Origin of the sequence: Pseudocitrobacter cyperus (assembly GCF_039889165.1) — a bacterium.
In the GTDB taxonomy this organism is placed as follows: Bacteria; Pseudomonadota; Gammaproteobacteria; order Enterobacterales; family Enterobacteriaceae; genus Pseudocitrobacter; species Pseudocitrobacter cyperus.
Map to the genome: position 1 here is coordinate 1,430,829 of NZ_JAYMYY010000001.1, position 115,343 is coordinate 1,546,171.

General features: G+C 54.2%; 99 protein-coding genes, 1 tRNA gene, 2 pseudogenes and 1 riboswitch (2 of these 103 cut by a window edge). Of the genes and pseudogenes, 55 read left to right on the forward strand and 47 right to left on the reverse strand.

What is annotated here, in order from left to right:
* From rna to uspG, 3 genes are all read left to right on the forward strand, one after another.
* Positions 1-46: the end of a ribonuclease I gene (gene rna, locus VSR74_RS07055; RefSeq protein WP_347794014.1), read on the forward strand. The gene continues 761 nt to the left of window position 1, outside the view; the window shows 46 of its 807 coding nt (coding positions 762-807); the start codon falls outside the window, past its left edge; it ends in the stop codon at positions 44-46.
* Positions 47-194: 148 nt separating this feature from the next.
* Positions 195-605: a nucleoside diphosphate kinase regulator gene (rnk, locus tag VSR74_RS07060; RefSeq protein WP_015965401.1), complete on the forward strand. Its 411-nt coding sequence runs from the start codon at positions 195-197 to the stop codon at positions 603-605.
* 168 nt (positions 606-773) lie between these two features.
* A complete protein-coding gene (gene uspG, locus VSR74_RS07065; RefSeq protein ID WP_347794015.1) occupies positions 774-1,202 on the forward strand; it encodes a universal stress protein UspG in 429 nt (142 codons plus the stop codon).
* Positions 1,203-1,262: 60 nt separating this feature from the next.
* On the opposite strand, the gene ahpF is transcribed toward uspG, so the two are convergent.
* Complete coding sequence (gene ahpF, locus VSR74_RS07070; RefSeq protein ID WP_015965403.1) at positions 1,263-2,828, reverse strand: alkyl hydroperoxide reductase subunit F; 1,566 nt, start codon at positions 2,826-2,828, stop codon at positions 1,263-1,265.
* Positions 2,829-3,018: 190 nt separating this feature from the next.
* A complete protein-coding gene (gene ahpC / locus VSR74_RS07075) occupies positions 3,019-3,582 on the reverse strand; it encodes an alkyl hydroperoxide reductase subunit C (protein ID WP_052284784.1) in 564 nt (187 codons plus the stop codon).
* A gap of 411 nt (positions 3,583-3,993) precedes the next feature.
* Between ahpC and dsbG the strand changes: the two genes are divergently transcribed.
* The 4 genes and pseudogenes from dsbG (at position 3,994) to VSR74_RS07095 (ending at position 7,836) form a co-directional block, all read left to right on the forward strand.
* Positions 3,994-4,740, forward strand: a complete 747-nt coding sequence (gene dsbG, locus VSR74_RS07080) for a thiol:disulfide interchange protein DsbG (protein ID WP_347794016.1) — start codon at positions 3,994-3,996, stop codon at positions 4,738-4,740.
* Positions 4,741-4,943: 203 nt separating this feature from the next.
* Positions 4,944-5,858: pseudogene (citR, locus tag VSR74_RS07085) on the forward strand (DNA-binding transcriptional repressor CitR).
* Between the two features lie 143 nt (positions 5,859-6,001).
* A complete protein-coding gene (locus VSR74_RS07090; RefSeq protein WP_347794017.1) occupies positions 6,002-7,225 on the forward strand; it encodes a phosphoadenosine phosphosulfate reductase in 1,224 nt (407 codons plus the stop codon).
* On the forward strand, positions 7,210-7,836 hold the full coding sequence (locus VSR74_RS07095) for an IbrB-like domain-containing protein (RefSeq protein ID WP_347794018.1): 627 nt from the start codon (positions 7,210-7,212) through the stop codon (positions 7,834-7,836). The genes VSR74_RS07090 and VSR74_RS07095 overlap by 16 nt, the downstream gene beginning before the upstream one ends.
* On the opposite strand, the gene VSR74_RS07100 is transcribed toward VSR74_RS07095, so the two are convergent.
* Entirely contained in the window at positions 7,837-8,997 is a 1,161-nt protein-coding gene (locus tag VSR74_RS07100; protein WP_347794019.1) for a pyridoxal phosphate-dependent aminotransferase, read from the reverse strand.
* A gap of 127 nt (positions 8,998-9,124) precedes the next feature.
* On the opposite strand from VSR74_RS07100, the gene VSR74_RS07105 reads away from it, so the two are divergent.
* Positions 9,125-10,213 (forward strand): oxidoreductase, encoded by a 1,089-nt coding sequence (locus VSR74_RS07105; RefSeq protein ID WP_347794020.1) that lies wholly within the window; start codon positions 9,125-9,127, stop codon positions 10,211-10,213.
* A gap of 146 nt (positions 10,214-10,359) precedes the next feature.
* On the opposite strand, the gene VSR74_RS07110 is transcribed toward VSR74_RS07105, so the two are convergent.
* From VSR74_RS07110 to entC, 7 genes are all read right to left on the reverse strand, one after another.
* The gene (locus VSR74_RS07110; RefSeq protein ID WP_108473961.1) at positions 10,360-10,557 is read right to left on the reverse strand and encodes a YbdD/YjiX family protein; all 198 of its coding nucleotides are present in this window, start codon (positions 10,555-10,557) and stop codon (positions 10,360-10,362) included.
* Between the two features lie 119 nt (positions 10,558-10,676).
* Positions 10,677-12,782, reverse strand: coding sequence for a pyruvate/proton symporter CstA (cstA, locus tag VSR74_RS07115; RefSeq protein ID WP_347794021.1), 2,106 nt, complete (start codon positions 12,780-12,782; stop codon positions 10,677-10,679).
* A 281-nt stretch (positions 12,783-13,063) separates the two neighbouring features.
* Positions 13,064-13,477, reverse strand: a complete 414-nt coding sequence (entH, locus tag VSR74_RS07120; RefSeq protein ID WP_347794022.1) for a proofreading thioesterase EntH — start codon at positions 13,475-13,477, stop codon at positions 13,064-13,066.
* A 1-nt stretch (position 13,478) separates the two neighbouring features.
* A complete protein-coding gene (entA, locus tag VSR74_RS07125; protein WP_347794023.1) occupies positions 13,479-14,234 on the reverse strand; it encodes a 2,3-dihydro-2,3-dihydroxybenzoate dehydrogenase EntA in 756 nt (251 codons plus the stop codon).
* Complete coding sequence (locus tag VSR74_RS07130) at positions 14,234-15,088, reverse strand: isochorismatase (protein WP_347794024.1); 855 nt, start codon at positions 15,086-15,088, stop codon at positions 14,234-14,236. The genes entA and VSR74_RS07130 overlap by 1 nt, the downstream gene beginning before the upstream one ends.
* Positions 15,089-15,101: 13 nt before the next feature.
* Positions 15,102-16,712: a (2,3-dihydroxybenzoyl)adenylate synthase EntE gene (gene entE / locus VSR74_RS07135; protein ID WP_347794371.1), complete on the reverse strand. Its 1,611-nt coding sequence runs from the start codon at positions 16,710-16,712 to the stop codon at positions 15,102-15,104.
* A 9-nt stretch (positions 16,713-16,721) separates the two neighbouring features.
* Positions 16,722-17,897, reverse strand: coding sequence for an isochorismate synthase EntC (gene entC, locus VSR74_RS07140; RefSeq protein ID WP_347794025.1), 1,176 nt, complete (start codon positions 17,895-17,897; stop codon positions 16,722-16,724).
* Between the two features lie 245 nt (positions 17,898-18,142).
* Between entC and fepB the strand changes: the two genes are divergently transcribed.
* Complete coding sequence (fepB, locus tag VSR74_RS07145; RefSeq protein WP_411914229.1) at positions 18,143-19,108, forward strand: Fe2+-enterobactin ABC transporter substrate-binding protein; 966 nt, start codon at positions 18,143-18,145, stop codon at positions 19,106-19,108.
* A gap of 47 nt (positions 19,109-19,155) precedes the next feature.
* Here fepB and entS read toward each other — a convergent pair whose 3' ends face one another.
* The gene (gene entS, locus VSR74_RS07150) at positions 19,156-20,397 is read right to left on the reverse strand and encodes an enterobactin transporter EntS (RefSeq protein ID WP_347794026.1); all 1,242 of its coding nucleotides are present in this window, start codon (positions 20,395-20,397) and stop codon (positions 19,156-19,158) included.
* A gap of 112 nt (positions 20,398-20,509) precedes the next feature.
* Here entS and fepD point away from each other — a divergent pair, with 112 nt between their 5' ends.
* The 3 genes from fepD to fepC are packed head-to-tail and all read left to right on the forward strand — an operon-like array spanning position 20,510 to position 23,303.
* A complete protein-coding gene (fepD, locus tag VSR74_RS07155; RefSeq protein ID WP_347794027.1) occupies positions 20,510-21,517 on the forward strand; it encodes a Fe(3+)-siderophore ABC transporter permease in 1,008 nt (335 codons plus the stop codon).
* Positions 21,514-22,506, forward strand: a complete 993-nt coding sequence (fepG, locus tag VSR74_RS07160; RefSeq protein ID WP_347794028.1) for an iron-enterobactin ABC transporter permease — start codon at positions 21,514-21,516, stop codon at positions 22,504-22,506. Before fepD ends, fepG begins: the two co-directional genes overlap by 4 nt.
* Positions 22,503-23,303, forward strand: coding sequence for an iron-enterobactin ABC transporter ATP-binding protein (gene fepC / locus VSR74_RS07165; RefSeq protein ID WP_347794029.1), 801 nt, complete (start codon positions 22,503-22,505; stop codon positions 23,301-23,303). The genes fepG and fepC overlap by 4 nt, the downstream gene beginning before the upstream one ends.
* A 30-nt stretch (positions 23,304-23,333) precedes the next feature.
* Here fepC and wzz(fepE) read toward each other — a convergent pair whose 3' ends face one another.
* Complete coding sequence (gene wzz(fepE) / locus VSR74_RS07170) at positions 23,334-24,470, reverse strand: LPS O-antigen length regulator Wzz(fepE) (protein WP_347794030.1); 1,137 nt, start codon at positions 24,468-24,470, stop codon at positions 23,334-23,336.
* Between the two features lie 405 nt (positions 24,471-24,875).
* On the opposite strand from wzz(fepE), the gene waaB reads away from it, so the two are divergent.
* Positions 24,876-25,991, forward strand: coding sequence for a lipopolysaccharide 1,6-galactosyltransferase (waaB, locus tag VSR74_RS07175; protein WP_347794031.1), 1,116 nt, complete (start codon positions 24,876-24,878; stop codon positions 25,989-25,991).
* Here waaB and entF read toward each other — a convergent pair.
* From entF to fes, 3 genes are read right to left on the reverse strand one after another with little or no spacing between them, the layout of a single operon-like run.
* On the reverse strand, positions 25,951-29,820 hold the full coding sequence (entF, locus tag VSR74_RS07180) for an enterobactin non-ribosomal peptide synthetase EntF (protein ID WP_347794032.1): 3,870 nt from the start codon (positions 29,818-29,820) through the stop codon (positions 25,951-25,953). The two genes, waaB and entF, sit on opposite strands and share 41 nt — an antisense overlap.
* On the reverse strand, positions 29,817-30,035 hold the full coding sequence (locus tag VSR74_RS07185; RefSeq protein WP_347794033.1) for an MbtH family protein: 219 nt from the start codon (positions 30,033-30,035) through the stop codon (positions 29,817-29,819). Before VSR74_RS07185 ends, entF begins: the two co-directional genes overlap by 4 nt.
* Positions 30,036-30,064: 29 nt before the next feature.
* Positions 30,065-31,297 carry an enterochelin esterase gene (gene fes, locus VSR74_RS07190; RefSeq protein ID WP_347794034.1) on the reverse strand — a complete coding sequence of 411 codons (1,233 nt, stop codon included), beginning with the start codon at positions 31,295-31,297 and terminating at the stop codon, positions 30,065-30,067.
* A 235-nt stretch (positions 31,298-31,532) separates the two neighbouring features.
* On the opposite strand from fes, the gene VSR74_RS07195 reads away from it, so the two are divergent.
* From VSR74_RS07195 to VSR74_RS07215, 5 genes are all read left to right on the forward strand, one after another.
* On the forward strand, positions 31,533-33,755 hold the full coding sequence (locus VSR74_RS07195; RefSeq protein ID WP_347794035.1) for a TonB-dependent siderophore receptor: 2,223 nt from the start codon (positions 31,533-31,535) through the stop codon (positions 33,753-33,755).
* 55 nt (positions 33,756-33,810) lie between these two features.
* Positions 33,811-34,455, forward strand: coding sequence for an enterobactin synthase subunit EntD (gene entD, locus VSR74_RS07200; RefSeq protein ID WP_347794036.1), 645 nt, complete (start codon positions 33,811-33,813; stop codon positions 34,453-34,455).
* 183 nt (positions 34,456-34,638) lie between these two features.
* On the forward strand, positions 34,639-36,204 hold the full coding sequence (locus VSR74_RS07205) for an AbgT family transporter (protein WP_347794037.1): 1,566 nt from the start codon (positions 34,639-34,641) through the stop codon (positions 36,202-36,204).
* 99 nt (positions 36,205-36,303) lie between these two features.
* Positions 36,304-37,419 (forward strand): YbdK family carboxylate-amine ligase, encoded by a 1,116-nt coding sequence (locus VSR74_RS07210; RefSeq protein WP_347794038.1) that lies wholly within the window; start codon positions 36,304-36,306, stop codon positions 37,417-37,419.
* A 73-nt stretch (positions 37,420-37,492) separates the two neighbouring features.
* A complete protein-coding gene (locus VSR74_RS07215; RefSeq protein WP_347794039.1) occupies positions 37,493-38,221 on the forward strand; it encodes a phosphodiester glycosidase family protein in 729 nt (242 codons plus the stop codon).
* Between the two features lie 42 nt (positions 38,222-38,263).
* On the opposite strand, the gene VSR74_RS07220 is transcribed toward VSR74_RS07215, so the two are convergent.
* Entirely contained in the window at positions 38,264-40,978 is a 2,715-nt protein-coding gene (locus VSR74_RS07220) for a cation-transporting P-type ATPase (protein ID WP_347794373.1), read from the reverse strand.
* Between the two features lie 507 nt (positions 40,979-41,485).
* On the opposite strand from VSR74_RS07220, the gene VSR74_RS07225 reads away from it, so the two are divergent.
* Positions 41,486-41,731 carry a DUF1158 domain-containing protein gene (locus tag VSR74_RS07225; protein WP_347794040.1) on the forward strand — a complete coding sequence of 82 codons (246 nt, stop codon included), beginning with the start codon at positions 41,486-41,488 and terminating at the stop codon, positions 41,729-41,731.
* Here VSR74_RS07225 and VSR74_RS07230 read toward each other — a convergent pair.
* The 3 genes from VSR74_RS07230 to VSR74_RS07240 all read right to left on the reverse strand — a co-directional run bounded on the left by VSR74_RS07230 (position 41,663) and on the right by VSR74_RS07240 (position 44,974).
* Positions 41,663-43,285 carry an alpha/beta hydrolase-fold protein gene (locus VSR74_RS07230; RefSeq protein ID WP_347794041.1) on the reverse strand — a complete coding sequence of 541 codons (1,623 nt, stop codon included), beginning with the start codon at positions 43,283-43,285 and terminating at the stop codon, positions 41,663-41,665. The genes VSR74_RS07225 and VSR74_RS07230 overlap by 69 nt on opposite strands.
* 210 nt (positions 43,286-43,495) lie before the next feature.
* Complete coding sequence (locus tag VSR74_RS07235; RefSeq protein ID WP_015965440.1) at positions 43,496-43,840, reverse strand: RamA family antibiotic efflux transcriptional regulator; 345 nt, start codon at positions 43,838-43,840, stop codon at positions 43,496-43,498.
* A gap of 33 nt (positions 43,841-43,873) precedes the next feature.
* Positions 43,874-44,974 (reverse strand): MBL fold metallo-hydrolase, encoded by a 1,101-nt coding sequence (locus VSR74_RS07240; RefSeq protein WP_347794042.1) that lies wholly within the window; start codon positions 44,972-44,974, stop codon positions 43,874-43,876.
* 188 nt (positions 44,975-45,162) lie between these two features.
* Here VSR74_RS07240 and VSR74_RS07245 point away from each other — a divergent pair, with 188 nt between their 5' ends.
* From VSR74_RS07245 to VSR74_RS07265, 5 genes are all read left to right on the forward strand, one after another.
* Positions 45,163-45,741, forward strand: coding sequence for a TetR/AcrR family transcriptional regulator (locus VSR74_RS07245; protein ID WP_347794043.1), 579 nt, complete (start codon positions 45,163-45,165; stop codon positions 45,739-45,741).
* A 131-nt stretch (positions 45,742-45,872) separates the two neighbouring features.
* Positions 45,873-47,054 (forward strand): aminotransferase-like domain-containing protein, encoded by a 1,182-nt coding sequence (locus VSR74_RS07250; protein WP_347794044.1) that lies wholly within the window; start codon positions 45,873-45,875, stop codon positions 47,052-47,054.
* A gap of 53 nt (positions 47,055-47,107) precedes the next feature.
* Positions 47,108-47,476: an MmcQ/YjbR family DNA-binding protein gene (locus VSR74_RS07255; RefSeq protein WP_347794045.1), complete on the forward strand. Its 369-nt coding sequence runs from the start codon at positions 47,108-47,110 to the stop codon at positions 47,474-47,476.
* Positions 47,477-47,599: 123 nt separating this feature from the next.
* Entirely contained in the window at positions 47,600-48,253 is a 654-nt protein-coding gene (gene nfsB, locus VSR74_RS07260; protein ID WP_015965445.1) for an oxygen-insensitive NAD(P)H nitroreductase, read from the forward strand.
* Positions 48,254-48,549: 296 nt separating this feature from the next.
* The gene (locus tag VSR74_RS07265) at positions 48,550-49,797 is read left to right on the forward strand and encodes a mechanosensitive ion channel family protein (protein WP_347794046.1); all 1,248 of its coding nucleotides are present in this window, start codon (positions 48,550-48,552) and stop codon (positions 49,795-49,797) included.
* Here the strand turns inward: VSR74_RS07265 and VSR74_RS07270 are convergent, their stop codons facing one another.
* The 5 genes from VSR74_RS07270 to pheP form a co-directional block, all read right to left on the reverse strand.
* Positions 49,798-50,778, reverse strand: coding sequence for a LacI family DNA-binding transcriptional regulator (locus VSR74_RS07270; protein ID WP_347794047.1), 981 nt, complete (start codon positions 50,776-50,778; stop codon positions 49,798-49,800).
* A 78-nt stretch (positions 50,779-50,856) separates the two neighbouring features.
* Positions 50,857-52,008, reverse strand: a complete 1,152-nt coding sequence (locus tag VSR74_RS07275; RefSeq protein ID WP_347794048.1) for a Gfo/Idh/MocA family protein — start codon at positions 52,006-52,008, stop codon at positions 50,857-50,859.
* Positions 52,005-53,033 (reverse strand): sugar phosphate isomerase/epimerase family protein, encoded by a 1,029-nt coding sequence (locus VSR74_RS07280; RefSeq protein WP_347794049.1) that lies wholly within the window; start codon positions 53,031-53,033, stop codon positions 52,005-52,007. The genes VSR74_RS07275 and VSR74_RS07280 overlap by 4 nt, the downstream gene beginning before the upstream one ends.
* Positions 53,034-53,049: 16 nt before the next feature.
* Complete coding sequence (locus tag VSR74_RS07285; RefSeq protein WP_347794050.1) at positions 53,050-54,291, reverse strand: MFS transporter; 1,242 nt, start codon at positions 54,289-54,291, stop codon at positions 53,050-53,052.
* Between the two features lie 194 nt (positions 54,292-54,485).
* Positions 54,486-55,874, reverse strand: coding sequence for a phenylalanine transporter (pheP, locus tag VSR74_RS07290; RefSeq protein WP_347794051.1), 1,389 nt, complete (start codon positions 55,872-55,874; stop codon positions 54,486-54,488).
* Between the two features lie 205 nt (positions 55,875-56,079).
* Here pheP and VSR74_RS07295 point away from each other — a divergent pair, with 205 nt between their 5' ends.
* Positions 56,080-56,913 (forward strand): DMT family transporter, encoded by an 834-nt coding sequence (locus VSR74_RS07295; RefSeq protein WP_347794052.1) that lies wholly within the window; start codon positions 56,080-56,082, stop codon positions 56,911-56,913.
* On the opposite strand, the gene VSR74_RS07300 is transcribed toward VSR74_RS07295, so the two are convergent.
* Positions 56,910-58,130, reverse strand: coding sequence for an HD domain-containing phosphohydrolase (locus VSR74_RS07300; protein ID WP_347794374.1), 1,221 nt, complete (start codon positions 58,128-58,130; stop codon positions 56,910-56,912). The genes VSR74_RS07295 and VSR74_RS07300 overlap by 4 nt on opposite strands.
* Positions 58,131-58,514: 384 nt before the next feature.
* Between VSR74_RS07300 and VSR74_RS07305 the strand changes: the two genes are divergently transcribed.
* From VSR74_RS07305 to VSR74_RS07325, 5 genes are all read left to right on the forward strand, one after another.
* Positions 58,515-59,861: an LLM class flavin-dependent oxidoreductase gene (locus VSR74_RS07305; protein ID WP_347794053.1), complete on the forward strand. Its 1,347-nt coding sequence runs from the start codon at positions 58,515-58,517 to the stop codon at positions 59,859-59,861.
* 9 nt (positions 59,862-59,870) lie between these two features.
* Entirely contained in the window at positions 59,871-60,707 is an 837-nt protein-coding gene (locus VSR74_RS07310; protein ID WP_347794054.1) for an ABC transporter permease, read from the forward strand.
* A 38-nt stretch (positions 60,708-60,745) separates the two neighbouring features.
* A complete protein-coding gene (locus VSR74_RS07315) occupies positions 60,746-61,708 on the forward strand; it encodes an ABC transporter substrate-binding protein (RefSeq protein WP_347794055.1) in 963 nt (320 codons plus the stop codon).
* A gap of 10 nt (positions 61,709-61,718) precedes the next feature.
* The gene (locus VSR74_RS07320; RefSeq protein WP_347794056.1) at positions 61,719-62,492 is read left to right on the forward strand and encodes an ABC transporter ATP-binding protein; all 774 of its coding nucleotides are present in this window, start codon (positions 61,719-61,721) and stop codon (positions 62,490-62,492) included.
* 198 nt (positions 62,493-62,690) lie between these two features.
* Positions 62,691-63,509 carry an SDR family NAD(P)-dependent oxidoreductase gene (locus VSR74_RS07325; protein WP_347794057.1) on the forward strand — a complete coding sequence of 273 codons (819 nt, stop codon included), beginning with the start codon at positions 62,691-62,693 and terminating at the stop codon, positions 63,507-63,509.
* A 114-nt stretch (positions 63,510-63,623) separates the two neighbouring features.
* On the opposite strand, the gene VSR74_RS07330 is transcribed toward VSR74_RS07325, so the two are convergent.
* From VSR74_RS07330 to VSR74_RS07355, 6 genes are all read right to left on the reverse strand, one after another.
* Entirely contained in the window at positions 63,624-64,520 is an 897-nt protein-coding gene (locus tag VSR74_RS07330) for a helix-turn-helix domain-containing protein (protein ID WP_347794058.1), read from the reverse strand.
* Positions 64,521-64,550: 30 nt separating this feature from the next.
* Positions 64,551-64,880 carry an NIPSNAP family protein gene (locus VSR74_RS07335; RefSeq protein WP_347794059.1) on the reverse strand — a complete coding sequence of 110 codons (330 nt, stop codon included), beginning with the start codon at positions 64,878-64,880 and terminating at the stop codon, positions 64,551-64,553.
* Positions 64,877-65,992: an NADH:flavin oxidoreductase/NADH oxidase gene (locus VSR74_RS07340; RefSeq protein WP_347794060.1), complete on the reverse strand. Its 1,116-nt coding sequence runs from the start codon at positions 65,990-65,992 to the stop codon at positions 64,877-64,879. Before VSR74_RS07340 ends, VSR74_RS07335 begins: the two co-directional genes overlap by 4 nt.
* A gap of 14 nt (positions 65,993-66,006) precedes the next feature.
* Complete coding sequence (locus VSR74_RS07345; protein WP_347794061.1) at positions 66,007-67,743, reverse strand: FAD-dependent oxidoreductase; 1,737 nt, start codon at positions 67,741-67,743, stop codon at positions 66,007-66,009.
* A 274-nt stretch (positions 67,744-68,017) separates the two neighbouring features.
* Positions 68,018-72,682 (reverse strand): autotransporter outer membrane beta-barrel domain-containing protein, encoded by a 4,665-nt coding sequence (locus VSR74_RS07350; protein WP_347794062.1) that lies wholly within the window; start codon positions 72,680-72,682, stop codon positions 68,018-68,020.
* A gap of 232 nt (positions 72,683-72,914) precedes the next feature.
* On the reverse strand, positions 72,915-73,541 hold the full coding sequence (locus VSR74_RS07355) for a helix-turn-helix transcriptional regulator (protein ID WP_347794063.1): 627 nt from the start codon (positions 73,539-73,541) through the stop codon (positions 72,915-72,917).
* 495 nt (positions 73,542-74,036) lie between these two features.
* Here VSR74_RS07355 and VSR74_RS07360 point away from each other — a divergent pair, with 495 nt between their 5' ends.
* From VSR74_RS07360 to VSR74_RS07380, 5 genes are all read left to right on the forward strand, one after another.
* Positions 74,037-75,251, forward strand: a complete 1,215-nt coding sequence (locus tag VSR74_RS07360) for an OmpP1/FadL family transporter (RefSeq protein WP_347794064.1) — start codon at positions 74,037-74,039, stop codon at positions 75,249-75,251.
* A gap of 81 nt (positions 75,252-75,332) precedes the next feature.
* Complete coding sequence (locus VSR74_RS07365) at positions 75,333-75,962, forward strand: winged helix-turn-helix transcriptional regulator (protein WP_347794065.1); 630 nt, start codon at positions 75,333-75,335, stop codon at positions 75,960-75,962.
* Positions 75,963-76,097: 135 nt separating this feature from the next.
* On the forward strand, positions 76,098-77,129 hold the full coding sequence (ompA, locus tag VSR74_RS07370) for a porin OmpA (RefSeq protein WP_347794066.1): 1,032 nt from the start codon (positions 76,098-76,100) through the stop codon (positions 77,127-77,129).
* A 159-nt stretch (positions 77,130-77,288) separates the two neighbouring features.
* On the forward strand, positions 77,289-79,271 hold the full coding sequence (locus VSR74_RS07375) for an alkyl/aryl-sulfatase (RefSeq protein WP_347794067.1): 1,983 nt from the start codon (positions 77,289-77,291) through the stop codon (positions 79,269-79,271).
* A 47-nt stretch (positions 79,272-79,318) separates the two neighbouring features.
* Positions 79,319-79,388, forward strand: a riboswitch (Fluoride riboswitch).
* Positions 79,389-79,463: 75 nt separating this feature from the next.
* Positions 79,464-80,363 (forward strand): DHHA2 domain-containing protein, encoded by a 900-nt coding sequence (locus VSR74_RS07380; protein ID WP_347794068.1) that lies wholly within the window; start codon positions 79,464-79,466, stop codon positions 80,361-80,363.
* 39 nt (positions 80,364-80,402) lie between these two features.
* On the opposite strand, the gene VSR74_RS07385 is transcribed toward VSR74_RS07380, so the two are convergent.
* The gene (locus VSR74_RS07385; RefSeq protein ID WP_347794069.1) at positions 80,403-82,016 is read right to left on the reverse strand and encodes a mechanosensitive ion channel family protein; all 1,614 of its coding nucleotides are present in this window, start codon (positions 82,014-82,016) and stop codon (positions 80,403-80,405) included.
* A 262-nt stretch (positions 82,017-82,278) separates the two neighbouring features.
* On the opposite strand from VSR74_RS07385, the gene VSR74_RS07390 reads away from it, so the two are divergent.
* Positions 82,279-84,255 carry an alkyl/aryl-sulfatase gene (locus VSR74_RS07390; RefSeq protein ID WP_347794070.1) on the forward strand — a complete coding sequence of 659 codons (1,977 nt, stop codon included), beginning with the start codon at positions 82,279-82,281 and terminating at the stop codon, positions 84,253-84,255.
* Between the two features lie 250 nt (positions 84,256-84,505).
* Here VSR74_RS07390 and VSR74_RS07395 read toward each other — a convergent pair.
* Positions 84,506-84,582 (reverse strand) — tRNA-Arg (locus tag VSR74_RS07395).
* A 301-nt stretch (positions 84,583-84,883) separates the two neighbouring features.
* Here VSR74_RS07395 and VSR74_RS07400 point away from each other — a divergent pair.
* On the forward strand, positions 84,884-85,600 hold the full coding sequence (locus VSR74_RS07400) for a helix-turn-helix transcriptional regulator (protein ID WP_347794071.1): 717 nt from the start codon (positions 84,884-84,886) through the stop codon (positions 85,598-85,600).
* Positions 85,601-86,403: 803 nt separating this feature from the next.
* Positions 86,404-87,036 carry a fimbria biosynthesis transcriptional regulator FimZ gene (gene fimZ, locus VSR74_RS07405; protein ID WP_347794072.1) on the forward strand — a complete coding sequence of 211 codons (633 nt, stop codon included), beginning with the start codon at positions 86,404-86,406 and terminating at the stop codon, positions 87,034-87,036.
* Positions 87,037-87,074: 38 nt separating this feature from the next.
* On the opposite strand, the gene sfmF is transcribed toward fimZ, so the two are convergent.
* The 6 genes from sfmF to fimA all read right to left on the reverse strand — a co-directional run bounded on the left by sfmF (position 87,075) and on the right by fimA (position 93,075).
* Positions 87,075-87,593 carry a fimbria assembly protein gene (gene sfmF, locus VSR74_RS07410; RefSeq protein WP_347794073.1) on the reverse strand — a complete coding sequence of 173 codons (519 nt, stop codon included), beginning with the start codon at positions 87,591-87,593 and terminating at the stop codon, positions 87,075-87,077.
* A gap of 10 nt (positions 87,594-87,603) precedes the next feature.
* Positions 87,604-88,599, reverse strand: a complete 996-nt coding sequence (gene fimH / locus VSR74_RS07415; protein WP_347794375.1) for a type 1 fimbria D-mannose specific adhesin FimH — start codon at positions 88,597-88,599, stop codon at positions 87,604-87,606.
* Between the two features lie 7 nt (positions 88,600-88,606).
* On the reverse strand, positions 88,607-91,171 hold the full coding sequence (locus tag VSR74_RS07420) for a fimbrial biogenesis usher protein (RefSeq protein WP_347794074.1): 2,565 nt from the start codon (positions 91,169-91,171) through the stop codon (positions 88,607-88,609).
* Between the two features lie 23 nt (positions 91,172-91,194).
* On the reverse strand, positions 91,195-91,878 hold the full coding sequence (gene fimC / locus VSR74_RS07425; RefSeq protein WP_411914239.1) for a type 1 fimbria chaperone FimC: 684 nt from the start codon (positions 91,876-91,878) through the stop codon (positions 91,195-91,197).
* Between the two features lie 38 nt (positions 91,879-91,916).
* Positions 91,917-92,459, reverse strand: coding sequence for a type 1 fimbrial protein subunit FimI (gene fimI, locus VSR74_RS07430; RefSeq protein WP_347794075.1), 543 nt, complete (start codon positions 92,457-92,459; stop codon positions 91,917-91,919).
* 64 nt (positions 92,460-92,523) lie between these two features.
* The gene (gene fimA, locus VSR74_RS07435; protein WP_347794076.1) at positions 92,524-93,075 is read right to left on the reverse strand and encodes a type 1 fimbrial major subunit FimA; all 552 of its coding nucleotides are present in this window, start codon (positions 93,073-93,075) and stop codon (positions 92,524-92,526) included.
* A 408-nt stretch (positions 93,076-93,483) separates the two neighbouring features.
* Here fimA and folD point away from each other — a divergent pair, with 408 nt between their 5' ends.
* From folD to VSR74_RS07450, 3 genes are all read left to right on the forward strand, one after another.
* Positions 93,484-94,350 (forward strand): bifunctional methylenetetrahydrofolate dehydrogenase/methenyltetrahydrofolate cyclohydrolase FolD, encoded by an 867-nt coding sequence (folD, locus tag VSR74_RS07440; protein ID WP_347794077.1) that lies wholly within the window; start codon positions 93,484-93,486, stop codon positions 94,348-94,350.
* Entirely contained in the window at positions 94,350-94,562 is a 213-nt protein-coding gene (ybcJ, locus tag VSR74_RS07445) for a ribosome-associated protein YbcJ (RefSeq protein ID WP_347794078.1), read from the forward strand. Before folD ends, ybcJ begins: the two co-directional genes overlap by 1 nt.
* Positions 94,563-94,699: 137 nt before the next feature.
* Entirely contained in the window at positions 94,700-95,221 is a 522-nt protein-coding gene (locus tag VSR74_RS07450) for a metal-dependent hydrolase (protein ID WP_347794377.1), read from the forward strand.
* 123 nt (positions 95,222-95,344) lie between these two features.
* Here the strand turns inward: VSR74_RS07450 and cysS are convergent, their stop codons facing one another.
* Positions 95,345-96,736, reverse strand: coding sequence for a cysteine--tRNA ligase (gene cysS, locus VSR74_RS07455; RefSeq protein ID WP_347794079.1), 1,392 nt, complete (start codon positions 96,734-96,736; stop codon positions 95,345-95,347).
* Between the two features lie 184 nt (positions 96,737-96,920).
* On the opposite strand from cysS, the gene ppiB reads away from it, so the two are divergent.
* The 5 genes from ppiB (at position 96,921) to mnmH (ending at position 101,022) form a co-directional block, all read left to right on the forward strand.
* Positions 96,921-97,415 (forward strand): peptidylprolyl isomerase B, encoded by a 495-nt coding sequence (gene ppiB, locus VSR74_RS07460; protein WP_347794080.1) that lies wholly within the window; start codon positions 96,921-96,923, stop codon positions 97,413-97,415.
* A gap of 2 nt (positions 97,416-97,417) precedes the next feature.
* A complete protein-coding gene (gene lpxH, locus VSR74_RS07465; RefSeq protein ID WP_347794081.1) occupies positions 97,418-98,140 on the forward strand; it encodes a UDP-2,3-diacylglucosamine diphosphatase in 723 nt (240 codons plus the stop codon).
* Positions 98,141-98,258: 118 nt separating this feature from the next.
* Positions 98,259-98,768 carry a 5-(carboxyamino)imidazole ribonucleotide mutase gene (gene purE / locus VSR74_RS07470; RefSeq protein WP_347794082.1) on the forward strand — a complete coding sequence of 170 codons (510 nt, stop codon included), beginning with the start codon at positions 98,259-98,261 and terminating at the stop codon, positions 98,766-98,768.
* Complete coding sequence (purK, locus tag VSR74_RS07475) at positions 98,765-99,832, forward strand: 5-(carboxyamino)imidazole ribonucleotide synthase (RefSeq protein ID WP_347794083.1); 1,068 nt, start codon at positions 98,765-98,767, stop codon at positions 99,830-99,832. The genes purE and purK overlap by 4 nt, the downstream gene beginning before the upstream one ends.
* A gap of 104 nt (positions 99,833-99,936) precedes the next feature.
* The gene (gene mnmH / locus VSR74_RS07480) at positions 99,937-101,022 is read left to right on the forward strand and encodes a tRNA 2-selenouridine(34) synthase MnmH (RefSeq protein ID WP_347794084.1); all 1,086 of its coding nucleotides are present in this window, start codon (positions 99,937-99,939) and stop codon (positions 101,020-101,022) included.
* A gap of 76 nt (positions 101,023-101,098) precedes the next feature.
* On the opposite strand, the gene VSR74_RS07485 is transcribed toward mnmH, so the two are convergent.
* The 3 genes from VSR74_RS07485 to ybbA form a co-directional block, all read right to left on the reverse strand.
* The gene (locus VSR74_RS07485; RefSeq protein ID WP_347794085.1) at positions 101,099-102,238 is read right to left on the reverse strand and encodes a porin; all 1,140 of its coding nucleotides are present in this window, start codon (positions 102,236-102,238) and stop codon (positions 101,099-101,101) included.
* Positions 102,239-102,519: 281 nt separating this feature from the next.
* Positions 102,520-104,934, reverse strand: coding sequence for a putative ABC transporter permease subunit YbbP (gene ybbP, locus VSR74_RS07490; protein WP_347794086.1), 2,415 nt, complete (start codon positions 104,932-104,934; stop codon positions 102,520-102,522).
* Complete coding sequence (gene ybbA, locus VSR74_RS07495) at positions 104,931-105,617, reverse strand: putative ABC transporter ATP-binding protein YbbA (protein WP_347794087.1); 687 nt, start codon at positions 105,615-105,617, stop codon at positions 104,931-104,933. The genes ybbP and ybbA overlap by 4 nt, the downstream gene beginning before the upstream one ends.
* Between ybbA and tesA the strand changes: the two genes are divergently transcribed.
* From tesA to VSR74_RS07510, 3 genes are read left to right on the forward strand one after another with little or no spacing between them, the layout of a single operon-like run.
* Positions 105,585-106,211 (forward strand): multifunctional acyl-CoA thioesterase I/protease I/lysophospholipase L1, encoded by a 627-nt coding sequence (gene tesA, locus VSR74_RS07500; RefSeq protein ID WP_347794088.1) that lies wholly within the window; start codon positions 105,585-105,587, stop codon positions 106,209-106,211. The genes ybbA and tesA overlap by 33 nt on opposite strands.
* Before the next feature lie 28 nt (positions 106,212-106,239).
* On the forward strand, positions 106,240-107,010 hold the full coding sequence (locus VSR74_RS07505) for an SDR family oxidoreductase (protein ID WP_347794089.1): 771 nt from the start codon (positions 106,240-106,242) through the stop codon (positions 107,008-107,010).
* A 58-nt stretch (positions 107,011-107,068) separates the two neighbouring features.
* On the forward strand, positions 107,069-107,923 hold the full coding sequence (locus VSR74_RS07510) for a co-chaperone YbbN (RefSeq protein WP_347794090.1): 855 nt from the start codon (positions 107,069-107,071) through the stop codon (positions 107,921-107,923).
* 82 nt (positions 107,924-108,005) lie between these two features.
* Here the strand turns inward: VSR74_RS07510 and fetB are convergent, their stop codons facing one another.
* From fetB to VSR74_RS07525, 3 genes are all read right to left on the reverse strand, one after another.
* Positions 108,006-108,785 (reverse strand): iron efflux ABC transporter permease subunit FetB, encoded by a 780-nt coding sequence (fetB, locus tag VSR74_RS07515; RefSeq protein ID WP_347794091.1) that lies wholly within the window; start codon positions 108,783-108,785, stop codon positions 108,006-108,008.
* Positions 108,778-109,449, reverse strand: coding sequence for an iron efflux ABC transporter ATP-binding subunit FetA (gene fetA, locus VSR74_RS07520; protein ID WP_347794092.1), 672 nt, complete (start codon positions 109,447-109,449; stop codon positions 108,778-108,780). The genes fetB and fetA overlap by 8 nt, the downstream gene beginning before the upstream one ends.
* Before the next feature lie 155 nt (positions 109,450-109,604).
* Entirely contained in the window at positions 109,605-109,940 is a 336-nt protein-coding gene (locus VSR74_RS07525) for a hypothetical protein (RefSeq protein WP_015965501.1), read from the reverse strand.
* Between the two features lie 370 nt (positions 109,941-110,310).
* Between VSR74_RS07525 and VSR74_RS07530 the strand changes: the two genes are divergently transcribed.
* The 5 genes and pseudogenes from VSR74_RS07530 to VSR74_RS07550 all read left to right on the forward strand — a co-directional run bounded on the left by VSR74_RS07530 (position 110,311) and on the right by VSR74_RS07550 (position 113,802).
* Entirely contained in the window at positions 110,311-111,483 is a 1,173-nt protein-coding gene (locus VSR74_RS07530; RefSeq protein WP_347794093.1) for a YadA C-terminal domain-containing protein, read from the forward strand.
* Positions 111,484-111,556: 73 nt separating this feature from the next.
* Positions 111,557-112,019, forward strand: a pseudogene (locus tag VSR74_RS07535) (hypothetical protein).
* Positions 112,016-112,222, forward strand: a complete 207-nt coding sequence (locus VSR74_RS07540; protein ID WP_347794094.1) for a hypothetical protein — start codon at positions 112,016-112,018, stop codon at positions 112,220-112,222. Before VSR74_RS07535 ends, VSR74_RS07540 begins: the two are co-directional and overlap by 4 nt.
* Positions 112,223-112,420: 198 nt before the next feature.
* Positions 112,421-113,338: an SPFH domain-containing protein gene (locus VSR74_RS07545; protein ID WP_347794095.1), complete on the forward strand. Its 918-nt coding sequence runs from the start codon at positions 112,421-112,423 to the stop codon at positions 113,336-113,338.
* Positions 113,335-113,802, forward strand: a complete 468-nt coding sequence (locus VSR74_RS07550; protein ID WP_347794096.1) for an NfeD family protein — start codon at positions 113,335-113,337, stop codon at positions 113,800-113,802. The genes VSR74_RS07545 and VSR74_RS07550 overlap by 4 nt, the downstream gene beginning before the upstream one ends.
* Here VSR74_RS07550 and cueR read toward each other — a convergent pair.
* Positions 113,799-114,209, reverse strand: a complete 411-nt coding sequence (cueR, locus tag VSR74_RS07555) for a Cu(I)-responsive transcriptional regulator (protein ID WP_347794097.1) — start codon at positions 114,207-114,209, stop codon at positions 113,799-113,801. The two genes, VSR74_RS07550 and cueR, sit on opposite strands and share 4 nt — an antisense overlap.
* A 162-nt stretch (positions 114,210-114,371) precedes the next feature.
* Between cueR and copA the strand changes: the two genes are divergently transcribed.
* On the forward strand, positions 114,372-115,343 hold the beginning of the coding sequence (gene copA / locus VSR74_RS07560; protein ID WP_347794098.1) for a copper-exporting P-type ATPase CopA. Its footprint extends 1,530 nt past the window's final position; 972 of the gene's 2,502 nt are visible here — the first part of the coding sequence; the start codon lies at positions 114,372-114,374; the stop codon falls past the right edge of the window.

Sequence of the window (115,343 nt, forward strand, 5' to 3'; positions counted from 1 at the left end):
CGGCAACTGCGGCAAACAGTTTGTGCTGGATAAAGTGGGATACTGAGAAAATCAATAATTGTCAGTGATTGAATGTGCGTTGTATCACTTCAAACCTGACGCCGGTATGAGTATGATGGGACGAGATGAACCCTTGCCGCTGGCGGTGAGGGTTTTCTTTTGGATAGACGTTTCTGGAACGACATGGAGTAATTATGACCAGACCTGCCATCATCATTAATGAGTTCGATGCGGAGCGTATCGACAGACTGCTGGAACTGCCTGCTTACGCAAACTCTCCGGTGGCTGGCGCGCTGAATGACGAACTGGATCGTGCGCAAATGTGCCCGCCGGAACAGGTTCCGCCTGACGTCGTAAGCATGAACAGCCAGGTGAGATTTCGCGATCTGACCAGCGGCGAAGAGCGCGTGCGAACGCTGGTATTTCCTGCGCAAATGACAGACAGCAACACGCAGCTTTCCGTACTGGCTCCTGTAGGCGCGGCGTTGATTGGCCTGCGCGTCGGCAGCACCATTCACTGGGAGCTTCCCGGCGGCACATCCACACACCTCGAAGTACTGGAGCTGCTCTACCAGCCGGAAGCCGCAGGCGATTACCAACGCTAAACGCGAAAATTAAGAGGATGCCCCGGCATCCTCTTTCTGTATGCGCACCCCATACTGAAAAAACTTTACACCCTTCACTCCAGCGATCGATAAATTTGCGATATCAATGACAAACTAAAATGCCAGAATATGCTTTGATATCAACTACCGAGACAAGGAGGAATGCATATGTATAAAACAATCATTATGCCCGTTGACGTATTCGAGATGGAGTTGAGTGATAAAGCTATCGCCCACGCTGAATTTCTGGCGCAACAGGATGGCATTATCCATCTTCTGCACGTACTGCCTGGCTCCGCCAGCTACACCATGAGCCGCTTCGCCGCTGATGTTCGCCGCTTTGAAGAACACCTTCACCAGGAAGCGATCAACCGTTTAGAAACGATGAAAAGCCACTTCAGCATCGACCCCGAGCGCCTCAAACTGCATGTCCGCGTGGGTAACGTGCGTGATGTGGTAAACGAGCTTGCAGAGGAACTGAAAGCCGACGTCGTGGTTATCGGTTCGCGTAACCCGTCCATCTCCACTCACCTGCTGGGCTCCAATGCCTCCAGCGTGATCCGCCATGCTCACGTCCCCGTGATGGTGGTGAGGTAAAAAAAAGAGGCTACCTTTCGGTAGCCTCTTACTTTTGCAGGTGTAGTCTTACTTCTTTTTTTATGCCGTTTTAGTACGAATCAGATAATCAAAGGCGCTCAGTGACGCTTTCGCGCCTTCACCGGCAGCGATGATAATCTGTTTGTACGGAACGGTAGTGCAGTCACCCGCGGCAAAGACGCCTTTGACGCTGGTTTCACATTTCGCATCGATGATGATTTCACCCATCCGGTTGCGCTCAATCGCGCCTTCCAGCCAGGTGGTGTTCGGCAGCAGGCCGATCTGAACGAAGATCCCCGCCAGTTCAACCTGGTGCGTATCACCGCTCACGCGGTCACGGTACTCCAGGCCGGTCACTTTGCTACCGTCGCCTTTTACTTCCGTCGTTTGCGCATTCAGAATGATATCGACGTTTTTCAGGCTGCGGACTTTATCCTGCAGCACCTGATCCGCTTTCATTTCCGGAGCAAACTCCAGCAGAGTAACGTGTTCAACCACACCCGCCAGGTCAATGGCCGCTTCCACGCCGGAGTTACCGCCACCGATGACCGCGACGCGTTTACCTTTAAACAGCGGGCCGTCACAGTGCGGGCAATAGGTCACGCCTTTGGTACGATACTGATCTTCACCCGGTACGTTCATATTGCGCCATTTAGCACCGGTCGCAATGATGATGCTACGCGCTTTCAGCACTGCGCCAGACGCGGTTTCAATCTGGTGTAAGCCACCTTCCTGCGCCGCCGGAATCAGTTTCGATGCGCTCTGGCTATCAATGACGTCAACGTCATATTCGCTGACGTGAGCTTTCAGTGCGCCAGCCAGTTTCTGGCCTTCAGTTTTCGGTACGGAGATATAGTTTTCGATATCGACAGTATCCAGCACCTGGCCACCAAAGCGCTCGCCCATCAGGCCGGTACGGATACCTTTACGCGCTGAATAGACAGCGGCGGCTGCGCCGGACGGGCCGGAACCCACGATCAGCACTTCATAAGCATCACGGGTGCTCAGCTCTTCCGCTGCACGTTTTTCCGCGCCAGTATCGATTTTGGCAACGATTTCCGTAAGGGTCATACGGCCCTGACCAAACTCCTGACCATTCACGAATACTGCCGGAACGCCCATCACGTTACGTTCGGTGATTTCGTTCTGATAGGTACCGCCATCGATAGCCGTATGTTTGATACGCGGGTTCAGCACGCTCATCAGATTCAGCGCCTGCACCACGTCCGGGCAGTTGTGGCAGGAGAGCGAGTAATAGGTTTCAAATTCAAAATCGCCATCAATATTGCGGATCTGCTCCAGCAGAGACTGCGCTTCTTTTGATGGATGACCGCCAGTCCACAACAGTGCCAGCACCAGCGAAGTGAACTCATGCCCCAGCGGAGAACCGGCAAAGCGCGGGCCCTGGTGGGAACCTGGGTTAGTAATCAGGAACGACGGCTTACGAACGGCAAGCTGGTTGTCTTCTTTAAAGGTCACTTTATCTGACAGTTCAGCAATCTCAGCCAGCAGTTCCTTGATTTCTGCCGATTTGGCGCTGTCATCCAGCGTGGCAATCAGCTCAACAGGTTTAGTCAGCTTCTCAAGATAGGCTTTGAGCTGGGTTTTCATGTTGGTGTCGAGCATTGTTAATCTCCTGGGCTAAATACATCATCATGCAAGCTGCCTCATTCGGGCGGCCTGGATGCAACTTGCATCATAGTGCGTAGGGAAGAAAAACGGGTGCTAAGCACCCGTTGGTTGCCGGGTGGCACTGCGTTTACCCGGCCTACATTTGTAGGCCCGTGCAAGCGTCGCGCCGCCGGGCAATAAAGACTTAGATTTTGCCGACCAGATCTAAGGACGGAGCCAGAGTTGCTTCGCCTTCTTTCCATTTAGCCGGGCAAACTTCGCCTGGGTGAGAAGCGACATACTGAGCGGCTTTGATTTTACGCAGCAGGTCAGACGCGTCACGGCCAATGCCTTCAGCGGTAACTTCGATAGCCTGGATGATACCCTGCGGGTCAACAACGAAGGTCGCACGGTCAGCCAGACCTTCATCTTCGCGCATGTTTTCGAAGTTACGGGTCAGGGCGCCAGTCGGGTCGCCGATCATCGCGTATTTGATTTTCGCGATGGTATCAGAGCTACCGTGCCATGCTTTGTGGGTAAAGTGGGTATCGGTGGAAACAGAGTAAACGTCCACGCCCAGCTTCTGCAGTTCTTCATAGTGGTCAGCTACGTCGCCCAGTTCAGTCGGGCAAACGAAGGTGAAGTCAGCCGGATAGAAGAAGAATACGCTCCAGCGACCTTCGGTATCTTTCTCGGTGACTTCGATAAATTCACCGTTTTTGAAAGCCTGGTTTTTGAAAGGTTTAATTTTAGTGTTAATCAAGGACATCTATACTTCCTCCGTGTTTTCGTTGAGTTGTAAGTTAACGAAATTTTGTTGATAGGGCTAATGCGTTTCCATTATCAAATCAATAAGCGTTACCTAACAACCGACTCGAGACAACATTGTGAACCTGAAAGTGGGTAAGGCACAAAACGCCCCTTTCCCATAACAATCTGCGTAAAGTAAAAAGGCCCCCTCTTCAGGCGGCCCCGTTACCTGATCACCCGTCGGTGCATTCAGCGCCAGTGTAACTGGCTATATGTTGCGCTCTACATTACCTTAACAAAGGCTGTAACAGCCGATCGATTACATCACCCCGTTATTCAAAGGGCAATCCGCTGCCGGTTGGTCTTATCTATGGTTGTGATAGGCTACACCGTTTCACTCATCTTACATCCTGATTTACAGAGATTTTCTATGCTAAAACGTTCTTTACTCCTTACCCTACTCCCCCTTATCGCCCACGCCGAAGAGCTCCCGGCACCGGTGAAAGCCATTGAAAAACAGGGCATAACTATCATCAAACCTTTCGATGCTCCGGCCGGGATGAAAGGCTATCTCGGTAAATATCAGGACATGGGGGTCGCCATCTACGTCACGCCGGATGGTAAGCATGCCATCTCGGGTTATATGTATGATGAGAAAGGCAAAAATCTGAGTGAGGAGTTGTTCCAGAAAGAGATCTACACCCCTGCCGGACAGGAAATGTGGAAGCGCATGGAAAAAAGCCCCTGGCTGCTGGACGGTAAAAAAGAGGCTCCCACAGTGCTGTATGTCTTTGCCGACCCCTTCTGCCCTTACTGCAAACAATTCTGGCAGCAGGCGCGCCCGTGGGTTGATGCCGGGAAAGTACAGATCCGCACACTGCTGGTTGGGGTGATCAAACCAGAAAGCCCGGAAACCGCGGCTGCCATCCTCGCCAGCAAAGACCCCGCGAAAACCTGGCATGACTACGAGCAATCCGCAGGAAAACTCAAGCTCGCCGTTCCCGCCACGCCAGAGGCAACCGCCATGCGCAAGATCAATGAAAATCAGAAACTGATGGACGATTTGGGCGCTAACGTGACGCCTGCTATTTATTATATGAATAAACAAGGCCAACTTCAGCAGGTCGTGGGCCTGCCTGATGCCGCTAAACTCAAGGTTATGATGGGAGAAGAGTAATAAAAAAGGGGTGATTATATAGATTTAATATATTAATCACCTCCCCTTTTGGGATCAGTAGATAATCACTATTTTTTGATATATATTAAGTCAGGATGTAAGATGCATTTAGTTTTATGAAAACATGGATTGTTAATAACCACACGGTTCAGGATCGAGACCGTGCAATTTCTACGCACTGGACCGGCAACAAGGACAACAAAATGGCTAACCTTTATGATCTGAAAAGATTTGATCTTAACTTATTAGTTATTTTTGAATGTATTTATCAACATCTCAGCATTAGTAAGGCCGCAGAGACATTATTTATTACCCCGTCGGCCGTCAGCCAGTCATTGCAACGTTTGCGTATTCAGCTAAACGACCCTCTTTTTGTCCGTTCAGGGAAAGGGATCACGCCAACCACCGTAGGGGTTAACCTGCACCATCATCTGGCGGAAAACCTTAATCAACTGGAAAAAACGATTAACATAATGGGGAACTCAGATCTGCTGAAACGCTTTGTCATTTATGGCCCGCAGATACTGATTTCCGGCCCACTGATTAATATTATTACCCGTTTACTTGAAGACGACAGTATCGAAGTTCAGCATTATGATTATGTTGCGACATCAGAAAACATCGAAGATTTAATGAGTTATCGGAAAGCCGATCTCATTTTGAGTACAACGCCCATCATTAACCGATCGGTGGTTTGTGAACCCTTCAAAGAGGTACCTACTGTGTTAATTTGCCGGGACGGTCATCCGCGTCTTGGCGAACGTGCCAGCGCTGAAGAGATCTAGGAGGAGAGGTTTGCAATCTATAATACTGACGATCCGGGCATCAAAGATTTTCAGTCACATATCGATAGTCGTTATCTGGGAAGACGGGCGGGGATGCGCACTAACTCATTGATAGGTCTGATGAGTATTATTCAGAAAACAGATTTGCTCGCCGTTGTTCCACGCGAACTACTCAATTACATCGGCCCAACGTTACAATTAAGAGAAGTTATCACACCAGAACCATTGCCATCAGTGATGATTTATATCATCTATAACCGGTCGTCGATGAACACAACGTCATTCGCTAATGTGATTGAACGAATCACCAAAAACAATTCATTTATTGAATAAGATTCATGGTGATATTAATTATTTAAATGGATGTTCATTAAATAATAAACATAACATTAAGAATTAATTATATTACACTCGCAATGCCTGTCGTTATATCATAGCTACTTACAATGCTTAATATATTGCCAGGATTGCTAACAATGTCCTTATTAAAGGTTCCTTTACCCTATACCGTGCAGGAGGCCAGCACACGACGTATAACCTGGGTATTGCAAAATTTCTCTCGCGTTTGCGTCTCGTTTTCCGGTGGCAAAGACTCGACGGTGATGTTACACATCACCGCTCTACTGGCTCGTGAAATGGGCAAAAAAATCAGCGTGCTGTTTATCGACTGGGAAGCGCAGTTTTCCAGCACTATCGCGCACTGCGAGAAAATGCGAGACCTCTATCAGGATGTTATTGAACATTTTTATTGGGTTGCCATTCCTCTCACCACCCAGAACGCCCTCACTCAGTTCGAACCCGAGTGGCAATGCTGGGAGCCTGACGCTGAATGGGTCAGAAATCCGCCCTCCGGCGCGATGACTGACCCGGCTATCTTCCCCTTCTACCACCCGGGCATCACCTTTGAGCACTTTGTTCAGTCTTTCGCCGAGTGGTACTCGCAGAAGCGCCCCGCGGCCATGCTGGTGGGGATCCGCGCCGATGAATCCTATAATCGTTTTTTAACGATCTCATCTCAGCGTAAACAGCGATTTGCTGATGATAAACCCTGGACCACGTCAGCGCCCGGTGGCCACGCCTGGTATGTTTATCCGCTCTATGACTGGAAAACAGCGGATATCTGGACATGGTTCGCCCGAACTCAGCAATGCTACAACCCGCTCTATAACCTGATGTATCAGGCGGGTGTCCCGCTGCGTAATATGCGGATCTGCGAGCCGTTTGGCCCGGAACAGCGTCAGGGGTTATGGCTCTATCATGTCCTTGAACCCGAACGCTGGGCGGCAATGTGCCAGCGCGTAAGCGGGGTACACAGCGGCGGCGTCTATGCCGGTCGCGCTAACCAGTTTTATGGCCATCGCAAGATAGAAAAACCCACCCATCATACCTGGCGCAGCTATGCGATGTTCCTGCTGCAAAGTATGCCGCAAAACACCGCCGAACATTATCGTAATAAAATTGCCGTTTACCTGCACTGGTATCAAAAACAGGGAGTAGACGATATTCCCGATGCTCAGGAGGGTGATGTCGGGTCGAAGGATGTACCGTCCTGGCGGCGCATCTGCAAGGTATTGTTAAACAATGATTACTGGTGCCGGGCGCTCTCTTTTAGCCCAACCAAAGCCGTTCATTATCAGCGCTATCGGGAACGACTGAAGCAAAAACGCCAACTATGGGGAATATTATGCAACAACGATTAATTGCAGACATGGAAGCCTATCTGCAACCACTGGATTTTGAATCCCGCGTGGAGGCCATTAATCAGCTTCGTCTGGCTCTGCATGCGCTAAGCCCTTTCAAAGACCAGCCCGCCGACTGCGTGCTTTGGGTTAAAGAAGAGCAGGTGAAACCCAATGATTACAACCCGAACAATATGGCGCCGCCGGAAAAACGCCTGTTGCAGAAATCACTGGAGGCAGATGGTTTCACACAACCTATCGTGGTGATGGACAAATATGATAACCAGTTTGAAATCGTGGATGGTTACCATCGTTATGCACTCTCCGGTGGCAAAGCCGCGCTGAAAAAACAGTTCAACGGTTATCTGCCTATCGCACGTCTGGAAAACCGCAGCAGTGGCTTACCATCAAGAATGGCGGCAACCATCCGCCATAACCGTGCCCGTGGACGCCATCAGGTCAGGGCCATGTCGGATATCGTGCTCGAACTCTCCCGGCTGGGCTGGGGGGATGACAGAATCGGCAAAGAGCTGGGAATGGACAGCGATGAAGTGCTGCGACTAAAACAGATCAACGGCCTGCTCGAAATGTTTGGCGATCGCCAGTTCTCACAGGCCTGGACGGTCAAATAATCACAGACAACGCAGTCGCTCTGCGGCTGCCTGCAGCGTTGATGGCTGCTTGGCAAAACAGAGCCGGATTAACTTATGCGGGAAAGGATCGGCGCAGAACACAGACAGAGGTATAGCCGCGACGCCTTTCTCGGTGGTTAACCACTGGCAGAAACTGACATCATCAAGCCCGGAAATAGCGCTGTAGTCGGCCAGTAAAAAGTAGGTGCCTTCGCAGGGCAGAAGCTCCAGCCGACCTCCTTTCAGCGCATTGATAAACAGATCGCGACGTTCACGATAAAACTCCGGCAACTGTCGGTAGTGATCAGGCTCTGCCCGCAGCATATCCGCCAGCGCCAGTTGCGCAGGCGTATTCACCGCAAAAGTCAGATACTGATGCACTTTACGCAGCTCAGCGCTGATCATCGGCGGCGCAATGCAGTAACCGACCTTCCATCCGGTCATATGATAGGTTTTACCAAAAGATGACACGGCGACGGCGCGCTCGCGCAGTTGCGGATGCGCCAGTACGCTGGCGTGCCCCTGCGGGTCAAAACAGATATGTTCATAGACTTCATCGCTGAGTACATAAATCTCCCGCTCGGCAATAGCCTGCCAGAGCACGTCGAAATTAGCGGAATGCCAGACCGTCGCCGACGGATTATGCGGCGTATTGAGGATAACCAGCCGCGTTTTATCGCTCAACAATGCTTTAAACGCATCCCAATCGACGCCAAAATGCGGTGGTTGTAACGCTATCCGCTTCAGTACGCCCCCCGACAGCGCTACCGCCGGGGCATAGCTGTCGTAGCTGGGGTCAAAACAGATAACTTCATCCCCCGGCCGCACCAGCGCGGTGATTGCGGCATATAGAGCTTCTGTCGCACCTGCCGTGACGGTGATGTCGTCATCCACATCGGGCGAATAACCGTAAAGCGCACCGGTTTTCTCTGCAATCGCCTGACGAAGCGCCAGCACACCGGTCATCGGCGCATACTGGTTCGCCCCGGCAGCCACATGGTGTGCCAGACGCTCCTGCAAATAGCGCGGGCCATCGAAATCCGGAAAGCCCTGCGATAGATTGATCGCCTGATGCTGCTGCGCGAGCGCGCTCATCTGGCTAAAAATGGTGGTGCCGAGGTTGGGTAGTTTGCTCTGAGGGGTCAGTCGCTGATGCGTCATTATTGTTATCCCATCTGTCTTACCAGTGTTGAAGACACTATATCACGATGTTAGTATTTAGCAATCAAGACGTTTAGACGTCTAAATAACAATGATAAGAATGTAAACACGCCGAGGCACAACTTCTATGAATAATACCGACATCCGCGTCGTGAGCGGCCCTGCCAACTACTTCTCTCACCCGGGTAGCCTGCAACGGCTAAACGATTTTTATAGCCCGGAGCAACTCGCCCACGCAGTGTGGATTTACGGCGAAAAGGCCATCGCAGGCGCGAGACCTTATCTGCCGGAAAGTGCCAATACCCCCGGCTCGGTTCATCTTGCATTTACCCGTCACTGCAGCGAGCAAGAGGTTAACACCCTGGCCTTACAGGCTGGTGACAACCGCAGCGTGGTTATCGGCGTGGGCGGCGGCGCATTGCTCGACACGGCAAAAGCCGTTGCTCGTCGGTTGAACCTCCCCTTTGTGGCGATCCCCACCATCGCCGCCACCTGTGCCGCATGGACACCGCTTTCCGTTTGGTACAATGATGCCGGGCAGGCGCTACAATTTGAAATTTTCGATGACGCCAACTTTCTGGTACTGGTTGAGCCGCGCATCATCCTCAATGCCCCGGCCGACTATCTGCTGGCGGGTATCGGCGATACCCTGGCGAAATGGTACGAAGCGGTGGTGCTCGCACCGCAGCCTGAAACGCTCCCTCTTACGGTACGGCTGGGTATTAATGGCGCGCTGGCGATCCGCGATGTGCTACTGGAAAATAGCGAACAGGCGCTTGCTGACCAGCAGCAAGGAGAGTTGAGTCAGGCGTTTCGCGATGTTGTCGATGCGATTATTGCCGGTGGCGGTATGGTCGGCGGGCTTGGCGAACGCTACACCCGCGTTGCGGCAGCGCATGCTGTCCACAACGGCCTGACTGTGTTACCGCAAACGGAGAAGTTTCTCCATGGAACCAAAGTCGCCTATGGCATTCTGGTGCAAAGTGCCCTGCTCGGGCAGGATGACGTTCTGGCGCAGCTCATTCAGGCATATCGGCGCTTCGCCCTCCCCTCGACGCTTGCTGAACTTAATATCGATATTCGCAACCGCGCAGAGCTGGACAAAGTGATCGCCCACACTCTGCGCCCGGTGGAATCGATTCATTTACTACCGATAGCGCTGACGCCGGAAATACTGTTCGCCGCATTCGAAAAAGTCGAAAATTTCGCACGTTAACCCACCTCTACGGTAAACCTCTGTCCATGGACGGAGGTTTTGCGATCGCCCACGTAACCACGCCTACAAAAGCGCACACGCGAGAAACTGGCGGCGATTTACGGCTGCAAACAAGAGTAAATTAGTCTTTATCTGCCTAAAGAAGGTTAACAGCAGCGCGCGCCACCTTTGCCACCGTAGCGGGCATCCTGACGATCGCGGAAAAACTCTTCATAAGTCATTGGCGTCTGCTCCGGATGGGTAACGCGCATATGCTCGACATAGTTGTCGTAGTCCGGCACACCAATCATCATTTTTGCGGCCTGGCCTAAATATTTTCCTGCTTTCGATAATGTATCGAACATGGAGTTATCTCGTTAGTTGCGGTGCGTTTTGTTCCCCTCACCCGCCCTCTCCCGCAGGGAGAGGGAGAAAACTGTCTGTCCCCCCTCCCTGCGGGAGAGGGTTAGGGTGAGGGCATCTATCAATGCGCCCCTTTCGCCTGGGTCACAATCTCTTCCAGGTTTTCCGGCATTGGCTCATACGGTGTCTCTTTTGCCGTCGGTTTGTCCTCTTTCAGCGCCGCCAGTGCGGTTTTAATCGAGAACAACGCCAGAACCACCACCACAACCATAAAGAAGATGGTCAGCCCGGCATCAAGACGGTTGTTAAACACCAGTTGCGCCAGTTGCGACTCAGTATACTGCGCAGGGATATTCCCGCTGTCGATCATCGCCTGGAATTTATTGGCAATGGCCAGGAAGCCAACGCGAACATCCGGGCTAAAGGCTTTCTGCCAGCCTGCGGTCAACGTACAGACCAGCAGCCAGGCCGTCGGCACCAGCGCCACCCAGGCGTAGCGTTGACGTTTCATCTTGAACAGTACCACCGCGCACAGCATCAGCGCCATACCCGCCAGCATCTGGTTGGCAATACCAAACAGCGGCCACAGGGTGTTGATTCCGCCCAACGGATCAACCACGCCCTGATGGAGGAAGTAGCCCCAGGCAAGGACGCAGAGCGCTGTCGCCAGCAGGTTCGCCGGCAGCGAGTCGGTTCTCTTCAGGTTAGGGCTGATGACGCCCAGCAGATCCTGCAACATAAAGCGTGCCGCACGGGTACCGGCATCCACCGCCGTCAGAATAAACAGCGCCTCAAACAAAATCGCGAAGTGATACCAGAACGAAACATCCATCAGGCCGCCCAATGCGCCGTGCAGGATGTACGCCATCCCCACCGCAAGCGTTGGCGCACCACCCGCACGAGAGATGATCGACTGTTCACCCACCTCATTCGCAATGTGGTTCAGCGTTTCCGGCGTTACCGTGAAGCCCCAGCTACTCACCACCTGTGCTGCAGAAGCGACCACATCAACCGTGCCTGCCGGTGCCAGCATCGCCATCGGGCTGTTCATCGCAAAGTAAACACCCGGATCGATGATGCAGGCAGATACCAGCGCCATAATGGCAACAAAAGACTCCATCAGCATCCCGCCGTAACCGATCAGGCAGGCCTGACCTTCATTGGCCAGCATCTTCGGCGTGGTGCCGGAGGAGATCAGCGCATGGAAGCCCGATACCGCGCCACAGGCGATGGTAATAAACAGGAACGGGAACAGATTACCTGTCCACACCGGGCCCGTGCCGTCGACAAATTTCGTCAGCGCAGGCATGGTCAGCGTCGGGCGCATAATCAAAATACCAATCGCCAGCCCAACGATGGTGCCGATTTTCAGGAAGGTAGAGAGGTAATCGCGCGGCGCCAGCAGCAGCCACACCGGCAGTACCGCCGCCACAAAGCCATAACCCACCAGCATCCAGGTCAACTGTACGCCCGTAAAGTCAAACCATGGCGCCCAGGTTTCACTTTCTGCCACCCAACCGCCAGAAATAATGGCAAAGATCAGGAAGAACAGGCCGATAACGGAAACTTCACCAATGCGCCCCGGGCGCAGGTAGCGAATGTAAATCCCCATGAACAGCGCCAGCGGAATGGTAAACGCAACGGTATACGTCCCCCACGGGCTGTGGGTCAGCGCTTTCACCACGATCATCGCCAGCACCGCCAGAATGATCACCATGATCATAAAGGTCGCCACCAATGCGATAACCCCGGCAGTGGCGCCCATCTCCTCTTTCACCAGTTCTCCCAGCGAACGGCCGTCGCGGCGCGTAGAGACAAAGAGCACCATAAAGTCCTGCACCGCACCGGCAAGCACCACGCCCGCAAGGATCCAAATCATCCCAGGCAGATACCCCATCTGCGCAGCCAGCACCGGGCCCACCAGCGGCCCCGCCCCGGCAATCGCCGCAAAATGGTGACCGAACAACACTTTCTTGTCGGTCGGTACGTAATCCAGCCCATCGTTATGGCGCACAGCAGGCGTCATACGCGTGGGGTCAACCGCCAGCACATTTTTGGCGATGTAGCGTCCATAAAAACGATAGGCAATCAGATAGATACAGACTGACGCCACCACTATCCAAAGGGCGTTAATCTGTTCACCACGATTGAGGGCGATATAGCCCAGGGCAAACGCTCCAACAATGGAGAGCAATGCCCATGTAAGGTATTTCCCTGAATTGTTCATAGATGTTGTCCGTGTGAGTCGCTGAGAATGTTACATTTTATTTCTGTATCAACAGTCTTGATTTAACAACTCAGAAACCAATAAATACAACAAGAACACGGCGTATTTACATCATATTGCTGGCGGGATCACTTTAGTGGCGAAAAGAAGTGTAAAAACAGGCGGGATGAGTGAGATATGTTACTGTTTTGCCGGGTAGTGCTTACGCATACCCGGCCTGCACATCGCAATAATCTCTCAGGCCCGATAAGCGCAGCGCCATCGGGCAGTTGAGCATCCATTTAACCGATGACAGCCGTCCCTAAACGGCAGGTGCAACAACGTCGCCCCTGCTCATCGAATACAACAATTTCCCAGCTTTGACTTTGACGCCCCAGGTGCAGCGGGCGGCAGACGCCGCGCACTTTCCCCTGCGAGACCGGACGGTGGTGTGAAGCATTAAGCTCCGTCCCCACCACGCACTGTCCGTCCCGGGTCATGAGGAACCCGGCCATAGAGCCCAGCGTTTCGGCCAGCGCCGCCGAGGCTCCGCCATGCAGCAGGCCAAATGGCTGATGAGTACGGCTATCCACCGGCATCTCCGCTTCGAGAATATCGTCGCCGAGATGGGTATAAACGATCCCCAGGTGCGCCACCATCGTATTCGGGCTGGTGGCATTGAGTTCCTCAAGAGATAAATGGCGTTTCCAGATCATCTTATGCCCCAAGCGTTGAGCCGCCGTCCACGACGATGTCCTGCAACGTGATGTGGCTGGCGCAATCAGATGCCAGGAACAGCACGGTGTTCGCAATCTCCTGCGGACGGGCGATTTTACCCAGTGGAATACCGAGCTTAAACTGCTCGCCAAAGCCGCGAATGCGCTGCTGTTCCGCGTCCTCGCTCTTCCACATACCGCGTTGCATATCCGTATCGGTGGAACCCGGCGAGACCAGATTACAGCGCACACCGCTGCCAGCCAGCTCCAGCCCGACCGTCAGCGCCAGGCTTTTCAGCGCTGCTTTTGACGCCCCGTAAGCGCTCATACCAATGCGCGGCGTGTGCGCGGCATCAGACGCCACGGTGACAATTGCCCCGCCCTGCTGTTCGCGGAATGTCGCCATCGTCTGCTGGAAGAAGTTGAACGCTCCGCCAACATTGACCGCGAAGGTCTGCTGCCATTCGTCAATGCTCAGAGCGTCCGTTGCTCCCATGCGTAAAATACCGGCGGCATTCACCAGCACATCGAGGCGTTGCGTGGTGGCAAGCAATCTCTCACAAGCATGCGCCACCTGACGGGCATCAGAAACGTCCAGTACTTCGGTGGTAAACGGATATGCTTCGCCCGCAAAAGCGAGATCAAAGCCAACTACCGTTGCGCCAGCATCAGCAAATGCCTGGGCAGTGGCAAAACCAATCCCCCGCCCGGCTCCCGTCACCCACACCGTTTTTCCGGTGAAATCAAACCCACTCATTACTTCACCTCGCGGGAGAGCAATGCCCACCAGGCATCAATGGTGGGGTTCTTAGCCAGCATCACAAAGTCGATATCGCCGTAGACTTTCCGCCAGCGCGCTGCCAGCGCCATCATGCGCACGGAATCAAGGCCATAGTCGATCAGGTTTTCATCATCCAGCGGCTCATCAGACTCATCGAGCAGCGGTAGCACCAGCGCACGCAACGCGGCTTTGCTGTCCGGAACGGAAGGCAACAGTTCTTCGGCCATCACCACGCGCCCGCTGCGTCCGGCGACATACTTCAACGACATCAAATGCTCATCGCGGCTGAAATCCGCCAGCGCATCCGCCACGAAGAAGGGTTTGATATCACGCATAAAAGCGTCAGTCGCGGTGGTCATACAACCAATATGCGCATACACCCCGGTGATAATAAGCTGGTTGCGCCCCGTCTCTTTTAGCATCTGCTCCAGCGGTGAGCGGTGAAAAGCGCTATAGCGCCACTTCACCAGCACCGTGTCCGCTTCGTCCGGAGCAAGTGCGGCGACAATCTTCTGTTGTTCAGGCGAGCGGGTCAGACCCGGCCCCCACATATCATTCAGCAGGGCGCGATCGTCATCGCTCTGCTCTTTCGGCTGCGCGGTGTAATACACCGGAATATGGTTCTTTTTGCAGAAGTCGCGCAGCGCGGCAATGTTGGCCACAACGGTGTCCATCATCTCGCTGTTATCGCCCCAGAAGTTGAGGAAATATTCCTGCATATCGTGGATTAACAACGCCGCTCGTTCGGGTTCAAAAGGCCAGCTCACTTTGTTTTCCGGGAGCTCCATTGCCGTCGGCAGTGCATAACCCTGTAATTTTGGAATTGCCATTCTCTTCTCTCCTTCAGCCCAGCGCGCGCGTAGCCAGCCACTGACGCAGTTGTTTTTTATCGACTTTACCGACATGAGTCAGCGGCAGTTCATCCACACACTCGACGCGATCCGGTAGTTTAAAATCAGCGACGCCCTGCTCGCGCAGGAAGCGACGAACCTGAACGGCGCGAAGCGGCTCTTTGACCACTAAATAGGCGCAGCTTTTTTCACCCATCAGATCATCTTCCATGCTGACCAGCGCGGCGTGGATCACCGATTCATGTTTCAGCAGCAGGTTTTCTACCTCTTCCGCCGCAATCTTCTCGCCGCCGCGGTTAATCTGATCTTTCTCGCGTCCCTGCACGGTGATGTAGCCCTCTTCATCAATAGAGATGAGATCGCCGGAACCGTAGAAACCGTTGGCATCAAAAGCGCTGGCGTTGTGCTGCGGGCTCTTGTAGTAACCGCGGAAGGTATACGGCCCGCGCGTCATCAGTCGTCCTACTTCACCACGCGGTAACGGTTCACCGTTTTCATCGGCAACCCACACTTCATCGTCAGGGCACATCGGACGCCCCTGGGTGTTGATGATGCGTTCCGGGGTATCGTCGAGGCGGGTATAGTTCACCAGCCCTTCCGCCATCCCAAAGACCTGCTGCAACTGGCAGCCAATCTCTGCCGGAATACGGGCGGCAAGCGTGGCGGAGAGTCGTGCGCCGCCCACCTGTAACAGCGTCAAAGACGCGAGTTGCGCATTACTGCCCCACTCGGTAATCGCCTGTAGCCACAGGCTGACGGCAGGCGGCACCAGCGCCGCAGTATTAACCTGATGTTTTTCGATCAGCGGGAAGCAGAGTGTGGCGCTTGGATCCGCGGCCAGCACCACAGTGCCTTCGGCAAGGAATACGCCCAGAGCCCCAGGCGAACTCATCACATAGTTATGCGCCGAGGGGATCGCGCATAAGAAGCGGGTTTCTGGCGTGAAACGGCAAATCTCATTGCTGCGGCGAATACTGTAGTAGTAGTCATTATGGGTACGCGGAATCAGCTTCGGCGTACCCGTGCTGCCGCCGGAAAGCTGGAAGAAAGCCACTTCATCGGCAGGCGTGGGCGTGGCAACAAAATTGTCCGCCGCCTGAACCAGCGCCGCATCAAGCGAGTGTTCACCTTCCCCGCCACGCAGCAGCACGCTGCGCACTGACGGATGCCGCTCAATGAAAGCATTTAAATAAAGGTCATCGGCGAACAGCGCATGGGCGCGATCGGCAATCAACAACGCCGGTTCGATTTGGTCGGCGTAGGCATTCAGTTCCGTTTTCTGATGGCTGAACAGCGCATTCACCGGAGCAACACCGATGCGCAACAGCGCAAACAGAGTGATATAAAACTCGACGATGTTGCCAAGCTGAACCAGCGCGGTTTCGCCCTGCTTCAGTCCCTGGCGTTGAAGAACCGAGGCCAGATTATCGACCGCCAGGTTAAGCTGGCGATAGCTGATTTCACGCTCACCATCAATAACGGCAATCGCATCGCTCTGCGCGTGACGGGTTAAAATGTCGGTCAGCGGCAGATCCTGCCAGTAACCCTTTTCACGATAGCGCGCCGCCAGATCGGCTGGCCAGCGGGTAAATTCCACAGACATCATTGCTCCTTACTGCAAGCCAAAAACATTCAGCATGGTTGAAAGCTTCACGCCCGTTTCACGCCACTCCGCTTCCGGAGAAGACGCAGGCACAATCCCTGCGCCAGCAAACAGACGCACTTTGTTCGCATTCACCTTCGCACAGCGAATCGTGACGACCCACTCGCCGTTACCGTCGGCATCGCACCAGCCGACAATGCCGCCAAACAGGTCACGCTCGAAGGGTTCAAGCTCGGCAATTAATTGTTTCGCCGCCAGATGCGGGAAACCGCTTAGCGCCGGGGTAGGATGCAGCAGGCAGGCCAGAGAAAGCGCGTTCTCCGCCGCATTGGCCTCGCCTTCAATCGGTGTCGCCAGGTGCCAGAGAGTGGGGGTTGTGATGAGCTGCGGCGTATCCGGCAGTGACAGCGAGCGGCTGCGCGGAGCCAGCGTGGCTTTCATTGCCTGAGTCACCAGCTCATGCTCGTGCCGGTCTTTTTCTGACGCCAGCAGCTTATTGCCGGCTTCTCTGTCCAGCACATCATCCGGCTGACGACGCGCGGAGCCCGCCAGCGGTAAAGAACTAAAGTGGCTCCCCTCTTTACGCAGTAACAGCTCCGGGCTGGCACCCAGCAGCACGCCACCGTCCGGGAGCGGCACATGGAAATTAAAGCTCGCCGGGTTCTGTGCAACCAGGCGCTCCAGCAGTACGCCGCTATCAAGCGGGCGATCTGTGGCAATTTCAATCAGGCGGGAAAGCACCACCTTATCGACCCGCGGCGTGGCCGTAAGCGTTGCGGCGCGAGCAACCATATCCATAAAGACCGGCTGTTGAGGAATTTCGCTGCGCTCGGTCACGCCAATCGGCGAAGCCGAGGCGATGTAGCGTGCAGAGTGCTGCTTCCCGGTGCGCGAGAACGATTGCCAGTTTTGCGGAATAAAAAGCGAAGAGGGTTGGTTAGTATCAAAAGGGATTGCGCCGACCATCACCGGTTTGGCAATCCCGGCGGCTTTCGCTTGCGCAAATGCTGCCGCTAATTGTTGCTGGAAAGGACTATTCAGGTCATCGCCACCTGCCGCCGGGCAGGAGAAACGACTAAAACAACCGGTCGCGGTGAAGCTCCGGTAGGGCGACATAAAGAAGAAATTATCAGCGCAGAGTGTTTCTTGCTGCTCGTTCATATCCACAGCCAGTGACGTTTCCATATCATCCTCCAAAACGATAAAGATATTACGAATAATTATCATTTATATTTTCGCTCGGTAAGCTAAAAGTAAATGCTTCGTATGTCAACAGCAAGGGGGCGTAAGTTGTGCTTAATAGCCAGCGTTACAGCGCAGTTATACTAATCCGTGCGCTTTTTACGGTATTTCTTCATAGACTTGCATCCAACAGGCACAATGATTGAAAATGAGAAGCATTACCCACACCATAAACAGGATGCCGATTCGTGAATGTTCCTTCCCTGCAACGCAAAGCCCTGCTCTTCTGCCTGGTCAGCCTTTTAGGAGTTTCCTCAGCCATCGCCGCTGACTGGCCGCGCCAGATTGTGGATAGCCGGGGCACGCACACGCTTGAACACAAGCCAGAACGCATTGTCTCCACCAGCGTCACCCTCACCGGATCGCTGCTGGCGATTGATGCTCCAGTCATTGCCAGCGGCGCCACCACGCCAAATAACCGCGTGGCGGATAGCCAGGGCTTCCTGCGTCAGTGGAGCGATGTGGCGAAACAGCGCAAGCTGGCACGTCTCTATATTGGCGAACCGAGCGCCGAGGCCGTGGCCGCGCAAATGCCGGATTTGATTTTAATTAGCGCAACGGGCGGAGATTCCGCACTGGCGCTCTACGATCAGCTCTCCCTTGTCGCCCCCACGCTTATCATCAACTATGACGACAAAAGCTGGCAGGAACTGCTGACTCAGCTCGGGCACATTACCGGTAAGGAAAAAGAAGCCGCCGATCGAATCAGCAGCTTTGCTAAAAAGCTCACGGAAGTGAAACAGAGAATAACGCTGCCGCCGCAGCCGGTTAGCGCGCTGGTGTATACCGCCGCCGCCCACAGCGCTAACCTGTGGACAACCGAATCGGCACAAGGGAAATTACTGAAACAGCTTGGCTTTACGCTCGCTACTTTGCCTGGTGGCTTACACGCCAGCCAGAGTCAGGGGAAACGTCACGACATTATTCAGCTTGGCGGGGAGAATCTGGCAGCAGGTCTGAACGGGGAAAGTCTGTTCCTGTTTGCAGGCGACCAGAAAGACAGTGACGCAATCTACGCAAATCCGCTGCTCTCTCATTTGCCCGCAGTACAGCACAAACAGGTTTATGCATTAGGTACCGAAACCTTCCGCCTGGACTACTACAGCGCCATGCTGGTGCTGGAGCGATTATCGGCGCTGTTTAGCGCAAAGTAATGCTTTGCCAGCCGCCCGGTAAGCATGAAGCTACCGGGCAGCGTCAATTACCCTTCAACAATCACCGGCTGCTGGCGGAAACGCCGCAGTTCGGTCAACAATCCCAGCAGTATCAGGCCAACAATCGCCAGCGCCCAACCGCTGGCGCTGGCCGACGCCGCCGGTGTCAGAATGGCCCCTAATCCGCCCAGCAGCGCCGCGCCGATGGCATCGCCCGTTACGTTTTGCGCCGTCCACAAACCGTTGATGCGACCAAGCATCGCTTCCGGTGTCTGGGTCTGAATCAGGGTATATTGCAGCAGCGAGCTAATTGCGCTTAACCAGCCAAACAGCGCCAGACATACCACGCCCATCACCCACACCGGCATCAGTGCAAACAGACCAATCGCCACGAACGCCGCCACGGTGGAAACCAACATGATGCGTCCCGGACGCTCATGGCGCGCCAGATTACCGCTGGTCAGCGCGCCAAACGCCGCCCCCAGGGGGATCGCCGCATAGAGCAGGCCAATCTGCGCCGCCGACATCTGCCAGCTCATCGCCAGCGCCGGATACAACACGCGCACCGCGCTCGCCATGGTTAACAGGCCGCCCAGCAGCGCAATACCGCCAATCAGCGGGCTGCCCAGAAGAAAACGGAAGCCCGCCACCAGAGACGCCAGTGGATGTTCACGCGGCTGCGGCGGAGGCGGAAGCGCTGGAAGGCGCAGCAGGGTCAGCGTGGTGATGAAAGTCCCGAGCGCCGCCAGCAAATAGTTCCAGGAGACACCGCCGGTCGCCAACAGCAGGCCACCGACCATCGGTGAAATCACCGAGCCCAGACGCACCGTCAGCATGGTGATAGCCCCGGCCTGCATCAGATTTTCACGCCCCACCAGTACCGGCGTCGCCGCCAGCAAGGCCGTCACGCCGAGGGAAGCAAAAAAGCCGTCCCATAATCCCAGCAGATAAATAGCAACCAGCGAAGGCTCCGGCAGCATGGCGTTTAGCCACAGGCCAATAAACCCTACGCCGCAGGTACCGCGCGCCAGCAGTATCAGCTTGCGGCGTTCATACCTGTCCGCCAGTACACCGCCCACCATCAGGCCGATAAACATCGCCCCGCCGGTCAGCGTCACCGAAAGCCCCACCTGCCAGGTGGAGTGGGTCATCATTTGAATCTGGACGGGTACGGCAACACCGAGCAACCCAAGGGAGAGAATAGAGATAAATCGGGCGATAAAGACGGCACGAAAGGCCGGATGGGTCTTGAGCAGGCTTAAGTTCAGCAGCCAGGATTGTCGATTCATTACAGTGCCTTGATGCTTTTTTTTCATACCATTTTTGTGGGCGCACATGCTAACATAAACGAATAAGATAGATAACGATAATTACTATCATTATCAACTTCAGGGATGTGTTATGTCGTTTTCCACTCCCGTGCTGCGCGCGATAGCGCTGCCCGGCTTACTTTTACTGCTACTCCTTGCGGTTACGCTCAGCTTACTTATCGGCGCGAAGGCGCTCCCGGTCGCCGTGGTGGTTGATGCTCTCAGCGGAACCTGTCAGAGCGCCGACTGTACAATCGTGCTTGACGCCCGACTCCCCCGCACGCTGGCCGGATTGCTGGCGGGCGGCGCGCTCGGCCTTGCCGGGGCATTAATGCAAACGCTCACCCGTAATCCTCTCGCAGACCCGGGCCTGCTTGGCGTTAACGCAGGCGCAAGCTTCGCAATCGTGCTGGGCGCGGCGCTGCTCGGCATCGCTTCGCCGGAACAACAACTGGCAATGGCGTTTTGCGGCGCTTTCATTGCCTCATTAATTGTGGCATTTACCGGCAGCCAGGGCGGTGGGCAACTGAGCCCTGTACGTCTGACGCTGGCGGGTGTCGCGCTGGCGGCAGTCCTGGAGGGCCTCTCCAGCGGCATCGCCCTGCTCAACCCGGACGTCTACGATCAGTTACGTTTCTGGCAGGCGGGTTCGCTGGATATTCGCACGCTGGAAACGTTGAAAGTCGTGCTGGGCCCGGTGCTTATCGCGGGTGTCGCCGCTTTGCTGCTGAGCCGGGCGCTTAACAGCCTGAGCCTCGGGGCGGATACCGCCACCGCGCTGGGCAGCAAAGTGGCGCGAACCCAGCTTATCGGCTTGCTGATTATTACCGTGCTTTGCGGTAGCGCCACCGCGGTGGTAGGGCCAATCGCCTTTATTGGCCTGATGATGCCGCATATTGCGCGCTGGCTGGTGGGTGCGGATCACCGCTGGTCGCTGCCTGTCACCCTGCTGGCAACCCCTGCCCTGTTGTTGTTCGCCGATATTATCGGTCGCCTGATTGTTCCCGGCGAAATGCGCGTCTCCGTGGTAAGCGCCTTTATTGGCGCGCCGGTTCTGATCTTCCTTGTCCGCCGCCAGCGTGCGGGAGGTGGCCGATGATCGCCCCATCCCGTCGTTTAATCGCCTCCTGTTTGCTGTTGCTGGCGGCATGTCTGCTGATCGTGATCTGGAGCCTGTGCAGTGGCGCAGTCACGCTGGAACTGAGCCAGGTGATCGCCGCCCTGCTGGGCGATGCGCCGCGCGCTATCACCATGGTGGTAACGGAGTGGCGTCTGCCGCGCGTGATAATGGCGCTGCTGATTGGCGCAGCGCTTGGCGTCAGCGGCGCGATTTTCCAGTCGCTGATGCGCAACCCGCTGGGCAGCCCGGATGTCATGGGTTTCAACACCGGCGCATGGAGCGGTGTGCTGGTGGCGATGGTCTTTTTTGATCAGCACCTCACCGCCATTGCGCTGGCTGCGATGGCCGGCGGCATTCTCACGTCACTTATCGTCTGGTTACTCGCCTGGCGTGACGGCATCGACACATTCCGGCTCATTATCATTGGTATCGGCGTGCGCGCGATGCTGGTGGCCTTTAATACCTGGCTGCTGCTGCAGGCATCGCTGGAAACCGCGCTCTCAGCCGGGCTCTGGTACGCAGGCTCGCTCAACGGCCTGACCTGGGCAAAAGCCTGGCCATCGGTGCCGATTATCCTCGTCATGCTGGTGTGCGCCGCGCTGCTGGTACGCCGCTTACGTTTGCTGGAGATGGGCGACGATAGCGCCTGCGCGCTGGGTGTGCGGGTGGAGTACTCACGTCTGTTGATGATGCTGGTGGCGGTGGTTCTGACCGCGGCCTCAACGGCGCTGGCAGGCCCAATTTCGTTTATTGCCTTAGTGGCTCCCCATATTGCCCGTCGCCTTAGCGGCACGGCACGCTGGGGGCTCATGCAAGCGGCGCTGTGCGGTGCTCTGCTACTGGCGGCGGCCGACTTCTGCGCCCAGCAATTATTCCTGCCTTATCAGCTTCCGGTAGGCGTCGTCACCGTAAGCCTGGGGGGTATTTACCTTATCGCGTTGCTTATTCAGGAGTCCCGCAAAAAATGACAGTTTCTCAGGCCCGTTTGCGTGGCGAGCAGTTAACGCTGGCTTATGGCAAAAAAATCATTGCGGAAAACCTGAACGTGACCATCCCTGACGGTCATTTCACCGCCATTATCGGCCCCAATGGCTGTGGAAAATCGACGCTACTGCGCACACTCAGCCGCTTAATGACGCCTGTTCAGGGGCATGTCTATCTTGATGGCGAGCAAATTCAGCACTACGCCAGCAAGGATGTGGCAAGACGGATAGGTTTACTGGCGCAAAACGCCACGACACCGGGCGACATCACCGTGCAGGAACTGGTGGCGCGTGGCCGCTACCCCCATCAACCGCTGTTCACCCGCTGGCGAACAGAAGATGAAAACGCGGTGAACCGTGCGATGCAGGCCACCGGCGTGACCAGTCTTGCCGCACAGAGCGTCGATACGCTTTCCGGCGGCCAGCGTCAGCGCGTTTGGATTGCCATGGTGCTGGCGCAGGAGACCGCGATCATGCTACTCGATGAGCCGACAACCTGGCTCGACATCAGCCATCAAATCGACTTACTCGAACTGTTAGGCGAACTGAACCGGGAACGGGGGTATACGCTGGCCGCGGTACTCCACGATCTGAATCAGGCCTGCCGCTACGCCACGCATCTGATTGCCTTAAAGGAAGGAGAAATTGTTGCAGAAGGCGCGCCGGGGGAGATCGTCACGGCGGAACTCATTGAGCAAGTCTATGGACTGAAATGCATGATTATTGACGACCCGGTCGCCGGAACACCGCTGGTGGTGCCCCTGGGGCGAACAGGTCGCTAATCTGGAGCGGGAAATATCCCGCTCTGCGCTTTACGCCAACTGCTCTTCAAGCGGCGTAGTCTCTTCCAGCTTGCGGGAAAGCAGCGCGTTTTGCAGCAACACCATGCCACACCCCACGAAACCGCCAACAATCCCCGCCAGCAGAATGATCAACGTTTTCCCCGGCCCATCTTTTCTTATCGGCAACGATGGCGCGAGCTGATATTTAAACGGCTCGAAAGAGACATCCGAAATATTCAGGGTACTCAGTTGCTCGACGTGATACTGCAGATTACGCAGGTCGCCATTAATATCAGCAAGGTCGGTAACGCCCTTCTCAATCTGCAATTTTTTTGCGATGCCGTCCGCTCCCAGCGCAATAGAGAAGTCAGGATCATCTTTTACCGCCTGACCATTGCTGTAAACCGGTTTAGCAATCCCCGCCGCCGTGGCGATTTCCAACGAATAGTGCAGACGGTTAATCTTGGCACTGAGCTGGTTCTTTAATTTGATCAACTCCAGCGCCAGTCTCTCTTTTTCATAATGCGTTTTGATATCCAGCTTGTTACGCATATCGCTCAGTGTTTCTTTCACCACAATCGCTGAGATATAGTCGATATACCCGCTGAGAACCTGTTGCGTTTCTTCAGGGTTTGGGCCGGTAAAGCTTAACGTCCAGGAGGTATACAGCGCAGGTTCATTCTTTTTACCGAAGTTGTTGTCGGCCGCTTTCATCTTATCGCTTAAACCGACAATTGCCCGATGCAGATCCATCGGGTCAATATCCGCGCCCTTTAACTGGTTCATAATGATCGGCGAACTACGCAGATACTCTTCCAGTAGCGATAGCGAATTGAATTTCCTGATAAATAACGTAAATATGTCAGATTTTTTCACACTGACGTCGACGTCCAGGACACGTAGCGCCACCAACGTTTTTTCCAGTTCCTGCCACTGACTCGGCTCAGCCGTCGTCACGATCGCCTGGCTAGTCCACTTTTGCGGCATCAGAAACGACACTAATAATCCCGTCACCGCGAATGCAAAGGCCACGGCAATAATTCTTGTTCTGGCACGCCATAGAATATCCAGAAGGTTGATGAGATCTATTTCATGACTATTTCCGGCAATCGCTGGATAAGGCGTAACTTCTGAGTTTTTATTCGGCTTTAAATTAAGTGATGACATGCTGTATGTCCTGCAGCGTTTTAAACAAATCCGCCCGCATAATAGCAGAACATAAGAATAATCCTACTAAAATTTGTAGATATTATGACCACACTACCATTATTAGCAGTGCGTCAGTAACCATGTTGCAACGGTGTAAACCGACATATTCATGGCAAATGCAATACATCAAAATAATTCAATATATGAATGTTTATACCCGCGGATGCTGAAGACTCTTTTAGCACCAGCGGGAATTTTTCTGTGACCATCATCACATAACATACTTTTTCATCTCACCCCCTCTCTCGTGTTCAGTCTTTCCCCGTGCTGACGGGACGATAAAATTAGATAATTTTTCGCACCTTTATATTCGCACGTTAATTAACAAACACACTACAATACTGGCAAAATGGATAATGCACGATGAAAATAGTGTTTATTGGTGAAGCAATCTCCGGTTTTGGCGGAATGGAAACCGTCATTCGCAATGTAATAAAAAAATTAAATTCACCGCCCTATAACGCACACTGCAAAATATTTTTTACCTGCCGCCATAATAAAATGGACACATCCTGGCTTAATGGTTTCGACACACATTTTTCATTATCTAATATCTGCTTTTCGCCCTTGCGTCGCGCCAAACATATCCACACTATCGCCCGCTGGATCGCGCAGGAACAGCCCGATATCGTGATTGCCATTGACCCCCTCTCCTGCTTTCTGGCCCGTAAGGCGCGCGACAAAACCCGAGCGCCATTCACCATCTTCTCCTGGCCGCATTTTTCGCTCGATCACAAAAAACATGCACAGCATATTCTTTGCGCCGATTACCATCTTGCTATCAGCACGGGGATACGCCAGCAGCTAATAAAAAGAGGCGTTCAGGAAAAATACATTCACGTTATTTATAACCCAGTGGAAAAAACCTCGATTGTTACGCCAGCCCCGACTCAGGGAGAAATCGCCACCTTCATCTACGTTGGCCGTTTAAAATTTGAAGGGCAGAAAAGAATAAAAGACCTTCTTGATGGTTTATCCCGCGTACCGGGGCGCTGGAAATTACACATCATTGGTGATGGCTCGGATCGAGAACGCTGTAAATCTTATGCTCAGGAATTATGCCTTGATAATCGCATATGCTGGCACGGCTGGCACTCTGACCCCTGGAGGGTGGTGCAGGAAGAGATTGGCAAAGTGACTGCGCTGCTGCTCACCTCATCGTTTGAAGGGTTCCCTATGACCTTGCTGGAAGCAATGGCGCGCGGTATTCCCTGCATCAGCGCCGATTGTATTTCCGGGCCTGCCGATATTATCAAGCCTGGCGTAAACGGCTATCTTTACCCGGCGGGTGAGGTAGCTGAACTTTCAGCAACCGTTTCAGCGATGATAAACGGTGAAAAAACGCTTGATCACGGTTCGATAGCATCCTCTATCGAACCGTTTTACGCAGATAACTACTATCGCAGATTAAGCGATATCCTGTACCCAGCGCCTGTTATTACCCCAGAATGTCCTTCAGCACCGGGCCAATCGCGGTAAAAGCCTGCGGTGAGATAATATCGACGTGGGCGCAATCCTGGCGGTACACCGCCAGTTCCTGCACCCACGGCCCCCAGGCCTGCTGTGGATCCATTCCTTCCGGTAGCGTCCGCTCAGCAACAAACAGCGTCGCCTTGCCGTCAAACTTTGCGCTATGCGCCGTGGTCAGTAGCCGTACCGCATCAGCGTAATTTCCTTCAATAGCATTGAACAGTTCACCAGAAGCCTGCCCCTGTTGAGCCGCAAGGAAAGCTTCACGCTCTCTTTCGATCTCCGCCAGCACTTCCGGATCCAGCCCGTTAGCTTCTTTTTCAGCCCAGTTTTGCGTTTCCGGCGGCCAGGTATCCAGCAATCCCAGGAAAGCCACGCTCTCCCCGCGTGCGCGCAGCCGCGCAGCGATGCCCTGCGCCAGCGTACCGCCAAGGGAATAACCAAACAGGTAGTATGGCCCGTGCGGCTGCTGCGCCAGCAGCGTAGCAAGGTGACGATCGCAGACCTCATCCAGCGTGGCGGCATGCTGCATCGGCCCTTCCGGACGCGGTGACTGGATCCCTGTAATTGACCAGCGGGACGGCAGGTAACGCGCCAGCACGCTGAACTGCCAGGCAAAACCGGAGGCCGGATGGAAACAGAAGAGTGTCGGCCCGTCGCTCTCGCGTAGCGGGAGCAGCGTTTCATAACCCAGACGCTGCGCCTGTTCATCGTTTTCGGCCTCAAGCAACGCGCCCAGTTTGATAACCGTGGAGGCCACCATCACCTGACCTGGCGTAACCTGACGCCCGATTTTCTGACTGAGCTGTGCGGCAAGGCGCATCGCCAGCAGCGAATGGCCGCCCAGAGCGAAGAAGTCCGCCTCCACATCGTTGATTTCACAACCAAGAAGTTCGCTGAACGCCTGTGCGACCAGGGTTTCCATACCCGGCAACGGTGGACGGCTTTGTGTTTTCACCGTCAGTTGCGGCAACGGCAAAGCTTTACGGTCAAGTTTACCGTTGGCGCTGAGCGGCAGCGAGTCCAGTTGCAGCAGTACCGCCGGAACCATATGCGGCGGCAGTTGCTCGCGCAATTGTGCCGTCAGGGCATCGAGATCCAACGGCAGCCCGGATTCTGCAACCAGATACCCCACCAGTTGGCGCGCATCGCCGCCGGTCGCCGCCGCCTGGTTAATAACGCAGGCGTGCGTCACCGCCTGCGCCACATCTGGCAGGCACTGCATCACACGGTCGATTTCGCCCAGTTCAATACGCTGGCCGCGAATTTTAAGCTGATCGTCACTGCGCCCCAGATATTCAACCGCGCCGTTCTCCAGCCAGCGCGCCACATCACCGGTACGATACATGCGCTCTCCTGGCGCAAACGGATCGGCGATAAAACGGCTTGCCGTGAGATCCGGTCGCCCGAGATAGCCCTGCGCCAGTTGAATGCCGGTAAGATAAAGATCGCCCGCAATCCCTGGCGGTACCGGGCGCATCATGGCATCCAGAATACGCAGCCCGGTGTTCCAGACCGGGTAGCCGATAGGCACGCTGTTGCCAGTGGTGCTCGCCAGCTCCTCACCAAATGCCGGATACCAGCTCACATCGACAGCCGCTTCCGTCGGCCCATACAGGTTGTGCAACGGGGCATGAGTCAACTGTTCCCATTCGCGACAAAGCTGCGCGGGCAATGCTTCGCCACTACAAAAAACACGCCTCAGTGTACGGCAGCAACTGGCGGTTTCCGCCGTCAGCGAGGCGACAAACGCCGCCAGCATCGACGGTACAAAGTGGGTAGTCGTCACGCCATATCGGCTGAAGAACTGCTGCATTGCCTGCGGGTCGCGGTGCGCTTCCGGCTCGGCCATCACCAGTTTGGCTCCGGCAATAAACGGCCACCAGAACTCCCAGACCGACACGTCAAAACTGCACGGCGTTTTCTGCGCCACCACATCATCCGCGCCCAGCGGATAGTGATCCTGCATCCACAGCAGGCGATTGACGATCGCTTCGTGGCCCACCATCACGCCTTTTGGCCTGCCTGTCGAGCCGGACGTAAAGATGATATACGCCGTTTGCTGCGGCGTCGTCAGCGCCAGCGGCTCACCGCCATCTACCGGCAGCGGCTCGTTGTAGCAAAGGCTTTCAATATTCGGGAAACGGTGACGCTGATCGGCTGAGGTGATCAGCAGCTTCGGCTTCGCATCCTCCAGCATCATTTGCAGACGGTCGTCCGGATAACCGGTATCAAGCGGCAGCCACGCCGCCCCGGCCTCAACAATGCCGTGCAGCGCCAGGGTCAGAAACACGGAACGCGGTAAGGCTACCGCCACGCTGTCGCCCGGCTGTACGCCGTGGGCGCGCAACAACCGCGCCAGCGCCAGCGTCTGTTCACGCAGTTCGCGGTAGGTAAGTTGATAATGCGCGTCCGCCAGCGCCGGGGCATCCGGCGTTTTTGCCGCCTGCTCAGCGACCAGCGAGTTCAGCGTTGCCGCAGGAATGGGATGTTCAGTCGCGTTGATCGCTTCGATTTGTGCATATTCATCGTCGGAAAGCAGTTCTGCCTGCGCGCACGGCAGCGCCGGATTATCGGCAAACTGCTGTAACAGCGAGCTAAGACGGGCAATATGGCGTTTGAGCGTTACCTCGTCGTAGCGCTGCTGATTAGCCAGCACTTCCAGCGACAAACCGCCGGACTCATCCGGGAAGAGCGCCAGTTCCAGGTCGTTTACCGGGCCTGTCGCCAGCGTATGGGTCGTCGCCTGCACATCCGTAAAAGCGAGATGGTAATCGAAAACTTTGACGTTAAAGACCGGGCCAAACAGCGCGTCATCGCCCGCCGCACGCCCGCTATCGCGCACAATTTGCTCGGCGTCGTAGCGCTGGTGACGGCGCATTTTTTTCAACTGCCCGGCAAGGCGCACCGCAAGGTCAGCCAGCGTTTCCTGACCATTCAGGGAGATGGCAAGCGGCAGCACGTTCAGCACCGGGCCGGTGGCGGTTAGCGCCGCTGAGCCCATCCGACGCATAAAGATAAATCCGGCGGCATATTCGCGACGCCCGCACAAACGACCCAGCCAGAGCGCGCTCAGTGCCAGCGCCAGATCGGCGCGCTGGCACTGGGGTGCTGCGGCAGCCAGGCGAGAAAAGGCATGGCGATCGGCGGTGAGCTTCAACCGCCAGATGGCCGTCGTCTGCGTACGCCCAGGAAGCGGTGCGGGAGAAAGCGAAACCGGCGAGGGCAGCGACTGACGCTGTTCGCGCCAGAACTGTCCATCACGCTGATAGGCCTCGCTCTCACGGTAACGCTGATACTCTTCAACCACTTCAGCATAAGGCGTAAAGGGGGATTCCGGCGTCGGCTCGCCCCGCTGCCAGGCACGGTAAATTTCGCTGATCTGGCGGGCGATGGCCGGGAAACTGAAACCATCGACCAGCAGGTGATGATAACGCTGATACCAGTACCAGCGGCGATCGCCGACACGATAGAGCTGGTGGCACAGCAGAGGGTTGCCGCTTTCAAGACGCAGATTCTGAGCGAGATCGGTTTGCATCAGCGCCAACGCCGCCTGATGCGGATCGGACTCATGGCGGAGATCGCAGGGTGTGGGCTGCGTAAATATCAGACTGTCATCCACCTGTTGCCAGGGTTCGCCGTTATCTTCGCCGAAGCGCATCCGCAGCGTATCGGCCTGGCCTACGCCCGCCACAATCGCGCGCGCCAGCAGTTCGCCATCCACCTCGCCTTCCAGCTCAACATAATGCGCTACGCTCCAGGCATTCGGGAGCACAGAGAGTTTTTCCGCCATCCAGATCCCCGGCTGGGCAGCAACTAACGGTAAACGCTGGGTCATGCGGCCCCCTTCTCAGACGCGTAGTACGACGGTATCAGGGTCGACCAGTTATCCGTCAGCCAGGCGTTACAGGCGTCCTGAGATTGCGGATCGCAGATAACGCGCCAGCCCGCAGGTAGCGCGCACTGAGCGGGCCACAGGCTAAACTGTTGCTGTTCATTTTGCAGAAGGTAAAACTGCCCTTGTACATCGTCGAAGGGGTTACTAACTTGCATACCAAACTCCTGTCGTTAATCGTGCTTTGCTAGTCGGCGTGAACCAAAGGCTCCCAGAGCGTCATCAGCCCCGCGGTTAACCCGCCACGCCAGCAAAGCGCATCATGCCCGCCGTCAACCTGACGCCAGAAAATCGACTGCTGTGTTTGCTGTAGTTGTGATAAAAGCGCCTGATTGGCGCGAAAGATAAGCGGTTCACGCACACCGGCTTCCAGCACGATGCGCAATCCTTTCGGTTTTATTTCACCGCTTTTGAGGCGCTGCAGAATCACGCCCTCTTCATGGCCGCCGCGATGGGGCCACCAGTACGATCCCGACTGGCTCAATACGCAGCCAAAGCGTTCCGGCCAGTAAAGCCCGGCATAAAGTGATGAGAGGCCACCGAAACTTTGCCCGGCAACTACGGTGCGATCGGCACGATCGCTGAAGGGAGCCATCGCCTGTACCTGCGGCAGCAGCTCCTGCTGTACCGCCTGCCAGAAAGTGGGATTACAGGGTAATTCGGCGCCACGGTGCGCATTGTCGATAACGTCAATCAGCAGATAGACCGCCGGTGGCAGCTTGCCCGCCTCGGTAAGCGCCGTCAGCGCGGGCCATACGGGCATGCTTTCCGCCCAGAACTGACCGTCCAGCAGCACCGCCAGCGGCCTGTCGCTCCCGGCGTTTCCACCGGTAGTGAAAATCCATGCCCGCCGCCGGTTATTAAGAAGTGTGCTGCGCCATTCGATGCATTGCGGGGCATTCCAGCTTGCGGCAGGTGCCGACCAGCCCGGTTGTTCGGGGGCGTTGGGCATCTCCAGCGCCGACACAGCATGCCCGCGGCCGCCCTTCCAGCTTTGTGGATTGAGCGGATCTGCCACTGCGAGCGGCAGCAATTTACGCCAGCCTTCGCGTAGCCGTGTGCGATCAGGCATGCCCAGGTCAAAGATCGCGGCCGGGAAATCATCGTCGCGTTCAGAAGGCGCAAAGCAGTAACTGCCACGCCAGGTGGCGGGCAGTGATGTTTTCCAGAACCAGGCATCCGTATGGGGAAGGCGCTCCAGCGTCTGCGGCGCGCTGTTGTGATGGTGATCGGTCACACCAGTAATGTAAATCCATACCCGGCGTATCGGTGACGTTTGCGCCGTTCCGGCAGGGTCGCGCCACCAAAAAGTTACCTGATAGCGATCGCCAACTTGTTCATATTGCGGGCCTTTTATCGTCGCCCACCAGGCATCGCTTCCTGCTTTTAACTTCTCCGGCACGTTAACCCCATCTTTCATGTGGATTTTTTTGTTACAGATGAAAATCTATTGATAATATTATTGATAACTATTTGCATTTGCAATAACGTATTGGCGCGCAAGAGATGTCTTTCACTTTTAAAAATTAGTCAGGAACCGCTTTCTTCCCCATGGACGGCAGCTTTCGCAGTTACCTGGCACAACGTACTGCCGCCTCTCCTCCCCGTGGGAATGGAGCAAGTGGAGAAAGCGGCGAAGAAAAGCAGGATTAGTGATGAATAACAAGATCAAATCCCTGGCCTTACTGGTCAATTTGGGTATCTATGGCGTCGCCTTCCCTCTCAACGCAGCAGAGACCACCAGTGAAGATGACGCCACCGGCGAGACGATGGTCGTCACCGCCGCCCAGCAGAACCTTCAGGCGCCAGGCGTATCCACGATTACCGCCGATGAAATCCGCAAAAATCCGGTGGCTCGCGATGTATCGGAAATCATCCGTACCATGCCGGGCGTTAACCTGACCGGTAACTCGACCAGCGGCCAGCGTGGCAACAACCGCCAGATTGATATTCGCGGGATGGGCCCGGAAAACACCCTGATCCTGATTGACGGTAAACCGGTGAGCAGCCGTAACTCTGTGCGTCAGGGCTGGCGTGGCGAGCGCGATACCCGCGGCGATACCAGTTGGGTGCCGCCGGAGATGATCGAACGTATTGAAGTCATTCGCGGCCCGGCAGCCGCCCGTTATGGTAACGGCGCAGCGGGCGGCGTGGTGAATATCATCACTAAGAAAGGCAGTAACGAGTGGCACGGATCGTGGGACACCTACTTCAACGTGCCGGAGCACAAAGACGAAGGTTCCACCAAGCGTACCAACTTTAGCCTGAGCGGCCCGATGGGCGGCGATTTCAGTTTCCGCCTGTACGGCAACCTTGATAAAACCCAGGCAGATGCGTGGGACATCAACAAAGGACATCAGTCTGAGCGTACCGGCATCTATCAGAATACCCTGCCCGCCGGCCGCGAAGGCGTCATTAACAAAGATATCAACGGCCAGGTTCGTTGGGACTTTGCGCCAATGCAGTCTCTGGAATTTGAAGCAGGCTATAGCCGCCAGGGCAACCTCTATGCTGGCGATACGCAGAATACCAACAGCAACCAACTGGTAAAAGATAACTACGGCAAAGAGACCAACCGTCTCTATCGCCAGAACTACTCTGTCACCTGGAACGGCGGCTGGGATAACGGCGTCACCACCAGCAACTGGGTACAGTACGAGCACACCCGTAACTCCCGTAAAGGCGAGGGTCTGGCAGGCGGTACAGAGGGGATCTTCTCCACCAACGACTTTGTGAATATCGATCTCGCCGATCTGATGTTACACAGCGAGGTCAACATTCCTCTCGATCTGTGGGTGAATCAGAATCTGACGCTGGGCAGCGAATGGAACCAGCAGCGCATGAAGGATTTAGGCTCTAACACCCAGACCTTTATGGGCGGCGATGTTCCGGGGGCGACCAGCACTAATCGCAGCCCTTACTCTCAGGCCGAAATTTTCTCTCTGTTCGCGGAAGATAACATTGAGCTAACCGACAGCACCATGTTAACCCCGGCTTTGCGCTTCGACCACCACACGATTGTGGGTAATAACTGGAGCCCGTCACTGAACCTGTCTCAGGGGCTCGGCGACGACTTCACGCTGAAAATGGGTATCGCGCGCGCTTACAAAGCACCGAGTCTTTACCAGACTAACCCGAACTACATTCTCTACAGTAAGGGTCAGGGTTGCTATGCCAGCGGCGGCGCCTGTTATCTGCAGGGTAATGATGACCTGAAAGCAGAAACCAGCATTAACAAAGAGATTGGCCTGGAGTTCAAACGTGACGGCTGGCTCGCTGGCGTGACCTGGTTCCGTAACGATTATCGCAACAAAATTGAAGCGGGCTACTCTGCGGTTTCCAGCAACGCCAGCGGTACCGATATCTACAAATGGGAAAACGTACCGAAGGCTGTGGTTGAAGGCCTGGAAGGTACGCTGAACATTCCGGTTAGCGAAACGGTGAACTGGACAAACAACATCACCTATATGCTGCAAAGTAAGAACAAAGAGACCGGCGATCGTCTGTCCATCATTCCGGAGTACACCCTGAACTCCACGTTGAGCTGGCAGGTACATCAGGATGTGTCATTGCAGTCGACCTTCACCTGGTACGGCAAGCAGCAGCCGAAGAAATATAACTACAAAGGCCAACCCGCTACCGGCCCGGAAACCGATGAGGTTAGCCCTTATAGCATCGTTGGCCTGAGCGCGACCTGGGACGTCACCAAAAACGTCAGCCTGACCAGCGGTGTTGATAACCTCTTCGACAAACGCCACTGGCGTGAAGGTAATGCCCAGACCACCGGCGGCGATAGCGGTTATATGTACGGCGCAGGCGCCAACACCTATAACGAATCTGGCCGTACCTGGTTTATGAGCGTCAATACACATTTCTAATCTTAACGTTGTTCCGTCTTCTCTCCCCTCACGGGGAGAGAAGTCTGGGGAAAAGATGCAAACCAAACACTCGACATTCACCCTCGCCAGCCACCTTCTGCACCGCATTGATTTTCAGCCTGAAACCTTTAGCGACGGCGATTTGCTGTGGCTACCCCATCACGGCGAACTACAGCACACAGGAAAGAAACGGCGGACAGAACATCTCGCCGGGCGGATTGCCGCCATTCACGCGCTTCTCCCATGGGGAGAAAAAACCGTGCCAGGCATCGGTGAGATGCGCCAGCCACTGTGGCCTGAAGGTCTGTTTGGCAGTATTAGCCATTGCGAGAAGAGCGCTATCGCGGTGGTCTCATCGGAACCTGTCGGGGCTGATATTGAGAAGATATTCAGCCCGCAACTGGCCGCTGAAGTCGCCACACAAATCGCCTCGCCCGCAGAAATTTTCCGCCTGCAAACCAGCGGGTTGCCTTTTGCCATTGCGCTTACGCTTGCCTTTTCCGCCAAAGAGAGCGTGTTTAAAGCATTTTCATTTCAGGCCAGCCCCTGCCCCGGTTTTACCGCCGCAGAGGTTATCTCCATTAATGAAGATGGGCTGTGTCTGCAATTAAAGGAGGCGTTTTCCCTGTCTCTGGCGGAAGAAAAAATCACCGTGGCGTACAGGGTCGAGGGGGACAAGCTCGTAACCTGTACAGGTTAAACTCGGCATTTCCGAACTAAACACTACGTATAACCGAATAATCAGCATGATGAGTAAAAAAATCGGAGCTAAGTCGAATTTTTACGTTAAAAACAGGTAGTTTCACCGCGCAATTACCCCTATCATTCCCGACGATACATTCAGACAAATTATGAAACACTTTGTCAGTGTTAAGGGAAGCGAATGAGTACACACACAACAACACCAGGGAACGGGGCCGGCGAAAGCCGCCTGATGAGCGGTTTCCTCAATGCTATCGAGCGCGCCGGGAACAAACTGCCTGAACCCGCACTGATCTTCTTCTACTTTTTACTGGTGGTCATGGGGCTTTCCGCCGTCCTGTCATTGATGACCTTTGATGTCATCAACCCCATGACGCAGGAGACCGTTCAGATCAATAACCTGCTCTCTGCCGAAGCGCTTACCAACACGCTGGCCACGATGGTGACAACTTTCACCACCTTTGCGCCGCTGGGAATTGTGCTGGTGGCAATGCTCGGGGTTGGCGTCGCGGAAAGCTCCGGCTTTATTAACGTCGGCCTGAAAAAAATGCTGCGCGTCACGCCAAAGAAACTGCTGACGCCGATGCTGATTTTCGTCGCCATGTTCAGCCATGTGGCGGCAGATGCGGGCTACGTGCTGGTGATCCCATTAGGCGCGATTATCTTTATGTCCGCCGGACGTCACCCGCTGGTCGGGATCGCGGCGGCCTTCTCCGGCGTCTCCGGTGGATTCGCCGCCAATATGGTGCCCACCGGGAATGATGCGCTGTTACAAGGCTTTACCCAGGCCGCGGCACAACTGCTCGACAGCACCTACACCGTCAATACGCTCTGTAATCTCTTCTTCGGTATCGCATCATCCATTCTGATAACCCTGGTCGGCTGGTGGGTTACTGAGCGTATTGTCGAGCCCCGCGTCAGTAAAATGGCGATCGACGGTGATTTCAAACATGATGAAGATATGTCCAGCGTCACGGCAAAAGAGAGCCGTGCGTTTAACCACGCCTCGCTGGTGATGCTGCTGGGTCTCGCAGCGCTGGCAGCAGCAGCCTGGCCGGAAGGCTCGATGCTGCGCGGCACCGATGGTTCACTCACCTCTTACAGCGCGCCAATCATGAAATCGATCGTGCCGCTGATTTTCCTGATTTTCATTCTGCCGGGGATTGTCTACGGTTTCGCGTCCGGCACCTTTAAAAGCGGGAAAGATGTCATCGCTTCGATGAATGACTCCATGAGCAAAATGGGCTCATACATGGTGATGGCCTTCTTTTGCGCCATGTTCATCAAAGCCTTCAGCGACTCGAATATCGGCACGCTGCTGGCGCTGGTGGGTGCCGATGGCCTGAAAGCGATGGAACTGCCGGGTGAAGCGACAATTATCGGCATGATCCTGCTGACGGCCGTCGTTAACCTGTTGATTGGCTCTGCTTCCGCGAAATGGGGGCTGTTGTCGCCAATTATGGTACCCATGCTGATGGCGGTGGGCATTTCACCGGAACTGACCCAGGCGGCGTTCCGCATTGGTGATTCCAGCACCAATATTATTACGCCGCTGATGGTCTTCTTCCCGCTGGTGGTGGTCTATTGCCAGCGCTATGTAAAAGGGGCAGGTGTTGGCACGCTGGTATCCATGATGATGCCTTACTCCATCGCCTTCTTTATTAGCTGGAGCCTGTTCCTGCTGGCCTGGTGGGGGCTGGGGATGCCGCTCGGCGTCGCTGCGCCATATACCTGGAGCGCCGGCTAAATCATTCTTTGACGGGCGGAACCGCGATGGGCCGCCCGTTTTCTCGCTTTTTTTTCTCCCACCTATACTAAAGGCACCGGTCACTACTGCGAGACGACTATGCCTTTACCTGACTTTCATGTTTCTGCGCCCTTTACGCTCGGTATTGAGCTTGAGCTTCAGGTCATTAACCCGCCAGGATACGATCTTTGCCAGGACTCCTCCGCTCTGATAACGGCAGCCAGCAGTAGTATTACGCAGGGGGAGGTTAAACACGATATCACCAACAGTATGCTGGAGATTGCCACCGGCGTTTGTGACGATATCCATCAGGCTGCCACCCAGCTTGCGGCTATTCAGCGCGCCGTTTTGCGCGCGGCATCAGAACAGCATGTGAAAATTTGCGGAGGCGGTACGCATCCGTTTCAGCGCTGGCAAAGCCAGGAGGTGGGCGATAACCCGCGCTATCAGCAGACCCTTGAAGCCTATGGCTACCTGGCGCGGCAGGCAACGGTGTTTGGCCAGCATGTCCATGTGGGCTGCACCAACGGCGATGATGCTATTTATCTGTTACACGGCCTCTCTCGCTATGTTCCGCACCTGATAGCACTCAGCGCCGCTTCACCCTATTTACAGGGCACTGACAGCCGTTTCGCCTCGGCGCGTCTCAATATTTTTTCGGCGTTTCCCGATAATGGCCCCATGCCGTGGGCGGCAAACTGGCAGGATTTTACCCGCCTGTACCGTCAGTTGAGCTATACCAGCATGGTCAACAGCATTAAAGATCTGCACTGGGATATTCGCCCCAGCCCCCATTTTGGTACGGTGGAAGTCCGGGTGATGGATACGCCGTTAACGCTCGGTCACGCGGTCAATATGGCAGGCCTTATTCAGGCGCTCTCACACTGGCTGCTTGAAAAACGCCCGTTCAAACCCAATCCACAGGATGACCTGTTGTATAAATTCAACCGCTTTCAGGCCTGCCGCTACGGCCTGCAGGGCGTGGTCACTGACGTCACCTGCGGCGAGCAACACACCATCGCCGCCGAGCTGGAGATTCTACTGGAACAGCTTCAGCCCTTCGCCGATCGGCATCGGGCCGGGAGCGCTCTCGAAGAGCTGTCCCTGATGGTGAAGCATGGTAAAAGCGAGGCCCAGCGCATGCGAGAATTTATCGCGGACGGGGGGTCGCTGATTGGCCTGGTGCAGCAGCACTGCGATACCTGGGCGGCCTGAGTGCAGAAAACCTTTGCATAAGCGGGATTAAGGGGTATTTTTCCCTCCCGCTCATCGCACAAGGAGAGAAGATATGGCGCGTCTTTGGCTGCTGCCCGCCCTGCTTTCGCTGGCGCCATTTACCCATGCCGCCTGTTCACTCACTGACCCCTCGCTAAAGGTTCAGAGCTATGAGGTCTTCCCTGAGCAAGAGAATATCAGCCTGCACTGGAAAAAACCGGATGGTAAAGCCTGGGGCTCGCTCTATTCGTTGCTGGCGGATATCAACGGCAACGGTCAGGTACTGATGGCGATGAACGGCGGGATCTACGGCAAAGATTACACGCCGCTCGGGCTCTATATCGAAAACGGGAAAAAGCTTTCGCCCGTCAACCGCGCGTCCGGCGGCGGCAACTTCTTTATTCGACCGGGCGGCGTATTTTATCTTCGGGGTCAGAAAGCGGGTATTGTGACGCTGGATGCGTTTAAAAGCAGTAAAGGGATGGATTACGCGGTACAGTCGGGCCCGATGCTCATCGAAAATGGCACCATTAACTGGCGGCTAAAGCCGTCGGCCAGCTCGCGCAAACTGCGTAACGCGGTGGGCATTAACCGTAAGGGGCGGGTGGTGTTTATGCTCAGCGCGAAAGAGAGCAATTTCTATGATTTCGCCTGTTATGCAAAATCGAAACTTGAGGTGCAGCAGATGCTGTATCTGGATGGCACAATCTCGAAAATGTATCAAAAAGGGGGCTCGGTGCCGTGGCAATATCATCCGTTCGTGACGATGATTACCGTCGAGCGGAAATCGTTGTCTCAATAACAGGTAAGCCCGGTGAGCAAAGCGCTACCGGGCTTTTGTCATTTAGGCTGTCTTGCGGAATCTCCGCGTCAGTCGCTTCTCAATCTCCACGATGAAGAACATCACCGCACCCATCGCCAGGGTTACAAACCAGTAGCGTGCAGGCAGCGCTTCGGTACCGAACATCATCTGCATAAACGGCAGGTAGATAATCGCCAACTGGAGCAGCAGCAGAACCCCCGTCACCATCCAGATCCCTTTGTTCTTCAGCAGTCCCCGGTTGATGGAGAAACTGTCGCTGTTTCGGCAGTTAATCATGTAGAGCCACTGCGCCGTCACCAGCATCTGTAGCAGCACGGTACGGACAAACTCTGCGCTGTGACCACGCGGCGCCAGCCAGGCCTCAAGAATAAAGGCGCTGATAGCAATCATTGAGCCGACAAACGCGACGCGCCATACGGCAAACGCATCCATCACATGCTGGCCAGTTTTACGTGGTGGGCGATTCATCACATTACGCTCAGCGGCTTCGAACGCCAGGCCGAAGGAGAGCGTCGCGGAGGTCGCCATATTCATCCACAAAATCAGCACCGGCGTCAGCGGGATCATATTCCCTGCCAGCAGCGCAATAACGACCAGCAGCCCCTGCGCCAGGTTGGTTGGCATAATAAAGAGGATAGTCTTCTTCAGGTTGTCATAAACCCGACGCCCCTCTTTGACTGAACTGGCAATGGTCGCGAAGTTGTCATCGGTCAGAACCATGTCCGCCGCTTCTTTAGTCACTTCCGTGCCTTTGATGCCCATCGCGATGCCGACATCCGCCTGGCGCAGTGCTGGCGCATCGTTCACTCCGTCGCCGGTCATGCCGACCACTTCGCCATTTTTCTGCAGCGCTTTTACCAGCCGCAGCTTATGCTCCGGGCTGGTACGGGCGAAGATGTCATACTCCACCGCCGCTTTCGCCAGCTCGTCATCGTCCATATGCTCCAGTTGATAGCCGGTCATCGCTTCCGTGCTGTTATGAATGCCCAGCATCTGGCCGATGCTCATCGCCGTTTGCGGGTGATCGCCGGTGATCATTTTGACGCGGATCCCCGCCGTCTGGCAGGTGTGGATCGCATCGACCGCTTCCGGACGCGGCGGATCCATCATCCCGGCAATACCGAGGAAGACAAGCCCCTGCTGGAGGTCACTATGCTCAAGCGTCGTCGCGCCAGCCTCAGCAGGCTTTATCGCCGCCGCAACCATACGCAGCCCCTGACGCGCAAAGCGCTCCATCTCAGACTCCCAGTATGCGCGGTCAAACTCTGCCAGACCACGCCCGGTCTGCTGCAACTGGCACAGGGCAAACAACACATCCGGCGCGCCTGTCACCATCACCCACTCTTCGGCATCCAGTCGATAGTGGGTCGCCATATATTTGTACTGTGAATCAAACGGGATCTTCGCGACCAGTTGCGTGGTGACGGGTTCAAGCGATGCCTTCGCCGCCAGCACCTTCAGCGCGCCTTCCGTTGGCCCGCCGGTGATCCCCCAGTGACCCAGTTCATTACGGACTAGCTGACTGTCATTACACAAATCGATGGTGCGCAGATATTTTTCCAGCACCGTGTAAGGCTGAACCTTAACCGGCTCGTTGCTGCCTTCAAGGTAGATGTTACCTACCGGCTCATAGCTATCACCGTCCACGCGGTAGCAGCTATCAGCGGTGATCACCGCTTTTACGGTCATCTCATTCATGGTCAGGGTGCCGGTTTTATCCGAGCAGACCACGGTCATTGCGCCTAACGTTTCGACAGTTGGCAGCTTGCGAATAATCGCGCGCTTACGCGCCATCGCCTGCACGCCCAGCGAGAGGATAATGGAGATAATCGCCGGAAGACCTTCCGGTACCGCCGCAACCGCAAGGCTAATCAGCGACAGCAGCAGTTCGCCCATTGGCATATCGCGCAGCAGTACGCTGAAGACGAACAGCACAGCCATCATCGCCAGAATAATGACGAAAATCGCTTTACCCAGCTTGTCCATCTGTACCAGCAGCGGCGTGCGATTGGTTTCCACTTCCGCCATCATCTGGTTGATGCGCCCAAGCTCGGTGGCCTGTCCGGTAGCGACCACCACGCCGACGCCACCACCCGCGCTCACGGTGGTACCGGAGAACAGCATATTGGTACGATCGCCCAGCGGCAGATCGCCGCTTAGCGCATCGGTGTGTTTATCAACCACCGTTGACTCACCGGTCAGAATGGCTTCTTCAACGCGCAGGTTATGCGCTTCAATCAGGCGCATATCAGCCGGAATGCGGTCGCCCGCGCGCAGCACCACGATATCACCTGGCACCAGTTCCGTGGTGGGGATAGTGGCATGCTGACCCTCGCGGATCACCTGCGCATCGCTGGAAAGCATATTGCGAATGCTTTGCAGTGATTTTTCCGCGTTGCTCTCCTGGATATAACCAATCAGCGCATTGATAACCGTTACGCCGAGAATAACAGCGGTGTCTACCCAGTGCCCCATCACGGCGGTCATCACTGCCGCAGCCAACAGGATGTAGATCAGAACGTCATTAAAATGGGCGAGAAGACGCAGCCATGCAGGCTTACCTTTTTTCTCCGGCAGGGCATTGGGGCCCAGCTTATGGAGGCGATCGGCGGCTTGCGCCTGGCTCAGGCCTTCCGGCCGCGTTTGCTTATGCTCAAGGATCTGCTCGATGGTTTGCTGATAAGCCTGCAGGGAGGCATTGCCACCCGTCGGGGGGATATTCTGTGGGTTCATCATTTTAGACACGATAAATTTCCTTCTAAATTCCTGTATACGGAAGGCCTGAAATCATTTCTGGCCAAGGCTAAATCTATTTATTAATTATTAATCCCTGCGGATAGAAAAATTGATCTTACGCAATATTTGTTTCCCAATAAAATTCAAAACTGATGCCTGTTGATTTAATAATATTAATATTACAGAATATTCTTAAACTCTATCTAAACGAGGTGAATTATGTTTGGAATCTACCGTGGACGCCGCCTGGCGCTGTACATCACCGCAGCAATCATCGTTGCCACGCTGATTGGTTATAGCACCTATACTTTTGTAAAACTGCTGGCATAAACATGACGATTATTTACGTTAAATAGCGTTCATTTAAATCAGCAGTTATTTATCCCTGTCACTTACGAGTTATTTCGTAGGTCTAAATACTTTATTTAAAAATAAGGCGAATAAGAATTATTGCGTTATCCTTGCAATTGCCGGACAATAACGTTTTTAACTTAAGCTTAACATTACATGAAACACCCGCTCGAAACCCTGATTTCCGCCGCCGGTATTCTGCTTATGGCACTGCTTTCCTGCCTGCTGCTGCCAGCGCCCTCGCTCGGTCTGACCCTTGCGCAAAAGCTGGTCGATACCTTCCATCTGATGGATCTCGACCAGCTCTATACCCTGCTGTTCTGCCTGTGGTTCTTAGTGCTTGGCGCCGTAGAGTATTTTGTCCTGCGCTATGTCTGGCGTCGCTGGTTTGCCGTGCGTTAAGCCGGTTAACTCACGCAGCCCCAGCACCAGCGACTCGCTCCATCCGGCATAATCGTGTCCGCTGGACGAAGCATGGAAACTGGCCGGATAGCCTTTCTCACGCAATACCTGTTCAAAAGCCAGCGTATGGCGATAGTTGCCGCCGCCCGGCCCACTGCTTTCAAACTGCCCGGCCTGTAGCCAGAAACGCAACGGATAACGCGGCGATTGCGCATACTGGCGGGCAAGCCAGTTCACCGGTTCGCCTTTCGGCGTCCACCAGTAAGAGCCGGAAAGACTCAGTACGTTACCAAACAGACGTGGATAGCGCAGCGCCACCCACGATGATGCCAGCCCGCCGTAGCTTGACCCGGCGAGGATCGTTTTCTGCCGCGTTAAGGTTATCCCCTGGCGTTGCACGAAAGGCACCAGCTCATGCGCCATAAAATCAGCGAAAAGTGGATTTGGGGGAAGCTCTTTGCCCCGCCGCGCGTGATCGAGGCTATCGATAAATACCACATTCACCGGCGGCAGCAGGTGGCGGGCAATCAACCCATCAAGCACATTGGCGGCACGGTACTCATCCTGCCAGTTTTGCCCGTCAAACAGGAACATTGTCCAGCGTGCGGGCTGCGCGACCCGGGGGCGATAGATTTTGATCTCCCGGCTATTGCCAAGATAACGACTGCTGATGGTGTGACGGGTCAGACTGCCATAGCGGATCGGCTGCGCCATACGCTGGGCGGAAAAATAGCGGGATGCGGGTAACGCCAGCAGCGAAAAACGGCTAAAGCGATCGACATTTTCCGGACTGAGCGTCAGTGGATTGAGCGGATCGGCCTGAGCGCTCACCTGGATTGCCCGATGCTGCTCGCGCAGGCTACCTTCCACCTTCGGCACATCCGGTGCGAGTTTGTACTGCATCAACGTATCGGCGGGCACCACGTAACTGCGGAACCAGACGTCAGACTGGCCTAAACGGAACAGCGCGTCATGATCGCCGCCGGGCGAACCAAGCAGATAGACGTTACTGTGCGCGCCGCGCCACAGAAAGGTCACACGCTTATGCTGCTTATCGACAGGTTCGACCATTGGCGTGCCTTCCTGTTGCCGCGCCAGCCAGAAAGCATCGGTGTTGCCGCCAGCCGCCAGCTCGCGAGAAAGTTGCTGTAGTTGCGGGCTGGCAGGCGATTGCTGCTCTTGCGCCACCAGCGCGTGGGTTTCTTTGATTTGCCACTGGAAATGCCACGGCGTACCTTCCGTGCCGTGCAACACCAGCGAAGAGGCGCGTTTTACAGGAAGTGAAAACAGCAACATATGCTGACCATCCGCCGGGCCACCGGCAACCAGTGTGCGGATAGAACGGTTCTGCGCGTCCAGCAGGCGGGCATCCGTCACGCCTGATAAGCGGGCGGAGACATAATTTTCGCCCAGTTCAGGCAGACTAAAACAGACCTCGCCGCTGGCATCAAATTTTCCCTTCTGCTCGCCCCGTTGAGGAAAGGTTTCACACTCCATCGCCGCGGCAGGCAACGCCGTCAGCCCAATCAGTAATCCACTCCACGCCAGTTTCATTGACAACACATCCCCGTTAAATTTTGTTAACAACGCTAATGCAAATGGGAATTGTTTTCAATAGATGGGGTGTGACGGGGTGGCGGTTGGTTTCCCCCTCACCCCGGCTCTCTCCCGCAGGGAGAGGGAGAAAACCAACGCATGTTTGAGAAATGGGCTCGGGCAGTTCCCTCTCCCTGCGGGAGAGGGTTAGGGTGAGGGGGAAAAACCCTAATGCATCTGACTGCAATAATTCTCCCGCCGATACGCCCCCGGCGACTGATTAAACGTGCGGGTAAACACGCGGGTAAACGTCTGCTGCGAATCGAAGCCATACTTCAGACAAATATCATACACACGCTGATTTGTCGTTCGCAGCTCCTGCGCCGCCAGGCTAAGTTTCCGTTGGCGGATATAGCGCCCCAGGCTCTCCCCTTTGTACTGCAAGAAGAGGCGTTGCAGGTGCCATTTCGAATAGCCCGCGTGACGTGCGATATCGTCAATGCGCAGTGGCTGATGCAGGTTGTCGTCGATCCACTCGACGATGGTGTCGATGACCTGGGCTGAAATCGTCATACTCCCCCTCCTTCTTTTTATTATTGCCGGTGATTATTCCCACCAGGTACGGAATTGTTGTAAACGGTCAGCAAGCCGCACGGGCTCGCCCAGCACTGGCGTCAGCAGACGATATGCTTTGTCTTTACTCGCCTCCTGTAGCCGTTTGTACGGATCGTCCCAGGTGTGTTTTGCCAGCACAAAACGCCCGGAATGGCCCGGCAGAACCGCTTGCGCATGCAGGTCAACAGCCGCCTGCGCAGTTTCTTCGGGATGCATGTGGATATAGCGCCAGTCCTGGTCGTACTGACCATTCTCAAGGATTGCCAAATCGACAGAACCGAACTGCTGGCCAATCGCTTTGAAGTGCGGCCCATAGCCGGAGTCACCGCTGTAGTAAATTTTGCGCTGTGGCGTCACGAACATGAAGCTGGCCCACAGGGTCTGATTACGCTTGATACCGCGCCCGGAAAAGTGACGCGCGGGCAGTACGTGAACGCTAAGCGACGGGCTTATCTCAACCTGTTCCTGCCAGTCGGCCTCGGTGACGCGCTGCTCATTCATGCCCCAGTAGCGCAGATGCGAACCGACACCCAGCGGGACAACAGCCCGTTTCACTTTCGGCATCAACGCCTTAATGGTCGCGTAGTCCAGATGATCGTAATGGTCGTGAGAGATGATCAGCAGATCGATCTCCGGCATCGTCTGCGCCTGCCACGGATACTCCCCGGCAAAGGCCTTATTGAGAAACGAGAATGGCGCGGCGTAACTGCTGAACACCGGATCAATAAGAATGCGTTTTCCCGCCAGTTGCATATACCACGACGAGTGCCCCAGCCAGACGGTGACGTCCTCTTCCTGCGGAATCGCAGCGAGATCCGTCGCCACCAGCGGTAGCGGCTGCGCCGGACGCGCGTTCTCGCGTTTCACCGTCAGAAATTCCCACCAGGCGACCAGCATATTTTTATCGCTGGTAAACCCAGGCGTCGGTAGCTGATTGTGAAACACACCGTCACGATAGTTCGGCGATGCCTCAACCTGGCTTTTCTCTGTCCCCTGCGGGCTCTTGCCGAAACCGGCATTCAGAACGAACGGCAGACTCGCTGCGGATGCAATAAGCATGATGACAACCACACTAATGATGAAAGGTTTCATATCCTGACCAGACGGATGCCTCATCCTGAAGCAGCGTGAAAAACTTGATTATGAGTGAGTAGGCACTCATTATATGAAGAGGGAGAAAAAATCGTCAAGTCGATTTTCGAATTTTGACCTGTCTCGTTGAACTGATGAGGGGTTGCGTGTTTCAATCCCTCCTTTTGCAAGCTGTGAGGTAAAGTGTAGTGGCTCGTCCCAAAAGTGAAGATAAAAAGCAGGCGTTACTGGATGCCGCAACGGTGGCCTTTGCCCAGTCCGGCATAGCCGCCTCTACGGCGCTGATCGCCCGCAACGCCGGGGTCGCTGAAGGCACCCTGTTTCGCTATTTCGCCACGAAAGACGATCTGCTCAATGCCCTTTACCTGCATCTGAAATATGACCTGTGCAAGGCAATGCTCGCCGGTCTTAGCACTTCTGAAGCCCCAAAAGAGGTGATTCACAGCATCTGGAATAGCTACATCGATTGGGGGGTACGCAACCCGGTGGGCAACCGCGCCATGCGCCGAATGTCGATGAGCGAAAAAATCACAGAAGAGACCCGACGCCAGGTAACTGAGATGTTCCCGGAACTTAACCGCCTGTGCCAGCGCTCGGTGCGGCCGGTTTACCTCTCCGGTGAGTTCGAAAGCTTCGGCGACGCGCTATTTCTGTCACTCGCGGAAGCCACCATCGAATTTGCCAGTCAACAGCCAGAACGTGCCGATAAACTCAAATCGCTGGGATTTGAAGCCATGTGGCGAGCGCTGGCCGAGGAAAAGGCTTAACGTCTTACGCCAGGCAGCGGATTCCCCCACGTTGGCAGAACGATATTCTGAAAATTAAAAAGCTACGGCAATTTTTCGGAAGACTGTTTTATAGTAGAGCCTCTTCTCATCACCATGAAATCAGGCTCACTATGTTCGAAGATAAGCTGGCATCGCGCGCTACAGGGTTGAAACCTTCCGCCGTTCGGGAATTGCTCAAACACAGTAAACTTCCCGGCGTTATTTCGCTGGGCGGCGGCATTCCTGCGCCGGAACTGTTTGATAACGAAGGTATTCAACTTGCGGTACAGCAGGTTATGACGTCGCAATTTCAGGAAGCGATGCAATACAGTCTGAGCGAAGGCTACCCGCCGCTGCGCCAGGCGATTGCCGATATCTGCGGCCAGCGCGGTGTAACCTGCGAAGCCTCTCAGGTATACATCACTTCCGGTTCTCAGCAGTCGCTGGATATTGTCGCCCGCACCCTGCTCAATCCCGGCGACGTGGTCGTCGTTGAGCGTCCGACTTATCTGGCGGCACTGCAGGTATTCCAGTTGGCGCAGGCAGACATCCATAGCGTGGACACCGACGAAGACGGAATGCTGGTTGAACAACTGGCCGATTTAGCGCAAACCAGCCCGGTGAAAGTCGTGTATCTGGTTCCTACGTTTGGCAATCCTGGTGGTAAAACCCTCAGCGAACCGCGCCGCCGCCGTCTGGTTGAACTGGCAAAACAGCACGGTTTTATCATCATTGAAGATGACCCCTACGGTGAAATCAGCTTCACCGATGAACGACCGCAGCCGCTCTATCAGCACGCGCTTACGCTGGGATGCAGCGACCAGGTTATCTACACCTCCACGTTCTCCAAAATTCTGGCGCCAGGCATGCGCGTGGGCTGGCTGGTGATGCCGGAGTGGCTGGCGAACAAAGCCATCATCATCAAACAGGCCACGGATCTGCACACCAGCACGCTGTCGCAGCAGATCACCGCGCAATATCTGTCGCTCAATCGCCTGCCCACGCAAATTGCGCTAATCCGCGAAGACTACCGTAAAAAATGTGAAACGCTGGCGAATGCGCTGGAAGAGAAAATGGGCGATCACCTGGCCTTCAGCCGTCCAAAAGGTGGGATGTTCCTGTGGGCGCACTTCCGCTATCCGTTTAATGCCACCACCTGGCTGAAGAATACGCTGGAAAATCGCGTGGTCTTCGTCCCGGGAGAAGCGTTTTATAACGACGCGCCGGACGTTTCCACCCTGCGTCTCTCCTACTCGACCGTATCCCATGAAGGGCTGGTTGAAGCCGTCGATCGTCTGGCAAAATCACTCTGATTCATCCAGAGCAGGGAACGGTTTTGCCGTTCCTTGTCTATAAGGAGATTTTTATGGAGAGTGACATCTTACACGCCCGCGCCAAAGCGCTGGCGCTGGAAATGCCCTTCGCTGAACAGAGCTGGCCGTTTGGCCCGGAGTACGATGTGTTCTGCATTGGCGGCAAAATTTTTATGATCAACCTCTGGACGCGTGGGGTGCCCGTCGTCAACCTCAAATCCGATCCGGAAATATCCCTGCTCAATCAGGCGATCTACCCGAATATCAAGCCGGGTTATCATATGAACAAAAAGCACTGGATCTCCGTCTATCCCGGTGATGACATCACCCCCGAACTGCTGGAGTCGCTGATCGCCGACTCATGGGAGCGCGTGGTCGATAAGTTGCCAAAACGGGAACAAAAACGCTTTCGCCCCGGCTGATTTTCGTTTTTTATCAATAACTGTTATCGCATTTTTCACGCTTCTCAAATCGCTCCCGGCGCTGTACCCTTTTGCAACTTAACGCACCGCGAGCGCGGTGCTATTTATCATTCAGGAGTTGTTATGGATATCATTTCCGTTGCCAAAAAGCGCTATTCCACAAAAGCCTTCGACGCCAGCAAAAAACTGACCGCTGAACAGGCAGACAACCTGAAGACGCTGCTGCAATTCAGCCCGTCCAGCACCAACTCTCAGCCGTGGCACTTTATCGTCGCCAGCACTGACGAAGGAAAAGCGCGCGTAGCGAAATCCGCTGCCGGTAACTACGTCTTTAACGAACGCAAAATGCTCGATGCTTCTCACGTAGTCGTTTTCTGCGCGAAAACCGCAATGGATGACGCGTGGCTGGAGAAAGTGGTCGATCAGGAAGAGGCCGATGGCCGCTTTGCAACCCCGGAAGCGAAAGCTGCGAACCACAAAGGCCGCACCTTCTTCGCCGATATGCACCGTAAAGATCTGAAAGATGACGATCAGTGGATGGCGAAACAGGTTTACCTCAACGTCGGCAACTTCCTGCTGGGCGTAGGCGCAATGGGTCTGGACGCGGTGCCTATCGAAGGCTTCGACGCTGCCGTTCTTGATGCCGAGTTTGGCCTGAAAGAAAAAGGCTTCACCAGTCTGGTCGTGGTACCGGTCGGCCACCACAGCGTGGAAGATTTCAATGCCGCTCTGCCGAAATCGCGTCTGCCGCTGTCAGAAATCTTGACTGAGATTTAACTTATTTCCCCTCACCCCGGCCCTCTCCCGCAGGGAGAGGGAGAAAACCAGCACCAAAATTTAACCTGGCATAATCGGTTCCCTCTCCCTGTGGGAGAGATTTCAATGCCGCTCTGCCGAAATCGCGCCTGCCGCTGTCAGAAATTTTGACTGAGATTTAACTTATTTCCCCTCACCCCGGCCCTCTCCCGCAGGGAGAGGGCCGGGGTGAGGGCACCAAACCGCACCGCACTCCCCCCAATTTGCATAATATTCCCCCAGCCGCCATTATAGGCACTGGTTATAAAGGAGATGTTATGCAGGAATTGATCGCTCAGGCCGAAAAACTCGGTATTGAAATTAATCACACCAGTTCACTTGTGATTATCTTTGGTATTATTTTACTTACCGCAATTATCGTACATATTGTCCTACACCGCATTGTGTTGCGCACTTTTGAAAAGCGCGCACAGGCCAGCAGCAAATTATGGCTGCAAATTATTACCCAGAATAAACTTTTTCATCGTCTGGCGTTTACCCTCCAGGGGATAATCGTCAACGTTCAGGCCGTTTTATGGTTGCAAAAAGGCAGCGAGGCCGCAGAAATACTGACAACCTGCGCCCAGTTGTGGGTGATGTTGTACTCACTGTTGTCCTTCTTCTCATTACTGGATGTCATTTTTAATCTCAGCCAGAAATTATCAATCGCATCCCAGTTGCCGCTCAAGGGTATATTCCAGGGCGTGAAACTGGTCAGCGCTATTCTGGTCGGCATCCTGATCATTTCCCTGCTGTTGGGGCAGTCCCCGGCCATTCTGATAAGCGGCCTTGGCGCAATGGCGGCGGTACTGATGCTGGTGTTTAAAGACCCGATTCTCGGTCTGGTAGCGGGCATTCAGCTTTCAGCGAACGATATGTTAAAACTGGGCGACTGGCTGGAGATGCCGAAATACGGCGCTGACGGCGCGGTGACGGATATTGGCCTGACGACGGTAAAAGTCCAGAACTGGGATAACACGATTACCACCATCCCAACCTGGTCGCTGGTCTCCGACTCGTTTAAAAACTGGAGCGGCATGTCGGCTTCCGGTGGGCGTCGCATTAAGCGCAGCATTAACATCGACACCACCAGCGTCCATTTTCTTGATGAACAGGAGCAGCAGCGCCTGGTTCAGGCCAAATTACTCAAACCATATATGGACTCGCGTCACCAGGAAATTGACCAGTGGAATCGCCAACATGGCAGTGACGCTTCAGTACTGAATTTGCGCAAAATGACTAACCTTGGCACCTTCCGCGCGTATCTGCATGAGTATTTACGCAATCATCCGAATATCCGCAAGGATATGACTTTGATGGTTCGCCAGTTGGCCCCCGAGGATAGCGGCCTGCCGATGGAAATATACTGTTTCACCAGTACGGTGGTATGGGCAGAATATGAAAGTATCCAGGCAGATATCTTCGATCATATTTTTGCAGTGATTGAGGAGTTTGGACTGCGCATTCATCAATCGCCCACCGGGAACGATATTCGCTCGCTGGCAGGCGCTATTCAGATCCAATAATCAGGCACTGGCGCGCGAAATAAAGCGCCAGTCCATCATTACCCGCTCGGCCGGAGAGGCCGGGTTTTCTATTTTATTAAGCAGCAGTTCCACCGCTTTTGCGCCAATTTCGCGCGAAGGCTGTTGTATGGTGGTCAATTGCGGCGAAACCATCTCAGCCAGCTCCGTACCATCAAACCCCACCACCGCGATGTCCTGCGGCACTTTCAGCCCCGCCTGTTCAATCGCGCGCATCGCTCCGGCTGCCAGAGTATCCGATACGGCAAAGACCGCATCCGGTCGCGGCGTCTGCGCCAGCAGTTTTTCCATCGCCGCTTTTCCCGCCGCCGAACTGAGTTCGCTTGCGTACTCAACCGCCTGATAATCCCGCCCGCGAACGTGCAATACGCTTTTATAGCCACGTTCACGCAGGCGGGCATATTTGTAGCTCAGGTCGTGGTTAATCAGGGCAATGCGCTGGCGACCGCTGTCAGCCAGATGGCTCACCACATGCTGCGCGGCATCAACGTCATTAATCCCCACGCAGGAGACCAGCCCCGTGTCGGCATACTCAGCACACTGCACCCACGGCGCATCGCCAATAAACGTCTTCAGTTCCGGCAGTTTACTGAACGCATCCATGGTGATAATGCCGTCGACCATCTTCCCCGTCAGCAGCCGCAGGCCGGATTTCGAGCGTTCAATATCTGAACCGGAATGACAGAGCAAAATACGATAACCATTTTTTTCTGCCTGCTCCTCGATGCCCTTCACCACTTCGGCGCAAAACGGATTCGCGATGTTAGAGACCATCACCAGAATCATTGAGCTGCGCGCAGTACGTAGCTGGCGAGCCAACAGGTTCGGCTGATAGTTACTCTCTTTGATTGCCTGGAGCACCCGCTCACGGTTTTTCGGCTTCACCGTATCGCTGTTGTTGAGCACACGCGACACCGTGGCGACCGACACACCGGCCAGCCGCGCAATTTTCTGAATGGACATAGGGAGGAGATATCCTGCTATTAACGCGTTACGTCGCAGGCTATCACAAAAACGCCGCCCGGCGTACCGGGCTAACGCTTAATCGGCCACACGAACCCAACGCTGTTGCTGATGGCTTTTCATAATAGCGTCAATGATATACATCACATTTGCGCCATCGTGAAAAGAAGCAAAACGCCGGGTGTCGGCGGGCGGCATAGTGCCCTGCTCAACGGCGCGATAGAAATGGCGCATCATATTTTTAAACGCGTCCGGCCAGCCTTCGATGTGACCGCCGGGGAAGTGGGCGCTGTCGGCGATATCACGGTTCAGCAGTCCAGGATCATCACTGAGCAACTGATTCGCTCCATCACGTCTACCGATCCATAACTGCTGCGGCGTCTCCTGATCCCACGCAAGAGAACTCAGGCTGCCGTTCAGTTCAAAGCTGAGGCGATTTTTACGCCCCGCGCTCACCTGCGAAACGCTGAAGCACCCTTTGCTGCCATCCTCGAAGCGGATAAGTACCGAACCGGCATCTTCCGTGGTGACGGGATAATCAACATCCTGCGCCTGCGGAAGGTTATTACTAAAGGTTGCAGCCCCCGCAACGCTGGCTTTACGCGTCGGCCAGACAATAGCGAGATCGGCCATCACCTCCACAATACGTTTGCCGGTGACGAACTGCACCGTATCACACCAGTGGGAACCGATATCCGCCATCGCCCGCGAAGCTCCGCCCTGCTCTGCATCCACACGCCAGTTAAAATCACTCTCGTTAAGCATCCAGTCCTGTAAATAGCTACCGTAAACCGAGAACAGCCGACCGGTCTCGCCGTTGCGCTGCATGCTTGCGGCCTGCTGCACCATCGCAAACTGGCGGTAAACAAAACTCACACCATGTACCACCCCTGCCGCATCGGCCATATCGACCAGTTCCCGCGCCTCATCCGGGCTCAGACACAGCGGTTTTTCAGAAAAGATATGCTTCCCGGCAGCGAGGATCTGCCGGTTAATCTGCGCATGAAGGTGATTTGGCGTGCAGTTATGCACCACCTGCAACCCCGGATGGGCGAGAAATGCCGCCACATCGCCATAAGCATGCGGAATATTCAGTTCACGCGCCTTGCTCTGCGCATGCGCCAGGCTGCTATCGCACAGCGCCACTACCTGCACATTGCCGAGGCGGCGCAGCGCTTCCAGATGCGCCGGGCCAATAAACCCGGAGCCGATAATCCCTACCTGAATCATTTTGCTCCCTCACTCCCTGCCGCGAAATCATCAAACGATCGCGTGGCGACCGGGATGATGTGGCGACGAATAAATTCGCTTCCCTCACGCGCGCCCGCCTCAGCGGATTTCAAACAGCACTCCCACTCCAGCACCGCCCAGCCATCATAGTCATACTGGGTTAGCTTACTGAAAATCCCCTTGAAATCGATTTGCCCGTCTCCTGGCGAACGAAAACGCCCGGCACGCGTCAGCCAGTTCTGATAACCGCCATAAACGCCGGAGCGCCCGTTGCGTTCAAACTCCGCGTCCTTGACGTGGAAAGCTTTTATGCGTGAATGGTAAATATCTATCCACGCCAGATAATCAATATGTTGCAGATGCAAGTGGCTGGGATCGTACAGCATATGGCAGCGCGGGTGGTTGCCAACGCCCTCCAGAAAACGCTCGAAGGTGAGCCCATCGTGGAGATCTTCGCCGGGGTGGATCTCATAGCACAGGTTAATCCCGTGCTCATCGAACACATCGAGAATGGGTCGCCAGCGGTGTGCCAGTTCCGCAAAGGCTTCCTGTAACAAGCCAGCATTATGCGGCGGCCAGGGGTAAAAATAGGGCCACGCCAGCGCGCCGGAGAATGTCGCATGCGCGGTTAACCCCAGCCGCGCGGATGCCTGAGCGGCCTTTTTTACCGTCTCCACTGCCCACTGCTGACGCGCCTGCGGTTTGCCGCGCAGCGCGACGGGGGCAAAGTGATCAAACGCATCGTCATAGGCCGGATGCACCGCCACCAGTTGACCTTCAAGATGGGTCGAGAGTTCGCTTATCACCAGCCCCTTTTCCGCCAGCCTGCCCCGAATATCGTCACAATACGTCTGGCTGACCGCCGCCTGCTCCAGGTCAAAAATTGCCGGGTGATTACAGGGAATTTGCAACGCCTGATAGTCCAGCCCGGCCGCCCACTCCGCCAGGCCATCGAGCGTATTAAAAGGCGCATCGCCCGCAATAAACTGGGAGAGAAAAATCCCCGGCCCTTTAATTTGTTGCATACCACCTCCTTAAACACTACGCCTGCGATTTATCGTCATACTTAAACGAGAAGAGGAAAATCAGAGCAATCGCCGCAGCCGCCACCGCGGGGATCCACCAAAAAGTCACCCAGGCCTGCGGTACGTCATGCCCGGCGACCAGACGGTTGTAGAGCGCGCCGGAAATCTGTGAACCCAACAGCATACCGATACCATAAGTGAACATCACCACCATACTCTGCGCCTGCCCTTTCACCTTGTCGCCCGCCACACGGTCGGTGTAGATAAAGCCCACCACGAAGAAAAAGTCATAACACACACCGTGCAGCAGAATGCCCAGATAGAGCAGGAAGCGCCCCTCTTCACTGACCCCCAGCGCAAAGAAGGCATAGCGCACAAACCACGCCAGCATGCCTATCAGCAGCATGTACTTGACCCCAAGGCGGCGGAAAAGCAGTGGGATCACCAGCATAAAAACAATTTCCGACATCTGACCAAATGACATCGCCGTGCTGACGTCGCCGACGCCCGCATCCGCCAGGTATGACGCGGTGTATGCGTAATAGGTGCCGAGCGGAATCGAGATGAGCGTCGCGCAAATGGCAAACACCAGGAAGTGACGCGTTTTCAGCAGGGCAAAGGCATCCGCGCAGAAGAGATCGCGCAGTTTCACCGGCAACCCTTTTGCGGGGGCTGGCGTATGCGGCAGCGTCAGGCTGTAGAGCGCCAGCGCGACGGAACAGAGGGCCGCAAGCGTGAAAATACCGGTGGTATCAGAAATGCCCGTCACACCGATAAAAATCCCCGCGACGATCCAGCCGATGGTGCCGAATACGCGCACCACCGGGAAGGTTTTGTCGACATTCGTCAGGCTATGAAAGGCGATATTATTGGTGAGCGCCAGCGTCGGCATATAGCAGAGCGTGTAGCCGAACAGCAGCGCAATCAGCAGCGTACCGTTTTGCGCCACCAGCGCCTGCGGTACAAACCACAGAATCACCGCCCCCAGCAGGTGCATGACCGCCATGACCTTCTGCGAAGCAAAAAAGCGATCCACCAACATGCCGAGCACAAAGGGCGAGAGAATCGAGGCAATGGGGCCTGCGGAAAACGCATCGCCAATCAACAACGACATGTTGTGCTGGCTCATTACCAGCCCCAGCGTCACCGACCAACTGCCCCAGATAAAGAATTGCATAAACATCATTAACGACAGACGCGGAACCAGCATGCGGTGCCTGGTTACGACGCCATTACTGCTTTCGGTTGTTGACACCATGTTTGCCACCCTCGAAAAGTAATCGATTACATTTAACATTAAATAGAAAGTAATCGATTACAAAAAGAAGATCGCGGATCTTAATTGCGATCTGAGAGATGAGTCACGATAAATAAGCGGGGGGAGATTTTGAGTCGGTTTCGTCTCCAGCGAGGACATGTTCCCCGCTGGAGACCCGGTAAGGGCAATCGCCGTTACGCCTTACGGCGCAGCGTCTTAAAGGCGATAAACAGGAACAGTACCCACACCGGCAGCAGAATCGCTGACAGACGCATGCCGTCCATGGTGCACATCAGACCGAGGATCATCAGCAGGAACGCGATGCAGATATAGTTACTGGCAGGCGACAGCAAGGCTTTAAACTTCGGCTCACGCCCTTTGCGGCGCATCGCCGCGCGGAATTTGAGATGCGCCATGCAAATCATCACCCAGTTCAACAACAGTGTCGCCACAACCAGCGCCATCAGCAGGCCAAAAGCCTCTTTCGGCAGCAGGTAGTTCACCAGCACGACCAGCGAGGTGATCGCCCCGGAGAGCATCAGAGAATTAACCGGTACTCCGCGACGGCTCACTTTAGTGAGGAATTTCGGCGCATTACCCTGCACGGAAAGACCAAACAGCATGCGGCTGTTGGAGTAAACCCCGCTGTTATAGACCGAGAGAGAAGCCACCAGAATGACGAAGTTCAGCGCTGATGCCACGATATTGCTGTCAAGATTATGGAAAATCATCACAAACGGGCTGCTGTCAGATTTGATCTCCACCCACGGGTAGAGCGCCAGCAGAACCACCAGCGAACCGATGTAAAACAGCAGAATACGATACACCACCTGGTTTACCGCTTTCGGAATGGTTTTTTCCGGATCGCGTGCTTCCGCGGCAGTAATACCAATAAGTTCCAGCCCGCCGAAGGAGAACATGATCACCGCAAGCGAGGTAATCAGCCCATTCCAGCCGGTGGCAAAGAAGCCATTGTAGCGCCACAGGTTATCGATGCTGGCGTGCTCGCCACCGTGGTCAGTAAACAGCATCCACAGGCCAAAACCAATCATGCCAATAATCGCCAGTACCTTAATCAGCGCGAACCAGAACTCCGTTTCGCCATACAGACGCACGTTCACAAGGTTAACGGCATTTATCAGCACAAAGAAGCCCGCCGCCCAGATCCAGGTAGGAACATCAGGAAGCCAGTACTGCATGTAGATGCCTGCCGCCGTCAGCTCCGCCATCCCCACCAGCACAAACATCACCCAGTAGTTCCAGCCGGAAAGGAAGCCAGCAAACGGCCCCCAGTACTTATAAGCAAAGTGGGCGAAAGAGCCGGATACGGGCTCTTCCACCACCATTTCACCAAGCTGGCGCATGATCAAAAACGCGATGATCCCCGCCACGCCGTAGCCCAGCAGCACCGCCGGGCCCGCCATCTGAATCGCCGGGCCAATGCCGAGAAACAGACCGGTGCCAATCGCGCCGCCAAGCGCAATAAGTTGAATATGACGGTTTTGTAAGCCGCGTTGCAGCGTCGGTGTCTGTTCCGACGAAGCATCCTGAACACGAGCGGATGCTGAGGACGTGTCTTTCACGTCAAACCCCTGTAGCTTTTTTATGAAGGCGCATCTTTTAACACTTAGCCGCAGTTGTCGCAAGGCAATACATTCAGAATGGTAATTATTAAAACACCCCGCGAAGCCTGAATTTGCGCGCCTCTGGGCATAAAAAGAGTGAATAGTCATGACACGCGCGACGCCACCTGTAAAATGGAGCGCTCATCCAAAGTGGAGAATTACGGTGCTGTTGAAAATTATTCTGGCGATGGTCGCCTTTGCCGCGAACTCTCTGCTCTGCCGTCTGGCTCTCAAAGGGCTGCATATGGATGCCATCACCTTCAGCAGTGTGCGCCTGTTAAGCGGCGCGGCGGCTCTCTTCCTGCTGCTGCAACTTCCCGCAATAAGAAAGCGGCCAGAATTTAACTGGCTCAATGCGGGCCTGCTCTCTCTTTATGTTTTTGCCTTTTCTATCGCTTATGTCTCTATGGGGGCGGCAATGGGCGCTCTGTTGCTGTTCGGTACAGTGCAACTGGTAATGACCGGATGGGGCTTTTTACGCGGTGAGCGCCCCACTACGCTGAAAATAGTGGGGATTGTCGCGGCGATGGCCGGTCTGGTGTTACTGCTGCTACCCGGCGCCACGCACCCGCCCTTCAGCGCCGCGCTGATGATGATTATCTCCGGCGCCGCATGGGGGGCTTACTGCATCACCGGAAAAAAGGTTCGCGATGCCACCGCCGCCACGGCAGGCAATTTCATACTCGCGGTGCCTATCGCCCTTGTCGTATACCTGCTGAGCGGGCAACAGAGCCAGATGGATGTCACGGGCGTAGTGCTTGCCGGGGTCTCTGGCGCACTGGCCTCCGGCGCTGCGTATCTGCTCTGGTACTCCCTGCTGCCGAAGCTGAGCCCGGCGACAGCAAGCACCTTGCAGCTTAGCGTCCCCTGCCTTGCCGCGCTGGGCGGATTGCTATTTCTGGGAGAAGCGCTGAGCGGCAGAATGCTATTCGCCATCGCGGTTACGCTTTCCGGGATTGGGCTGGTGATCTATGCGGATCGCAGCATTCGCCGTTAAGAGACGAAGGCAACATCCCGCAGCACGGCCTGCCCCACCTCACGAGCCTGATTAACAATGCGATAAAACGCCTCATGGTGCTGATGAAGCAGTGCCACAATTTCACCATCAATTGAACCGTCATCCACGGCTTTATCCATAATCTCCAGCGCATCCTGAATGCTCAGCGGGTCGCGATAAGGGCGTACTTCCGTCAGCGCGGTGAAGAAATCCGCCACAGCCACAATACGGCTTGGTATATCAAGATAAATACGATTCAGATGATAAGGATAACCTGAACCATCAAGCCGTTCGTGGTGATTCGCCGCCCATGCGGCAATGTCGCCTAATTCGGCAACAACGCTGAGAATTTCCGCCGTTTTATAGCTGTGCTCTTTCAACATGCTGTACTCCGTGCGCGACAGCGCCCCTTTTTTCTCCAGTATATTAATGGGGACATACAGCTTACCGATATCATGAAGATAACCGGCAATTTCAATTCTCTGCCTGTCGTGGAAAGTCATTCCGCTGTAATAAGCCAGTTCTCTCGCCACCAGACCAACGGTCATACTATGCGCCGCGGTAAATCCGCTGTGAGTATCGACGATACGGGCAATTAACGTACAGATTTGCAGAAAGTCGTCTATATCCAGGTGAATGACTTTGATTGGTGAAATAACATTCACGACCCGTGGAATATTATCGGTTTGCAGACGAAACCAGAAATACTCCCGCTGGCTGACGGTGCGCAAAAAAGCATAAAACTCAGGCGGAAAATGGCTGTAGCGCTCGGCAAACCCGGCACAGATATCATCGCTGCAGGATGCGAGGTTTTCAGGATATAACCGCAGATCATGTTCAAAACAATCACAGAACGCGAGGATGGTTTTTTCCTGCGCAAAATACGCCTCGTGACCCGCCCACCGCGTATAGGCGATAGCTTTAGTTTTTTCGAAAATATCCAGGCCATCCAACATGTTATAGGTATAGCGCTGATGCAGTTCGTTATTGGAATGAAAATCATCACCATCACGACTGCGAATATCAATCAGCTCGCCAATATCGTGCAGCAGCGCAGCAACATAGACATTTTTTTTCTGTTCTTTTGTTAGCTCAAGGTAATCGCAGAGCTCCATCGCCACAATGGCCGTTCTCTCCATATGTTTAACCAACTCAGGAGAGACAATTTTTATTAACTCGTTTATAAATTTTATTGATAATTGCAGGGATATATCCATGATACGGCTCTGTTTTTTTTTCACTTTCTTCAATAATACATCGCCTGCACCGGAGATGTATTTACGGGCCTGCAATTTGAAAACAAGGATGTGCTTTTAAAAAATTTTAACCTGTTGCACAAGGCTGGTTCTACGTTTTAACGAATTAAAAATGGCTTAACTATTGGTAAAACTAAATAATCGACGTCACTATCCGATAACAGGCAAAATTATCGTAACAATTAATACAAAACTGCCATCAGTAAATGACAACCCCGGCACATTCACGAGGCATTCCTGAAAAACAGATAATCTATTCAGAAATTGTTATTTCAGATTGCCTGAACGCCCTCGCTATTCTGGCCTCAAGGCGGAACATCCCGCATTCCATCAGGAGGTAAGAAAATGACTAAACAGATAAAGCTCGGCGCTTTTCTACCCGGCGGTGGGCAACATATCGCCGCCTGGCGTCATCCACACCAACCAGCAGACGGCGCAACCAGTTTTGAGTTTCACAAGCAACTGGCGCAAACCGCCGAACGCGGATTGTTTGACGCCTATTTTCTGGCCGACGGCCTGGCCGCTCCGGCGGCGGGCGGAACCGAGGGTGGCAGCGCGAAAGTCGCTGGCTTTGAACCCTTAACCCTGTTCAGCGCCCTCGCCCCGCTCACCAAAAACATCGGTTTTATCGCCACAGCGTCCACCACTTATGAAGAGCCCTATAATCTGGCGCGCAAATTCGCCTCGCTGGACTTGATCTCCGGCGGCCGCGCAGGCTGGAACGTCGTGACTACCGCAACCGACGCCGCCGCGCACAACTTTAATCTTGATACGCAACATCCTCATGAATATCGCTACCAACGTGCGGCTGAGCACGTCGATGTGGTGAAAAAGTTGTGGGACAGCTTCGAAGATGACGCTTTTGTGCGTGATAAAACCTCGGGCGTGTTCTTCGATGCGGCGAAAGTTCATGCCACGCATCATCGGGGCAAATTTTTCAAAGTGAAGGGGCCGCTGAATGTGCCTCGCTCGCCGCAGGGGCAGCCAGTGATTGTCCAGGCCGGGCAATCGGAAAGCGGCCGCGCATTGGCGGCCGCCACCGCAGAGGTGATTTTCACCTCGCATCAGCATCTGCACACCGCGCAGGCGTTTTACCGTGATATTAAATCGCGAGCCAAAGCGGTCGGCCGTAACCCTGACCACGTATTAATTATGCCTGGCGTCGCGCCGTTTGTCGGGCGCACGGAAGAAGAAGCGCAGGAAAAATACCGCCAGATAACCTCGCTGATTGTCGAGTCCGACGGTATCGCATTGTTGAACGGGTTGGCCGGAGGCGCTATCAATCTGGCGGAATACGATCCCGATGGGCCACTGCCGCCCCTGCCGGTCACTGAAGGGATGAAATCACGCCCGGAATTGATCCGCCAGATAGCCGATGAAAACAACTTCACCATTCGTGAACTCTATCAGTGGGTGGCAACCGCGCGCGGTCATTTTACGATTGTCGGCAGCGCGGAGCAGGTGGCTGATACGCTCCAGACCTGGTTCGAAAACGACGCCGCCGACGGCTTTAATATTCTGCCGCCGTGGCTGCCGGGCGGGCTGGACGACTTTATCGAACTGGTGCTGCCTATTCTTCAGCAACGTGGGCTGTTCCGCACCGCCTATGAAGGCCGCACCCTGCGAGAAAACCTTGGTCTGCCGTTTGCCGAAAACCGCCATACCGCCCTTCACCGCGCTAAAGTCGCCTGAGGAGTCAACATGAGCATGTTATATCCATCCGCCCAGGCTCGCGTTTCACGCCCCCGCGCCGTTACCCGGGTAACAAGCCAGTGGTCGAAACGCAGCCTCAGCTTTTTCGCACGCTACGGACTGTTAATCTTTTTCTTCGCGGGCTGGCAGGTGGCAAGCCACGTCGGCTGGCTGAACCCGGCGGTGATCCCGCCGCTGGATAAAGTGGTGCTGGCACTCTGGAATGCAGTGCATTCAGGCGCGCTGCTGGGCGATATCGCCATCAGCCTGCAACGCGCCGGGCTCGCCTTTTTCTCGGCGGTGATTATCGGCATTCCGCTCGGCCTGTTTATGGGGCAGATCCGCCCGATTGAACGCGCGCTGGATCCGATCCTACAACTGTTCCGCCAGACCTCTGCACTTGCGCTTTACCCGGTGTTTATCCTGCTGTTTGGCCTGGGGGAAACGTCAAAAGTGTTTGTGATCTTCTGGGCGGCGCTCTTCCCGGTGCTGCTGTCGACCATCAGCGGCGTCAAACAGGTCGACGGCAAACTGCTGGAGATGGCGCGAACCTTCGGCGCGAGCGAACTGACCCTGTTCCGTCGGGTTATTGTTCCCGCCTCTATTCCCGGCATTTTCGTCGGCCTGCGTTTGTCAGCCACCACCGCGCTACTGCTGTTGATTGCGGCTGAAATGATTGGCGCCAATCGCGGAATCGGCTTCCAGGTGATGAACGCCCAGTACAACTTCCAGATCCCGCTGATGTTTGCAGCCATTTTCCTGCTTGCGCTGGCCGGGCTGCTCGCCAACTCAATTCTGGTTTTCCTGCAACGCCGCCTGTGTCGCTGGAACCCGCGCGATCAGTAAACCAACACCTTAAAATCCATCGCATACAGGATCTGATAATGAAAAAAATACTTCCTCTTTTTTGGGCAACCACACTGATGCTCTTTGGCGCGTCATCCGCGGCGCAGGCTCAGGATGCCGTGACGATGCGCTATATGACCAGCCATGGCGGTATTTCCGCCCATGAACTGGCCGATGCGCTGGGTTATTTCAAAGGCACCGGTATCACCTTTAAAAGCGCAGGTTATGCCAGCGGCGGGCCGGAATCGCTCTTCGCCCTGGCTTCCGGCAGCATTGATATCGGCTCCGCCGCCACCCCTGCGGTGATTAACTCCATCGCCGGGGGAAATGAGTTTGTCGCGGCTTACCCGACCAACGGCATTGATAACACCACCAAATCGATTTTCTACGTTCGGGAAGATAGCCCGATTAAATCGGTAAAAGATTTGGTAGGTAAAAGCATTGCCATCAACACATTAGGCGCACATCTCGACTACACGGTACGCGAAGCGCTGCATCAGGCCGGACTGCCGGAAAAAGCCGCCCGTCTGGTGGCTGTACCGGGGCCGCAGCTTGAACAAACCCTGCGCTCGGGCCAGGTGGATGTCGCCGCGTTCGGTTACTGGCAAACCACCTTTGAAGGCGTGGCTCGCAGCCATGGCGGCCTGCGGCCAATCCTCAATGATACAGAGGTGCTGGGCCCAATCGCCGGGGGCTTTACGGTACTGCGCGCAGATTTCGTCAAAGCGCACCCTCAGGCGGCGCGTGACTTCGTGCTGCAATCGGCGCGAGCGCTCGATTTCGCCCGCGAGAATCCGGAAAAAACGCGGGAAATACTGGCGAAAAAGCTGCAGGAGCGCGGGGAAAATCCGGAACTGGCGAAATACTTTACCGGTTATGGCGTGCGTAAAGGCGGGCTGGCGGAAGATCATGACGTTCAGTTCTGGCTGGAAATTCTCCAGCGCGATGGCGTGCTGCAAAAAGATCAGCTTAAAACCCGCGATATTCTGTTAAAAGTCTGAGGAGTTCGCCATGACGACACATCATACGGATTTATCACGCGGCGATATCGCTATCCGCCGCCTGCATAAAGCGTTCACCCTCGACGGTCAACCGTTCGATGTATTTCGCGATTTGAATCTGCATATCGAAAGCGGGCAAAGCCTGGCTATCGTTGGGCCAAGCGGCTGTGGCAAGACCACTCTCTTGCGCATTCTCGCCGGGCTGGAGCAGCCCGACGCCGGAGAGGTGGTGATTGACGGGCGCGCCGTGCAGGGAATGAGCCGCGAGCGGGCGGTGATTTTCCAGGAGCCGCGCCTGCTGCCCTGGCTGTCGGTGCTTGATAATGTCAGCTTCAGCCTCGATGTCCAGGGCGCGTCAAAAACACAGGCGCGTGCGCGGGCAAAACAGTCGATTGACCTGGTAGGGCTGAGTCAGTACGAAAACGCCCTCCCCGGTCAGCTTTCCGGCGGCATGGCGCAGCGCGTCGGCATCGCCAGGGCGCTGGCTATCGACCCGGAAATTCTGCTGCTGGACGAACCGCTTGGCGCGCTGGATGCGATGACTAAAATCACTATGCAGGAGGAGCTGGAACGCATACGGGCAACGGAAAATATCACCATGGTACTGGTGACGCACGATCTGGAAGAGGCGATTTACCTGGCGGATCGGGTGCTGATCCTGCCGAAGATCAAGGGCAATCCGATTCGGATGATTGATGTCAGTCTACCCCGCCCGCGCGAACGCAGCGATGGAGCATTTGTAGAACTGCGCCAACAGCTCATGGCGGAGTTTGGCCTGCACTAAGATGACGCCCGGTAATTCTGCCGGGCGGATTTCACCACACCTCCCTCACAAACGCGACTGCGTCAGGTCGCGAAATGCATTTTTGCATTGAAAAGTGACAGTCTGCTTTCTGTTCGTCCATTCCCTTTTTCCCGCGCGCATCAAACAATTAACACGCATCTGATACCTGCACTCACGACCATAAAAAGGGAGAACCCCATGACCAATTCACATCATTCTCAGGACTGGCTGGGCCTTGCCGGGCGAGTCTTTGCCGTTAGCGGCGCAGCCAGCGGTATTGGCGAGGCCATTGCGACCGCTCTGGCGCAACAGGGGGCGGATGTCGCCCTGCTCGACCGCAACCCGGAAGGCGGCGAAGCGGTAAAACAGCGCCTTACCGCCTACCCCGGACGCCGTCTGGTGGTTGCCTGTGACGTCAGCAACGAAGCGCAAATTAAAGAGGCAGCGCTAAGCGTGCGGGAAAAGCTGGGGCCGTGCCACGGGTTAGTCAATGCCGCTGGCATTCTACGCCCGGCGGGGCTGGCGGAAATAAGCGTTGAACAGTGGGAGACGCAGCTTGCGGTCAATCTGACCGGTTATCTGTTGTGCGCCCGAGAATTTGCCCACGATATGCGTAATGCAGGCAGGGGGAGCATTGTGCATATTGGTTCCATTTCCGGGCGCATTCCGCAGCCGTGGAGCGGCGCGTACAGCCCGGGTAAAGCGGCAGTGGGTCTGTTATCGCAGCAGATCGCCGTGGAATGGGGTATGGACGGTATTCGCAGTAATCTGGTCGCACCGGGGATGATCGAAACGGCCTTAACCGCCGACTACTACGCACAACCGGGCGTGCGTGAGAGCCGCGAAGCGTTTACCGCCAGCCAGCGCATCGGTCAGCCGGAAGATATCGCCAACGCGGTGCTGTTCCTGCTTAGCGACAGATCAGGATATATCAACGGGGCGGAGCTGGGCGTCGATGGTGGATTGCCGACGATGCTGATGGGCAAGCTGCCTCGACCCGGTTTTAGCGGGAAATAACCGCTGCACGGGCCTTAAGGTTTGTGGATAAAGCGCAAAATTCCGTTCACTTTATGTTTTGCCGAACATGAAGTGAACGGAAAGTCACACATGAAAAGCATTGCCTGTTCTCATTCACGCATGGGAAGGCACCTCGCACGCGGCGGTGGGTTTCTCGCGGAATCCACGCGGCGACGCCCCGGTACTCCGGCGGAAAAAGCGCGAAAAATAGGTCGCATCGCTGAAGCCAAGGTAGTCTGAAATCTGACTCACCGTCATGCTGGTATAAAGCAGGCTGCGTTTCGCTTCCAGCAGCAAACGCTGGTGCAGCACGCTTAACGCGCTACAGCCGTGAAACTCGCGACACAAGGTATTGAGGTGGACGCCGGACATGCCAATTTCACTGGCGTAATGCGCCACCGGGAAGTGCTCACGATAATGATTTTCCACCAGTTGATTAAAGCGATGAATGGCGGCGCGTTTACGCTCCACTTTATCGCGGGTACCCGGCTGCGGCTGCGCCTGGCGGTTCAGCCAGACCATTAACGCGCTGAGCAACGAGTGGATCATCATATCCCGCGCCTCATTATCAGACTGATACTCCTGCTGTAGGGTGTGGAACAGCGACTGAATTTTCTCACGCGACCCGCCGACCGGGACGCAAATCGCCTGATTGAGGATCTGTAGCGGGCGGCCAAACTGCTGCTCAAACTGCGCCACCAGCGGCGCAGCCAGCGAAAGGGAGAACCCTTCAGTGCCCGGAGAAAAACGAAAACCATGCACACAAAGCGCTGGGATTATCTGAATGCAGGCATCGTCAAACGTGTGCGTCACCCCTTCTATCTCAATTTCGCCCTGCCCTTTGTGGACATAAAGAAGCTGGATAAGATCCGCGTGCTGATGCACGCGGATACACCAGTCATAGAGGCTGCTGCGACTGTGAATAGACTCACAGTGCAGCAAGTCCGGCGTCGGCCAGTGCAGGCTTTCACCGTAGAGTTTGAAGACCGGAATACTGTTGGTCAGATTCATAGTGCCTCCATAAAGTGCAATGGCCGGATGCTATCCCATACTCTTCGGTAACGCCGTCGCCCGGATAATCCGCGTCTCCTGAGAAACAATAAACGGCTCCGACGCTTTTAAATAGGCGGCAAATCCTGGATGGGTATCGCGCAGGCGGCTACGACGTTCATACTCGGCCAGGCTTTCATAGCCCCACAGGTGGACAAACTGGTTCTGCGGGCCGATGAAGCTTGTGTAAAAACCCAGAGGGTTGCCCAGCGTTTCCAGCAAAATCGGCATCGCCAGCGAATCAAACACCTCGATAAATTCGTTCATCTTCCGCAGACGAATGGTGTAGATACGATGATCGACTAACGGTAGCGTCTTCATTTGGCCTCCTGCGTCTGATGTGTCGGCCAGCCCAACGGCCCGAAGCGATCGTAAGGTTTCGGCCATGGCGCGGTTTCACCCAGCGCAATCGCCGCGTGAATCGGCCAGTTCGGGTCATCCAGCATTCCACGCCCGATAGCGACCAGATCCGCGCGTTCATCCTGCACAATTGCTTGCGCCTGCTGCGCTTCATAAATCAGCCCAACCGTGATGACCACCGCGTCCGGCAGCGCTTCTTTAACCGCCGCCGCGAACGGCACCATATAACCGGGTTTATCTGCCGGCGGCGTCTGGTTGTAGATATTGTAGCCGCCGGAAACATGAAGATAATCATAGCCCAGCGCGTGAAGTTCGCGGGCAAACTGCACCACTTCTTCCAGCCTTAACCCCCCTTCGGCAAACTCGCCGCCGTTAAAACGCACACCCAACAGATGCGTTTTCGGCCAGGCCTCGCGCAGCGCTTTCGCCACCCGCAGCGGAAAACGCATGCGGTTTTCCGGGTTGCCGCCGTATTCATCCTGGCGTTGATTGCTCAGCGGGGATAAGAACTGGTTCAGCAGATAACCGTTGGCGGCATGCAGTTCGATAAAATCGACACCGGCATCCAGCGCCCGCTGAGCGGCAGCAACAAAACCGGCGATAATGCGCGCCATGCCCGCCTCATCCAGTTCTTGCGGCACGCGCCAGCCGGGTTTGTAGGGAATGGCTGAAGGCGCGACCGTGGGCCAGCCGCCCTCATCATCAGCCAGTGATGCGCCCTGATTGCGCCAGGGAGGATTGGTGCCGGCTTTACGCCCGGCATGGTTTAACTGCACGCCGATTGGGGTATCGCTGTAGGTACGAATATCCGCCAGCAGTTTTTTCAGCGCCTGAGACTGGACATCATTCCACAATCCAAGGCAGTGCGGTGTAATACGCCCGTCCGGCGTCACGCCATTGGCTTCGCATATGACCAGCCCGGCACCGGAAATGGCCAGCCCGCCAATATGTTGCGCGTGCCACGGCGTGACGATGCCGTCGCTGGCGGCGGAATATTGCGACATCGGCGGCACCACAATGCGGTTGGTAAGCGTTAAGGGGCCGACAGAAAGGGGGCTAAAGAGCGTTGGCATAATGTTCTCCAGATTCAGGATGCTTCACGTTGCGGCATCGTGGCGGTTTCACCGCGGGCGGTAAGACTGTTGGCGGCGATATAGCCGAAAGTGGCGGCGGGGCCGATGGTGATCCCCGCACCGGGATAGCTGCCGCCCATGATGCTCGCCATCTCATTTCCGGCGGCATAAAGACCGGGGACAGGTAAGCCCTGAAGGTCGAGTACGCGTGCTTCTCCATCGGTTTTCAACCCATGGAATGTCCCCAGATCGCCCATATAAAGCTTCACGGCATAAAATGGCCCCTGACTGATGGGGGCGACGCAGGGATTCGGCTGATGACTGGCATCGCCAAGGTAACGGTTATACGCCGACTCGCCGCGGGCAAACTGGGTATCTTTCCCGTTCTGCGCATCGGCATTAAAGGCTGTCACCGTATGATTCAGCGCGGCAACGGGCACGCCCATTTTCTCCGCCAGTTCACTCAGCGTTTTCCCCTTCAGCAGATAACCGTTTCGGGTATAGAGCGATACGGGCAGCGGCGCGGGCTTGGCAAAGCCCATACCATATTTGCGCAGCGCTTTATGGTCACAGATTTGCCAGGCGAAGGTTTCGTTCTCTTCACGACAGGTATCAATCATGGCAATACCGACATCGTGGTAAGAATCCGCCTCATTGCAGAAACGCACACCGTGGCGATTCACCATGATGAAGCCAGGCTTGTAGCGATCGACCAGATGCGGGAAGACGAACTGCTGGCGGCCAATCTGCACTTTTGACGCCGGGATCCAGGCCGCAGCGTTCGGATAGCTCGTCTCGAAACGTGCGCCGATGCGTTCAGCCATCGCGATGCCATCGCCGGTATCCACCCCAGGCGGCGTGGGCGAAAGCTGAATACCGCCGCGTTTAACGTGGGGATAGCATTTTTTCAGCCGTTCATCGTCGCGGGCAAACCCGCCAGAAGCCAGTACCACGCCGCGCTTCGCGTACAGGCGCACGGCTTCGCCGTCGCTTTCGGCAATGACGCCACGCACCACACCCTGTTCAACAATCAGCTCCTTAACCGCCACCCCGGTGTGAATCGGCACCCCCAGATCGCGTGCAGAACAGGCAAGCCTCGCCACCACCGCATTACCGCCGTTGGCCGTTATGCCCCGCCCGTAGCGGGCAACTTCCAGCAGGTGGCGACTCAGTCGTTTCACCACATAGATGAAAGATTTCAGTGAACGGGTGACATTAAAGAAGTGCCTGAGATCGTTATTCGATGAACTGAACATCATGCCCATAAACGTGATGGTACGCAGCGGTTTGCGCAGCCGCGACATATCATCACCCAGTTCGCGAATATCAAACGCCTGCGGCACCACCGAACGCCCACGCATCACACCGCCTGGCGCATCGGGGTGATAGTCGGGATATTGATAGAGATCGCAGCGAAAACGCGTTTTCTCTTCGAAAAATCGCAGCATCTGCGGGGCATTTTGTAAGAACGCGTCCACCAGTTCCGGGCGATAACTGTCACCCGCTTCGCCTTTCAGGTAGGTTCGTGCGGCCTCTGCGGAATCTTCAATCCCCTGCTGCTGCGCGAGATGGTTATCGGGGATCCACAACACGCCGCCGGAAAATGCCGTTGTCCCGCCGAACACGTCGTCTTTCTCAATAACCTGCACATCCAGCCCGTTCAGGCCAGCCGTGACCGCGGCGGAGAGCCCGCCCACGCCGCTGCCGACCACCAGTACGTCACACTCGCGTGCCGGTTGTCTCACCGCCATAAGCCTTCCCCCTTGCTCCACAAAGGGAGGCGCTCATCAAGATTGTTCATAGGGTACCTCGCAGGTGAATGTTCTTATTTGTTTAATTTATGTTTTAATTTTGTTTCATCTGCATTTTTGACAGGCTGAAAGGGAAAAAGAAGGCCAGTTTGTAAGCAAAACCTGCACTTTTCGAAAATGAGGCAGAAGTGTGGGGTGAGTCAAAGTTTTCGCCAGGGAGGCGGGAGAGGAAAAAACCGGTAGCCGCCGGACGGCCGCTACCGGAAAGGGAACATCAGAATGCGTATTTAATACCGAGCATACCTTGCGTATCGCTGTAGCCTTTATCCCCCAGTTGTTGGGCGACGTTGCCCCAGAGATGCAGGTTTTTGTTGATCTGCCCTTCCACGCCAACCTTCACTTCACCGATGTTACGCGTGCCTTCCTGATAGCTGGAGACATTGTTCATGGTGACGCCGTAGGTCTTCGAGTTGTAGATCCAGTTCGCTTCTACAAACGGCTGGAAGTCACGTGTTTTGCCATCATCAATGGCGTTATGCCCCTTAATGAAGGCTCTGACGCCGAGACGCGTTTGCAGATTACCATCGCTCTTGTCTTTAACCCGCGTGCCGTTCGCTTCCGTATGATTATCAGCCTGCACATCCATCCAGGTTATCTGAACTTTTGGCTGTACCCAGTACGTTGAACGTTCGCTGGTGCCGGTCAGGAAAGTGTATCCCCCCTCGACCGATGCCGTGATGCCATCAGAATCATACTTCTCGCTGGCCAGACCTTGCCCGGAGACGGTGTTATCAAACCAGTTGTAGAGGATCCAACTGTCGAGGTATGTCCCTGTTTTATCCGCTTCGTTGGCATACCAGGTGCCGTAGAGACCGACGCTGTAGCCCGTCACCTGGCCGCGTGAGCGATAACCCGTGACGTTCGACTGCGTGTTGCTCTTGCTGTTGCCATAACCGGCCATCGCACCGAGGTGCCAGCGATCCAGGCCATTGGTACTCCACTGCGCCAGGTCGCCGCCCAACTGCACAACGTAGCGGTTACTTTGCGTTTTCAACTGACCCTTCGCCGTATCAAAACGGTTGTGTCCGCCGACCTGACGTAGCCACAGACTGGTCACTTTTTCTTCACCGGTCAGCAGATCGGTGTATTGGGTGTCGCCCAGACGGTCATGCAAGCGGGTGCTGAACATGGTGTTGGCCGCCGCCAGGTTAGCGATATAAGAACCGCTTTCAGGACGGTGCGTCGATGGGCCAGGATCAACCGGATCGGTTGGGTCAGTGGGTTCTGTCGGATCAACCGGGTCGGTGGGATCCGGGTCAGTCGGATCCGGGTCGGTCGGCGGTACGGTGTTGGTAAGATACCAGTTACTGGTATTGTTACCGTCCCCACGGCCAAGGAAGTATTCATAACTCCCCGCGACAATACGCCCGGACTGCACAAATTCCCCGTCGGAACTGCCACCTACCTCAATGACTTCAATACCGTTGATGGTTTTCGCTCCGCTGCCGCCCGCGTTATTGACAATAACGTTGGTGGTGCCGGAGGTGTTGCCTGCAACAATCAGTTTATCGGTCAATGAACTGTCGCCGCCGAGCACGGTGTTCATGACCAGCGTGCCGTTGTTACCCGCATAGTCACCGTTAATGTTCAGGGTGTTACCCACAGCAGAGCCCGCCAGTTGCAGGCTACCCGCGTTAGTCAGTGAGCCGACAGTCAGGTTCGTCGCGCTCGTCGCGTCGCCATAGCCGTTAAGCGCGGTCAGGGCGTTATAGGCGGCAATGATCCCGGCGTTGTCAACATGGCCCGTCACGGTACCCGTTCCGGACAAGATGCCGCCGCTATTGACCTTCACGTCGCCCCCCAGCGCCGAAGACTCACTCCCCGTCTCCCCGACCACCAGCGCGCCGGACGCCACTTCGCTTGTTCCGCTAAAGCCCGCCATCGACGAGTCAATGCTTAGCGTCCCCGCCCCTGTTTTCAGCACCTGGCCATTTCCGGTCACGGTGTTCGCCAGCAGCCAGTCCGTCGCATGATTAAAGACCAGCGTCCCTTCTGTCACGACCTCTGCACTGCCCAGATTTTTTGCCTGCGAGACCTGAAGCGTGGAATCTTCATTAACCTGGAATAACCCGGCAAAAAGGCTGTTATCCCCGGAAAGAGTGACATCTGCCCCCTGCTGCGTCTGCACCTTGCCCTGCCCGGCAATCGCCACGCTGGCTGTACCAACAGGTAGTGACGTCCAGGCGGCGTTATCACCACTCAGGTCGCCAAAGGTCAGCGTATCCATTGTCGTCGTCAGGCTAATACCCTGCGCCTGATTAAAGGCGCTGGCCGAGTTCAGTTTCAGTTCCGAACCGCCGTTCACCGCCAACTGGCCTGTAAACGCACTTTGATCGCCATTCACCCGCACCACGCTCGGGTCGATATTCAGTGAACCACTGCCTGCCAGCGTCCCGGACTCAATCATACCGCCCGCGGTTTCACCCGCTGCCCGCTGGGTGTCGGTTATCGTCAACGCGCCTGAGACAACCATCTGGCTACCCGCCGCCGTATTCAGCGCCCCAACGGACTGGCTGTAGCCGCCCATATCGGCCGTGGTACCGGCTGCAAGATTCAGCGCGGACGTCTGCCCCAGAACATGATCATTCGCCATCGCCAGCGTACCGGAACGCACATCGGTTGCGCCGCTGTAACTGTTACTGCCGTTAGAGAGTGAAACCTGCTGCCCTGCTCCCGCGACGATCGCCAGGTCGCCGGTGCCAATCACTTTCGCACCAAGATCGGTGGCGGCCCCACTCGCCCCGGCCGCCGGCGTCAGCACCAATGCCTGCGCGCCCGTTCCCAGCAGGTTCACCTGTTGCAGGCCGTAGTTGACGTACAGACCATCCGAAGCGGTTCCCGCCGTCAGGCCAAAGTCATACGTGCCTTCCGCCACGGTGACGCCGTCCTGGGAAATCCCCAGCGTGCGGGCATCGGAAATGGCATTACCGTTTTGGTCGACTAAATCAATCGCGCCTCCCGTCCCGGTCACATGACTGGCGCTGACCAGTTGCACCATGGCGCCCAGATCGTCCTGTTCAAGCAGCGGCAGAGAGGTATCAGGTACCGGCTGGCTGTTATTGAATTGTGCCGGAACAGTCACCTGCACGGTTCCGTTGCCCGTAATATCAAGTTCAGCGGCGGTGATGGTACTAATGGCTTTTTTATCCGCAGGGACATTCGCGTTAAATATCGCGGTGCCGCCATTGAAAGCCAGGCCTCCAATCTGTTGATGATTGTCGGTTAATGACCCGTCCCCCACCGTGGTGACGTTGCCTGCATCAAGCCGTAAGGTTGCCTGAGTCAGGGCCGAGGTATTATCACCGCTGAGAGTGAAGGTGTTATCAGCCAGCGCCACTGTGCCGGTAAAGCCCGCTCCTACATCAGCGGAGAAGTTAAACGCATCACCATTGTTCGACGCGCTCAGTAAGCCGTCACCGGTCAGCGCGTTATTGAAGGTAAATGCCCCATCCGAGAGTGCCGCGAGGGTCGCATCAAGTGCAATATTCGCCGCCCCGGAGCCAAGGTTGACGGTAGAGACGGTGGTGGTTGGATCCAGTTGTAGCGTTCCCTCTTTTACATCCGTCCCGCCGGTATAGGTGTTAACCCCGGTAAGGGTCAATGTGCCCGCGCCTTTTTTACTCAGTAACCCGCTGCCGGAAATGACTTCTCCCAGCGAGTTGTCAAAGCCATTGGTATCGATCATGCCGCCGTCGCTGCCCAGGCTAAACGTATCGGTAGTGATATTTGCCACCGTGCCATATTTGAGCGTCGCGCCGTTGTCCAGCGTCAGGGCGTTGAGAACCGAATCTCCGGTCATGTTCCAGATGCTGCTTATCCCGTCGATGGACAAGTTCAGCGTTCCGGCATCGGCCGTCGCGGTTTTTGCGTCTGTTACCCCGGTAAAGAGGCTACCATCCGCCATATTGAGGGAAACGGTCGCCCCTTTATCGCTAATGATATTGCCATTAACGGTATAGCGGCCTGCCGCCCCGCTATCCGTATTCACATCCCAGGAACGAATGAGCGCGTCAGATCCGGTAGCGTAGATAGCAGACCCTGTCCCCACGGTGAGGTTGACGTCTTTTGCCAGATTAATGGTGGCGCTTTTGTCGCTGGTAGATGAAGAGGCAAAGAGTGCGTTGGCATTATTGCCGCTGGCGGATACGGTGACATTACCCAGTGAAACCATCCCCGCCGCACGAGCGTAAACACCGTGAGCATTGCTTCCAACCGTGGTTATCGTGGTGTCGCCATTCAGGTATATTTCAGCCTTGCCTAATGGCACGGTGTTATTTTCAGTATCCTGGCCCGCATAAACCGCATAGCCTGACCAGTTGGCGCCTGATGACGTGGTCTCTATATTCGACTGACCATTGATAATAATGGTTGCCAGCGCGTTAGCGCTGCCTATTGATGCGTTGGCCCGAACGCCCATGCCGTTGGCTTTGATATCGGCTTTATTATTAATGACGACTTTGGCAGAGCTGGTGGCCAGTTCGCGCCCAAGGTTGATACCATCAGAACTGAAGCCGGTTGTCGTCGAAGTATAATTCTCTATTTCGACCAGCCCACCACCGTTTTTGGTGTGGATGCCATCCGATAGCATGCCCGTCGTTTTGACGGTAAGGTCGTTAAATTTGTAGGTGGAGCCATCATTCAGGTAAATAGCCCACCCCTGTAACGGGCTGGTTTTCGCGGTCACGCCAGTGACAATACTGACTTCATCATAGTTGGTGTAGTCGCGCCCGCCATTAGGGTTGCCGGAACCATAATAATAAAGAGTGCCTGGCGCCTCCAGAACCGCAGCATTCACACCGGAGAGCAAACTCCCCGTAGTCATCAGCGCGAAAGATATAAATAATGCGATTTTATTCGGTCTTAGCGGTATAGGTTTCATAGAGAACTCCTTGGGTTTCCCCTCACTGTTTACAGCATTAGAAATAAACAATGTTCTTTGATATGAATAATGGACAACAGCCGTACTCTCATTGAATACGGCTAACATAAGATAATTACCAGCCAGAGCATCAGGTACAGCGCCCCGAATGCCGAAATAAAAGAACGAATTGTTATATCAGCCACAGAACTTTGTGACGTCGCTTTAAAAAATACTAATAACTATTAGGGCATTACATTGCGACAGAAAAACGAAAGAGATCGTTCACGTCGTTTCCCATTTTCCTTTCAACGCGTTGCTTAGCGGCATACACACTTCTGATGTCGATATCAAATAATGACGCCACGCCAGTGCAGTCGCGTCCCGCCATTAACTCACGCAATACGTTGAGCTCCAGTTTTGATAAAGACTCCCCTCTTACGGGCATCGGCCCCCGCCCGATAAATTTTTTCTTAATTTTCTCGGAGATGCAGGAAACATGATCATTTGGATAAATAATCAATGTAATTCTGCTTTCATTTTTAAACCAAAAATTTGCCAGAGGTTGCAAATACTTATCGCAAACCACAATAATATTTAAGTGCGTTTCTGCCAGATAATCAATCCACCGTCTGTCCATAAACAGTCTCAGGTAACTAATTGAAAAATCGACAAACACACAACCGGTATAAAGATAGTTATGGCTTCGTTTCAGCACCCCTTCAACAATGCCTAGTGAAAAATAACCGCTACCCTCTGGCCATGTACCAAAACAGTAATGCTGGCAAAATGAAACGCGTAACGATGTTTTGGGTTTTATCTCACAACTTAGAGGGCACGAAATACAATTCATCTTTTGAAGATTAAACCTATCCGGCATTCTCCCTCCTTCCCTTTGCTTTGTATAATTTCATCGACGAAAAGCATTGTCAACATGCATTGATTCCGTGAATAATCATACCAGGCCTTTTCAAATCAATATATACGAGAATAATCCTACCTCAATAAAAATATGAGTGTCGTCAACCCACTGTAAATTGCGCAATAAATAGCAAGCATCAGATTTTAGAGACAATAAATTAAGATTCATCATACGGGCGTTAGGATTTTTACTACTCAATTTTTTTTGTTTGCCTGATAACGGACGCGCAGGATAATACCTGTTGATGATTATTTAAATGTTATGGCAATTAAGCTTCATGCCTTAAGAAAAATACAACTGCCGCCATTTTTTCTAAACCCTTGGTTCAGTTTGTTCTGACTCATGCAGGTATAGCGACCACTCAATATGTAAAAATAAATATTTTAGAAATTTACCTCGTCCGTTCCCTGTTGCTATACATAATGCTGACGAGACATTACCGGGCCACGAGGCATGACAGATAAACGAACCCAAAGCCGCCAGGTAAAAAGGCATTCACTGCTCTTTTGCGGCCTGCTTTTTTCCTCACTCACACACGCCAGCGCGCTCTATTTTTATGAAATAGGCACGGAAGATACCGCCCTCGCCGGGGCGGGTCAGGCCGCGCGTGCGCAGGATGCCTCAACCATTGTCAGCAACCCGGCAGGCATGACGCGCCTGCCCGACGCCATGTTCACCGGCGGCGTGCAGGCAATGGATGGCAACATCGATTACCAGTTAAACAATTCATCACAGCGCAGCCCCGGCGATGTCATGACGGTTTTCCCCAACGCCAGTGGTTTTTACAGCCAAAAAATCAATGACGACCTGTATGCAGGTATTGGTCTTTATGGTAACTACGGCCTGGGCATTGACTATGGCCACTGGGCGGGCGACCGCTTAATCAAGAAGAGCACGATGGTCGCCATGACCCTCAGCCCTTCGCTGGCGTATAAGCTCAATGACAGGCTTTCTGTGGGGGCGTCCGCCAATATTAACTACGGTTTTTTATCGCTCACGCGTAACGTTGATGATAGCGACCATAAAGAGACCGATTACGACTGGGCGATGAGTTACCGCCTGGGTTTATTGATGGATTTGACGGATAGCACACGCGCCGGGATAACCTGGACCAGTAAAACTGACTATGATTTCTCCGTTTCAGGCAGGGCCCGCTTCCCGGATCACCCTAACCTGCAATATGACCTGCCAATCTCCGCCAGCATTCGCGCGCCCCAGCAAATAATGTTAAGCATGGTGCATGATATTAATCGGCAGTGGTCGGTTATGGGCGATCTCGGCTGGCAGGACTGGAGCCAGTTTGGCGCGCCGCGCGTCACGGTAAGCGGACAAACGCTTGATAACGACAGTCGGATGAAAGACACCTGGCATACGGCGCTCGGTGTTCAGTATCGTCCAACCGAACAGTGGCGTCTGAATGCGGGCGTCGCCTTCGACAGCTCGCCATATCGTGACCAAAGTGACGTCGCCATGACCTTACCCACCGGCGATGAGTGGCGCTTTGGCACCGGGGCGCAATATCAGATTACCCCCGCCAGCAACATAGGCTTCGCCGTAGAATACCTGCATATGCAGTCATCGAAGGTTCAGTCTCCTGCGTTGCTTCAGGGAAGTTACGATAACCCTTATCTGTGGTTTGCCAGCGTCAACTACAGCTACCTGTTTTAACGCGACCTGAAGGATTCACATAAACTGCCAGCATGTTGCGAATGTTCTATACTCTCGATTCATAAAAAATCAGGAGATGCTATGCCTTTAGTTCCCCCCGTCCGCCCGGAACACTGTATTGCTCGTTTGACCGAGGCGCTGCTGCCTATTGCAGAAGATATGAAGGTGATGCCGCGTAAGCGCATCATGTGGACGCATAAGGGCCGGGAACAGTTGTATCTTTTTTTGCAGGGCGAGCTATCCATTCTCCGCGCGCCTGACGGGTTGTTGATCGTCACGGTCTATGAACCCCACCTGTTTGGTATTGCCGAGATGATCCAGCCAACCCACGGTCACATTTTGCGGGCGGAAACGGAATCGACAATCCTGCGAATTGATGCGCAACAGGCCATGACGCTGTTCCGTGAGCAAAATCTGTGGGAAGAGGCAGCCTCTTTATTGTCTTATCACACCGCTTATCTGTTTTATCGCGATGCGCTGGTGGTGCAACAACGTACTTATTCGGTGATCCGCAATCATTTGCAGGAAATGATTTTACTGCCCGAAGAAACCAGAATGCGAACCTCAATCCTCGATTATATTCAGGAGCGAACGCACCTGTCCCGAAGTAGTATTTTAAACGTGCTATCAGCATTAAAAAGTGGTAACTATATTGCCTTTAAACGCGGTGGTTACCTAACCGATGTGAATAAACTCCCGGAGCGTTTCTGAGCCTGAACGCTCAGGCACAAAATTTAAAATTAAATAAAACAAGGATTACGTAATTCAGCGCTTTGCTTTATCGTTATTTTACTGTTTTCACTTCTAATAGTTTCTCTATTACAGTAGACCAATAACGGGATTTTCATGAAAAAGACGCTTATTACGTTACTTATTGTTAATGCTTTTACCGCCACCACGGCATTTGCCGCAGCGGATGCAGGTACATGGTATGCAGGAACCAAATTTGGCTGGTCACACTATTTTGATGCTAACACCAGCCATGATAATAATCACAACAGCGATTTTGATTACGACCGCGACAATGTCGGCGGTGGTGTATTTACCGGTTATCAAATTACACCGTGGCTGGCCGTTGAGGGTGGCTATGACTATTTAGGCAATATGCAAATTCATGGCAAACAGAGTGGCTCAGGGGCGACCATGAAAAGCCAGGGTTTACAGCTCTCTCTGAAAGCTAGCTACGGTCTGACGAATGACTGGGATATCTATGGCCGGGCGGGTGCGATGGGCTATCGCGCTGAATCCGACATCAATGGTCACAATCGGTTTGAAACGGGCGTGCGCCCTCTTGCGGCGGTGGGTACAGAGTATGCGTTCAATAAGAACTGGTCTGGTCGTCTTGAATATCAGTGGGTTAGCAACGTCGGCAACGCCAACCAGATTGGCGTGAGCAGCGACGTTAGCTCAGTCACCGCGGGCGTGACCTATCGCTTTGGTCAGCATGATGATGCGCCGGTTATTGCAGGCCCCGTCGCCGCACCGGCTCCCCAGCCCGCGCCTGAGCACTTCAACTTAAAATCAGACGTCATGTTTGCGTGGAACTCAGCAACGCTTACCACCGAAGGCAAAGCGGCGATTAATCAGCTTTATAACAACCCGGGCATGCAGCCTGCCAGCGGTAAGACGACCGTGGTGATTGGCTACAGCGACCGCACAGGGGCTGACGAATATAATCAGCAACTCTCGGCGCAGCGTGCGCAGGCCGTGGCCGATGAACTGGTCGCTCTGGGCTTCCCGGCACAAAATATCAGCGCGGAAGGCCGCGGCGAAGGCAACCCGGTAACGGGAAATAGCTGTGACGGCCAGACGGGAAATCAGCTAATTAGCTGCCTGTCACCCGACCGTCGTGTTGAGGTTGAAATCACGCGTAAATAATTTCTTATTTTATGCCCGGCCAGTTCATTGCGCCGGGTATTATTCCCCTTCGCCACGCAAAATTTATTATTAAACCACTCTCTTGTATTCGCGTTGCACAGCACCTGATAACCTTATTAGCATCACCACGACTCATCTATTAATATCCGCAGAGGATTTATGAAAATAAATACTATCACAGGTTATATGGCTGTTGCCGGCCTGATATCAGCGTCGCTGTTTTCATTATCAGCAGCCGCGCAAGAAAACACCAAAGATGCCACCTTATTTACTAAGGTAGCCAATGAAACGCTTTATCAGCGTCTGCCATTCTCCGACACCACAGATTTCACCAATGCGCATAAAGGCTTTATTGATGCGTTGCCGCCAGCGCTTATTAAAGGTGAAAAAGGTAATACGGTCTGGAACCCGCAACAATACGCTTTTATTAAAGAGGGCGAAAAAGCACCCGATACCGTCAATCCCAGCCTGTGGCGTCAGGCGCAGCTTATTAATATTGGCGGTCTGTTTGAAGTCACTGACGGCGTTTATCAAATCCGTAATCTCGATCTCTCCAATATGACTATTATTGAAGGTAAAAAAGGGATTACCGTTATCGACCCACTGGTTTCGGAAGAAACGGCAAAAGTGGGGATGGATCTCTATTATAAAAATCGCGGCAAAAAACCTGTCGTTGCGGTGATTTTCACCCACAGCCATGTTGACCATTATGGCGGGGTTCGCGGCGTCGTCAGTGAAGCGGATGTGAAGTCCGGCAAGGTCAAAGTCTATGCGCCTGCCGGGTTTATGAAAGAGGCGGTGTCGGAAAATATTATGGCGGGTAATGCCATGAGCCGCCGCGCCAGCTATATGTATGGCAACCTGCTTGCGCCGAATGCCAAAGGTCAGGTTGGCGCAGGGCTGGGAACGACCACCTCAGCCGGTACGGTAACGCTGATTGAACCGACCAATTACATCACGGAAACCGGTCAACAGGAGGTGATCGACGGCCTGACCTATGACTTTATGATGGCGCCCGGCTCCGAAGTGCCTTCCGAAATGTTGTGGTATGTAAAAGAGAAAAAGATGATCGAAGCGGCGGAAGATGTGACCCATACGCTGCACAACACTTACTCTTTACGCGGTGCGAAAATCCGCGACCCGCTGGCATGGTCGAAGTACATTAATGCCGCGATCAACCGTTGGGGCGACGATGCGCAAATTATCATAGCCCAACACCACTGGCCGACCTGGGGTAATGACAATGTCGTTAAACTGATGAAAGGCCAGCGTGATATGTATCGCTATATCAATGACCAGACCCTGCGTCTGGCGAATAAAGGCCTGACGCGTGATGAAATCGCCGATAACTTTGCTCTGCCCTCCAGTCTCGCGACAGCCTGGGCCAGCCGTGGTTATTACGGTTCCGTCAGCCATGACGTAAAAGCGACCTATGTCTTCTACCTCGGCTGGTTCGATGGCAATCCGGCGACTCTCGATGAATTACCGCCGGTACTGGCGGCGAAGAAATTTGTCGAGTACATGGGGGGCGCTGATGCCATCATGCAGAAAGCGAAAACCGATTATTCGCAAGGCCACTACCGTTGGGTTGCTCAGGTGACCAGCAAAATCGTTTTCGCCGATCCAGAAAATAAGGCGGCACGAAATCTGGAAGCCGATGCGCTGGAGCAGTTAGGTTATCAGGCTGAATCCGGCCCGTGGCGCAACTTCTATCTGACCGGTGCGCAAGAGTTACGTAACGGCGTCGTCAAAGGGCCAACCCCGAACACCGCCAGCCCGGATACCGTCCGCGCCATGTCGCCGGAGATGTTCTTCGATTATCTCGGGGTACATATTAACGGTGAAAAAGCGGCTAAAGCCCACGCGGTGCTGAACGTCGACCTCGGTCAGGATGGCGGAAAGTATAAGCTGGAGATGGAAAATGGCGTGCTGAACCACACGGCGGGCGTCGAGGCGAAAGACGCTGATGCCACCATCAAACTGAATCGCGCAACGCTCAACAAGATCATCCTGAAAGAAGAGACGCTGAAGCAGGCCGAGACGCAGGGCGACGTTCAGATAACCGGGAACGCCGATAAACTGCATGAGATGTTGAGCTATATGGATAAGTTCGAGTTCTGGTTTAATATCGTGACGCCTTAATCCTTAGACGGTGAACCACTTGAAAGCGCCTTCAGCGTGGTTCACACTATTCCCAGGGTGATGGCGTTCCACCTTCCCCAACCGCCTCGTTCGCAGGCTAATGACGCCTGATATGACTCTCATTCACCGTGGGGCGTGTCAGGCTGGTCGTCTCTCTCCAGCTCAGCAGCCTTCCCTGAAAAGGTTTATGCAATGATAAATGTACTTGGTCACCTTCACCCGGACAGCGATGCAGTCTGCACAGCCTATATGGCCTGCCGCTGGCTTAACCTTCGCGGGCAACAGGCACAAGCCTGGCGCTGCGGAGAAATCAACCGCGAAACCCGGTTTATCTTTGAGCAGGCAAACCTGCCGATTCCTGAGCTTCTCACCGCCGACCTCACCAACCGCGATGTCTGGCTGGTCGATTTTACCGAGCCCGCTCAGGGGCCAGCCTCACTTGCTGAAAGTAATGTCGTCGGCATTATCGATCACCATCGCCTTGGCGGACTGGTGACGCGCCTGCCGCCCGAAGTGTGGATCAGGCCGGTAGGCAGCAGCAGTACGCTGTTATGGCAATTGATGACGGCGGAAATTCGCCGCGCGATCGCACCTACCGAAGCGCTGCTGATGCTGGGCGCGATAATCAGCGACACGGTCGCGCTACGCTCACCGACCACCACGCCTGACGATCGCCTCGCAGTGGAAGAACTGACCGCATTAGCCGGGGTCGACCAGGCGACGTTTATCGCCGCCCTGCTTAGCGCAAAAACAAGCATTGAGGGGTTAAGCGGCAAAGCGCTGCTAAATAAAGATATCAAAACCTTCCAGATCCAGGGCGTGAAGGTCAATGCCGCGCAGGTTGAGCTGTTTTCCCTAAGCCAGGCGGAGGGAGTACTGGAAGAACTGCGTCAGGAGATGGCGTTGAATGCGAACGAGACAGGCGCGCAACTGGTGGTGTTGATGCTGACGGATATCAATGCCGGATATTCAATGCTCTATTTTGCTGCGCCTGAGGGACAGGCCGTCTCTGATCCTTGCATTGTCGAAGGAATGTTAAGCCGCAAAAAACAACTGCTGCCATGGCTGGAAAACTACCTTGCGAACAGGTGATGGCTGAGTGCTGCCGGGCAGAACATCACTGCCCGCGCATTATGGCTCCCCCTGCGGCGGTGCGGCAGGTGGCGTATACCAGTTCTCTTTGGCTACCATCACTGCCCCTTCCGGCTGCATAACAAAGTTCGGCGACATAATCTGTACATTAAACTCGTTAAAGACATCCTGAATATGACTGTGCAACGCATTACGGGCATCCGCCAGAGACTGACCGGGCAAGAGGCGCACCTGCAATTCGTAAGCGATATACCAGTCCATCAGGCTTAACTGACGTACCTTCGGCGCAACGGCGGGATCAATGCCTTCCGCGCGTCTGGCGGCCAGTTCCAGCATGGCGTGAACCTGACGCCAGGGCGTGTCATAGCCGATGGTCGCGCCCACCGTTAAGTTAACGCCGCCATCCGCGCTTTGCGCGCTTAAGTTGGTAATTTTTCCGCTCACCACCACCGCATTCGGCACCGTTACCACATAGTTTTCACGGGTGATAATTTTGGTCGCCAGCATCCCGATTTCACTCACCAGCCCTTCGTTGTCGGCCACACGAATGACATCCCCTTTACGCAGCGCGCGCGAATAGATAAGCACCAGCCCGCTCATGGCGTGATTCATCACCCCTGCCGAACCCAGCGTAAGCATCAGCCCAAAGAAGACGCTGATCCCTTTAAACGCCAGCGAATTGGCGCCAGGCAGAAAAGGATACGCCGCCGATAGCGCAAACAACCATACCACCACCGAGATGAGCTTTCGGGTGGCGCCGACCGTTTCAGGATGAATGCCCGGCAGTTGCAGACGCTCCGCTTCGACCTGGTTTAGCACCATCTTCAGAAGCTTCAGAATAAATGCGGTGATCAGGAAGATAATCAGGACAATCATCAACCCCGGCATCGCAGAGACGATTGACAGCGCAATCTCGCGGAACACGCGCACAGACCAGTCGCCCAAAGACTCGCCCCAGACGCGGGTCCAGGGGAACAAACTTAATGCCCAGCTCAGCCAGATGTAAAGCGCCACAATCCCCAGCAGGATCATTATCAGGGCATAGATACGTGTTTCGATAGCGCCGATAAAACGCCGCCAGTGCTGGGGGATCACGCTACGACCTTCAATAATCCGTCGACGGTAAAAACGTCTGACTGCGCGCCAGGAGCGATAAGCGATATAGCAAAACAGCGCCAGTGCCAGCAGCCCGGTCACGGCTTTCACAACAGAAAGCGCCAGCCAGCGGTGATCATACTGATCGCGTAACGCCGTGCGCTGGTTTTCCATTCGCGCCAGCACGCGCTGCGTGGCCTGATCGAGCGTCAGGTCATCCCCTTCATCAAGATCGCCCTGGGTCAGCAGCATGATCGGCTTGCCGTTCATGACAATAAGTCTTCCCGGCTGGTTGTAACGCGTGACGGGCACTACCTTCAACGGTTCCTGCACATCTGCCTGGGTAAAATTACGCAGGGTATTGCGGATGCGCAGCACGCGCTCTTCCGGCGTGGTGAGGCCAAATTTTGCCTGCAACATCACGATAGGCTGGTGAAAGATATAAACCGTTCTGGCGCGTTCCTGTTCACTGGGTTGCTGACGGGGTTCCGCCGCATGGGTGAAATGCGCCAGTGAAGGGATGCAGCAGAATAAAAACGCGAGCACTATCCTTTTCATATCCGCCACCGAGATATAAGCATTATCGTTATTATTCAACAAGCCCGCTCAGCGGCTGGTCTGTTTGAAAAAGCATAGCCCAGCCTTCCACTTACGCAATGTCACCCCCCGCATCCAGGATAACGATAGGCCCGGAAAAGAATCTGCTGCAAATTTGCCCAATGTAAATAACAAGTTATAGTTTTATATGCATGGTTACAAAATTTAACGCAACAGATAAGTCCCATCGAATGCTGTACAGCAATAACAAGTGAGGGCCGTAATGAAACTGAAACCTGTCGCCAGAGGATTAGTCCTGGCGGGTGTACTCTCTACATTCATTTTTCCAGCCATTGCCGATGTCACCCAAAAAGACGCCACCGAAGCCACAAAGAAAGCGAACGATCAGCTCTACAATCAGCTCCCCTTCTCCGATAACACCGATTTTACCAATGCGCACAAGGGCTTTATTGCCGCTCTGCCGACAGATGTCATCAAGGGTGAGCAGGGAAATACCATCTGGAACCCGCAGCAGTACGCCTTTATCAAAGAGGGAGAAAAATCTCCTGATACGGTAAACCCGAGCCTGTGGCGTCAGTCGCAGCTCATCAATATCAGCGGCCTGTTTGAAGTCACCGACGGTGTCTATCAGATCCGTAACCTTGATCTGTCGAACATGACGATCATCGAGGGGAAAACCGGAATAACCGTTGTCGACCCGCTCGTCTCCGCGGAAACCGCGAAAGTCGGGATGGATCTCTATTTCAAGAACCGCGGTAAAAAACCGGTCGTGGCGGTGATTTATACCCACAGCCACGTCGACCACTATGGCGGCGTGCGTGGCGTAGTTGACGAAGCCGATGTGAAAGCCGGGAAAGTCAAAGTTTACGCGCCAGCAGGCTTTATGGAAGCGGCGGTGGCAGAGAACATTATGGCAGGCAACGTCATGAGCCGCCGCGCCAGCTATATGTATGGCAACCTGCTGAAACCTGACGCGAAAGGCCAGGTCGGCGCCGGGCTGGGGACGACCACCTCTGCCGGTACCGTGACCCTGATTGCGCCAACGAATATCATTGAGAAAGACGGGCAAAAAGAGGTTATCGATGGTTTAACCTACGACTTCATGCTCGCCCCAGGCTCTGAAGCGCCATCAGAAATGCTGTGGTACATCGAAGAGAAAAAACTCATTGAATCTGCGGAAGACGTTACCCATACGCTTCACAATACTTACTCACTGCGCGGTGCGAAAATCCGTGAACCGCTGCCGTGGTCAAAATATATCAATGAAGCGATTGTCCGCTGGGGGGATAAAGCTGAAGTGATCATGGCTCAACACCACTGGCCAACCTGGGGCAATGAAGAAGTGGTTAAGCTGCTGAAGAGCCAGCGCGACCTGTACCGTTATATCAACGACCAGACCTTACGTATGGCTAACGAAGGCCTGACCCGTGATGAAATCGCCGCCAACTTTAAGCTGCCGGATTCGCTGGCGCATACCTGGGCTAACCGGGGTTACTACGGCTCAGTCAGCCACGACGTGAAAGCGACCTACGTGCTCTATCTGGGCTGGTTTGACGGCAACCCGGCAACGCTGGATGAACTGCCGCCGGAAGAGTCTGCGAAGAAATTCGTTGAGTATATGGGCGGTGCGGATGCCATCCTGCAGAAAGCGAAAACCGATTTTGATCAGGGCAATTACCGTTGGGTCGCACAGGTCGTCAGTAAGGTTGTTTTTGCCGACCCGAAAAACGAGGCCGCACGTAACCTGGAAGCGGATGCGCTGGAGCAATTAGGCTATCAGGCGGAATCTGGCCCATGGCGTAACTTCTACCTGACCGGCGCGCAGGAGCTGCGTAGCGGCGTGGTAAAAGGCCCAACACCAAATACCGCCAGCCCGGATACCGTTCGTGCGATGACGCCAGAAATGTTCTTCGATTATCTGGCCGTGCATATCAACGGCGAGAAAGCGGGAGCGGCAAAATCCGTATTTAATATCGACCTCGGTAACGATGGCGGTAAATACAAACTGGAATTTGAAAACGGTGTTCTGAACCACACGGCGAATGCCGAAGCGAAAGATGCCGATGCCACGCTGACGCTTGATCGCGCGACTCTGAATAAAATCATCCTGAAAGAAGAAACGCTGAAACAGGCTGAAGAGAAAGGGGACGTGAAAATCACCGGTAACGGTGCGAAGCTGGACGAAATGCTGGGCTATATGGATAAATTCGATTTCTGGTTTAATATCGTAACGCCATAATCGACAACGCCCCGGCGATATTCTCGTCGGGGCATCTTTATGTTTAAATCCCATCCCCAAATGTAGCCTTAAATTAATTTCAGGATCAGACGTAACGTTTTCAGTTGCGAAACAGACATCCAGAGACGATGCCAATCGATAACACCATTTACAGTGCAAGGCCGTATAGCGCTCTTGAGTCTCATTCTGGTTTTTCCGGCCACATAAAAAAATGCAGGGAATAAAAGAAGCGTAACTGATTGATTTGAAATGGTACGCCCTACAGGATTCGAACCTGTGACCCACGACTTAGAAGGTCGTTGCTCTATCCAACTGAGCTAAGGGCGCATTGAGAAGTTGTCACTTCGGGGAAACGCGAGGAATTATACGGTCAGCGGGCGTTGAGTCAATCCATTTCAGTGTGAAATCAGGGTTGCTACCGACGCTGAGCAGAACCCCATCAACTATTGTCTTTTTTTTGACCAGACAAACCTGCGTCACCTCTCGGCTGAGAAAAACCTTATTCTGCTTTAAGTAATGCCTGCTGGCAGATGTCTTCTCTGATGTCACAATATCTGACACTGACTGCGTAGTCGCGCCGTGAGAGATAATAAAGTGAAGCCGGCGTGACGGCACCAGGAAGAGAGCTATGCGTATCGCAATTCGCAGAGAAAGGAGGCGTCGTTCGGGCACCGATCACCCTGGATTTAAGAATCCACACTCATGGCCCCCCTTTTTCGATCGTCTTGAACGCCTGACTCACTCACTCGCTCTCTCGCACAAAACCGACTCCCCTCATTTTATTCTGGTCAGTAGCGATCAGTTTTTACGCCAGGGATTTCGTTTCGCACCTTATCCACTGAGTAATGGCTGGGTCACGTCCACATTGGATCACGCGCTTGATCTCTTGCCCAGGGCACCGGGCGTACAGCTACTGGTGGATATTTATTACACCGATGCACCGGCCATCGAAACGCTGGATCGCCTCAGGCGGATCAGCTTTGAGCATCCGCAGAATCTCATTCATCTGATCGCCCCCACTCAGGATAAAAAATCATTGCGCTTTATGAAGGCGGTGACCGCATTAAGGATAATCAGCAGACAATCGCCGTTTCGCACTCTGCGTAAAAAGCTCCTGATGCCGCAGCCTGTTCGCTACAGCCGTAAGAGCCATTTTTCACGCGATGAATGGCTGATTTTGATGGCGCTGACGCAGGGGCGCTCGCTGAAATCCATCGCCAGCGATCACGGCAAAAATTACCATAATGTTATCTACCGACTGGCACGCATTGTTGAACGTCTGCAACTTCAGCACCGCTCAGAACTTATTCATTTACTGCAAACTCTCTCCGCTAGTCCAATCTGACAATTTCATTAACTTCTTAAATCTTAGAATGTTTTAAGAAACTACTTAATTGAAATGATCTTTTTTTGTTAATTTTAAACAATATTGCAATATTTATAACTATTCCTAATCCCGAAGATCCCCCAGAGAGAATGTCTGACCCTTTTATACTCTGAAGTATTTTCCTCTGGCGTTTTGCCAGGCCAATCTATCGGAAGTCATAGCAAATGCAGACAGAATATTCACCATCCCCCGGATATCGTAAGGTTTTCCAGCACATTGTTAACACACCATTCTTTATCCCTGGTGAAATCATTTCGTGAGATCAAAAGGAATTTTTTGTGGAATAATCGTTGAATTGCGTTCAGTTGGATATGTTTCCCGAGCAGTTGTGCGCCATTAATTGCGCCACATCAATTAACACGCTCTCAACATTCAGCATCTATTTACATTTATGCCAGAAAAAAAAGGCAACTTCGCTATAGGATTTTAAACACATGGAGGTAAACACTAAAAATAATTTGAATAAACTTTCTGCCCGGAACATCATATTAATTACTGATTATTACGACTTTAATAATGCTTTTCGGACAATTCATAGCAAGTATAATAGCCATGTACTTATCGTGTTATAAGAAAAGCCTTTTTTGATGGTAACAACATTGTTTAAGTACCGGGCACCACCGTCATTAATAATGGTACAAGTAGGGATAGATAACTCCACTGGAAGTAAGCATAAAGATTTTTGATTTATCCATTCGGCTTGTAATAGTTTCCATAATGGAATCCCACGTAACTATTCCAACAGTCTGAGGCATATAAAGATGAAACCGGCATCCGTTATCATTATGGACGAACACCCTATAGTCAGAATGTCGATTGAGATTCTGCTGCAGAAAAGCACACAGGTTAAGGTTGTTCTGAAATCAGACAACAGCAATGAAGTGCTTGAATATATTAGAAATAACACCGTGGATATGGTGATACTTGATATTGAACTTCCGGGTTCTGACGGGTTTTCCTTGCTTAAGCGGATAAAGAACATCAGCGAAAAAACGAAAGTTCTTTTCTTGTCATCTAAATCTGAGTCTTTCTACGCATGTCGGGCAATCAGAGCCGGCGCGAACGGATTCGTCAGCAAACGGAAGGATCTTTGTGATATCTTCAAGGCAGTTGAGATGCTGCTTTCCGGATATTCGTTCTTTCCTTCTGACTCCATGAATATCTTCGGAGGGGGAAACGTGCGTAGCAATAAATTTAATGACACGCCGTTATCCAACCGGGAGATCACCGTATTACGTTATCTTGCTAATGGTTTGTCAAATAAAGAGATAGCCGCCCAGCTATTGTTAAGCAATAAAACCATTAGCGCCCATAAATCAAATATTTTCACTAAACTCGGCGTACATACCATCGTTGAGTTGATTGATTATGCGAAGGCCCACGAATTACTCTAGCCCTTCATCGCTCCCGGCCCTGAGACGGGCCCGGGAAGTCAGTTATAATTAAGCGTAAAGGTCGCATCGGCGTCGGCGCTACCCGGCTGGGGATCGTCCGCCGTAGAAATGTAATTAGCATAAAACGACAGTGTGGCATCACCCTGCGCATCAGTCGCGACCTCTTTACTCTCCTGCTGTAACGGTAAGCGGGATTTATCCTCATCAAGGATCTCCACCGCAACGCGGCTGGCCTGGCTTGTACTGTTAAGCGCCAGCAAGGTGTTGTCCTGAGAGTCCGGTTTTCCGGCGAAGGTTATCGATACCGCGCCCGGTGGGCAGCCGGTTAAGCGAATAGAAAACGGCATCGCCTGGGTTTTACTGCCCGCAGTCAGTAACTGTTTCGTTGGCCATGAACCCAGTTGCACCTCTTTCGCACTGTCGCTGGCGTTCACCACGCAGCTTAAGTCCACAATATTGCCGCGCAGTTCGATATTAATCTCTCCCAGCGGCGTTGCCGCCTGCCCGGCGCTCATCACCGCCAGTAATGACAGCGCAGCTATGAAATGACGTGGCATCTTACCCCTCTTAATCGTAATCAACACGCAGATAGCCTCGGGAAGTAAATGCCCCTTCCGCCGGTTTATTACCGGTAATACTGACCGGCCAGGCACGAATCCCTACCTGCGCCTGCGCGGCATCGTCCAGGCGGAACGGGATGGTGCTTCCCAGCATATTCGGCGTTAAAGGATTGCCGCTCGCATCGGCGACGATGAACCCTAAATCCGGGTTATCAGAAACCAGCGCATTGCCTGACGCCTTTTCCGTCTCAATGCGCATTGTGAGATAGGCGTTCGCTTCGACGTTGGTGCATTTGATCCCAATCGTTCTGCTCTGCGCCGGAACGCTCGGCGGGCGTTGACCTGCACCAGCTTGCGAAAAGAGCGACGCACCAATGTCGCCAAAATCAAACTCAACGACATTACCGGCATTGATTTCGCAACTTTGCGGGACTTCAATAGTGCCGCTGTAGCTGATGGTATAAACCACCGTGGTGAGCGGATCGGCGCTACCGGTGGTTACGTAGACCCGGAACATGGTTTGCCGGGGAATGACCACCATGTTGATAAAGCGCCGGGTAACTTTAAGTCGGAAAACTAACTTCGAATCCGTTACCGGAAACGCCTTGTTTTTCGATACGTTTGGATGAGAGCCCATCTGGATGTAGTTGACTGGAGGGTAAAATTCTCCCGCAAAGTTATCGGTTATTTTCATTGCGCCATCAAGGTATTCATTCAGTTTCAAATACTGATATTTATCCTCAACACTTGTAACCTGCAGGTCTGTTGAATAGCTACGCATAGTGGTGTTTCCGGATGTACCCTGTGGGCAAATCGCGTTTACGCCCACCAGGCCAGATTTTTGCGATAGCGTGACAACCTGACCAACCTGATTGTTGGCGCTGGTGAAAACATCCGTCAGATCGTAAGGGATATCCTTGGCGACACCGTCCGCGTTCGCACAAACAGTCGCCCGTGCGGCGGGTATCACCAGCCACAATAAAATTATGCCCAACCCGCTTATTCTTTTGTTAACGTTCACAACGCGCTCCCATCATAGTGATCGCCTGATTTAAACTCTCCTGCGGGAGCGTATATTTTGCCCGGCAGCGTTCCTGTTCGCTGTCGCCCCACTGAACCAACAACTCTCCGCTAAGCGGCAGGCCGCTGAGATAGATTTGTCCCTCTTCACCGGCCATGCTGGTAACGCCGCTGTTCACTTCACGCACAATCGCGCCGAACGGTACAACGCGGTCGCCACGACGGACGGTTATCAGGGCACGCACGCCAATACGCGTGTCGAATGCCGCGCGCACCAGCGCGCCCCGGGTTGGCACCACGCTGCTGACGTTGTTTTCTACATCGGTATGGTCGTTCATTGAGTTGGTATCCAGTGCGATACGGTTGTAGCGATAGACCGTGGCATAAGGCATCACGGCGTAGCCGCGCCAGTCCGTTTTCACCCCGGTCTGATTTTCCACCTTCACGCCGCTCGCTCCCGGCGCTTTAATCAATACGTTGGTGTCGCCCAATGGCTGGCTGAAGGTCACGCCATCGGCGTGACCAACAATGCCTCCCGACAGTTGCCAGTTGAAATCATGCTGATCGCGCGAATAGTTATAGCCTGCGCCGACCGTGCCGTAAGTGGCCTGCCAGTTAGCGGACGCACTGCCGCTGGAGCCGTTATTGCTGGTATGCCCCTGGGTCACGCTGTAGTTGAGGTTACGCCCCTCCAGCAGCGTACCGCTGACCCCGGTTTGCCAGGAGGTGTCCCCCTCTTTATTGCGGCTGGCCGACGCCGTGGCATAGGCTCTGTCCAGAACGCTATCGCGACGATAACCGTTCGGGGTAAACAGGCTGAACGGCACAGAAACGTTGAACGAGGCAATTCTGTCAGTGCCGCTGATCCCCACTGCCTGGTTCCATGACCAGGTCAGGGAGTAGCTAATCCCCTTCCAGCCCCCGGCGTAGCCGAGTTGATACCAGATATTAGAATCGCTGGTTCCCCAGTAGGTCTGCTCGCTGCCGGAAAGATAAACGGAGCCATAATCGCCAAGAGACTGGGAAATATTGACCTGAAAGCGCCCCTTTTTGCTCCAGGTCAGATTGTGGTAACTCACCACATCCGGCACGCCATTTTTGTCATTTTCCGTGTCGGAATACTGGTAGCCGGACATCCGTTTCCACGCCACATCATCCAGCGTGTAGAAACCGCGCGTTGAGTAGCGATAGCCCAACAACTGGAAGTTAGTGCCATAGCCATTCAGGGATTTTGCGTAGAGGAAGCGCAGCGACTGCCCTTCATGCCAGCTATCATCCGCCAGTTGGCTGCGGGCGTGGGTCACGTCCAGAGATATCGCGCCCCAGTCGCCAAGGTTTTTCCCGGCGCCAATCGCGGCCGCAGCGTAACGCGAGGCCATCTGCGTGCCGCCGTAAACGGTATACCCACCAGGCAAACCAACAATCATGGAGCCCTGACCAAAGAACGGCGTATCTTTCTGACTGTTACCGCTACGATACTCACCGGCCACCAGGTCATATTTGACCCTGCCCTCGCGTTGCAACAGAGGAACGGTGGAGTACGGCACGGTATAACGTTGCTGACTGCCGTCTTTCTCTTCTACCGTGACCTCCAGATCGCCGCTGGAGGAGGTTGGGTTCAGGTCACTAATCGCAAACGCGCCCGGCTGAACATAGCTTTGATAGATGACGTAACCATTCTGTCGGATCACTACTTTCGCCGGAGTACGCGCAATGCCGCGCACGGTTGGCGCATAGCCCTGTAGGCTGTCCGGATACATGCTGTCTGAGGAGTAGAGCCGCCCGCCGCGAAAACCGATACTGTCGAACACATCGTTGTCGGTATTGCTGTCACCCAGCACCATTTCGCTTTTCAGCGGAATGATCGACCGCTGTAGCCAGGTGCCGATATTTTCCCACTCGCTGTGACGCTGGCCGTTGTTACGGGTGTAGCGCCACGCGCCGTTATTGCGCAGCCGCCACGGGCCGTAATTCAACCCGCTCTGTAAATTGAGGTAGTGACTGTCGTCGTCGCTGCCCTTATTTCCGGTCAGGCTGTAGTTCAGCAACAACGCCGGAATGCCCTCATCCCACTCCTCAGGTGGAATATAGCCGCGCGCACTGTTGCTCATCGCCGCCTGCGGCAGACTCAGGCGTAAACGCAGCGACGAAAAATCAAATGCCACCACGCTGCCCGGCAACAGGCTTTCCAGCGCGACACAGCTCTCTTTCGCTTCATTGGCAAGCGTCGGGAACGCCGCCATGTTAACGCCCAGACGCTGTAGAAAATCTCGCTGGATACAAGGTGCGAGACCCGCAGCGGGCGGCGGCGCGCTCCCGACGGCGACAAAGGTGAGATCCTGCGTGCCGATAAATTCATCATTACGCCAGATATCAACACGATAAACGCCGGGCGCCTGCTGATGCCCCTGCTCAAAACGGGAAAGATCGGCAACCGAAGCCGTATCTTCCGACAAAAATGCCGGGTTGAAGTAGCTCTCGCCGCGCCCGTCGGGTGACCAGAGCGCCGCCATCACTGCCAGCGTCAGCATACTGAGCGGGTGAAGGTTTTTCATGGTGTCGGCCTGCCCTGACTTCATCAAAGATTCACGCGGTGTACGGGCGTAATCGCCCCATAATCATTAACGCTCTGCCACGAAAGCGTACCGCTCGCCGAAGCAGGAATGGTCTGCTGTGCGCTGTTTTTCGGCGCAATCATCAGGTTGTTGATGCGCTGCCCGCCAAGCTGCAAATTCACCAGCGTGACGTAATAAGGCGAAGCATTAGTGACTTTCAGGTGGCTGCCGCTGCGTTCAAAGCGCAGGTGCGATAGCGCTTCTTCCGGCGGCATAGCCAGATTTTTCGGACGGACGAAAAGTTTAATGCGCGACAAAATGGCCAGTTGCAGGACGTTCTTACCTTCGAGATTCGCTTTATTGACGGAGGGAATCGCCTTCACGTTCATCCAGAACAGCGACTCGCGATCGGTCGGCAAAGGTTGCCCGGCATAGATAATACGCAGGGTATTTTCGCTTTTGGGCTCACTGACAAAGAGCGGCGGCGTTACGACAAATGTCGCCTCTTTTTTTCCGAGATCGTTTTCAATCCACGCGTTAATTAAATAACGTTCTTTATCGTTGCTATTGGTAATGGCCAGTGAAGTCTGCTTTGCGTCCGCCGGATAAATAACGCGCGTCGCGCCTAATGCCACCCCTCCGGACGCCTGTGCGGGTAATGAGATGCACAGTAATAAAATTAACAGGGCCATGCTCGATTTAATCATTGCGTTAATCACGACAATACCTTTTCTCTTTTGATGCTTCAGGGATAAAGCAGCGTAAACCAGACATCTGACTGAATTGCACCCGGCATTACCTGGCCTGAAATAGCCCGGTAACGCGCGCTGAAATGAAATATCAGCTCATCATCATTAATGGGAAAATAGGAAACCGGCTGGGCGTTCGGAATAATGTGCCGCTCGCTGCTGTCAAATAAAGCCAGCCCCACACCGCTATTCGGTTGTCGGCCATCGACGTGCGAGGTCGTCATAAACACCAGCGGATCTTCCGATGGCGTCAGCCCCTGGAAGGCGATCCCCACGGTCTGCGAGACATCTTTTCGGCAATCCACCAGCCGCAGCGTAAAAGGCACCTGCGTGGTGGCGAAACTGCCCGGCCCGGTAAAAGCATTTGTCCGGTACTGCCCCATCTCGATGCGCATATTCTGGCTTTCAGTGGCGACAGCGCAGGCGCTGTTAACCAGTTCGCCCCGCATTTGTACCTTTCCGCCTTCGATAACAACTCTGTGCGCCAGCGCAGGCAGAGAAATCATCGACAGGGCCAGCAAGAACACAATCCCTCTCATTCATGGCTCTCTTCAGGTGATTCGAGCCTCATCCCTGAGGCAAAGGCAGTCCCTGGATTAGCGATTACTCGTACTTCATGACAAAGGTTGCGTCCGCATTCGCCTGACCAGGCTCTGCGGTATCCGCTGTCGCTTTGTAGCGCGCGCTGAAGTTCAGGGTGTTGGTGCCCTGCAGCAGCGTCTTCGCGGAGGAGAACGTTGCACCGTCCGGGCTCAGGGTTTTGGATTTGCTATCGAGGATCTCGATACCTACGCCTTTTGCCGCGGTGTTGTTGTCGGAAGAGTTCACTGCCAGCAGCGTTGCGTCGGTGGCGTCAGCCTGGCCGCTAAATGCAACAGCCGCAGTAGCAGAAACGCTTGGGTCGCAATCGTTCAGAACGATGGTGAACGGTATATTGGTGGAGGTATCGCCGACTGCAGTAAATTTCGCCGTGCGATACTGGCCCAGTCTAACAATTTGATCTGAAGACTCAGTATTTACCGCACACGCTGCGTTGACTAATTCACCTTTAAAGTGAACGCTGCCGCCATTAACGGAAACTGCCGCAGCTTGCGCAGCCCCTGTCATTAATACGAAAGACGCCATCACAGTAGAGGCAATAGTACTCAGTTTCATAGGTATTCCTTAATGAATTAAAACGTTGTGACGAACCGAATATCCTGTACGACTCGCATGACATAGCACGGCAAATAATTGCCAGACCGCATAACCTCAACATCCATGAGAGAGTTGAAAGCCCTGCCAAATAATGGTCAGCGCAATATTCCAGCCAATAAACCGGAATAACTTTATTTCGACGATAAATTACCGAAATTAAGTAGCAGAAAATACGTATAAACACTGAGGTCGACCTAAGCTGCGTCCTAATTTCCACCAGGAAAAAACCTTACGCGCAGCAAGACTATCGATACCATAAGGGCCCTTTCGCGCGAAAACTCGCAAAGGATGACTGACAGCGAGCCCCGCATCTGACAAAATATAGCCATCCCCTTTTCGTAAGTGACAGATGGAATCTTCTCTCTGATGGCAGCTAAGATTATTGACGGTAAAACGATTGCGCAGCAGGTGCGCTCTGAGGTTGCGGAAAAAGTGCAGGCGCGCATTGCGGCAGGAAAACGCGCACCTGGGCTTGCCGTTGTGCTGGTAGGCAGCAACCCGGCCTCACAAATTTATGTCGCAAGCAAACGTAAAGCCTGTGATGAAGTGGGTTTTGTCTCCCGCTCTTATGACCTGCCGGAAACCACCAGCGAAGCCGAACTGCTGGCTCTTATCGACACCCTCAACGCCGACAAAACCATTGACGGTATTCTGGTGCAACTGCCCCTTCCGGCTGGCATTGATAATGTGAAAGTGCTGGAACGTATCGCACCGGATAAAGACGTCGACGGTTTCCACCCTTATAATGTTGGCCGCCTGTGCCAGCGCGCACCGCGTCTGCGCCCTTGTACGCCGCGCGGTATCGTTACGCTGCTTGAGCGCTACAACATCGACACCTATGGGCTGAATGCCGTCGTCATCGGCGCATCCAACATCGTAGGCCGCCCGATGAGCATGGAGCTGCTGCTGGCTGGTTGTACGACCACGGTGACTCACCGCTTCACCAAAAACCTGCGTCACCATGTCGAAAATGCCGATCTGCTGATTGTTGCCGTCGGTAAACCCGGCTTTATTCCGGGAGACTGGATTAAAGAAGGCGCCATCGTGATGGACGTCGGTATTAACCGTCTGGAAAACGGCAAAGTGGTGGGCGATGTGGTCTTTGAGGATGCAGCAAAGCGCGCATCTTATATTACCCCGGTTCCGGGCGGCGTCGGCCCGATGACCGTTGCAACACTTATTCAGAATACGCTTCAGGCCTGTGAAGAGTATCACGACGTCGAGGAAGCATAATGGCCACATTCTCTTTAGGAAAACACCCGCACGTTGAGTTGTGCGATCTGCTGAAACTGGAAGGCTGGGCCGAGAGCGGCGCTCAGGCGAAGATCGTCATCGCCGACGGTCAGGTGAAAGTTGACGGCGCGGTTGAAACCCGCAAGCGCTGTAAAATTGTCGCCGGGCAGACGGTAAGCTTTGCCGGGCAGAGCATTAGCGTCACGGCGTAAGCCGTTTAATACCCGGCGGCGTTTGACGCTCCGGGTATTCTCTCCCTCCCGGAATCAGCATAGTTTCAGAATCGTGCGGGGATCTATCGCGACAAATTCACTGTTATATTTGGCGCAAATTCTATGGAGCCACCGCGATTCCAACCGTCATTACTCACGCCGCTGTTCCGCTGTGTCTGGGCTTAGGGCTCGGCAGTAAAATCATTCCTCCCCGACTACTGTTCACGGGCATTGTGCTCGCGATGCTGCCTGACGCCGACGTGCTGGCGTTTAAATTTGGCGTTGCCTACGGCAATATCTTTGGGCATCGCGGCTTTACCCACTCACTGCTTTTTGCTTTCATCGTTCCACTCCTTTGTGTGCTGATTGGCCGAAGAGGGTTTAGGGTCGGGCTGATGCGTTGCTGGTTATTTCTCACCGTGTCGCTGCTATCGCACAGCCTGTTGGATTCGGTGACAACCGGCGGGAAAGGCGTCGGCTGGCTGTGGCCGTGGTCGGATGAACGCTTCTTTGCGCCATGGCAGGTGATTAAGGTCGCGCCGTTTGCACTGTCGCAATATGTCACGCCGTATGGGCATCAGGTGATTATATCGGAACTGCTATGGGTATGGCTTCCGGGCGTGGTGTTGATGGGAATATTGTGGTGGCAAAGGCGTTGATGAGTGCGCGCTGATGCCCTCACCCCGGCCCTCTCCCACAGGGAGAGGGTGGAAACCAGAGCAGGTCTTGAATATATCCGCGGTCGGTTCCCTCTCCCTGCGGGAGAGGGTTAGGGTGAGGGGTCACTTACGACGCCACGTCGTCCCCTGTGGGCCATCTTCCAGCACGATACCCATCTCATTGAGACGGTCACGCGCCGCATCCGCTGCTGCCCAGTCTTTTGCTTTACGCGCATCCAGACGTTGTTGAATCAACGCTTCAATTTCCGCGACTTCACCATCATCTGCCTGAGCACCGCTTTGCAGGAAGGTTTCCGGCGCCTGCTCCAGCAGGCCAAGCACGGATGCGAGCTTACGCAGACAGGTTGCCGCAGCGTTCGCTTCTTCGCTATTGCCCGCCTGCTTGGCGTTGTTCACTTCTTTCGCTAAATCGAAAAGCACCGCGTAAGCCACCGGGGTGTTGAAATCATCATCCATCGCCTCTTTGAAGCGATCGATATACTGTGCACTGCGCACAAATTCAACATCTGTCTGGGTCGTGCCACGCAGCGCCGTATAGAGGCGCTCCAGCGCGGAACGCGCCTGCTTCAGGTTATCTTCGCTGTAGTTCAACTGGCTACGATAGTGGCCGGACATCAGGAAGTAACGCACGGTTTCCGCATCGTAGTACTTCAGCACATCGCGCACGGTAAAAAAGTTGCCCAGCGATTTTGACATTTTCTCGCGGTCAACCATTACCATCCCGGAGTGCATCCAGTAGTTAACGTATTCGCCATCGTGCGCGCAGGTAGACTGGGCGATTTCATTTTCGTGGTGCGGGAACATCAGGTCAGAACCGCCGCCGTGGATATCAAAATGGTGCCCAAGCTGTTTGCAGTTCATCGCTGAACATTCAATGTGCCAGCCCGGACGCCCTTCGCCCCACGGAGACGGCCAGCTTGGCTCGCCCGCTTTTGACATTTTCCACAGCACGAAGTCCATCGGGTTACGTTTGACTTCAGCCACTTCAACGCGCGCGCCAGCCTGCAACTGCTCCAGATCCTGGCGCGACAACTTGCCGTAGTTCGGGTCGGTCGGCACGGAGAACATCACATCGCCGCTTTCAGCCACATACGCGTGACCGCGTTCGATCAGACGCTCGGTAATCTCGATAATTTCATGAATATGGTGCGTTGCGCGTGGTTCTGCATCCGGGCGCAAAATATTCAGCGCATCGAAATCTTTATGCATTTCGACGATCATACGATCGACCAGGGCCACGAAGCTTTCGCCGTTTTCATTGGCGCGTTTGATGATTTTATCGTCAATATCGGTGATATTGCGGACATACTTAAGTTTGTAACCCAGGAAACGCAGGTACCTCGCGACCACATCAAAGGAGACAAATGTACGCCCATGACCAATATGACAGAGGTCGTAAACGGTAATTCCACACACGTACATGCCGACTTCACCGGCGTGAATAGGCTTAAATTCCTCTTTTTGGCGGGTCATTGTATTGAAGATTTTTAGCATCGATAATTCCATATTGACGTGTGTTGTCTGAGCTTGCGCCTGAAACGGCATATTCTACCCGTAATTCAACTCTGAAGCAGCACACATTGCAAGGTGATCGAACCTCACGGTTATGCTATAACAGGCGCCTATATACGACTCGCACGCGAGTTAACGCACCACTATAACGGAACAGGATGCAGAAATGGTTACTTTCCACACTAATCACGGCGATATCGTAATCAAAACCTTTGATGACAAAGCGCCGGAAACAGTTAAAAACTTCCTGGACTACTGCCGCGAAGGTTTCTACAACAACACGATTTTCCACCGTGTCATTAATGGTTTTATGATCCAGGGCGGCGGTTTTGAGCCGGGCATGAATCAGAAAACCACCAAAGAAGCTATCAAAAACGAAGCCAACAACGGCCTGAAAAACACCCGTGGCACGCTGGCAATGGCGCGTACTCAGGCTCCGCACTCCGCAACTGCGCAGTTCTTCATCAACGTGGCTGACAACGACTTCCTGAACTTCTCCGGCGAAAGCCTGCAGGGTTGGGGCTACTGCGTATTCGCAGAAGTCGTAGAAGGCATGGACGTGGTTGATAAAATCAAAGCTGTCGCGACAGGCCGCAGCGGTATGCACCAGGACGTTCCTAAAGAAGACGTTGTTATCGAAAGCGTGACCGTCAGCGAGTAATCGTGGCGACACTCTTTATTGCAGATTTGCACCTGCAAACAGAAGAACCGGCGATCACCGCCGGTTTTCTGCGTTTTTTAGCCGGAGAGGCGCGTCGCGCCGATGCGCTCTATATTCTCGGCGACCTCTTCGAAGCGTGGATCGGCGACGACGACCCCAATCCCCTGCACCAGCAAATTGCTGCCGCGATCAAATCGCTGGTTGATTCCGGTGTGCCCTGCTATTTCATTCACGGTAATCGTGATTTTCTGGTGGGGAAACGCTTTGCCAAACAAAGTGGCATGACGCTGCTGCCGGAAGAACAACGCCTTGAATTGTACGGCCGCCCGGTGTTAATTCTGCATGGCGATACACTTTGCACCGATGATGCGGGCTATCAGGCGTTTCGCGCCAAAGTGCATACCCCCTGGATCCAGAAACTCTTCCTGATGCTGCCGCTGTTTATCCGCCAGAAAATTGCCGCCCGCATGCGTGCCGACAGCAAAGCCGCCAACCGCCATAAATCGATGGAGATTATGGATGTGAACGACCAGGCGGTGGTGGATGTAATGGAAAAGCATCACGTACAGTGGCTGATTCACGGGCATACGCATCGCCCGGATGTACATACGTTGACCGCCAACGGCGAGCCCGCGTTTCGCGTTGTGCTGGGCGCCTGGCATGTGGAAGGGTCGATGGTGAAAGTCACCGCGCAGGATGTTGAACTGATCGCTTTCCCGTTTTAATTATCGCGTAACATTCCCGTAATTCCGCCTACGCAACCGTTTTCCTTGCCTGATTTCCATGCTATTCTCTGTCGCCTACAACGTCGTGTGCAGCACACCCACAGGAGTTTTAAGACGTATGTCTTCCCGCAATAATCCGGCACGTATCGCTATCGTGATGGGGTCCAAAAGCGACTGGGCTACCATGCAGTTTGCTACCGAAATTCTTGATATCCTGAATGTTCCTCACCATGTCGAAGTGGTTTCCGCCCACCGCACACCCGATAAACTGTTCAGCTTCGCCGAAAGCGCGGAAGAGAACGGCTATCAGGTGATTATCGCGGGCGCGGGCGGCGCGGCGCATCTGCCGGGCATGATTGCGGCCAAAACCCTGGTTCCGGTGCTGGGTGTGCCGGTACAGAGCGCGGCGCTGAGCGGCGTGGACAGCCTCTACTCCATCGTCCAGATGCCACGCGGCATTCCGGTCGGTACGCTGGCGATTGGCAAAGCGGGTGCGGCAAACGCCGCCCTGCTGGCAGCGCAGATCCTCGCGCAGCACGATGCCGAATTACATCAACGCCTGGCAGACTGGCGCCGCGCGCAAACCGACGAGGTGCTGGAAAATCCTGACCCGCGGGGTGACGCATGAAACAGGTTTGCGTACTGGGCAACGGTCAGCTAGGCCGCATGCTGCGCCAGGCTGGGGAACCACTCGGTATTGCCGTCTGGCCCGTGGGGCTCGAAGCCTCGCCGGAAGCGGTGCCGTTTCAGCAGAGTGTGATCACCGCTGAAATCGAACGCTGGCCGGAAACCGCATTAACCCGCGAGCTGGCGCTGCATCCGGCATTTGTTAACCGCGACGTGTTCCCGATCATTGCCGATCGCCTGACGCAAAAGCAGTTGTTCGACAAACTCAGCCTGCCGACCGCACCGTGGCAACTGCTGGCCGAACAGAGTGAATGGCCAGCCATCTTTGAACGTCTGGGCGAACTGGCTATCGTTAAGCGCCGCACCGGCGGCTACGATGGCCGTGGTCAGTGGCGTCTGCGTGCCGATGAGACCACCCAGTTGCCAACTGAGTGCTACGGTGAATGTATCGTCGAGCAAGGTATTAACTTCTCGGGCGAAGTCTCGCTGGTGGGCGCGCGCGCGCATAACGGTAGCACCGTGTTCTATCCGCTGACCCATAACCTGCATCAGGACGGCATTTTACGCATGAGCGTGGCTTTCCCGCAGGCAAATGCACAACAGCAGAATCAGGCTGAAAGCATGCTGTCGGCGATCATGCACGAGTTAAACTACGTTGGCGTAATGGCGATGGAGTGTTTTATTACCCCTGGCGGATTACTGATTAACGAACTGGCGCCGCGCGTACACAACAGCGGGCACTGGACGCAAAATGGCGCCACCATCAGTCAGTTTGAGCTGCATCTGCGCGCCATTACCGATCTGCCGCTGCCGCCGCCGATGGTTAACAGCCCGTCGGTGATGGTCAACCTGATTGGCAGCGACCTGAACTATGACTGGCTGAAACTGCCGCTGGTGCATCTGCACTGGTACGATAAAGAGGTTCGCCCGGGCCGCAAGGTGGGGCATCTCAACCTGAACGACAGCGATAACGGGCGGCTTTGCGCGACCCTTGAAGCCCTCACACCTCTGCTGCCGGCCGAATACGCCAGCGGAATAAGCTGGGCGCAGTCGAAACTGGTTTAAGCCGTCTGTGCCGGGGAATGCATCTTCCCCTTCCCCGGCCCCCTCTGTGAAGCGTAGAATCCCGTCCGTATTACCTCTCCGATTGATTAAAGAAGGATTTGCCCATGAATAATGGGACGGACTACCGGGCCATTCTGACTTCCGGTACCCCCATCATTGACGTTCGCGCCCCCGTTGAGTTTGCCCAGGGCTCCCTGCCCGGTGCAATCAATTTACCGCTGATGAATGACGATGAGCGCGCCGCCGTCGGCACCTGCTATAAACGTCAGGGGCCGGATGCCGCGCTGGCGCTGGGTCATCAACTGGTCAGTGGCGAAACCCGCGAGCAACGCATCCGCGGCTGGCTCGACGCCTGCTCCAGCGCTGAACACGGTTATCTCTGCTGCGCCCGCGGCGGCCAACGTTCGCATATCGTTCAGGCATGGCTGGAAGAGCGCGGCACCACTTATCCCCTGATTGAAGGGGGTTACAAAGCACTGCGTCAGGCCGCGATCCAGGCCACGGAAGCGCTGGTTCAGCATCCCATCGTGCTGATTGGCGGCTGTACGGGTAATGGCAAAACGCCGCTGGTACGCAAGCAGCCTTTTGGCATCGATCTCGAAGGGCTTGCTCATCACCGGGGCTCCTCTTTTGGCAGAACCCTTGATGCCCAGCATCCGCAGGCGACCTTTGAAAATCACCTCGCCTGTGCGCTGCTACAGCGCAGCCATGGCCAGGAGACGCTGCGCTGGGTGCTGGAAGATGAAGGCTTTATGATTGGCTCTAACCACCTGCCGGAATGCCTGCGCGAAAGAATGGTGCAATCGCCTATCGCCGTGGTGGAAGATCCCTTTGCAGTTCGTCTGGAACGCCTACGGGAAGAGTATTTCACACATATGCATCAGGCGTTTATGGCCGCCTTTGGTGAAGAGCAGGGTTGGCAGGAATACAGCGAATATCTGCATCACGGCTTGTTCGCCATCCGCCGACGTCTGGGGCTACAGCGATTTACTGAACTGACGCAAAAACTCGACCGGGCACTTGCAGAGCAGCAGCGTAGCGGTTCAACCGAACCGCACTTCGCCTGGCTCATTCCATTGCTGAATGAGTATTACGACCCAATGTACCGCTATCAACTGGAGAAAAAAGCCAGCAAGATTGTGTTCTGCGGCACATCGGAAGCGGTGGAAGAGTGGTTGTTGGAGGAGTAAAAACACAAAAAAACCGGACGGTGTCACCACCGGCCGGCTTTACTCTTTTACGCTCCCTCACGCGGAGGGAAACAACTTAGAAGTCGTAACGCAGACGCACCAGGTTCATATCACCCAGGTCATCGGTGCTGGAAGTAAACACGTGTTCGTAATCAACACGGAAACCGTAATCCAACTGGAAGCTGATACCTACGCCGTTGTCGGTACGCAGATAGTTACGACCATTCACGTATTCAATACGGTCACCCATAAAGTACGGCTGGATGGATTTAACAGCGTATTGACCAATCGGGAAGGTGTAACCCGCGAAGTATTCCAGACCCCACGCGTCGCCCGCGAAGTAATCTTTCGCGTCGATTTTCTTGGTGGTCATGAAGTTCTGGTACCAGCCGCCGCCCAGGGCGAAAGTCCAGTTGTCCGGTTTCCAGCTAAACGCGGTACCGACAATGTTCTGATCGTAGGTTTTGCTGCCCTGATCTTCACCGCGCATTTCAGCACGCGTGTAGTTCCAGGAGGTACCCCAGGTCAGGTCTTTGGTGATGTGGTAATCCACACCCAGAGAACCGCCACCACGACGTTTATATTTCAGGCCGTTGTTCGGGTTAAGGTCATCGCTGAACAGGTAAGAAGCGTAGAGATCAACATCGCCTACAGTTTTCTTATATTTCAGAGAGTTACGGGTACGATAAGAACCATCGTAGTCGCCGTTGATACCGTTACCCGGAGCCTGACCAATCATGTCGTAGTCCCAGATATCGGTTTTCGCGCCAACCACATCATAGTAGATGCTGTTCTGTTGGCCGAAGGTCAGCGTACCCCAGGTATCGCTTTTCAGACCGGTGTAGAGCATACGACGGGTGGTGTCGTTTGCGCCATCGGCATAGTGATTATCCCAGTTGAACATCGCCGGGAAGTTAACGCCCAGTTCGTAGTAGCTGACCCAGCTAATATCATCGAACAGGTAGTAATCAGCAGCGAAACGGAAACGGGTGCCGCCGTCGAAGCCATTACGTTTGTAGCCGTTCGCACCATCATCCCCGGTCATATTCTGGAACTGAGGACGGATACTCCCGCCAACGGTGAAGTTGAGACGGCTAAGCGGATCGCCTGCCTGCGGATCAGCTTTTAAAACGGTGATTTCCGCTTGAGTTGCGAAAGTCGTCAGTGCCACTGCTGCGCCGATCGAGAGTGCCAGCGCTTTTATTTTTATGGACATTGTTTTTCCTTGAATAGGTTAACTGCCATTTATTTAGCAACTGAATACTATCGTGGATAAATGAACTTATCTTTACCGTTTTTTAATAATTTGTGCGGTTAACCTGACTGTTCTATACAATCTGTGCCTTTATTGAACAAATCCACGGAACTTTCAGGGGCAAAGGGAAAAGTGAGATTTGGCGCGCAGTTTTCTTTGCCCGGTAGCGTTAGCGCATACCGGGCCTACGAGAAGCACAACGTGGGTAAGCCGGATAAGCGCCAGCGCCATCCGGCAATGAGTTAGCCGCTGAACTGGCGGAACAGCGCTTTTCCTTTCAGCAGACGAATCCCCAGCCAGCCGCCGCACAGCGACAGCAGCACTGCGCCACAGAGCGGCAACGCCAGCCACAGGCGCCAGTCCGGCTCCCACGGGAAATCAAACACCCGCGTTTGCAGCATTGCCAGCGCCGTCTCTGCGCCAATGGCGGCCACCAGCCCGGAAACCAGCCCCAGCAGCGCGAACTCCGCCCACAGTGTGGTACGCAGCAGCGTTTTACTGGCACCCAATGTGCGGTAAACCACCAGTTCCTGATGCCGCTGACGCATTCCAACCTGTACCTGCGCCAACAACAACAGCACGCCGCAGGCCGTCACCAGTACCACCATCACTTCCAGCGCCCGACTAACCTGTTCCAGCACCTGCCCAACCTGTTTCAGAATGGCGCCAATATCCAGCAAACTGATCGTCGGAAATTCGCGATTAAGCTGCGTCAATAAGGTGTTATCACGATCCCAGCGGAAACTGGTCAGCCAGCTTTGCGGCTGCCCATCCAGCATGCCCGCAGGGAAGATGAAGAAGAAGTTGGGTCGCAGACTCTCCCAGTCGACTTTGCGCACACTGGTGACTGTAGCGCTGAACTCCTGCGTATCCCCCGTAAAGGTGACCTTGTCGCCGAGCCGGATATTCAGACGCTTTGACAAACCTTCTTCAATCGAGACTTCGCCCGCTTTTGGCGGCCAGGCTCCGGCCACAATCGGGTTATGATCCGGACGTTGATCCTGCCAGGTGAGGTTCAGCTCACGGTTGAGGGACTCATCTTTATTGCCTTCCGTCGTCTGACCGTTAATCTGCGTCAGACGCGCGCGGACGATGGGATAGAACGCCTCGGGGATCACCTGATGTTCCGCAAGAAACGTTTTCACCGGCTGCACCTGTTCTGATGCGATATTGATCAGGAAGTAGTTGGGGCTCTCCGGCGGCAACTGTTGCTGCCAGCGGTCAAGTAAGTCGCCACGTAGCACCAGTAAAAGCGCCAGTAGCATAAAGGAGAGGGAAAACGCCGCCAGTTGGCTGAGGGTAGCCCACGGCTGGCGCAGCAGGCGATTCACCGCCAGACGCAGCGGCAGAGATTTCAGGGTTAAGCCTTTGAGTACGTTGAGCAGCATCCAGCCCAGCACACCGCACAACAACGCCAACACGACCGCACCAGCCAGCACTGACCACAGCAGCGGGCTACCGCCCATCAACCAGGCAAGCAAACCAACGACCACCAGACAAATCAGCGGAATATAGAATTTTAGCGGCCAGACGCTGGCAACCACATCACGTCTCAGTACCCGCAGCGGCTGAGTCGCCAGCAGTAGCCGATAAGGACGCAACCCCACCAGCAGCGAAATCACCACCATCGTGCCTGTCGCCCACAGCCATGGCCAGGCACTGGCGGAAGGTAATTCCGCGGGTAAAACAGGCTTAAGCAGGATCAGCAGAATATGTTCGAACAGTAGCCCCATCGCCCCGCCAGTCACCACTGCCAGCGCCATCAGCAATACCCACTGGCCGATAATCAACTTACGCAACTGCGCCCGCCCGGCGCCAAGCGTTTTGAGGATCGCCACCAGGTCGTAACGGCTGCGGCAATAGTGCCCCATCGCCACCGCCACCGCCGCGACCGCCAGTAACAATGTCAGCAGCGCAGAAAGCAGCAGGAACTGTTGTGAACGTTCCAGCGATTTACCCAACGCGCCTTCATCCTGTTCGAGGCCATACCAGCGATGCTCAGGTTTTAGCTGGGGCAATAGCCACTTTTCATAGCTGGCTAGCTGCGCCTCCGTACCGCCAAATTTATAACGCCAGCTTACCCGGCTGCCGGGCTGCACCGCCCCGGTTTTCCCGACATCCGCCATGTTCATCATCAGGCGAGGCGCCATCTGGAACGGGTTGAAACCGGCATCCGGCTCCTGCACGATTTCTCCGGCAATGCGCAGCGTGGCATCACCAACATCAATTTCATCACCGATTTTCAGGTTCAATAGCGCCAGTAAACGCGGAGCCAGAAGAACAGTGCCTGGCTGCGGCTTTACACCTTGAGGTTTGGTTTCCAGCACGCCGTACATTGGGTAGACGCTATCCACGGCTTTAACATTTGCCAGTTGCGGGGTATTTCCCGCCCAGGTCATCGTCGAAAAACTGACCTGTTCGCCCACCTTCAGCCCCTCTTCCCGCGCTTTGGCAAGCCAGGCGGCGGGCACTTCCCTGGAACTGCGCAGCGCGCGGTCGCCCGCCATATATTCACGGCTTTGCTGGCTTAAACCTTTTTCCATCCGGTCGCTGATGCTGCCGAGCGCCAGCACACAGGCCACCGCCAGGCTCAACGCCAGCCAGACAATCAGCAGTGACGGCGAGCGCCACTCCCGCCAGAACCAGCGTGCAATCATGCTTCCTCCCGCAATTCACCATTCACCAGCCGTAAACGGCGGTCGCAACGCGCCGCCAGTTGCGGATCGTGGGTGACAAGAATGAGCGTGGTACCGTGTTCACGGTTAAGGGAGAAAAGCAGGTCGGCAATTTTATCGCCGGTCTGCCTGTCGAGGTTTCCGGTAGGTTCGTCGGCAAAGAGGAGATCCGGGCGACCGTTAAACGCGCGCGCCAGCGCAACACGCTGCTGTTCGCCGCCAGAAAGCTGCGCCGGCAGGTGGTGCAGGCGTTTGCCAAGCCCCAGTTGTTCGAGCAATGCTTTTGCCCCGCCCCGGCTTTGGCTGTCACTCTCGCCGCGCAGTAGCGCCGGAAGTTCAACGTTTTCCAGCGCATTCAGCGTGGGGATCAACATAAACGACTGAAACACGAAGCCAACATGTTGTGCGCGCAGGCGAGCGCGGGCCTCTTCATCCAGTTCGTGCAGTGGCTGACCAAGCAGTTTGACCTCACCGCCGCTGCCATCATCCAGCCCGGCAAGAATCGCCAGTAGCGTCGACTTCCCCGATCCCGACTCACCAATCAGGGCAATGGTCTGTGACGGTTTGACAATCAGGTTAACTCCGGTAAGGATGGAGAGCTCATGCTCTCCCTGACCGACGGATTTCTTAAGATGATGAACTTCAAGCACGTTTTCCGCTGGCATTTGCCCGTCCTGTTATTGATTCTGTTAAGCTTCCGCGTCGCTGCCGCAGACAAATTATTAATTCTCGGCGATAGCCTGAGCGCGGGATATCGTATGGCCGCCAATACGGCCTGGCCTGCCCTGCTTAACAGCAAATGGCAGCCTAAAACGCAGGTGATCAATGCCAGCATCAGCGGCGACACGTCAGCCCAGGGGCTGGAGCGCCTGCCCGCGTTGTTAAAGCAGCATAAGCCGCGCTGGGTGCTGGTTGAGTTGGGTGGCAATGATGGCCTGCGTGGTTTTCAGCCCCAGCAAACCGAGCAAACCCTGCGCGCCATTTTGCAGCAAATTAAAAGCGCTAACGCCGAGCCGCTGCTGATGCAAATTCGTCTGCCTGCAAACTATGGACGCCGCTATAATGAGGCCTTTAGCGCAATCTACCCGCAGCTTGCCCAGGAATTTACTATCCCACTGCTGCCCTTCTTTATGGAAGAGGTTTATCTCAAACCGCAGTGGATGCAGGATGATGGCATTCACCCCAATCGTGACGCCCAGCCGTTCATCGCCGACTGGATGGCGACACGTCTGGCACCACTAGTTAATCACGACTCCTGAAGAGAAAGGGGCGTACTCAGGTAAAGTTATGCAAAAAACGGTCTTAATTACAGGATGTTCCAGCGGTATTGGTCTGGAGAGCGCGCTTGAGCTCAAGCGTCAGGGATTCCGCGTTCTGGCCGCCTGTCGCAACAGCGCAGATGTTTCACGCATGAACGGGATGGGGCTCATTGGTATTCAACTGGATCTCGATGACCCCGCAAGCGTAGACCGTGCCGCCGATGAGGTGATAACGCTCACCGATAATCGCCTGTTTGGTCTGTTCAACAACGCCGGTTTCGGCATGTATGGCCCGCTCAGCACCCTTAGCCGGGGGCAACTGGAGCAGCAATTTTCCGCTAATTTTTTCGGCGCGCATCAACTGACACAGCGCCTGCTGCCGGCAATGCTTCCGCACGGTGAAGGCCGCATTGTGATGACCTCTTCGGTGATGGGGCTTATCTCTACGCCCGGCCGCGGGGCTTATGCTGCCAGCAAATATGCGCTGGAGGCGTGGTCTGATGCGCTGCGCATGGAACTGCATACAACGGGTATCAAAGTTAGCCTGATTGAGCCTGGCCCGATTCGCACGCGATTTACGGAAAACGTCAATCAAATTGATCAGGATAAACCGGTGAAAAACCCCGGCATCGCCGCTCGCTTTACCCTGGGCCCGGATGCGGTGGTTGAAAAAGTGCGTCACGCCTTTATCAGCGACAAACCCAGGCTGCGTTATCCGGTGACGCTGGTCACCCATGCGGTTGGCTGGCTGAAGCGCCTGCTTCCCGGGCGCACATTGGATAAAATTTTACGCGGCTAAGTTGAAGCCTGGCTTCGCGACCCCATGTAATACGGAAACCGACAAAAGAGAGTGCCTAATGTCCGTACAGAATATTGTCAATATTACCGAAGCGAACCTGCACCAGACGCTGGAACAATCCGTTACCACCCCGATTCTGTTCTATTTCTGGTCTGAGCGTAGCCAACACTGCCTGGAACTGACGCCCGTGCTGGAAAAGCTGGCGACACAGTACAACGGCCAGTTCATTCTGGCGAAAGTTGACTGCGATGCTGAACAAATGGTGGCGTCGCAGTTTGGGCTGCGTGCAATCCCGACCGTGTATCTGTTCCAGAACGGCCAGCCTGTCGATGGATTCCAGGGCCCGCAGCCGGAAGAGGCCATTCGTGCTCTGCTCGATAAAGTGCTGCCGCGTGAAGATGAGTTGAAAGCGCAGCAGGCGATGGAATTAATGCAAGAAGGCAACTACGCCGAGGCGCTGCCGCTGCTGAAAGATGCATGGTCGATGTCTAATCAGGACAGTCAGATTGGCCTATTGCTGGCAGAAACACAAATTGCCCTCAACCGCTCTGAAGATGCAGAAACGGTACTGAAAACCGTGCCATTGCAGGATCAGGACACCCGTTATCAGGGGTTGATGGCGAAAATTGAACTGCTGAAACAGGCGGCGGATACACCGGAAATTCAGCAGTTGCAGCAGCAAGTTGAGCAAAGCCCGGACGACGCAGCGCTGGCATCCAAACTGGCGTTACAACTGCATCAGGTCGGTCGTAATGAAGAAGCGCTGGAACTGCTGTTCGCTCATCTGCAAAAAGATCTTACCGCGGCAGATGGTCAGGCGCGCAAAATGTTGCAGGAGATCCTGGCTGCGTTAGGTACGGGTGATGCGCTGGCCTCGAAGTATCGCCGTAAATTGTATTCACTGCTGTACTAATCATCCCCCCTCCCCCTTCTCCCTCAAGGGAGAAGGGGACTGATTGTGCTCGTAGTGAGTTCTGAGGGCCGTGGGGACGTTTTCACATCTTCTTCAACTGCGACACGACCAGTTGATGGCGAGAATTGTAGAATTTCCGGTACGTGAGATAGCAGGCAATGATCGTCGACAGGCTGGCCGTCGAGAGCAGCATAAACGTGACCATTATCTGGTACTTAATCGCTTTTACCGGGTCAATCCCCGCAAAAATCAGCCCCGACATCATCCCCGGTAGACTCACCAGCCCGACCGTTTTTGCCGAATCAACGGTAGGAATCAGCGATGCTCGAATACTTTCGCGAATTAACCGCGCTGAAGCCATTTTCGGCGTCGCGCCCAGGCTTAGTTTTTCCTGAATCTGCTGTTGTTCAGCACTAAAGCGCTGCCCCAGATTGTTGTAGCACAGCCCCACCGCCACCATCGCATTCCCGGCAATCATCCCGGAAATGGGGATCACCTGCATCGGCGTAAACTCAATCGACCCCGAAAAGACCAGCACCGCCAGCGTTAAAGCGGCTCCGGTGGTGATGGCGATAAACGAAGAGACAAACGCTTTGCTGATGTATTTACTGCGTTTTTGTGCGTTATAGGCGGCGTTAAAGCAGATAAACAACACCATCAGCAATGTCAAAATGGCGTGGTTAACATTAAAAATATATTTCAGTACATAGCCGACGATAATAAGTTGTACGACCGCCCGGCAGATGCTCCAGATAATATCTTTTTCCAGTGCCAGTTTTTCCCGGTAGCTGACGACAATCGCCACCAGCACTAATACCATCGAGAGCGCCAGCGACTCATTGGTGATGGCATGTTCATTCATGGGAAGCCTCCTGCATTTCCTTTCCGACAAACGGTAATGTAATGACATCATCCGCATGCTGTATTTCATCTTTATCGTGCGTCACCCACAGCACCGCTATATTCTTTTCCCACACATAGCGATGAATAATATCATTCACGTTATGCTTATTTTCTTCATCCAGCGCGCTGGTAATTTCATCCAGTAATAAAACATCCGGTAGAAACTGAAGGTTGCGGATCAGAGAAATACGCTGTTTTTCACCACCAGAAAGTTCATTTATCGATTTTGACAGTGTTTCTTCGGGTAAACCAAAACGATTTAAAAATGCCAAAAAGGTATCCGGCTCCGCACGTTTATCACGAATTTGCCAGGGGAAAATCAGGTTGTCATACACCGTATCACCAAACAACACGGGTGTTTGCGCACAGTAGGAGACTTGCTGGCGGTATGACTCCGGCGAGAGCGTGGTATAATCCTGCCCCTTAAACAGAATCGACCCTTCATTCGGGCTTAATAGCGAGGCGATAATTTTCAATAATGTGCTTTTACCGCAACCCGAAGGGCCGGTTATCAGTTTAAACTCGCCCGGCGCAATGCTGAAATTGATATCATTCAACACCTGTCGTTCACCGATGCGATAACCCACGGCTGTTAATTGCAGAATCGCGTTGCCTTCCTTCATGATTATTTGAAACTCCTGTTCCGGACTGATGGATACAGTGTAACGATATTTATGGATGGGGAGCTAATCGAAAATGAGTTATTTTACATGACGTATTAAAAAAGGCGCTCACCTGTCATACAGGTAAACGCCCTTTCCAGTACCCTGTTTAATGCTTATTCACTGCCGTCAGGAAAGTTCTCTTTTAAGTATTCCAGAACGTTTTTATTGACCTTGTGTTCTGTGAATTTATAGCCTTTCCAGTACTCCGGCTGCTCCAGATAAACTTCTGGTGGTATAGTGAAATCGCTTAATACCATCCACTCAGCAAACAATTCTGGATTACGCTTTTGTACCAATTGTAGCAACATTATCAATGACATAGCTGAGGCAGGGACATTTACCGAACCATCCAAATATTTATGTATGGTGGATCGATTGGCCCTGAACAATATCGGCAAGATCGCTTTATCCAGCCCCATCTCTTCAAAAATCTTCGCAAAATCATTCATTTACATGAATCCCTACCGGTTTCAAGACACCTCAAAATTGAGATTAATCAAAGAAACGTATTTTACCATATTTTGGCATCACAAACATTAGGTGTTCAGAAACGCCAAACTTATTGTGTGACAAATCAACGCTTTACTTTTCTTTACAAAATAACTGCAACAATCAAAAAACAATTAAACACCCCAATAGAAACCAATTTAAGTTTACAACAGAACAAAATCACACTTTATCAGTGATTAAACGTGCTTTACTTAACATTTAATGCGGCGTAAATTCCATTCACTCGAAACAATATTTGATTCTGATGGAATCATTTTAAGAGCCCTTCAGAAACGTTTTTAAGTCTTATTTTTAAAGAGAAATTAACAAATGAACGCAATCACCCAATCTGTTTTAGCCATGGTTATCAGTGCCGCGCTCTCCCAGACGGCCTTTGCCGGGGAGCCGCAAACCAGCAATACCTCTTCTGCGCAAACCACTCAGCCGGATCACTTTGTTCTTCAGTCCAACGTGAGAATCGAAGATGAAAGCAATCGCACAGGCAATGCGCTGAAGCGCGCTATCATCAATAAAGCCGAACGTAATGAAGCCATTGCCCATGAAGCTCGCTACCAGGGCATGATTACCCGGGATTCTGACACGACAACCGTCCCTCAGATAACGGTAGAAGATCAGGTTGCACAAAACACCTCAGCCATTGCATACCACTCAGCAACCCTGTTGCAGCACCACAGTGCGTTAGTTGCCGCGGGAAAAGAGATGCAAAATATCCGCGATACGGCGACCGATAACACGGCCAGAATAGCTCTGGAGCACAACGCTAACGAAACTCAACAACATTTCATTGCCAAAAATCGTGAGGAGATTGTTGAAAACGCCAATAATATCAAGACGGTTAACGCTTCTGTTGCCGGTATCCAGCAACAGGTCGCTATCCAAAATGGCGCGCGTGTTCAGGGTATGATTGCGGCGAAACACGCCGCAGAGCAGGACGCCGTTCAGCAGCAAATAGCCGCACAAGCAGCGACTATTCCGGCGGCAGCCATCGACCATAGCCAGGAAATCGCGGCTAACCGGGTCTCCATCGATACAGCCAACCGCCAGTTAACCGATGTGAAGAAGCAGCAGAAAAACGACTCCGCGTATTATAATGGGCAGATTAAGGATCTGGCCCGTGAAGCCAGTGCGGCGATCAACAGCGATCGCCAGCAGATCGCCAGTACACAGCAGCGTGTGGAGAGTAACGCCGCACAGGTAAGTAAACTCAACAGCAACTTCAGCAGCCTGAAGCACACTGTTGACGAAAATAAACACGAAGCGGCGGCGGGTTCCTCTTCAGCGATGGCGCAGGCCAACATTCCACAGGTTCTCAATGGCCAGACCGTGGCTATCGGCGTCGGGGTTGGCGGTTACGATGGTGAGTCCGCCATCGCCGTGGGCGTATCATTCCGCGCAGCAGAAAGCGTTACGGTAAAAGCCACCGTCAGCGATGACTCTCAGCAGAACGTGGGTTATGGCGCGGGTGTTTCCGTAGGCTGGTAATTTGACAGGAAAAAGGGTGCTCTGCCGGGCGCCCTTTTTTTGTGCCTGAAGACATAATGCTCAATAGGTTTTTATGATGAATACGATGAAAAAAATCACTCTGCTGGCTGCCGTGCTGCTGGCCGGTTGCTCCTCCTCAGCCTCGCGGATGGCGGAGTGTCAGGCGCAGGGGATCTCCCGAAATACCTGCTATCTTGCTGAGCAAAACAGACAAGCGGCCATCCTCGGTGCCTCGCAAGCGCAGGCTTATAAAAATGCCAGCGAGGCATATGAAGATTCTGGCAGTAAACGTCATCATCACGTCAGGCAATATGGCCAGGCCGCGCACAAAAAAACCACTTTATAAAGGATATGGCGTCACGTTCAGAATGAGCGACAAACACTTTGCTTATCTGAATGATTCACTCTGTGCTATTGACGAAGATAATGCAGATGCCACGACCTACCAAAGCGGTCTGTATCATGTGGTCGTCTATCACCGCACCGGCAAAGTGGCGTTAATGAAAGAAGGTCAATTCCAGGGGTATCTGAAATGATATCCCGCCAGGATGGTGTCATTCATGCTGCGATTATCGCGGCATTCCTGTTCGCCCTCCTGCAGTTGGCGGCGTTGACGATGATCATCCAGGCAATTAATACCAATAATGAAGAACGGGAAGCGGTTTATCAGTCAAATAAACTGCTTGTTGCAGAAGTCCATCAACTCCTTTCAGAACTTGAAACGCTAAAAAAACAATAATAGTGTCTGCATGATGTTCCCCTCTTTTTACTACCGGTTTTAAGAGGGGCTTTTTAAAAAGTCCTGTCCCGTACTTTGGCCTTAACATGAAACAATCTTGAATGCTGCCAGGCGAATTTCGTCCCATTAGTCGATATACTTATTGTCAGCAGCGGTCTCATACCGCTGGAATGAACGGACGGTCTAACAGGAGGTTTCATGCTGATATTTATTCCTATTTTGATTTTTGTTGTTCTGGTGATCGTTGCCGCAGGCGTCAAGATCGTTCCTCAGGGTTATCAATGGACGGTCGAACGTTTTGGCCGCTACACCAATACGCTTCAGCCAGGGCTTAGCCTTGTCGTGCCCTTCATGGACAGGATTGGCCGTAAGATCAACATGATGGAGCAGGTTTTAGATATTCCATCGCAGGAAGTTATCTCCAAAGATAACGCCAACGTCACCATTGACGCCGTCTGTTTTATTCAGGTGATTGATGCGCCAAAAGCCGCCTATGAGGTGAGTAACCTGGAACTGGCGATCATTAACCTGACGATGACCAATATTCGTACCGTGCTGGGCTCAATGGAGCTGGATGAAATGCTCTCTCAGCGCGATAGCATCAACACGCGTCTGCTGCATATTGTCGATGAAGCCACAAACCCGTGGGGCATTAAAGTCACCCGTATCGAAATTCGTGATGTCCGCCCGCCCGCAGAACTGATTGCTTCCATGAACGCCCAGATGAAAGCGGAGCGTACAAAACGCGCCTATATTCTGGAGGCCGAAGGTATCCGCCAGGCGGAAATCGTTAAAGCCGAAGGGGAAAAACAGTCGAAGATCCTCAAAGCAGAAGGTGAACGTCAGTCGGCCTTCCTCGAGGCGGAAGCCCGTGAACGTTCCGCAGAAGCCGAAGCGCGCGCAACCAAAATGGTATCCGAAGCGATCGCCGCCGGGGATATTCAGGCGGTGAACTATTTCGTGGCACAGAAATACACTGAAGCGCTGCAAAAAATTGGTTCGGCGAATAATAGTAAAGTGGTGATGATGCCGCTGGATGCCAGCAGCCTGATGGGCTCAATTGCCGGGATTAGCGAACTCATCAAAGACAGCGCAGGCGAACGGAAAAAACCATGATTGACATGATTCTGGCGCATCCGCATATCTTCTGGCTAAGCCTGGGTGGCCTGCTGCTGGCCGCCGAGATGCTCGGCGGTAACGGCTATCTCCTGTGGAGCGGTGTCGCCGGGGTGATCACCGGTTTGCTAACCTGGATACTGCCCGTAAGCTGGGAGTGGCAGGCGGTCATTTTCTGCGTACTTATGCTGCTGGCAGTCTGGCTATGGTCAAAGTGGTTAGCACGTCAGGTGAAAGAGCAGAAACCGGCCGACAGCCGCCTCAACCAGCGCGGGCAACAACTTGTGGGGCAACGTTTTACGCTGGATAACGCGCTGGTGAATGGACGCGGTCAGGTACGCGTGGGCGACAGCGCATGGCCGGTTATTGCCGATGAAGATTTCCCTGCCGGGGCAAAAATAGAAGTCGTTGCGGTCGAAGGTATCACCCTTCGGGTTCGCCTGCTTCCAGGCGCGAAGCATTAAGCCTGTTTTTTATGCTCGCAGCAGCCTGACAAATGGTCGATGATTGGGCAGTCCACGCCATCATCGCCCGGGCAGGATTCCGCCAGCGCCAGCAACTGGTTGCGCATGGCCTGTAGATCGCTGATATGCCGTTCGATTTCAGCCACTTTCTGCAAAGTATGCGCTTTGACGTCGGCGCTGTGGCGTTTCGGATCGTTGAATAACGTGACCAGCTCGCCGCACTCTTCCAGGTTAAACCCCACCTGGCGCGCCTGGCGCAGTAGCGTAAATTCATCGATATGCTTTTGCGTGTAGCTACGATAGCCGTTCTCACTGCGCAGCGGCGGCGTCACCAGCCCCTTCTCTTCATAAAAGCGGATAGCCTTACTGGTTAAACCGGTTTTTTTAGCCACATCACTGATGTTCATCTTCTCCCCCTGCAGTATACAGAACGGTTATATTATAACCTGAATAGCTATCTGAATGGCTCCCCCTGCGACTAATTTTATCAGGATGCTAAAAACCCCCTTGACCTTCCCCTTGCGGGAAGGTTTAACCTTTATCACACTCAGATGATAAGGAGTTATTTTATGTCCAACACTATCGACCTGACGCTTGATGGCCTCTCCTGTGGCCACTGCGTAAAACGTGTAAAAGAGAGCCTGGAAAAACGCCCTGACGTTGAACAGGCAGATGTCACCATTACCGAGGCCCACGTCACCGGTAGCGCCAGCGCTGAAGCGTTGATCGAAACCATTATTGAAGCGGGTTACGGCGCGGAGTTAAGCCACCCAAAGGCTAAACCGCTGGCGGAAACAGAAATCCCGTCGGAAGCACTGGCAGCGGTCACTCCTGAGCTTCCGGCAGCCCAGGATCTGGATGACAGCCAACAATTGCTGATCAACGGCATGAGCTGCGCCAGTTGCGTCACCCGTGTGCAAAACGCCCTTCAGGCGGTACCGGGCGTCGCACAGGCACGGGTAAACCTTGCGGAGCGCACTGCGCTGGTAATGGGCAACGCCTCCGCCGCTGATTTAGTCCACGCCGTAGAGAAAGCAGGCTACGGCGCGGAAGCCATTGAAGATGATCTGAAACGTCGTGAACGTCAGCAGGAAACCGCGCTCGCCACCATGAAGCGCTTCCGCTGGCAGGCGATTGTCGCGCTATTAGTCGGTATCCCGGTTATGGTCTGGGGAATGATCGGCGACAACATGATGGTCACTGATGCTAACCGTTCACTGTGGCTGGTTATCGGTCTGGTGACGCTCGGGGTGATGGTCTTTGCCGGCGGTCACTTCTACAGCAGCGCGTGGAAAAGCCTGAAAAATGGCACCGCGACGATGGATACACTGGTCGCACTTGGCACAGGCGTGGCGTGGCTGTACTCAATGAGCGTCAACCTGTGGCCGCAGTGGTTCCCGATGGAAGCACGGCATCTTTATTATGAAGCCAGCGCGATGATCATTGGTCTGATTAACCTCGGCCATATGCTGGAAGCGCGCGCCCGCCAGCGTTCATCAAAAGCGCTGGAGAAACTGCTCGACCTGACGCCGCCCTCTGCC

Bases quoted from the DNA above. Each gene is read 5' to 3' on its own strand.
- rnk (WP_015965401.1), top strand. From the start codon at position 195: ATGACCAGACCTGCCATCATCATTAATGAGTTCGATGCGGAGCGTATC.
- uspG (WP_347794015.1), top strand. From the start codon at position 774: ATGTATAAAACAATCATTATGCCCGTTGACGTATTCGAGATGGAGTTG.
- ahpF (WP_015965403.1), bottom strand. From the start codon at position 2,828: ATGCTCGACACCAACATGAAAACCCAGCTCAAAGCCTATCTTGAGAAG.
- ahpC (WP_052284784.1), bottom strand. From the start codon at position 3,582: ATGTCCTTGATTAACACTAAAATTAAACCTTTCAAAAACCAGGCTTTC.
- dsbG (WP_347794016.1), top strand. From the start codon at position 3,994: ATGCTAAAACGTTCTTTACTCCTTACCCTACTCCCCCTTATCGCCCAC.
- VSR74_RS07090 (WP_347794017.1), top strand. From the start codon at position 6,002: ATGTCCTTATTAAAGGTTCCTTTACCCTATACCGTGCAGGAGGCCAGC.
- VSR74_RS07095 (WP_347794018.1), top strand. From the start codon at position 7,210: ATGCAACAACGATTAATTGCAGACATGGAAGCCTATCTGCAACCACTG.
- VSR74_RS07100 (WP_347794019.1), bottom strand. From the start codon at position 8,997: ATGACGCATCAGCGACTGACCCCTCAGAGCAAACTACCCAACCTCGGC.
- VSR74_RS07105 (WP_347794020.1), top strand. From the start codon at position 9,125: ATGAATAATACCGACATCCGCGTCGTGAGCGGCCCTGCCAACTACTTC.
- VSR74_RS07110 (WP_108473961.1), bottom strand. From the start codon at position 10,557: ATGTTCGATACATTATCGAAAGCAGGAAAATATTTAGGCCAGGCCGCA.
- cstA (WP_347794021.1), bottom strand. From the start codon at position 12,782: ATGAACAATTCAGGGAAATACCTTACATGGGCATTGCTCTCCATTGTT.
- entH (WP_347794022.1), bottom strand. From the start codon at position 13,477: ATGATCTGGAAACGCCATTTATCTCTTGAGGAACTCAATGCCACCAGC.
- entA (WP_347794023.1), bottom strand. From the start codon at position 14,234: ATGAGTGGGTTTGATTTCACCGGAAAAACGGTGTGGGTGACGGGAGCC.
- VSR74_RS07130 (WP_347794024.1), bottom strand. From the start codon at position 15,088: ATGGCAATTCCAAAATTACAGGGTTATGCACTGCCGACGGCAATGGAG.
- entE (WP_347794371.1), bottom strand. From the start codon at position 16,712: ATGTCTGTGGAATTTACCCGCTGGCCAGCCGATCTGGCGGCGCGCTAT.
- entC (WP_347794025.1), bottom strand. From the start codon at position 17,897: ATGGAAACGTCACTGGCTGTGGATATGAACGAGCAGCAAGAAACACTC.
- entS (WP_347794026.1), bottom strand. From the start codon at position 20,397: ATGAATCGACAATCCTGGCTGCTGAACTTAAGCCTGCTCAAGACCCAT.
- fepD (WP_347794027.1), top strand. From the start codon at position 20,510: ATGTCGTTTTCCACTCCCGTGCTGCGCGCGATAGCGCTGCCCGGCTTA.
- fepG (WP_347794028.1), top strand. From the start codon at position 21,514: ATGATCGCCCCATCCCGTCGTTTAATCGCCTCCTGTTTGCTGTTGCTG.
- fepC (WP_347794029.1), top strand. From the start codon at position 22,503: ATGACAGTTTCTCAGGCCCGTTTGCGTGGCGAGCAGTTAACGCTGGCT.
- waaB (WP_347794031.1), top strand. From the start codon at position 24,876: ATGAAAATAGTGTTTATTGGTGAAGCAATCTCCGGTTTTGGCGGAATG.
- entF (WP_347794032.1), bottom strand. From the start codon at position 29,820: ATGACCCAGCGTTTACCGTTAGTTGCTGCCCAGCCGGGGATCTGGATG.
- VSR74_RS07185 (WP_347794033.1), bottom strand. From the start codon at position 30,035: ATGCAAGTTAGTAACCCCTTCGACGATGTACAAGGGCAGTTTTACCTT.
- fes (WP_347794034.1), bottom strand. From the start codon at position 31,297: ATGAAAGATGGGGTTAACGTGCCGGAGAAGTTAAAAGCAGGAAGCGAT.
- VSR74_RS07195 (WP_347794035.1), top strand. From the start codon at position 31,533: ATGAATAACAAGATCAAATCCCTGGCCTTACTGGTCAATTTGGGTATC.
- entD (WP_347794036.1), top strand. From the start codon at position 33,811: ATGCAAACCAAACACTCGACATTCACCCTCGCCAGCCACCTTCTGCAC.
- VSR74_RS07205 (WP_347794037.1), top strand. From the start codon at position 34,639: ATGAGTACACACACAACAACACCAGGGAACGGGGCCGGCGAAAGCCGC.
- VSR74_RS07210 (WP_347794038.1), top strand. From the start codon at position 36,304: ATGCCTTTACCTGACTTTCATGTTTCTGCGCCCTTTACGCTCGGTATT.
- VSR74_RS07215 (WP_347794039.1), top strand. From the start codon at position 37,493: ATGGCGCGTCTTTGGCTGCTGCCCGCCCTGCTTTCGCTGGCGCCATTT.
- VSR74_RS07220 (WP_347794373.1), bottom strand. From the start codon at position 40,978: ATGATGAACCCACAGAATATCCCCCCGACGGGTGGCAATGCCTCCCTG.
- VSR74_RS07225 (WP_347794040.1), top strand. From the start codon at position 41,486: ATGAAACACCCGCTCGAAACCCTGATTTCCGCCGCCGGTATTCTGCTT.
- VSR74_RS07230 (WP_347794041.1), bottom strand. From the start codon at position 43,285: ATGAAACTGGCGTGGAGTGGATTACTGATTGGGCTGACGGCGTTGCCT.
- VSR74_RS07235 (WP_015965440.1), bottom strand. From the start codon at position 43,840: ATGACGATTTCAGCCCAGGTCATCGACACCATCGTCGAGTGGATCGAC.
- VSR74_RS07240 (WP_347794042.1), bottom strand. From the start codon at position 44,974: ATGAAACCTTTCATCATTAGTGTGGTTGTCATCATGCTTATTGCATCC.
- VSR74_RS07250 (WP_347794044.1), top strand. From the start codon at position 45,873: ATGTTCGAAGATAAGCTGGCATCGCGCGCTACAGGGTTGAAACCTTCC.
- VSR74_RS07255 (WP_347794045.1), top strand. From the start codon at position 47,108: ATGGAGAGTGACATCTTACACGCCCGCGCCAAAGCGCTGGCGCTGGAA.
- nfsB (WP_015965445.1), top strand. From the start codon at position 47,600: ATGGATATCATTTCCGTTGCCAAAAAGCGCTATTCCACAAAAGCCTTC.
- VSR74_RS07265 (WP_347794046.1), top strand. From the start codon at position 48,550: ATGCAGGAATTGATCGCTCAGGCCGAAAAACTCGGTATTGAAATTAAT.
- VSR74_RS07270 (WP_347794047.1), bottom strand. From the start codon at position 50,778: ATGTCCATTCAGAAAATTGCGCGGCTGGCCGGTGTGTCGGTCGCCACG.
- VSR74_RS07275 (WP_347794048.1), bottom strand. From the start codon at position 52,008: ATGATTCAGGTAGGGATTATCGGCTCCGGGTTTATTGGCCCGGCGCAT.
- VSR74_RS07280 (WP_347794049.1), bottom strand. From the start codon at position 53,033: ATGCAACAAATTAAAGGGCCGGGGATTTTTCTCTCCCAGTTTATTGCG.
- VSR74_RS07285 (WP_347794050.1), bottom strand. From the start codon at position 54,291: ATGGTGTCAACAACCGAAAGCAGTAATGGCGTCGTAACCAGGCACCGC.
- VSR74_RS07300 (WP_347794374.1), bottom strand. From the start codon at position 58,130: ATGGATATATCCCTGCAATTATCAATAAAATTTATAAACGAGTTAATA.
- VSR74_RS07305 (WP_347794053.1), top strand. From the start codon at position 58,515: ATGACTAAACAGATAAAGCTCGGCGCTTTTCTACCCGGCGGTGGGCAA.
- VSR74_RS07310 (WP_347794054.1), top strand. From the start codon at position 59,871: ATGAGCATGTTATATCCATCCGCCCAGGCTCGCGTTTCACGCCCCCGC.
- VSR74_RS07315 (WP_347794055.1), top strand. From the start codon at position 60,746: ATGAAAAAAATACTTCCTCTTTTTTGGGCAACCACACTGATGCTCTTT.
- VSR74_RS07320 (WP_347794056.1), top strand. From the start codon at position 61,719: ATGACGACACATCATACGGATTTATCACGCGGCGATATCGCTATCCGC.
- VSR74_RS07325 (WP_347794057.1), top strand. From the start codon at position 62,691: ATGACCAATTCACATCATTCTCAGGACTGGCTGGGCCTTGCCGGGCGA.
- VSR74_RS07330 (WP_347794058.1), bottom strand. From the start codon at position 64,520: ATGAATCTGACCAACAGTATTCCGGTCTTCAAACTCTACGGTGAAAGC.
- VSR74_RS07335 (WP_347794059.1), bottom strand. From the start codon at position 64,880: ATGAAGACGCTACCGTTAGTCGATCATCGTATCTACACCATTCGTCTG.
- VSR74_RS07340 (WP_347794060.1), bottom strand. From the start codon at position 65,992: ATGCCAACGCTCTTTAGCCCCCTTTCTGTCGGCCCCTTAACGCTTACC.
- VSR74_RS07345 (WP_347794061.1), bottom strand. From the start codon at position 67,743: ATGGCGGTGAGACAACCGGCACGCGAGTGTGACGTACTGGTGGTCGGC.
- VSR74_RS07350 (WP_347794062.1), bottom strand. From the start codon at position 72,682: ATGAAACCTATACCGCTAAGACCGAATAAAATCGCATTATTTATATCT.
- VSR74_RS07355 (WP_347794063.1), bottom strand. From the start codon at position 73,541: ATGCCGGATAGGTTTAATCTTCAAAAGATGAATTGTATTTCGTGCCCT.
- VSR74_RS07360 (WP_347794064.1), top strand. From the start codon at position 74,037: ATGACAGATAAACGAACCCAAAGCCGCCAGGTAAAAAGGCATTCACTG.
- VSR74_RS07365 (WP_347794065.1), top strand. From the start codon at position 75,333: ATGCCTTTAGTTCCCCCCGTCCGCCCGGAACACTGTATTGCTCGTTTG.
- ompA (WP_347794066.1), top strand. From the start codon at position 76,098: ATGAAAAAGACGCTTATTACGTTACTTATTGTTAATGCTTTTACCGCC.
- VSR74_RS07375 (WP_347794067.1), top strand. From the start codon at position 77,289: ATGAAAATAAATACTATCACAGGTTATATGGCTGTTGCCGGCCTGATA.
- VSR74_RS07380 (WP_347794068.1), top strand. From the start codon at position 79,464: ATGATAAATGTACTTGGTCACCTTCACCCGGACAGCGATGCAGTCTGC.
- VSR74_RS07385 (WP_347794069.1), bottom strand. From the start codon at position 82,016: ATGAAAAGGATAGTGCTCGCGTTTTTATTCTGCTGCATCCCTTCACTG.
- VSR74_RS07390 (WP_347794070.1), top strand. From the start codon at position 82,279: ATGAAACTGAAACCTGTCGCCAGAGGATTAGTCCTGGCGGGTGTACTC.
- VSR74_RS07400 (WP_347794071.1), top strand. From the start codon at position 84,884: ATGCGTATCGCAATTCGCAGAGAAAGGAGGCGTCGTTCGGGCACCGAT.
- fimZ (WP_347794072.1), top strand. From the start codon at position 86,404: ATGAAACCGGCATCCGTTATCATTATGGACGAACACCCTATAGTCAGA.
- sfmF (WP_347794073.1), bottom strand. From the start codon at position 87,593: ATGCCACGTCATTTCATAGCTGCGCTGTCATTACTGGCGGTGATGAGC.
- VSR74_RS07420 (WP_347794074.1), bottom strand. From the start codon at position 91,171: ATGAAAAACCTTCACCCGCTCAGTATGCTGACGCTGGCAGTGATGGCG.
- fimC (WP_411914239.1), bottom strand. From the start codon at position 91,878: ATGATTAAATCGAGCATGGCCCTGTTAATTTTATTACTGTGCATCTCA.
- fimI (WP_347794075.1), bottom strand. From the start codon at position 92,459: ATGAGAGGGATTGTGTTCTTGCTGGCCCTGTCGATGATTTCTCTGCCT.
- fimA (WP_347794076.1), bottom strand. From the start codon at position 93,075: ATGAAACTGAGTACTATTGCCTCTACTGTGATGGCGTCTTTCGTATTA.
- folD (WP_347794077.1), top strand. From the start codon at position 93,484: ATGGCAGCTAAGATTATTGACGGTAAAACGATTGCGCAGCAGGTGCGC.
- ybcJ (WP_347794078.1), top strand. From the start codon at position 94,350: ATGGCCACATTCTCTTTAGGAAAACACCCGCACGTTGAGTTGTGCGAT.
- cysS (WP_347794079.1), bottom strand. From the start codon at position 96,736: ATGCTAAAAATCTTCAATACAATGACCCGCCAAAAAGAGGAATTTAAG.
- ppiB (WP_347794080.1), top strand. From the start codon at position 96,921: ATGGTTACTTTCCACACTAATCACGGCGATATCGTAATCAAAACCTTT.
- purE (WP_347794082.1), top strand. From the start codon at position 98,259: ATGTCTTCCCGCAATAATCCGGCACGTATCGCTATCGTGATGGGGTCC.
- purK (WP_347794083.1), top strand. From the start codon at position 98,765: ATGAAACAGGTTTGCGTACTGGGCAACGGTCAGCTAGGCCGCATGCTG.
- mnmH (WP_347794084.1), top strand. From the start codon at position 99,937: ATGAATAATGGGACGGACTACCGGGCCATTCTGACTTCCGGTACCCCC.
- VSR74_RS07485 (WP_347794085.1), bottom strand. From the start codon at position 102,238: ATGTCCATAAAAATAAAAGCGCTGGCACTCTCGATCGGCGCAGCAGTG.
- ybbP (WP_347794086.1), bottom strand. From the start codon at position 104,934: ATGATTGCACGCTGGTTCTGGCGGGAGTGGCGCTCGCCGTCACTGCTG.
- tesA (WP_347794088.1), top strand. From the start codon at position 105,585: ATGATGAACTTCAAGCACGTTTTCCGCTGGCATTTGCCCGTCCTGTTA.
- ybbA (WP_347794087.1), bottom strand. From the start codon at position 105,617: ATGCCAGCGGAAAACGTGCTTGAAGTTCATCATCTTAAGAAATCCGTC.
- VSR74_RS07505 (WP_347794089.1), top strand. From the start codon at position 106,240: ATGCAAAAAACGGTCTTAATTACAGGATGTTCCAGCGGTATTGGTCTG.
- VSR74_RS07510 (WP_347794090.1), top strand. From the start codon at position 107,069: ATGTCCGTACAGAATATTGTCAATATTACCGAAGCGAACCTGCACCAG.
- fetB (WP_347794091.1), bottom strand. From the start codon at position 108,785: ATGAATGAACATGCCATCACCAATGAGTCGCTGGCGCTCTCGATGGTA.
- fetA (WP_347794092.1), bottom strand. From the start codon at position 109,449: ATGAAGGAAGGCAACGCGATTCTGCAATTAACAGCCGTGGGTTATCGC.
- VSR74_RS07525 (WP_015965501.1), bottom strand. From the start codon at position 109,940: ATGAATGATTTTGCGAAGATTTTTGAAGAGATGGGGCTGGATAAAGCG.
- VSR74_RS07530 (WP_347794093.1), top strand. From the start codon at position 110,311: ATGAACGCAATCACCCAATCTGTTTTAGCCATGGTTATCAGTGCCGCG.
- VSR74_RS07540 (WP_347794094.1), top strand. From the start codon at position 112,016: ATGATATCCCGCCAGGATGGTGTCATTCATGCTGCGATTATCGCGGCA.
- VSR74_RS07545 (WP_347794095.1), top strand. From the start codon at position 112,421: ATGCTGATATTTATTCCTATTTTGATTTTTGTTGTTCTGGTGATCGTT.
- VSR74_RS07550 (WP_347794096.1), top strand. From the start codon at position 113,335: ATGATTGACATGATTCTGGCGCATCCGCATATCTTCTGGCTAAGCCTG.
- cueR (WP_347794097.1), bottom strand. From the start codon at position 114,209: ATGAACATCAGTGATGTGGCTAAAAAAACCGGTTTAACCAGTAAGGCT.